Consider the following 113,361-nt stretch of genomic DNA (forward strand, 5'->3'; position numbering starts at 1 on the left):
GGGCAAGCAGGACATGGACTTCGCGTCTCAGCGGGCGTGGAAGGTGGTCAATCCGAACGTCACCACGGGGCTCGGTCACCATCCGGCGTACAAGCTAGTGCCGGGCGGAGCGCTGCCGCCGATGTTCGATCCGGCATCGCCGATCTTCCGTCGCGCCGAGGTCATCGGGCACACGGTGTGGGTGACCCCCAATCGGCCGGACGAGCGGTGGCCGGCCGGTGAGTTCGTCAACCAGTCCGAGCGGGACACCGGTTTACCGGTCTGGACGGCCGCGGACCGATCGATCGAGAACACCGACGTCGTGGTCTGGTACACGTTCGGAATCCACCACATCACCCGCCCGGAGGACTGGCCGGTGATGCCTGCCGACACCATCTCGTTCTGGCTCAAGCCCTTCGGATTCTTCGACCGCAACCCGTCGCTGGACGTCGCGGCATCCGATGCTCACTGCGCACACGAATCATCCGCTCACGACTCGACTGCCGGCGATCCGGGCTGCGGCTGCGGCCACCACGGAAGCTGACCATCTCTGCGAGGGCGCCCTCACGCTCTCGCCAGATCCGAAAGGAAGCGATTTCCCTTGTCCGACAATCAGCTCGACCCCCAGGCGGTTCTCGACAGCGTACCCACCGGTTTGTGGATCGACGGCCGATCCGTGCCGTCCGAGTCCGGCGCGACCTTCGAGGTGTTCGATCCTGCGACCGAGGAGCCGTTGATCTCGGTGGCCGACGCGACCGTCGCCGACGCGGCGCACGCGCTGGATCGCGCTGCTGCCGCCGCCGACTCGTGGGCGACCACCGCACCGCGCGAACGTGGTGAGATCCTGCGCCGCGCCTTCCAACTGCTCACCGAGCGCGCCGACGACATCGCGCTGCTGATGACGCTGGAGCTCGGACGTGCTCTCCCGGACAGCCGAGCGGAGACCAAGTACGGCACCGAGTTCCTCCGCTGGTTCGCCGAGGAGGCGGTCCGGATCAACGGGAGGTTCACCCATTCGCCGACCGGCACCGGCCGGATCCTGGTGAGTCATGCCCCGGTGGGGCCGTGTCTGGCCATCACACCCTGGAACTTCCCGCTCGCGATGGGCACCCGCAAGATCGCTCCGGCGCTGGCCGCGGGCAACGTCATGGTGGTCAAGCCCGCCCATGAGACGCCGCTGACCATGTTGGTGTTGGCCGAGACCTTCGCCGAGGCCGGATTGCCGCCGGGCGTGCTGTCGGTGCTGCCGACCACGGCGAGCAAGGAGGTGGGCACCGCCGTCATCACCGACGACCGTATCCGCAAGATCAGCTTCACCGGCTCCACACCGGTGGGTCGGAACCTGTTGGCGCAGGCCGCCGAACGCGTTCAGCGGACCTCGATGGAGCTCGGCGGCAACGCACCGTTCATCGTCTTCGACGACGCCGACGTCGACGCAGCGGTCGAGGGAGCCTTTGCGGCGAAGATGCGCAACGGCGGCGAGGCGTGCACCGCGGCCAACCGATTCCTGGTCCAGTCGTCGGTGGCCGAGGAGTTCACCGCCAAACTCACCGAGAAGATGTCGGCGGTCCGACTCGGTGCCGGGTACGACGACGGTGTGACGTTGGGGCCTCTGGTGAGTGCGGCGCAGCGGGACAAGGTGGCCGATGCGGTCGAGACCGCCATCGCCGACGGCGCGCGGGTCCGATTGGGCGGCAAGGTCCCCGAGGGGCGCGGCTTCTTCTACCCGGCGACCGTGTTGGATCAGGTCGACCCGTACTCGACCGTCACCCGCGGCGAGATCTTCGGTCCGGTGGCGGTGATCAGCACGTTCGATTCCGAGAACGATGCAATCGCAGCCGCGAACTCGACCGAGTACGGCCTGGCCGCCTATTTCTACAGCCGCGACCTCGAGCGGTGCATGCGCGTCGCCGAGCGCCTCGAATCGGGGATGGTCGGTGTGAACCGCGGCGTCATCTCCGACGCAGCAGCGCCTTTCGGCGGGGTCAAGCAGTCCGGGATCGGCCGCGAGGGCGGTGCCGAGGGCATCGAGGAGTACCTGTCCGTCAAGTACGTCGCACTCACCTGAGTCGCGTCGAGAACCCAGGAGCAGCCATGTTCGTGGCGACCAGCGATCTCTCCGCCGCACCACCGCTCTCGCGCTACCCCGCTGATCGGCATGCGGCACCGGGCCGCGCTCCCGTCCGGGTCGGGCTCGTCCAGCACCGGTGGCAGCCCGACCTCGAGGCGGTGGTCACCGAGTTGGCCGAGGGCATCCGCATCGCCGCCGAGGCCGGCGCCCGTGCGGTGTTCCTGCCCGAGATCACGCTGCTGCAGTACCCGGCCTTCACCCGTGGCGGCCCCGATGCGGCCGCGGACGCCGAAGACCTCGACTCGGGCCCGACCGTCACCTTCGCCCGACGCATAGCCACCCTGCACGGGATCTTCGTCCACGCCTCGGTCTACGAGCGGGCCACCGAGATCGACGACGGTCTCGGTTTCAACACCGCGGTCCTGATCTCACCCGACGGTGAGCTGATCGGCCGGACCCGGAAGCTCCACATCCCGGTCACCAGTGGGTACTACGAGGACACCTATTTCCGGCCGGGGCCGTCCGACGACCCGCACCCGGTCTACCGGCCGGACGGGCTGGGGGCGGCAGTCGGGCTGCCGACCTGCTGGGACGAGTGGTTCCCGGAACTGGCACGGTCGTATTCGCTCGCCGGCGCCGACATCATCGCCTACCCGACAGCGATCGGTTCCGAACCGGACTTCCCCGACTTCGACACGGAACCGCTGTGGCAGCAGGTCATCGTCGGCAACGCCATCACCGCGGGGACCTTCATGGTGGTCCCCAACCGCTGGGGCGACGAGGGCGAGATCACTTTCTACGGTTCGTCGTTCATCTGCGATCCGTACGGACGCATCCTCGTGCAGGCTCCGCGTGACGAGTCGGCGGTGTTGGTCGCCGACCTCGATCTCGACCAGCGGCGCGATTGGCTCACCCTGTTCCCGTTCCTCCGCACGCGTCGTCCCGACACCTACGCCGCCCTGGTCGAGCCGGTGGCCGACACCGCACTCGGTGAGAGCGAACCGAGGACCCGATGACCGGCCGAGCTGTCGGCGGCTGGCGGATGCCGTCGGAGACCGAGCCACAGGACCGGGTGTGGATGGCGTATCCGGTACCCGGATACAGCCTCGGCGACACCGAGGCTGAACAGGACGAGGCACGGCGGACCTGGGCTGCCGTCGCCCACGCGGTCGCCGACCATCAACCGGTGACGGTCATCGTCGATCCGACCGAGGTCGGCGCCGCACGGCGTCACCTGTCGTCCGGCATCGACATCGTCGAGGCACCGTTGGACGACGCCTGGGCACGAGACATCGGCCCCACGTTCGTGCTCGGCGACGACGGCCGGCTCGGTGCGGTCGACTGGGTGTTCAACGGTTGGGGTGCCGCGAGCTGGGCGTCGTGGGAGAACGACCAGCACATCGGACGGCTGATCGCACAACTGTCGGGAGCGGAGCTGATCGAGTCGCCGATGGTCAACGAAGGCGGCGGCATCCAGGTCGACGGGCACGGCACGGTGATGGTCACGGAGTCGGTGCAACTCGGGGACGGGCGCAACCCCGAGTGGTCGAAGGCGGAGGTGGAAGCGGAGCTGGCCCGCACCATCGGCGTCGACCACGCCGTCTGGTTGCCGTACGGACTCACCCGCGACAACGAGACCTTCGGCACCCGCGGCCACGTCGACATCGTCGCCGCACTTCCGGCCCCCGGGGTGGTGCTCCTCCACGACCAGCGCGATCCCGCACATCCCGACCATCGGATCACCGCGACGCTGCGAGAGTTGTTGGACGAGGCGACCGACGCCACCGGCACCATATTCCGGATCGTCGACGTGCCCGCCCCGACCGTCCTCCGCGACACCGAGGGGTACGTCGATTACAGCTACATCAACCACGTGGTCGTGAACGACGCTGTGATCGCGTGCTCCTTCGACGACCCCAATGACGCAGCCGCCGTGGCGATCCTGAGCGAGACATACCCGGAAAGGCACGTGGTCTCGGTCGACGCCCGCCCGCTGTTCGCCCGCGGCGGTGGCATCCACTGCATCACCGCGAACCAGCCGTCGGCGAGGGGCTGAACGAACTTGCTCCATACCCTCGATGAATGGTTACACTCGGCCGCATGCGTACTCGAGCAGTCGCGGTACTCATCGCGCTCATGGTCGTCGTCGGTGCCGGGGTGGCCTCCCCCGCGAACGCTGACACGGGCAGCACCGGCAGCCTCGGCGGGGGCAGTTCGGATCTGCTGACCCCGAACAGTCAGTTCCTGTGGCAGAACCCGTTGGGCCACTACATCGTGATCCTCGGAGCCAAGATGGGCACCTTCGGTCAGACGCCCGACGTGCTGGCCCGCCGACTCGACGTCGGCGCGGGCCTGGCCCGGTCGCATCCGGTCAACCGCGTCATCGTCTCCGGCGGCAACACCTGGTGGTTGCCGGTGCCAGAGGCGCAGTTCATGAACATCGGGCTGATGCGCCGCGGCGTCCCGTTCTGGCAGATGGTGAACGAAGCCGGGTCGACGAGCACCGTGCAGAACGCCACCAACACCGTGCGGATGCTGAAGGCCATGGGCGCCAGCGGCGCGATCATCGTCACCAACGGGTTCCACATGCCGCGCGCGATGAACGACTTCCGGGCCGCGGCCGCGAAGCAGCACGCCCGGCTGGACTTGCGCACCGCCTACGCCTGATCCCCACCGCATCCGCAGCGAGCTGCTGAGATCGTCCCCGACAGCACTCACCAAGGGCACATTCCCCTCCGCGGGTACTCACGGGACTGATCTCAGCAGGGCTGGGCCGACAACACAGCGCCCCCGGGATTCCGCGGGGGCGCTGTGGTTCTCAGCTCACGAGCGGATGGTCACCGCAGCAGCGCGCGGCTCATGACGACGCGCTGGATCTGGTTGGTGCCCTCGTAGATCTGGGTGATCTTGGCGTCGCGCATCATGCGCTCCACCGGGAAGTCGCGGGTGTAGCCGGCGCCACCGAACAGCTGGACGGCGTCGGTGGTGACCTCCATCGCGACGTCGGAGGCAAAGCACTTGGAGGCCGACGAGATGAACCCGAGGTTCGACTCGCCGCGCTCGGCACGAGCGGCCGAGGTGTAGACCATCAGGCGCGCGGCCTCGACCTTCATCGCCATGTCGGCGATCATGAACTCGACGCCCTGGAACGTGCTGATCGACTTACCGAACTGCTTGCGGTCCTTGACGTATTCGATCGCCTTGTCGAGAGCACCCTGTGCGATGCCGACGGCCTGCGCGCCGATGGTCGGGCGGGTGTGGTCGAGGGTCTGCAGCGCGGTCTTGAAGCCGGTGCCCTCGTCCCCGATGATGCGGTCCGCGGGGATCGTGCACTCCTCGAAGTACAGCTCGGCCGTCGGAGATCCCTTGATCCCCAGCTTCTTCTCCAGCGGTCCGACGGTGAAACCGGGGTCGTCCTTGTGGACCATGAACGCCGAGATGCCGCTGGCCTTCTTCTCCGGATCGGTGACGGCCATGACGGTGTACCAGGTGGACTCGCCGCCGTTGGTGATCCAGCACTTGGTGCCGTTGAGCACCCAGTTGTCGCCGTCCTTGCGCGCACGGGTCTTCATCGACGCGGCGTCGGAGCCGGCCTCGCGCTCGGACAGGGCGTAGGACGCCATGGCATCGCCCGCGGCGATGGACGGCAGCACCTGCTTCTTGAGCTCGTCGGAGCCGTTGAGGATCAGCCCCATGGTGCCCAGCTTGTTGACCGCGGGGATCAGTGACGCGGAGGCGTCGACGCGCGCCACCTCTTCGATGACGATGCAGGCGGCCACGGAGTCCGCACCCTGGCCGTCGTACTCGTCGGGCACGTGGATGGCGTTGAAGCCGGAGGTCACGAGCGCCTTGAGAGCCTCCCGCGGGAAGCGTGCGTTCTCGTCGACGTCGGCCGCGTACGGCTCGATCTCCTTCTCGGCCAGCGCACGGATGGCCTCGCGGAGGGCGACATGCTCCTCGGGAAGCTGGAAGACGTCGAAATCTGGGTTGCCGAATCCGGCCATGACTAGCTCCTAACGACACTCAGTGCCACGGTTTGATCACTATCCTAAACTTCTCGGCACTCAGTGCCAAGTCCGACGCGTCACGGTTTCCGATCGTGTTCCAGCTGTTCACGCACCTGACGCCCGATCTCGGTGGGTGTCGCCGACGGATCGAAGGTCACCACCGCAACCGCCCGCCCCGGCCGATCCGGCGACGTCGCCGAGTCGGGGTCGACACCGAACTCGCTGCGCAACCGGGCCAACTCCGCACGCAGCACCTCCAGGGTGGCGTCGGCATCACCGCGGATCATCGATCGCAGCAGATAGTTGTGCGCGCCGGTGACCGCCGCCGCGAACCCGACGATCCGCACTGCGGGTACGTCCGGCAGTTCCCGACGCAGGTAGTCCTCGAACGCACGCTGGTAGCGGTAGGTGGTGACCAGCTCCCGATCGCGAAGTGCCGGGACCTGCTGCACCACCCGCATCCGCCGCGCGGCCATGTCGCGGCTGTCGAGGAAGTGCCGGAAGACCAGCTCGGCCGCATCGCACACCGCCATCGGCGCATCGCCGTGAGCCGCCACCAGGTGTCGACCGACCTGGGCCAGCAACTCCTCGTGATCGGCGAAGATCACGCCCTCCTTGGAGTGGAATTGACGGAAGAGCGTGCGCCGGGAGACGCCGGCGGCCGCGGCGATCTGGTCGACCGAGGTCGCCTCGTATCCCTGCTCGGCGAACAGACGGATGGATTCGGCGACGACGAGCATCCGCGTGTCGGCCGATCCCCCTGGGATCTCATCGGTCGCGGTCATGACATCCAGTATCGACCCCGCACCGGGCGATGCGTGCACGGCAGGGGTCACCCCCTCGGATGACGTTTGCTGGGACCCACGCGTCCGCGCACCTATGTTCGTTCCGGACAGGTCAGGAGAAGCCCGTGCACCAGCCGTATCCCCAGCACCACATGCCCGCCCCGGTGATCCGGACCCACGCGATCGCCGATGCCGGGATGGCCGGCCGGCTCAGTCGGTCGGGCAAGCGCAGGGTGGGAGTGGTCCTGCTCATCGCGATCGGTCTGTGTTCCGTATCGGTGGTGGCGCGAGCACTGTCTCGCGGAGAACAGGCGTTCACCCTGTTCACGATCGCGGTCGGCGCGGTGTCGATGGGACTCACCGCATTCATCTGGTTCGTGGTGATCCCCTACGGCTACCGCCGTCTGGTACCCGCCGGCAGTCGGCTGCGGGCCGAGTTCGGGCCGGCGCACATCTCCGTCACCCTCGGTTCGGTCCGTCAGGACATCGCGGTGAGCACCATCACTGGCGTCGATGCCGACGCCGTCGCGCTCCGTATCCGATCGTCGGACACCCCGGGCGCCGCCGGTGTGGTGATCCCGCGCGAGTTGGTCCCGCCGCAGGTCGAGGCAGGGCTTCTCGCACGATTCGGTGACCACCAGCCGGCGCGTCGACACTGACTCCGCCAGCGGCCCGCAGGCTCGTCCGGCCCGGTCGCGCACGTCGCGAAGCCCAATCCCGCCGAGGTGGCGCCGCCTGCTCGCTACTCTCGAGTAGAGAGTCGTCGCCGCGTGGAGACAACCGCGAGGGCAGGCGCCTCGGAACCGAGGGAGGACCACCGTGACCACGTCGGCCGAGACCACACCACCCGTCGATGATCGACCGAAGCCGCCGGTCGTCGACGAACGCGACATCGACGCCGAGGCGGCCCAGACCGATGGGCCCATCGACGAGGCGAGTCGCGACCTGCTCGTCGAAGGCGTCCGCACAGCGCTCGACGGCCGGTGGCGCTCGACACGAGATGCCGTGCGCGAGAACTCCGATCGCGCCGATCTGCTACCCGACCCGTCCCGCACCCTCGCCGAGGCCCGCGCACACACGCTCGGGGTGTTGAAGGAACTCTCGCAACAGGGGTTCGCGTCCGCCGGGTTCGCGGCCGATCACGGCGGCACCGGCGACGTCGGCGCATCCATCACCTCGATCGAGATGCTCGGGTACGCCGACCTGTCGCTGATGGTGAAAGCCGGTGTGCAGTGGGGCCTCTGGGGCGGCGCCATCGAGAACCTCGGCACCGAGCGTCATCACGAGAAGTACGTCAAGGGCACCATCGACCTCGACGTACTCGGCTGTTTCGCGATGACGGAGACCGGACACGGCTCCAACGTGCAGGCGCTGGAGACCCACGCCACCTACGACCGCGACACCCAGGAGTTCGTCGTCCACTCGACGACGCCGTCGGCGCGCAAGGACTACATCGGCGGCGCTGCCGAGCACGCCCGGTTCGCCGCGGTGTTCGCCCAGTTGATCACCGGTGGCCCCGGCGAAGAGGCGACCAGCCAGGGCGTGCATTGCTTCGTCGTCCCGATCCGCGACGAGGACGGTAACGACCTGCCCGGCGTGACCACCTCCGACGACGGATACAAGGGCGGACTTGCCGGAGTCGACAACGGGCGCATCATGTTCGACCACGTCCGCATCCCCGCCGACAATCTGCTCAACAAGTACGCCGACGTCGCAGCCGACGGCACGTACCACTCCCCCATCGAGAACCCCAACCGTCGCTTCTTCACGATGTTGGGCACACTCATCCGCGGCCGCATCAGCGTGGCCGCGACCGCGGGCGCGGCCGCTCGCAAGGCACTGACCATCGCCACCCGATATGCCATGGTGCGCAAGCAGTTCGAGGCGCCGGACGGCGACGACGAGATCGTGATCCTGGACTACCTGGGCCACCAGCGCAAGCTGCTGCCACTGATCGCCAAGTCGTATGCGATCGCCTTCGCCCAGAACGAGCTGACCGGCGAGCTGCACGACATCGGCCGCGTGGCCGACGACGATTCGGTGGCCGGACGTCAGCGACAGTTGGAGAGCGATGCTGCGGGCCTGAAGGCCTATGCCACCTGGCACGCGTCCCACTCGGTCAACGTCAGCCGCGAAGCCTGCGGTGGCGCCGGCTATCTCGACGAGAACCAGATCTCGATCATCCGCGGCGACATCGACGTGTTCACCACTTTCGAGGGTGACAACACGGTGATGACGCAGTTGGTGGCCAAGGAACTGTTGTCGTCGTACGCCGACGACGTGCGCGGACTGTCGGCAGGCGGCTGGGTCCGCTTCATCGCCGGCATGGCCCGCGACGTGGTCGCCGAGAAGACCGCCGTACGGCAGGTGGTCCAGACGCTGTTGGAGAGTTCGGACGAGGACACCGACAAGTCGAACCTGACCGATCGCGCGACCCAGATCCGGCTGTTCCGCAACCGTGAGGACCATCTGGTCCGCACCTGCGCCCAGCGTCTGCGGCGGGCCACCGACGACGAGAACGATCCGTTCGAGGTGTTCAACGACGCTCAGGACCACCTGCTCAAGGTGGGTTCGGCACGGACCGAGCGGATGGTCCTCGAGTCCTTCGTCCAGGCCATCGACGAGTGCGACTCCCGTTCTGCGCAGCAGTTGCTCGGCAAGGTGTGCGATCTGTACGTCTACTCGACCCTGGAGGCCGACCTCAGCTGGTTCATGATGCACCGACACATCTCGGTGGAGCGCGCCAAGGCGATCCGTCGCGGCGTCAACGACCTGTGCCAGGAACTGCGCCCGTACGCGAGCGTGCTGGTCGATGCCTTCGGCATCCCTGAGGCGCTGCTGGCCGCGCCGATGATCGAGAACGGCTGAGCGCACGCGGGCAACCACCCGACCGACGACGCCGCAGGTCCCCCCGGTCCTGCGGCGTCGTCGTGTCTGCCGGGTGCAACGGGTAGTCGAGTGTTCGGGATGCCCGCATCGGGATCGGGTGGCGATCCGGATGGCGATCCGGCGATGGGACGGCGATCCGGATTTCTGACACGCCAGCGGCCTCGACAGTGGACACACCACAGTACGACCCGCACACGTGCCAAAAATCCGACAACCGGCCCCACGGGGGAGCCCCGACCCGACCCCACCCGCACGAATCCGACCCGAACGCCACATCCGCCCGAATCCCGCCGAAACCGGATTTCTGACACACCAGCGGCCTCGACAGTGGACACACCACAGCACGACCCGCACACGTGCCAAGAATCCGACAACCGGACCCAACAGGGTGCCCCGAGAAGCCCGAGTTGTCGGTCGAGGAGGAGGTGAGCTGCCGAGTCAGTCGTCGGAGCGGGACCGCGGACCGAGCCCCATCCGGACCGCCTGGTGGGCCTCGGTCAGCTCGCTGCGGAGCCGGTCGACGTCGCGCGCCCATGCCTGCGTGAGCGTGCCGTCGGTCAACTTCAGTCCGATGCCCTTGCGGCGGCGGGGCACTGCGGGCAGTTCACCGAGCGCGCGGGCGCTCTCCCAGGTCTGATGGTCGGGACCGGTGTTGGCGGGCAGGACGCGGGAGATCTCGTCGAGGCCGATGGTCCGGGTGCCCTGTCGGAGGGTGGTCTCGGTCAGTTCGACACTGACGTGACGTCGGGCAGCGACCACCTGTACGACCGAGAAACCGATCAGGATCACGCCGAAGATGATCAGCACCGGCCAGTGGATTCCGCCGCCGCCGGTGATCTCCATCGCGAGGACCGCGCCGATGAGGACCGGGCCGATCGCCACGATCCACCAGCTGCCGCCTGGCTCGGCGAACAGGACCTCGCCGGGGTCGACGGGTTCGTCTGGGGTCGAGTCAGCTGCGGTCGGGTCATCTACGGTCGTGTCGGCTTCGGTATCAGCTGACTCGTTGTCGGGGTCCGGCTCGTTGTCGGGGTCCGGCTGGTTGTCGGCGTCCAACTCGTCGTCGGTGTCCGCGCGGTCCGTCACCGCGGACGGATCCGAGTCGGGACCGTCGGCCGTGTCATGGTCCGCAGAGTCGTCGGTTGTCGCATCCGACTCCGGTGTCGGATCGGATTCCGGTGTCGGGGCCGCGGTCACGTCTGGTTCTTCCGCTTGCCCGCCTTACCCTTCTTGGGCTGCGGTTCCACACCGGTGAACCACTTCTCCGATTCGGGTCGGTAGGCCAGCAAGGAGCCGAACAGGCCGATGAGCGCAACCAACAGCGCGACGGCCAGGTAGGGCGACTGGAAGCCCAGCGCGAGGATCAGCAGCATCGCGACCACCACCAGGGTCAGGGCCGCCAGCGACGAGCGCCATCGCACATCGCCGAGGTAGGCCTTGCTGCCGATCAGCACATAGGCGACGCCGACCGCCGCCATCAGCACGCCGAGACCCGCCAGACTCAGCGGTGCGGACTTCACGAAGAACGCGGCGACCAGCTCGATGAGACCGAGGACGACCAGCAGCGCTCCGGCCGCGGTCCAGCATCGATGCGCCCACACCACCTGATCGGGGCGACCGGCGGGATCGGGCGTGTACTCACTGCTTGTCACTGGGGCGTCGTCCTTCGGGGTCGGGAGAATCCTGCGCTGTGCCGCTGTCGTCGGCGGCCGGAGCACCACTGGCCGCGTCGTCGGTCACGGGATCATCATTCACGTGTTCCCCGGCAGAATGCTGAGAACCGGCCTGCTCGTCGTCATCGTCGTCATCGGCGACCGCTGGTGCACCGGTCAGGGCGCTCCGGATGTCCGGTTGGTCGGATTGCGGCGGAGTCGCCGGGTGATGCCCGGTCTCCGGATGCTGGTGGGTCACCGACTGCTGGTGGGTCACCGACTGCTGGTGCCACTCGGCCGATTGCTGCGCCCCGGGGGCCTGCTGTGGCCAGTTCTGGGGCGGATACTGGCTACCCGGGTACGGATATTCATAGCCCTGCGGATATTGGCCCGGGTACTGGTTCTGGGGGTTGTGGTTCTGGGGGTACGAGCCCGGGAGCTGATTCGGCGAGTACTGGCCCGGCGCGGGGTACGCGCTCGGATAGGCGGGTGTGCCGACCTGTCGGCGCCCCTGCTTGCGGAGCAGGGCCATCGCGCGGCAATAGGTTTCGGCGTCGCGCCGCAGCAGCAGCACCACGGCGCCGAGGGCGGCGACACCGCCGATCACGGTCGGGATCATCGCCCACTTCGGTTCGAGGTCACCGAACAGTGTGAACACCAGACTGACCAGCAGGTAGACGCTCATGCCCGAGAGGATCATCCGCGCGACGTTGTAGCCCTTACGGGTCAGCCAGACGAGCAACAGCGACACCGCGGTCAAGATCACGCCCAGGACCGCATAGGACGCCACGATGGTCGTGGTCGACGAGAGCAGGTCGGCCTCGGCGCGCGGGGTGTCGGCGGGCAGCTCGCGGGCACGCTCGCGCCAGAGATCGGCCGCCGACGGGTACTGGGCGACGTAGGCGACGATCTGGCTGAGGATGACGAGCAGCCACAGTTCGGTCGCGATGGTGATCGAGTCCGAGCGCGGCGGCGACTTCGGCCCCGCGGTCGGATCCCCCGACGGGGGCATTGCGGTCGGGTCCCCCGACGGGGGTGTCGGGCCCAGGGGTGAGGACATGGGCTCCAGGGTAATGAATCGGACACGGCCGGACTCGGGCCGCTGGTCGAGAGCCGGACTCGGGCCGCTGGTCGAGAGCCGGACTCGGGCCGCTGGTCGGGAGCCGGACTCGGGCCGCTGGTCGGGAGCCGGACTCGGGCCGCTGGTCGAGAGCCGGACTCGGGCCGCTGGTCGGGAGCCGGACTCGGGCCGCTGGTGACCGCCGAGCGTTCCCGCGACTTCGACCGAGGTCGCGGGAACGAGACGAGGTCGCGTGAGGAGACAAACTCGCTAGCGCAGCCAGCCGGCCGCTTCGGTCGCCCAGTAGGTCAACACGATGCCTGCACCTGCGCGACGGATGGCGAGCAGCGACTCGAGGATGGCGGCGTCGCGGTCGATCCAGCCGCGTTCGGCGGCCGCGGTGATCATCGAGTACTCCCCGCTGATCTGGTACGCCGCCACGGGCACGTCCGCCTCCTCGGCGACGTCCCGGACGATGTCGAGGTAGCTCATCGCGGGTTTGACCATCACGATGTCGGCGCCCTCGTCGAGATCGAGTCGCAACTCGCGCAACGCCTCGATGCGATTGGCCGAATCCTGCTGATAGGTACGACGATCCCCGGACAGACTCGAGGCGACCGCCTCACGGAAGGGACCGTAGAACGCGGAGGCGTACTTGGCCGTGTAGGCAAGGATCCCGACGTCGGCGTGTCCGGCGGCGTCGAGTCCGGCGCGGATCGCGGCGACCTGGCCGTCCATCATCCCGCTCGGGCCGACCAGATGCGTACCCGCATCTGCTTGCGCGACAGCCATCTCCACGTACCGATCCAGTGTCGCGTCGTTGTCCACCCGGCCGTGTTCGTCCAGGACACCGCAGTGACCGTGGTCGGTGAACTCGTCGAGGCAGGTGTCGGCCATCAGGACCGTCGTGTCGCCGAGGTCGGCGCGGAGCTCGGCCAACGCGCGGTTGAGGATGCCGTCGGCCGCCACGCCGACAGAACCGGTGGGGTCCTTGTCCTCCGGGGTCGGGACCCCGAACACCATCACGCCGCCGACGCCCGCACGGACGGCCTCGTCGGCCGCCGCGCGCACCGAGTCGAGCGAATGCTGCACCACACCGGGCATCGACGAGATCGGCCGCGGCTCGTCGATGCCGTCGGCCACGAAAACCGGCAAAACGAGATCGGCAGGCGCCAGCCGGTTCTCGGCGACCAGACGCCGCATCGCGGGACTCGTCCGCAGTCGTCGGGGACGGATCACCGGGGCCACAGGCCCACCTCCTGGAGGTCGTGCGTGAGCGAGCGCGTCAGGAACGCGAGCGTCGGGACTTCTTGCGCGGCGGGGGCAGTGCGCCCTCGGCCCGCAGACGTGCCGCGTGCTCGGCGAGCGCATCGACCAGATCCGGGATCGACGCGGACTCGGGTTGCACGTCCACGCGCAGACCGAATTCCGTTGCCGTCTCGGCGGTCTTGGGGCCGATGCACGCGACGATGGTGCGCGCGTGCGGCTTCCCTGCGATGCCGACGAGGTTGCGGACCGTCGAGCTCGAGGTGAAGCAGACGGCGTCGAATCCACCGGTCTTGATCATCTCGCGGGTCTCGGCAGGCGGCGGTGCCGCACGCACGGTGCGGTACGCGGTCACGTCGTCGATCTCCCAGCCGCGCTCACGCAATCCCTCGGACAGCGTCTCGGTCGCGATGTCGGCGCGCGGCAACAGGATCCGGTTGACCGGATCGAAGACGTCATCGTACGGCGGGAAGTCGTCGAGCAGGCCGAGTGAGGACTGCTCGCCGGAGGGGATCAGCTCCGGGTTGATGCCGAAGGTGCGCACCTTCTCGGCCGTCGCCTCGCCGACGCAGGCGATCTTGACACCGGAGAACGCACGGGCGTCCAGTCCGAACTCGGCGAACTTCTCCCACACGGCGCGCACGGCGTTGGTGGAGGTGAACACGACCCACTGGTAGCGGCCGTCGACGAGTCCCTTGACCGCGCGCTCCATCTGCGCCGGGCTCCGCGGCGGCTCGACCGCGATGGTCGGGACCTCCTTGGGGATGGCACCGTGGCTGACGAGACGTTCGCTCATGTCGCCTGCCTGATCCTTGGTGCGTGGCACCAGGACGGTCCAGCCGTAGAGCGCCCGCGACTCCCACCACGAGAGCTTGCTGCGCTGGCTGACGACCTTGCCGACTGTCAGGATCAGCGGCCCGCTGAGGGCGTTGCCCTGCTCGTTGAGCGTGGCCAGGGTGGCTTCGATGGTGCGCTGCGCGCAGGTGGTGCCGTTCACGGTGATCGCGACCGGCGTCTGCGCGGCAAGACCGTGTTCGGTCAGCGCGCTCGCGGTCTCGGCGAGGTGTCCGGCGGTGGCGTGCAGCACCAACGGTCCGGGGGCCGCCGCCAGGGCTGCCCAGTCGACCTCGCCGCGGACGTCGGCCTCGGTGTGGCCCGAGCCCAGCGGCATACCTGCGTAGCTGGGCACCACGGAGGCGGCAGGCAGTCCGGGCAGTACCTCGAACTGCACCGACGACCGGGCCACTGCGTTGACCTCGGCGAGCACGGGATCGGTGGTGAGCGGGTCGCCTGCGACGACGCGGACCACGTCCACGCCGGTCTTCGCTGCGGCGACCAGGGTCTTGGCGACCTCGGCGGGATCACCCAACGCGGGATGGACCACCGACGACTCGTCCTGGGAGTCGGCGTCGGTCGTCGATCCGTCGGCGTTCTCCGCGGCCTGCTCCGCCTTGGCGGTCTCGCGCGCGGAACGGCGGTCGTCGGCGGGGTCCTCGCGGTGGGCGGCCCCGATCAGGGACACGACCGCGGCGGGGACGTCCGGATCGATGTAGGCCGTCGTCGCGCGGGTGATCACGGTGCGCGCACGCACCGTCAGCAGTTCCGGATCCCCGGGTCCCGACCCGACGAACAGGATCCGCCCCGGACTGGCCTTCTTCGTACGGCTCATGGGTTCGCACTCTCCTGCCCTCAGCACAGGGCTGCAGTTCCTTCTGCTACCGGAGTCGCGAACAGGTGTCCGACGGATACGACCCGCGCACCGTCGACGTCGTGACCGCGTCTACGGTGGCGAACCGTGGCCGACGAGCGCTCCCGCTCCCAGCTCCAGCAGTTCGGCGGCGAGATCTTTGCCGAGTTGGATCGCGCGATCGAGCGGACCCACCCTCGAGGCCCGGATCACGTCGGATCCGTCCTCGGCCGCGACTGCCGCACGAAGCGACAGCTCGGCGAAGATGCGCCCGTCGTCGTCGATAGACTCGACCACCTCGGCGATCGCTCCGACCGGCGCTGTGCACCCGGCCTCGAGGGCCGCGAGCACTGCTCGCTCGGCGTCGATCGCCACGCGGGTGGACTCATCGTCCAACGCGGCGAGTGTTCTCACCAGTTCGGCATCGTCGGAGCGGCACTCCACGGCCAAGGCCCCCTGCGCCGGTGCCGGTAGCAGGACCACCGGATCGAACGCCTCGGTGACCTCGTCGGTCCTGCCGATGCGGACTAGTCCGGCGCGGGCGACCACGACTGCGTCGAGTTCGCCGCTGGCGACTTTGCCCAACCGAGAATCAAGGTTGCCTCGTAGGGGGCGGATTTCCAAACCGAGACCCAATGCTCTAAGCTGCGCCGCCCGCCGTGGCGCCGAGGTACCGACCGTCGACCCCGGAGGTAGCTCGCCGAGGACCATGCTGTCCCGGCTGACCAGCGCATCTCGGGGATCCGCACGCGGCGGGACGGCCGCGATCGTGAGCCCCTCCTCGGGTGCTGTCGGCAGGTCTTTGTAGGAGTGCACGGCGACGTCGATCTCGTCGTTGTGCAGCGCGACGCGGATGGCGGTGGTGAACACCCCGACGCCGATCTCGGCGACCGGCGCGGCCGACGCATCACCCGCGGTCTTGATGATGACCAACTCGGCGGGATGGCCGGCCTCGGTCAGCGCGTCGGCGATGGTCTGCGCTTGAGTGGTGGCCAGCTGGGAACCACGGGTGCCGATCCGGATGACGCCCGTTGCTGCCCCGGTCACTCCCCCGACCCCGGGGTCATCGGACGACCGGACTCACCCTGACGGCCGGTCTCTGCGAGCCCGGACTGGGTTACATGGCCGGTCTCTGCGAGCCCGGACTGGGTTGCATGGCCGGTCTCTGCGAGCCCGGACTCGGCAGCCGAGACGGACTCAGCGGCGCCCGGCTTGAGCTCGAACAACTCGCGCAGCGCCTCGGCGTAGTGGTCGCCGTTCGGCGTGGACGCGAGCTGCTTCACCCGCACCGTCGGTGCGTGCAGCAACTTGTCGACGACCCGGCGGACGGCCTTGGCGACCTCGTCGCGCTGCGGGTCGTCCAAGCCGGGGAGACGGGTCTCGAGTCGGAGGATCTCGGCCTCGACCACCTCGGCGGCACGATGCCGGAGCGCGGCGACCGTCGGGGTGACCTCGGCCTGTCGCTGGTGGGTGAGGTAGTCGGCGAGTTCGGCGGCGACGATCGACCGTGCCGCGAGCGTGTCGTTCTCGGCGGCCTGGGTCTCGGAGTCGCCGCGGAGGCCCTCGATGTCGACGACGTGGACACCCGGCAGCCGGGCGGCGGCAGGATCGACGTTGCGCGGCAGTCCGAGATCGCAGATCACAAGCGGGGCGTCGACGGTTCGCGCAGCCAGAGCGGAGTGCACCTCGCCGACACTGATCACCGATCCGACCGACCCGGTACAGGCGACGACGACGTCTGCGGTGGCCATCGCGGCGGGCAGTTCGTCGAGTCCGACCCCGCGCGCGGCGACACCGTGGTTGGTCGCCACGTTGGCGGCGAGGTGTCGGGCCTTGGCCACCGTGCGGTTGACCACCACCAGCTCGTCGACACCGTCGCGGGCCAGGTGTGCGGTCGCGAGGCCACCCATGGCGCCCGCACCGACGACGACGGCCGATCGCAGCCCGGCTGGTCGGGCGTGCCCGACCTCGGCATCACGGGCCTCGGTGTCACGGGTATCGACGTCGTGCACGTCGGCTGTACCCAGAAGGGCCTTGGCCCGGTGCAGACCGACCGAGACCACCGACGCACCTGCTCGGTCGATCCCGGTCTCGGTGTGCACCCGCTTGCCGACGCGTAGCGCCTGCTGGGCCAGCTCGTGCAGGACGCGCCCGGCGGACTTGTTGTCGTCGGCGTTGAGGTAGGCGTTGCGGATCTGGCCGAGGATCTGCTGCTCACCGACGACCAGCGAGTCCAGGCCGGCAGCGACGGTGAACAGATGCTCGACCGCAGCCTCGGAGTAGCGCACGTACGCGTGCCGGGTCATCTCGTTGACGGTCATCCCGGAGTGATCTCCCAGGACCGATCCGACGGCCTCGAGAGCCGGGTGGAAGGCATCGACGACGGCGTAGACCTCGACACGGTTGCAGGTCGACACGAGCATCGCCTCGGAGATCGCGTGGGACGTGAGCAGTGCGTCGACCAGCTTGGGGCGGTCGTGATCGGACACCGCGAGCCGCTCCAGTACCTCCACCGGGGCACTCCGGTGGGACACCCCGAACAACAGAACACTCACGCGGTCACCGTCTCTTCACCCATCACGGTCTCGTCCTTCTGCGCAGGCACGCCACCGGTCGGGGACCCGTCGTGGCCCCGTGTCGATCCGTCGTTCCGTGCCGGTCCCTGCGGGCTGCGGGAGGCGTTGAACGCGAGTACCTGTAGCTCCAAGGCTAGATCAACCTGTCTGACGGCGACATCGGTGTCCGCTGAGAGAGACACCGGCGTGATGTTCAGCACCTGCCGGACACCCACCGCCACGAAGGCGTCGCAGGCCGCCTGGGCGTGTTCGTCGGCCGTGGCGATGACGCCGATCTCGATCCTGGGCCCCTCGGGATCCCCGCAGACGGCCTCGATCGCGGACAACGGCCGGATCGTCGGGCCGTCCTCCTCCAGTGCGGTTCCGACGAGGCCCTCGTCGGCGTCGAAGAGCGCAGCCACCCGGAAGCCACGCCCGAATCCCGTGTGCGCCAACAGCGCGAGCCCGAGGCGGCCGGCACCGGCGAGTGCGACGGTGTGCGTGCTGTCGGTGTGCAGCGCCATCTTGATACGCGCGGTGAGGCGACTGACGTCGTAGCCGACCCCACGGACTCCGTTGGCGCCGACGTGGGAGAGGTCCTTGCGGAGGATCGCCGAGTTCACGTTGGCGGCGGTCGCGAGTTGGACGCTGGAGGCGATGAGCACGCCGCGCTCGCTGAACCGGCGGAGCACGTGGAGGTACGCGGCCAGCCGGGCGACCGTCGGTTCCGGGATGGGTGCGGGCTCGGATATGTCGGACGGTGAGCCGTCGGCGTCCGAGTCTCTCCCCCTCACGACACCCTCTTCCTCGCTGCTTCCACCACGACGATTGATCCAGGGTATACCCGGCGTGAACGTGTTCACCTGCCGCCCCTGCGCGGAGTGGCGCCGCACGTCGGGGCCCATCCGACCTACCCGGTCGGCCAGGTCACGTGTACGCGGTAGGGAGCCTCGCAGACCTGGCTCGGCGGAACCGGGCGGTGGCGTCGGCACCAATCCGCGTCAGCGAGCCGCCCGGGCGGTCAGATCGGCGCGCAGACGGGGCTCGTCGACTTCCCAGTAGCTGTGCTCGACACCGTCGAGGAGGACCACCGGCAGACGATCGCCGTACTCCGCGCGCAGAGTGGGATCCCCGGCCCCGGCGGCCGCGTCGACATCGAGGATCTCGACGTCGATGTCGTGGTCGGCCGCGATCCGCGACAGATCACGCTGCGCTGCCGCACAGGCGGAACAGTTCGCGCGGGTCAACAGCGTCAGGGCCATTCGTTCCTCCTGTGCGGGCGCGGGACGATCCGCGCCGCCGGCCGGCTCGATCCGGCAATCTCGTTCCGGCCGTCTCGAACCAGCCGGGGTGCGGCCAGTCTGCCAGTCGAGGTCGACCCACGATGGTCCCGCCGGTGACCCGACCACCGCGCCCACCACGACGCGACGGACCTCACCCGACGCGCCGATCACATCCGGGGTACCGATCATCTAGGGTGGGACGCGAGGTGCTTCGACACCCGCACAGGCACATGGCGTGGGAGGTGTCCAGTGAGTGAAGGCCCTGGTGGGGCTGCTGATCGCGACGATTCGGATGCCGTCCGTGGTGACGCCGAATCCGCGACTCCGGCGGCCCAGGGGAATCGCCACGAGGAACACGACGACAGGCCTGCCGACGACGTGAACGGCGCGGACTGGCAAGGTGCAGACTCGCACGGCGGGGACTGGCACGGCGAGGACTGGGAGCGGCACGCCGACGATGTCGACGGGGGCGACTTCGATGACGACCTCGACGAGGGCGCCGAGGATGCCGACGACGACGGCGACGAGGACAGTCGGGTCGCCGCCTGGATCACCGAACGGGCCAGTGCCGCGACCGGCCGCTTCCGGCAGACCGCCCACGAACTCCGCCAGGCTCTGGCCGGTGAGGCGAGTGCGAAGGCGGCCGTCGACTCGCTGCGCGCACGCCCCGACGCCGAAGTCGAGCCCACCGACGTCCCACCGGACCTCACCGCCGCCGCCTTCTTCGACGTTGACAACACGCTCGTACAGGGCGCGTCGATCGTGCACTTCGCACGCGGCCTGGCATCGCGAAAGTACTTCTCGTACAGCGACGTCCTCGACTTCGCATGGACGCAGGCCAAATTCCGCATCACCGGCAAGGAGAACGCCCAGGACGTCGCCGAGGGGCGGGAGAAGGCGCTGTCGTTCATCGCCGGCCGCCCGACGTCGGAGCTCATCGAGCTGGGCGAGGAGATCTACGACGACTTCATCGCCGACAAGATCTGGCCGGGCACCCGCGCGCTCGCGCAACGGCATCTCGATAACGGACAGCAGGTATGGCTGGTGACGGCCACACCGGTCGAACTGGCCCAGACCATCGCCGAACGTCTCGGCCTCACCGGTGCGCTCGGCACCGTCGCAGAGAGCGTCGACGGTGTGTTCACCGGTCGGCTCGTCGGCGACATCCTGCACGGGCCGGGCAAGGCCCACGCAGTGCGCGCATTGGCGATCCGAGAGGGCCTGAACCTCAAGCGCTGCACCGCGTATTCGGACTCCCACAACGACGTGCCGATGCTGTCGCTGGTCGGCACCGCGGTCGCGATCAACCCCGACGCCGACCTGCGCGACGTCGCCAAGGTACGCGGCTGGGAGATGTACGACTTCCGGACGGCCCGCAAGGCGGCGAAGGTCGGGGTCTCGTCGGCCCTGGCGCTCGGCGCGGCGGGTGGTACCGCAGCGGCTGCGGTGCGACTGTTCCGCCACAGCCAGGGTTGAGTCAGGTTCTCCCGAGCCTGGGCCGCGGGTCGGAGGACCGGCGACTCAGCTCCTGTGATGGGCTGAACACCGAAACCCGCCCGGCTGCAACCGAAAACCACCCAGGACCCGCTCGCGGATGCCTTTACGGTCGCGAGAGCTCGCCGGCGGGCGGATTTCGGGACGGACCGGGCGGATTCGGGACCGACCCCGGGGCAGGACGGGCCGACCGGGCCCGGGCCATGCGGGATCACGCGCCTGACCCCTCCAGCCGGATTACTGACACCTGAGCGACCACAACCGTGCACCGTCCACACCAACACACCCGTGAAGTGTCAGAAATCCGAGAACCCGCGGGCACCCGACCTCAGAGCGCGCCGGACCTCAGAGCGCGCTGACCGAACTCGTCGGGTCGACGAGCACCTTGGCGTGGCGGTCTGCTCCACCGAGTGCATCGAAGGCGGCGGGTACACCGTCGAGCCCGACGGTCGCCGTCACGAGCGGCCCGGCGTCGACCGTTCCGTCGGCGATCATGTGCAACGTCTCGCGGAACTCGGCCGGGTCGTAGGCGAACACGAACCTCAGGTCGATCTCCTTGTTGATCGCCATCGTGGGTCGGAACGAGTCGGCCTCCATGCACACACCGACCACCACGACACGGGAGCGGAACGGAGCATTCGAGATGATGTGCTCGATGATGCCCGGCACGCCGACGCACTCGAAGACGACCGGCCCACGGGGCGTCGCGCCGACCTTCTCGGCGGCCCGGATGGCCTTCCACCACGGCAGGCCCGGCACCCGACGCAGGTTGTGCATCGCGCTGAAGGCCGTGTCGAAGAGATCGGTCGCCCGGGTGAGGTACTTGCCGGCGCGGGCGGCGGCCTCCCATGGATCGTCGACCACCGGATCCACCACGATGTCGGCGCCGCACTCGCGGGCGAGTGCCCGCCGGCCGTCGGACGGATCGCTCGCCACGACCGCTTTCACGCCGGCGGCCTTGAGCATCAGGATCACGGCGAGTCCGATGGGACCACAACCGATGACCACCCCGACGTCACGTTTGCCGATCTCACCTCGACGCACCGCGTGGTGCGCGACGGCCAGCGGTTCGGTGAGCGCTGCCTGCTCGGGAGACACCCCGTCGGGCACCTCCATGGTCATGTCCTCGGACGCCACCACGAAGTCGGCGTAGGCGCCGGGTGCCAGCGCCGACAGACCGGTGAGGTGCACGGCGTCACCGGATTTCAGCATCGGGAGGCTCACCACGGCGGTGCCCGGCTTCCACCGGGACCGGCACTTGGGGCCGTAGGAGACCACTTCGCCGGCGAACTCGTGTCCCATCACCACCGACTCGTCGGAGCGCATGAAGGCGCCGTACCCGACCTCCGCGGCGACGTCGGCGCTGGCATCGCAGTGCGTGCGGGCGTGGAGATCGGAGCCACAGATCCCTGCGCGCGTCACCCGGAGCAGCACCTGCCCCGGTCCGGGGACCGGCGTCGGCAGGTCGACGACCTCCAGTTCACCGTTGCGACAGACCATCGCCTTCATGCACCACCCCTTGCTCACCGAGACCACGGAATCGACACTCTCAGCCCTCGGTCCGGCGTCGGTGTCTCGTCTACCGATCCAAGCCGCAACCGGGCGGACGTGTGGGAGAACGGGGAGATCCGACCGACGCCGGGGACCTGCGAGACGACCAAGAATCAGATGATCAGCAGGCCGTCAGCCGAAGTAGACGCTGCCCCGACGGCTGAGCATGCGGAAGAGCGTCTGCTGGATCTCTTCCCGGACGTGATCGGTGAGGTCGAAGACGACCATCGGATCGTCGGCCGACGACTCGTCATACGAGCCGGTCTCGATCGGGCGCCCGAAGTGGATGTGCCACTTGGACGGCAGCGGCACCAGGCCCAGCGGTCCGAGCCACGGAAAGGTGGGCGTGACGGGGAGATACGGGAGACCCAAGACCTTTGCGAGCGGCTTCAGATCGCTGAGCATCGGGTAGATCTCCTCGGACCCGACGATCGACACCGGGATGATCGGTGCCGCGTTGCGCAGCGCCGTGGTGACGAATCCGCCGCGGCCGAACCGCTGCAGCTTGTACCGATCCTTGTAGAGCTTTCCGATCCCCTTGTAGCCCTCCGGCCACACCGCGGTCAGCTCGCCCGCGCGCAGCAGACGGTCGGCGTCGTTGTTGCAGGCGAGTGTCGCGCCGATCCGGCGGGCCAGTTCGCTCACACCGGGGGTGTCGAAAGCCATGTCGGCGGCCAGGACTCGCAGGTGTCGTCCGGTCGGGTGGTTGTCGCGGACCGCTAGTGATGTCATCACCGCGTCCACCGGGATCGTCCCGGCGTGGTTGGCCACCAGCAGCGCGCCGCCCTCGACGGGCAGGTTCTCGATTCCGCTCACCTCGACGCGGAACCACTTCTGGTACACCTGCCGGATCGCGGGGAACCAGACCGACTCGGTGAAGTGCGGATCGAAGCCGAACTCGTCGACCTCGTAGTCGCCCGTCATCCGTTCACGGATGAACGAGGCGGCCGACGTCAGCGAGTCGGCGACGGTGCCGCGGAGCCCGCCGAGACTGAAGAACGGACTCGACGTCGACGGACCGCGATGCTCGGCACCCAGCGAGCGGGCCAACCGGACCTCGTCGTTGATCGGCATCACCTGAGCCGACGACTCGGCGAAGCCATCGGTATTCGGATGTCCGCGGTTCTCTTGCGGCACACCAGTTCTCGAGTCGCGCGGGGCGGGCTGCTGACTCGGATGTCGACGTTTGCCCTGATCGGCGGCACGCGGATCTGCACCACCCCGAGGGGTCGCGTAGAGCTGGATCACCTTCGCGGTGCGTGCGTCGGTCGCGCCGCCACCTGCCAAGATGCTCACCACCTCATCGGTCGTCGATGGAAACGGACAATCGTACGGTTGAGAGTGCGCCCGGGCCGTACTTGGTCTGGCGACCAAGTCTACGACCTACACCCCTCCTGTGCACCCGCTGTGGTCAACACCACCGCGGAACGGTCATTGCAGTTGATGCGCCGCCGCCACCACCCGACGCTCGACCGCCCGCCATGTCTGCGCTCCGATGATGGGCGTCACCCCACCGCGCGCGACGAAGTCGTCGAGTGTCTCGGTGGTGGTGTAACGAGGCGCGAACCCGAGTTCGGCTCGCATTCGCGTCGTGTCGAGAACCCTTCCGTAGGTGAGGAATTCGGTTTGGCTCGACCTCAGTTTGGCCGCCTTGAGATCCTGGAGGACACCGGTGATCGGAGCGAGCAGACCGCTGGGCACCGGCAGTTCGAGATGTCCGATACGTCGGATCGCCTGTGTCAGCGTCATGACGCCCTCCCCCGCGATGTTGAAGGTGCCGGGGCGGCTGCCCAACACCACGTGCTCCATCGCGGCGAGTGCGTCCTCCTCGTGCAAGAACTGGAGTCGGGGTTGATACCCGATGACCGTCGGCACGATCGGGAGGGAGAGATACGAGCTCATCCGGGTGCTGATCCGCGGGCCGAGGATCGCTTGCGCGCGAACGATGGTGACGTCCATGTCGGTTCGTCGACGCGCGAGTCCACGTGCATAGCCCTCGATGTCGAGCAGGTCGCGGCCATAGCCGCGCTTCGGCTCACGGCGGGCCGGCGTGCCCTCGTCGAAGTGAGACGGATCGTGCGCGCTGGCGCCGTAGACCATGGCGGTCGAACGCAGGATGAGGCGCTTGACCGACGGGCTCCGCTGGGCGGCAGCACACACCTGCATCGCACCGACGACGTTGAACTCCTTGATCGCCGCAGAATGCGGCGCGGTGTCCATGATCGAGGTGGCTGCGTGCACGACGGTGTCCACGTCGTAGGTGGCGATGGCCTTCGCGATTGTCGGCCTGCGGATGTCCAGTCGCAGGAACTCGGCCCGCCCCATCCGTCGGATCAGGTCTTTGCGGGGCACCCGCGAGTCGACTGCCAGCACTCGCTCGATCGCCGGATTGGCCGCGAGGCGAGCGACCAGGTACCCACCGAGGAAGGTGGAGGCACCGGTGACCAGGACCGTGCGTGGTGCGGTGGTGTCGTCGGCCATGCCCACAGGCTATCGGCTGTCCGGGGAGACCTGCCGGGCGAGCGCGTGACGACGACGAGTCGGTCGCTCACGACCCGTGAACGCAGAAGAACCCGCCGAAGCGGGTTCTCGCGGGACGCGTCGGACTATTTGCCGAGTTTGCGACGCTGCACCCGGGTCCGCCGCAGCAGCTTGCGGTGCTTCTTCTTCGACATGCGCTTGCGGCGCTTCTTGATCACTGAACCCATGGGGGTGCTTCCTCACGATTGAATGCTGTCGGTCTGCTCCGGTGCCGGCCTGCGGCACGAGGCAACCGGTACGCGGATTCCCACGATACCGCCCGGTGTCGGGACGGTGAAATCCGGGAGCGCTCGGCGGCGTCCGCGAACGCCGGGCTCAACGACGACAACTCCCCACGGGCGACCCCTGGCGGGCCTCCCGTGCGGAGTCGATCGTCACCGACCTCACGGCGCCTCTCGGCGCCGCGGGGGTCAGCCCACGTCGAAGTAGGACGTCTCCAGGTAGTCGTGCACGGCCTTGGCGTGCACACGGAACGACCGGCCGACGCGCACAGCCGGCAATTCGCCGCTGTGCACCAACCGATACACCGTCATCTTCGACACCCGCATCAACGATGCGACCTCGGCCACCGTGAGGAACTGCGACCCCGGGGTCGCATTGCTCACCGCTCCGCTCCTGTCACCAGGCTTCTCTGCAGCCATGAATAACTCATACCTCCGGTGCACGCGTCGCGGCCGCCGGCTTCCCCTCCGGCGGACATCAGACACGCACGTGCTTCAAGGAGCTTAGCGTGGCGTATGTGAAAAATGCGACGTGAGAGACCAAGAATCTGGGCCTTTTCGCGAGCGGACCCCTACATCCTGGGGTTTTCCCGCCCGACGACCCCAATTCATGGGGTGTCACGCTCGGATCTCCCGTTGTTCACCCCGCCCAAACCCTCAACGTCGGGTCGATGCCCGCCCCGCGCGCTGACCGCGGCGGCGGCGCGCGTGGCCTCGTACACCGAGTGCCGCAGGCCACCGGCCTCGAACTCACGGATGGCCGCGGCGGTGGTGCCACCGGGCGAGGTGACGGCGGCGCGTAGGTCGACCGGTGAGATACCCGACTCGCTGAGCAACAGGCCTGCACCACGCACCGTCTGCACGGTCAGCTCGACCGCCTGCGGACGGGACAGTCCGAGCGCGACACCGGCATCGATGAGTGCCTCTGCCAGCAGGAACACGTAGGCCGGGCCGGATCCCGAGAGGGCCGTCACGGCATCCATCTGCTTCTCGGGAACCACCGCCACCTTGCCGACGCTCTCCAGCAGTCGGATGACGACCTCGAGCTGCTCGTCGCTCACATACCGACCGCGCGCCACCGCCGCCATGGCCTCGTTGACCAGCATCGGGGTGTTCGGCATGACCCGGACCACGGGCGACCCGGCCTGCAGGGCGTTCTCGAATCGCGTCAACGGAAGGCCGGCGACCAACGACACCGTCACCCGCTCGACGTCGCCGTTGTCGTCGGCGGCCGCGAGATCACGCAACACGGAGTCGACATCGTCGGGCTTGGTCGCGATGAAGACGAACTGGGCGCTCTCGGCAGCAGCGCGGACGTCGGTGACCAGCACCCCGTATTCGTCGGCGATCTCGGTGGCGCGCGATTCCATCTTCTCCGAGACGACCAGATCCTTGGTCTGCTTGCCGGACTGGATGAGTCCGGCGAGCAACGCCTCGCCGATCTTTCCGCCGCCGATGATCGCGATCCGTTCGGTCACGTGGTCTCGCCTACTTCCTAGTCGTCTGTGGTCCCCGGGACGGGGAATCCTGCTCCGGTCCCCGGGACGGGGAATCGTGGGTGTCGTCGATGTGACAGCCCGTCAGCGGGCCTGCGGGATCAGCGCGAGCTGCCGCGACTGGGCGACCACCGCTCCGGTCGAGTCCACCACGAGGTGGTCCTCCTCGAACAACCCCTGCCCCACTTCGACGCTGGATGCCGCGAAACGGAGCCATCCGGGTGCGGGCTGTCGACGGATGTACGTGGTCAGCTGGACGGTGGGTGCCCAACCGAAGTAGCCCAGGTTCATCACCACGGGCGGTGAGATGTCGCAGACCAGGACGGCGAACTCGACGGTCGGGTCGCTGCCCTTGGGTCGCGTCCACCCGCGGACCACCGGGTCGCCGGTCTCACCGCGTACCAGTGGGGTCGTCGGCTCGAGCACGAGATCGAGCGCAGGTCCCCAATGCAGCACCGCGGCGATCGGCGAGTCGTCGATGGCGATGCCGTCGGCCGGCGGCTCGATCCCGGTGCCGTCGAGCAGAGTCGCCCCCGAGTGCCTCGCGGCGTCGGTGTCGAGGCGGGCCAGCGTCACCGACGAGGCGATCATCACCCGACCGCCCTGGATCGCGTCGACCGACGCCACCGATACCGTGCGACCGGTCTTGCGCAGGCGCACCACGAGTTCGATCTCGGCGGGATCGGGTGCTCCCAGGTAGTCACTCGCGATAGCGACCGGGGTGACGGTCGGATCGGCATCGGCGACCAGAACCCGGAACGCCTCGCCCGCCGCGTGCGCGATGAGTGACTGGACGCTGCCGCCGTGGACCTTGGGCCCGACCGTGAAGGTCGGATCGATCACCGCGTGGTAGACCACGGTGTCCGGTGCACCAGAGGTCGACGAGGTCGGCGCACCGACGCTCGACAACGTGAGCAGCTCGGTCATCTTCTGGCTCATGTATCGCTCTCTCGTCTCGTCGACCGCGCGCCACGGGTGTGCGGCCGTGTCGCATGGTCGCGGCTACAGCACGAACCCGCCCGGATCGGTGGACGATCAACCGAGCTCGGTGGGGACCTCGCGCCGAAGGTGGCTCCGGGCAAAATCTAACGAACGCTTCAGCAGTGCACTGCGCTCGGGTTTGGTCCGGGCCGCCGACGTGCTCACCTCGAGGATCACCGCGCCGTTGAATCCACTGTTCGCCAGGCGTCGGCAGATCTCCGCGCACGGCTGCGCGCCGTCACCGGGTATCAGGTGTTCGTCGGTGGCCGCACCGTTGCCGTCCGCGAGGTGGATGTGGTTGAGATGGTCGCCCATCCGCTCGAACAGCGCGACGGCGTCGACTCCCGCGGTCGCCGTGTGCGAGAGGTCGAGGGTGTAGTTCGCGTACCCGTCGTCGGTGGGGTCGATCGACTTGCCGAAGGCCGATGCCGCGAGCCCCGGACCGCCACGGTCGGCCAGTCGTCTGGCCGATCGCTCCCCTGCGCCGAAGATCCGGTCGGCCCGCATCGGGAACATGTTCTCCACCGCCACGGCGACGTCGCTGTCCCGTTCGAGCTCGGCGACCAGGTCGTCGAACCCTGCGACATATGCGCGCTGCCAGCGGAACGGTGGGTGCACCACGACGGTCGGCGCACCGAGGTCCTCGGCGGCCTGCACCGAACGTGCGAGCTTGACCAGCGGATCACGGCCCCAGACCCGCTGGGAGATCAGCAGACACGGCGCGTGCACCGACAACACCGGCATCTGATACCGCTCCGACAGGTACTCGACGTGCCGCACGTCCTGGCTGACCGTCTCACCCCAGACCATGAGTTCCACACCGTCGAAACCGAGTTCTGCGGCGTAGGCGAACGCGGCCTCGGTGTTCTGCGGGTAGACCGATGCGGTGGACAGCCCCACGGGGATGTCGACCGTCGGCGGGAGTGCCGTCGGGTCCGAGGTCGGTGTCATGGCGGCGTCAGGTGGCCAGGATGACGAGTGGTCCGATGGTGACGATCAGACCGACACCCAGCGCGAGCAGCGTGGTCGTCAGATCGCGCGTCCGGCGGACGACGTGCGCGAAGGTCACCACCCCGAAGATCACCAGGACGGCGAGCACCAGCGCGAAGTACACATTCCATTTCCAGAGCTCGGTGAAGCCCCAGAACAGGCCGAGGCCGACCGCGAGTCCGATGATCGCCTGACCGGCGATGATCAGCCACTGCACGAGCGGCGAGTACTTCGACGCGCGGTCGGCGACCGCGTCCGGACCATGCCCCGCTGCGGTGCTGTCGGTGGTCGTGGTGTCGGGGGTCGTGGTGTCGGAGGTCGTGGTGTCGGTGGTCGTGGTGTCGGGGGTCGTGCTGTCGGTGATCGGGGCGTCGGCGCTCCGGGTGTCGTCGAAGTCGGGGCGCCCGGCATCGACGAAGTGGTCGGAGTCCCTGGCATCGCCCGCGGGCTCATGGCCGGCGAGGTCCTCGGCCGCGCGGCGCGCGGCACGACGTCCCGAACCCGCGCCCATCGCGAGCGCTGCGGTGCCCGCGCCGACCGGGGGCACGACTCCGGTCGTCTCGCCGTCGGGGTCGTTCGGGCGCACGTCGCCGTCTCCGAAGTCGTCCTGCCCGAACACGGTGTCGGTGCCCGCCGGGTCGGCGCCGGGGGCGCCGAAGCGGCCGTCGGCGTAGCCGGAGTCGGCGTGCTCGGCATCCGAGTACTCGACCGCTGCGTACTCGGTCGGGTCGACGTCGTCGACGTCACGCGCAGAGGCGGGGGCGGCGGCGAACGGACCCGGGTTCCGGGGACCGGGGGCGGCCCAGGCGCGATCGTCGGCGGTCTGCGTGTCGGGGACCAGCGGTCCGCCGATGATCGTCGTCTCCTCGACCGGATCGGGTCGCTGGGGAGCTCGCCGGTCGTCCGGTCCGTCGACGGCAGGCAGATCTTCCGTCGACTCGGCGGATCCCTTCTTGCGCAGCCAGCCGAACCGCTTGCGCCGGCCGGTCGTCGGCTCGTCCTCCTCGATGTCGGCGAACGCGCGGTAGGCGTCGAAGTCGTCGAGATCGCTGCTGGGCGGACCGCCGAAGGATTCGAGGTCCACACCGTCGACGTCGTCGGGCTCGACGACCACCACGTCGTCGTCACCGACCACCGGGATGATGCCGGTTACCGAGTTGTCGGCGGCCGGTCCGGGGCGATCGGCCGTGTCGCGGCTATCTCCTCCGACGAGGCGACGGGCGACGGCATCGGAGCTGAAGTCACGGGTCGAGAGCGGCGCACCCGGTAGGAACGACGGCATCCCGCTGGCGGTCTGCGCACCGACGGGGCCGGCCTGCGGCGTCGGCGGAGCGCTCGGGACGGGTCCCGGACCTCGGCGGTCGACGGGAGCGCGGTCGGCGACCGGAAGGTCGTCGGCGTATCGGCGCGGGATCGGGTTGTCGGATCGTGGGAAAGCATCCGGGCGTCCGAAGGCGTCCGCAGGCGGGAAGGCATCCGGACGCGGTCCGCCCGGTCCGGCCCGACGATCGTCGGCGACGAAGGAGCCGGTCTGCGGTGACGGTGCGGCGGGAGACACCGATGGCGCCGGCCCCGCAGGGGCCTGAGCCGCAGGCGCCGAGCCGGTCGGGGCGGAAGGCGCTGAGCCGGTCGGGGTCACCGACGGGCTCGCTTCCGCCGCGGGCGACTGCCGGGTCACCGACGGCTCGGACTGCGGGGCGGCCGGGGTGCGGCCGGTCGGCGTGACCGGGGATGACTGGTTCGGGGCCTGCGGATTCGGGCGACCCGTAGCGGGTGTCGACGCGGCGGACTGATCGCCGGATCCCTCGGTGGGCGTCGTGACGCGGGGGATCTCGCCGGTCAGCTCCGAGACCGACACCGCGCCGTCGCGGCCGACCCGTCGGCGACCGCGTTCACGCTTCGGTGTCGCGGTGTCTGCGTCCTCCTGGCTGCGTGCCAGCAGTTCCGACACCGAGATCGGCCGGGAATCGGGGCCCGATTCGTTAGCCATGCGTCTCCGTCCTTGTCCTGCTCCACCGACCTCGTCCTCGCGGCCGACCGGAGCGTCGCCGCACGGCCGGGGGTCGGTGTTCGATTGTGTTCTCCGGTCCGATGCTCTGGGCCGCAGGCGTGCCTGACGCGGTGACCGATCAGCCGGAACGTCCGGCCACCTGTTCGATGCCGATCGATTCCGTGGCGTCGGACAGTTCGGTGTCCAGTCTCCGCAGGATCACGCCTTCGCGCAGGGCCCACGGGCAGATCTCAAGTGTATCGACCGCCAGCGCGCGCATGGCCGCCTCTGCGACGAGCGCGCCCGCGACCAGCTGACCGGCCCGATCGCTGCTCACCCCCTCGAGTTCGGCCCGGTCTGATTGCGTCATCCGCGAGATGAAGGCGATGAGCTGTCGGAGACCCGACGAGGTGAGGACGCGCCGTGTTCGTGGGCCTGCGCTCGACGGGGCGGCACCGGTCAGACGGGCCAGGCTGCGGAAGGTCTTCGACGTGGCCACCGCCAGGTCGGGGGCGCCTGCGTCGGCAAGCGCCTTGGCCGCCGGCTTCAGCTCGGCATCGAGCCAGTCCCGCAGCACCGCCACGCGCCGACGGTCGGGTGGGTCGCCGGGCAGCCACTCGCGCGTGAGCCTTCCGGCGCCGAGCGGCAGTGACAGTGCGACGTCGGGTTCCTCGTCGACACCGTTGGACATCTCCAGCGAGCCGCCGCCGATGTCGAAGGCCAGGATGCGGCCCGCGCTCCAGCCGTACCACCGACGAACCGCCAGTGAGGTCAGTCGTGCCTCGTCGTGGCCGGACAGCACCGCCACGTCCACCCCCGTGGTGCGGGCCACCTCGGCGAGGACCTCGTCGCAGTTGGTGGCATCGCGGACCGCCGACGTCGCGAAGGCCATGATCTGCTCACACCCCGAACTCGTCGCGATGTGGGTGAACTCCTCGACGGACTCGACGAGTTTGACCGCGGCCCGATCGCTCAGACGGCCGTGCTCGTCGATCTGCTCGGCGAGCCGCAGGACGGACTTGGTCGAACTCATCGGGGTCGGGTGCCCACCACGGTGGGCGTCGACGACGAGCAGGTGCACGGTGTTGCTGCCCACGTCGAGAACTCCTAAACGCACGCGTCCACGGTAGTGCGTCGCGGTCGCCGGACCTAACGGGTCGCGAATCCCGGTCGCAGGCGTCGCCGCTCCATCCCCGCGCTCGCGCGGTTACCCGACGCCGGACGCGTCATCGCCGCGCTCGCGCGGTTACGGTTGTGGGGTGGCGACAATCGACTCACCCGCGAAGATCGATCCGGCCCCCGAGGTCGATCTCGACTTCCCGCGGGAGTGGTATGAGTTCACCGATCCGGCCGACACCGATCACGTGGTCAGCGCCGACCTCACCTGGCTGCTCTCCAACTGGACGTGCGTGTTCGGCACGCCCGCGTGTCAGGGCATCGTCGAGGGTCGGGAGAGCGACGGCTGCTGCACCCATGGTGCTTATCTATCGGACAAGGACGATCGCAAGAAGCTGGCGAAAGCCGTCGCGCTCCTGACCGAGGACGACTGGCAGTTCTACAAGAAGGGGTCGGGAAAGGACCCGCTCGGTCCGCGCGGCTACCTCGAAGAGGACGAGCTCGACGACGAGCCGGCTCTGAAGACGCGGAAGCACAAGGGTGCCTGCATCTTCCAGAACCGTCCCGGTTTCGCCGGCGGCGTCGGCTGCGCGTTGCACGCGATGGCCCTGCGTCGTGGACTCGAGCCGTTGACGGTGAAGCCCGACGTCTGCTGGCAGTTGCCCGTCCGCCGCGAGCAGGACTGGGTGGACCGCCCCGACGGCACACAGGTGCTCAAGACCACGCTCACCGAGTACGACCGGCGCGGTTGGGGTGAGGGCGGCCACGATCTGAAGTGGTACTGCTCGGGATCGCCCGACGCGCACGTCGGCGCGACGCAGGTGTGGGAGTCGTACGGCCCCGAGCTGACCGAACTGATCGGCCCCGCCGCCTACGCGGAGCTGGCCGCGGTGTGCCGGCGGCGCAACGGACTCGGGCTCCTGGCCATCCATCCGGCGACCGTCGCCGCGACCAATCGCCGGGAGACCGACATCAAGTACGAGCGGCTCGACGACTGAGGGCGGCCCCGGTCGTCCGGCCCCGCGCCGCCGTCGACCGTGCGCCCCAAACCGTCGACCGTGCGCCGGAAGTCGTCGACCGTGCACTGCCGACGCACGATCGGCGAACTCGGGCGCACGATGAACGGATCAGAGCGCACGATCGGCGCATCGGAACTCAGGGTTCGAGCTTGTACCCCAGGCCGCGCACCGTGACCAGGTGCTTGGGGTTGCCCGGATCGGGCTCGATCTTCGACCGGAGCCGCTTCACGTGCACGTCGAGCGTCTTGGTGTCACCGACGTAGTCGGCGCCCCACACCCGGTCGATGAGCTGGCCGCGGGTGAGTACCCGACCGGCGTTGCGCAGCAGGTATTCGAGGAGATCGAACTCTTTGAGCGGCAGGGTGATCGATTCGCCGTTGACGGCGACGATGTGCCGCTCCACGTCCATCCGCACCGGGCCGGCCTCGAGGACGCCGATCGCGAGGTCCTCGTCGGCCACCTCGCCGCCGCGCCGCAGGACCGCGCGGATGCGGGCGATCAGTTCACGCGCGGAGTACGGCTTGGTGACGTAGTCGTCGGCGCCGAGTTCGAGGCCGACGACCTTGTCGATCTCGCTGTCGCGCGCGGTGACCATGATGACCGGCACGCCACTCTTGGCGCGCAAGGCCTTGCAGACCTCGGTGCCCGACATCCCGGGCAGCATCAGGTCGAGGAGCACGATGTCGGGGCTCACCCGGTCGAAGGCGGACAGGGCATTGGAGCCGTCGTTGACGACGCTCGCCTCGAAACCCTCTTTGCGGAGCAGGAAGGCCAGCGGATCGGCCAGCGACTCCTCGTCCTCGACAATCAGTACGTGCGTCACCGAGTGAGTTCCTTCGGTCGGGGAGACCGCTCCGCCGACCGACGTCGGCCGGACGGAGCGCTGGGCTGAGACGTCGCGGCACGTGCCACGCCGTCGGTGGGGACGGAACCCGTCCCGGTCGACGGACGACGTCCGGCGGGCTTCGACGGACCACGATGGTCGGTCTCGTCCCAGTCGTCGTCCGCCAATTCCTGGGGGATGCTGAGGGTGAACGTGGATCCGGTACCGGGCTTGCTCCACAGGCCGATGTTGCCGCCGTGGTTGGCCGCCACATGTTTGACGATGGCCAGGCCCAATCCGGTTCCGCCGGTGAGTCGGGACCGCGCCTTGTCCACCCGGAAGAAGCGCTCGAACACCCGCTGCTGATCTGCGGCCGCGATGCCGATCCCGCGGTCGGTGACCGCGATGGCGACCATCGGCCGACCGTCGACCGTGGTGATCCGCCTGCTCACCGACACCGTGGTGTTCGGCGGCGAGTAGGCGATGGCGTTCACGATCAGGTTGTTGAGAGCGGTCAGCAGCAGCATGCGGTCGCCGCGGACCACGAGGCCGGCGGGTTCGTCTGCGCGCAGCCGGATCTCGGCGGCCTCGGAGCTGACCGTGGCCGAGTCGAGTGCGTCGGCGATCAACTCGTCGACGTCCACCAACTCGAACTTCTGCGTCTCACCACCCTGCAGGCGCGACAACGCGATCAGCTCGGAGACCATGTTGCCCATCCGGACGGCCTCGGCGACCACGCGGGTGCCGAAGTGCCGCACCGACTCCGGGTCGTCGACGGACTCCAGCATCGCCTCGGCCAGCAACCCGATGGCGCCCACGGGCGTCTTGAGTTCATGGGAGACGTTGGCGACGAAGTCACGTCGGGTGGCCTCCACCCGCATGTGTTCGGTGTCGTCGACACCGAACACGACGGCGTACCGCTCGCTGCCGTGACTGACCACGCGGACCAGGCAGCGCACCGACTCGACCGGCGGTTGCGTCGGCCGGCCGGTCGAGACGAACCCGAGCGCCGATGCCGGCGGACTGAACTCGAAGCGTTGCTCGACATCGGTGTCGAGGGCCTCCTTGGAGGCGTCCCACACGGCGTCGGCGAGCAGTTGCTCGCGGACGACCCCCATGTCGACGGCGCAGTGGTTGAACAGCACCACGTCGCGGAACTCGTCGACGACCGCGACCGCGGTCTCGGTGCTGCGGACGATCAAGCCGAGCAGTCCGGCCTTGGTCATCCGACCGTCGTCGGTGGTCGACACCGCGTCGGTGTCACGGAGTTCGGCGGAATCCGGCGCGGCGCGTGGGGCATCGGCCTGTTCGGCGTACATCTGGGCCGCAGGTGAGGGCAGGGCCTCGGTATCCGGGTCGGTTTCGGCGTCGGATCGACCCCACCGGACGAGTCCGGGGCCGAATCGGCCGATCACCACACCGCACACCACACCCAGTGCGATCGCCGCGATGACGAGAGCAACGGTCACAATGGCAGCTTACGACCCGACGAACGGCCCGCGCACATCCATCGCGATTGTTGGCGCACTGTTCACGCACCGTTCGGGCGAGGTCGCACGGCCCCGGACCCGAGGTGTTACGGACGGTCGGCGGCGACCGGATCGAGCCCTGCCGGGCCGGTGCTCACTGCGGGACCGGGACCGCCATGTCGGCGTACTCGGGGTGTTGCTCGATGAAGTGGCGGACGTAGGAGCAGACCGGGACCACCCGTTTGCCCGACGGTCGGATGTCGTCGAGGACGGTTCGGACGAGCTCGGCCGCGTACCCCCGACCGCTGTAGTGCTCGCGGACGACGGTGTGGGTGAGCACGACCTGGTAGTCCTCGGCCACGTAGTCGAGGTAACCGACCAGGTCTTCGCCGAGTCCGTCGCCGGACTCCGACGCGAGCCAGGCCTCATAGCGCTCCTGGCCAGGAGAATGATGAATCCGCAGGTTCCCGACGTCCGCCATCGCTCCAATGTAGCGCGCATCACACCCCGCGCACCATGGAGATCCGCGGGTTCTCAGGCTTGGATCAGGCTACTTCTTGCCCTGGGCCGCGACAGCTGCGGCGCCGGCCGCGGCCGCCTCCGGATCGAGGTAGGTTCCCCCCGGGTTCAGCGGCTTCAGATCGTCGTCGAGGTCGTAGCGCAGCGGGTTGCCGGTCGGGATGTTGAGCCCCGCGATGTCGGCATCGGAGATGCCGTCGAGGTGCTTGACGAGGGCACGCAGCGAGTTGCCGTGGGCTGCGATCAGCACCGTCTTGCCCGCCTGGATCTCCGGGACGATGGCGTCGAGGTAATAGGGGATGAAGCGCTCGACGACGTCCTTGAGGCACTCGGTCAGCGGGACCTCGGGGAGGTCGGCGTACCGGGCGTCACCGGACTGGCTGTACTCGGCGTCGACCCCGATGGGCGGTGGCGGGGTGTCGTAGCTGCGACGCCAGAGCATGAACTGCTCGTCGCCGAACTTCTCCAGGGTGTCGGCCTTGTTGAGGCCCTGCAGTTCGCCGTAGTGCCGTTCGTTCAGCCGCCAGTCCCGGACGACCGGGATCCAGTGCCGGTCGGCACGGTCGAGGGCGATGTTGGCCGTGGTGATCGCGCGGCGCAACAGCGAGGTGTAGACGACGTCGGGCAGGAGGTCGTGCTCGACGAGCAACTCACCGGCACGCTCCGCCTCGCCCCGACCCTTGTCGGTGAGCGCCACGTCGACCCATCCGGTGAACTGGTTGGAGGCGTTCCATTCGCTCTCGCCGTGCCGCATCAGGATCAGGGTGCCGTTGCTCATGCGAGCAGTTTCCCACAGACGGGCCCACGCCTCTCCGGTCAACTCCCCTCGGGGCCGACCACACCCGATCACGCCGGTGACGTGACCTCGTCGACTCCGGGGCGATGCCCGATCCGCACCTCGTCCTCGTCGACCTCATGGCGCCGACGATTGCGCCACACCCCGGCGCCGTACAGCGCGAGCCCGGCCACCAGCCAGCAGACAAGTACTGTCAACGGCCGCAACGCGCCGTGGCCGTCGAAGAACGCGACATCACGCAGCAGCGAACCGGTCGCACCGGGCGGGAGCAACTGCCCGATCAGCCCCCACGGGGTCGGCAGCATCTCCGGCGCACTCGCCAGCCCCGAGAGCGGGTTGCCGAGGAAGATCAACAGGATCGCCGCCACACCCAGACCGGCACCGCCCAACAGCTCGCGCAATCCGAGGACCATCATCGCCGTCGCCGCGATGCCGAGCGCGGCCACGAGGGTGGGCAGCCAGAACCCGTCGTCGATGGTGCCGATGACGAACCGCAGGGTCGCGATCAAGACCACTCCCCCGACCACTGCGACTCCGGCGGCGGCGGCCAGCCGCAGCCCCGGCGAATGCACCAGCAGCATGATGACCATCGCGGCGATCCAGCCTCCCAGGGCGAGAGGCAATGCGCCGGCAGCCAATCCGGCCCCCTTGGGGTCGCGGTCGGGGAACGAACGGACGTCGACGACCCGGGCGGATTCACCGGTCGCCGCCGCCAGCCGGTCGCCGATGGTCGGGATCATGGCCGCCACGGTCGGCGACGCCGCCGTGGCGACCAACGAGGTCACCGCATCGCGCGAGACCACGACCGCCCCGTAGACCTCCCGGTGCTCGATGGCCGACCGTGCGTCGGCGACGGACCCGTAGCGGGTCACCTCGAAGCCCTCCAGCGATCCTGAGAGCTTCTGGACCTGCGCCGACGCCTGCGCGGACCCGTCCGCGGCCACGACCCCGACCGGGACGTGATGTGGCGCCGACCGCGCCGCCGGCAGCGCGAACGCGGTCACCATCAGGGCCAGCAGCACGGCGACGCCGACGACCAGGGCCACGATCGTGCGTGGAGACGTGGACCGGGACCCGGCCCCGGTGTTCGCGAGCATCGCCATGTCCAACTCCTTAAGAAACGGTTCGTATCTTATGCACCGTAGGCTACAGTCATAAGAAACGCAACGTTTCTTATGAGGTGGGTATGACGTCGGAGCGACGGCGTGGCGCGGAGCTCGAGGAAGCCATCAGCGGGGCGGTGATGAGCGAACTCACGCGGCACGGCTATGCCGGGCTCACCTTCGAGGGGGTCGCGGCGGCGGCATCGACCAGCAAGACCGTGCTGTATCGGCGCTGGTCGTCGAAGGCCGAGATGATCCTGTCGGTGGTCACCGCGACGCGGGCGCTGATGATCGACACCCCGGACACCGGGTCTCTCGGCGGCGACCTGATGGCGATGATGCACTCCTGGCGGGAGATCTTCGACATCCGGATTCGCCAGACCATGTTCGGAGTGCTGGCCGATGTCGACCAGAAGGCCGCGACCGAGGTGCGCGCCTGGTTGTTCGCCAAGTCGGCAGAGGTCGTCGAGCCGGTGATCGCCCGAGCTCGCCGACGAGGAGAGCTCGGCGACGACGAGTTGCATCCACGCGTCGCGGCGCTGCCGTTGGATCTCCTCCGCAACGAGACGCTGCTGCGACGGGAACTGCACGACCAGGACATCGTCGACATGGTCGAACAGTGCATCGTCCCCTTGTGGTCGAGCGCCAGCGGCGCCGATTGAGTTCTCGAGACGACCGGGTCTCGAAACCATCGCTAACCGCACATTTCGGACATGACGGGTCTAGCGTTGGTGAATGACAGCCACCCCGGACACCGGCGCGGACACCACCGAACCGCCCCAGTTGAAACGGGTACTCGGGTGGAAACTCCTGTTGCTGTTCATCATCGGCGACATATTGGGCACGGGCGTCTACGCCCTGACCGGACAGGTGGCCGGCGAGGTCGGCGGTGCGGCGTGGCTGCCGTTCTTCATCGCCTTCGCCGTCGCGACGCTCACCGCGTTCTCCTACCTGGAACTCGTCACCAAGTACCCGCAGGCCGCGGGCGCCGCGCTGTACGTGCACAAGGCCTTCGGCATCCACTTCGTCACGTTCATCGTGCTGTTCACGGTGATGTGTTCGGGCATCACGTCGGCCACCACGGCCTCGCGGGCCTTCGCGGTCAACATGCTGACGGCGTTCAGCGGCGGAGAGTCCCCTGAGTCGACCAGTCCGGCACTGCTGTTCGTGGCCATCGGGTTCCTGCTGGTGGTCATGTTCATCAACTTCCGCGGCGTGGCCGAGGGGGTCGGCACCAACGTGGTGCTGACGCTGGTCGAGCTGACCGGTCTGCTGCTGGTGCTGTTCATCGGGTACTGGTTCATCGCGGGCGGCAACGCCGAGCACTGGGATGCGGTGGTGGCATTCGAGACACCTGAGGACAAGAGCGTCTTCATCGCGGTGTCGGCGGCCACGGCGCTGGCGTTCTTCGCACTGGTCGGCTTCGAGGACTCGGTCAACATGGCCGAGGAGTGCAAGGACCCGGTACGGATCTTCCCGAAGGTGATGCTCAGCGGTCTGGGGATCACCGCGGTGGTCTACGTGCTCATCGCGATCTGCGCGGTCGCGATCGTGCCGGTCGGGGTGCTGGCCGAGAGCGAGACGCCGCTGGTCGAGGTGGCCCAGGCGGCGGCCCCGGACTTCCCGATGACGGATCTGCTGCCGTGGATCTCGATGTTCGCGGTCGCCAACACGGCGCTGATCAACATGATGATGGCCAGCCGACTGCTGTACGGCATGTCCAAACAGGGTGTGCTGCCGTCGTTCCTGAGCTACGTCCATCCCGGGCGACGAACACCGTTCGCGGCGATCGTGTTCACCACGGTCATCGCGCTCTGCTTGCTGGTCTACGTCAGCGCAGACCCGGAGAGCTCGATCGTCGGACTACTCGGCGGCACCACGGCGCTGCTTCTGCTAGCGGTCTTCACCGTCGTCAACGTGTCGGTGCTGGTACTGCGCAAGGACACGGTGGGACACAAGCACTTCCGCACCAAGACCCCCATCGCGGTACTCGGCGCGGTCACCTGCGGATACCTGGTCCTACCGGTGACCGGCCGAGACCCGCAGCAGTATGTGATCGCCGGCTGGCTGCTGTTACTCGGTGTGATCCTGTGGGCACTGACCTACTGGTATCACCGTCGGTCGGGGCAGACCACCAAGGCCTACGACGACATCCCGCCCCACGAGATCCCCTGACGCAGAATCGTTTCATAGAACCGAACGACGTGCGAAGTCGCTCCACACCACGGATCGGGCACTAGCGGCCGGTGGCACCGTCGATGAGCTCGCGCAGTATGTCGGCGTGGCCGGCGTGCCGACCGGTCTCCTCGATCATGTGCGTCAGCGCCCATCGCACGCTCGGTCCGTCGTCGCGACCCGGTACCTGGTCGGCGAGATCGTCGCTGTCGTCCAGGACGCGGTTCGCGCGGTCCACGACCTCGCGATAGTCATGGAGGGCTGCCTCCACCGTCAGGTCATCCGGCGCCCGGAAGGTCGCGGGCCAACTGGAGATGCGCTCGCCGAGAAAGATGGAACGCTCCACCGCGGTCAGATGGGTGAGCAAGCCGAGAAGGTTGGTGCCCGACGGAACCATCGCGGAACGGACGTCGGGCTCCGGCGCGCCGTCGACCTTGCCGGCCATCGACGTCCGTAGGTAGTCGAGGAAGCCGCGCAACACCTCGATCTCGCTTGCCCCGGTGCGCGGCGGCGGGGTGTCGCGTCGCCGACGTGCCATCGCAACTCCTCCCGACAACTACCGTTTTCGTAGCGCGGACACGCGGAAACCGCGTGTCCGCGCTACGGATTCGGCCATGTTACTTGCGCAGATCCTTACGCAGGATCTTGCCCGACGCCGACTTCGGGATCTGCTCGATGAACTCGACGGCGCGCACCTTCTTGTGCGGCGCGACCTGACCCGCGACGAACTCGATGACCTCGTCCGCGGTCAGCTCGGCGTCGGCCTGGGCGACCACAAAGGCCTTCGGGATCTCCTCGCCGGTCTCGGCCTCGACCACGCCGATGACCGCGGTGTCGGCGATCTTCGGATGCGTCAGCAGCAGCGCCTCCAGCTCGGCCGGCGGCACCTGGTAGCCCTTGTACTTGATGAGCTCCTTGAGGCGGTCGACGATGTAGACCACGCCCTCGGCGTCGACCTGCGCCAGGTCACCGGTGTGCAAGAACCCGTCGGCGTCGATCGTGTCGGCGGTGGCCTGCTCGTTGTTCAGGTACCCGACCATCACGTTCGGACCCTTCACCCACAGCTCACCCGGCTCCGACAATCCCTCGGCCGGGAGCTCGACCTCGTTCCCGGTGGCCGGGTCGACGAGCTTGTTCTCCGAGTTCGGGATGGCCCAACCGGTCGACGACAGCGGCGGATCCTCGCGACCGAGGGCGGCCTGGGTGTCGAACGGGATCAGGTGGCTGACCGGCGACAGTTCGCTCATGCCGTATCCCTGCAGCATGTGCAGGTCCAGACGCTTGGCGACGGCCTTGCCGAGCTCGTCGTCGAGTGGCGCCGCACCCGACATCATCGTGTGCAGCGACGAGAGATCGTAGTTGTCGACGATGGGATGCTTGGCCAGCGCGACCGCCACCGGCGGCGCGATGTAGGCGTTGGTGACCTTGTAGGTCTGGATGTTCTCCAGGAACTCGACCAGGTCGAACTTCGGCATGATGACCAGGCGCGCCCGGTTGTACAGCGCAGCGTTGAGCAGCACCGTCATGCCGTAGATGTGGAAGAACGGCAGCACCGCGATCACGACGTCGTCGGGGGTCATGCCCTGCAGCGGCTTGATCTGCGCGACGTTGGCAACCAGGTTGCGATGGCTCAGGGCCACGCCCTTCGGGTTGCCGGTGGTTCCCGAGCTGTAGGGCAGCGCGGCGATGTGGGTCGCCGGGTCGAAGCTGACATCGGGGGCCGACAATCCGGCACCCAGCAGATCGACCGCGTTCGGCCGACCGGTCTTCTCCTGACCTTCACCGTCCAGGATGATCAGGTTCTCGTCGCTGATGCCGACCTGCTGCGCGGCGGCCGCGGCCTGCTCGGCGAACAGCGAGATGGTCACGAGGATCTTCGCGCCCGAGTCGGTGAGCTGCTTGGCGATCTCCGGCGCGGTGAACAGCGCATTGATCGTCGTCGCGGTGCCACCGGCACGCAGGATGCCGTGGAAGACCGTAGCGAACGCCGGGATGTTCGGCGACAGCACACCGACCACGTCGCCGACCCCGATGCCGCGCGCTGCCAACGCACCCGCGGCGGCGTCGATCTGCCCGATCAACTGCCGGTAATCGGTCTCCGCACCCGACTTGGGGTCGACCAGCGCCACGCGGTCGAGGTCCGCATCGGAGATCGAACCGAACAGGAACTCGTAGACCGACACATCGGGGATCTCGACATCGGGAAATGGACTCGTGAAGCTCATGGCACCTCCGCTGGTGTGTTTGCGGCCAAATCGTAGCAACAGTCATTGCCACGATGTGATGTGGACCTCTGTCCGCATCGTCCGATTCTGTCGTACTCGTCGACGGGCCCGCCGCGGAGTCGTCGAAACCGGGAACTCAACCCGGCGCGACCGCCCGCCCCGCGGCTCCGCTTGTGTGGATCCGTCACTGCGGAACCCTCACTGCGGATCGTCGCTCGCCCCGTCCGCACCTGCGGTCGCCGACTCCCCCGACTCCCCTGGCTCGCCGACATCGGCGACGCTGGTGTCGGGACGCTTCTCGCCGGGTAAGGGCCGCCCCGGCTCGGGCAGCGACTCCTTGTCGATGAGGTGCTCGAAGGCCAGCAGGTTGCGCAGCGATTCTCCGCGCGACACCCGCCAGGCCCATTCCCGCCGGATCGAGGTGTAGAAGCCGATCTCGAGAAGGGTGTTGAAGTCGCCGTCGGCGGCCTCGAGGACCTGGCCGAGGATGCGGTCGATCTCCTCGGCGGTCAGTACGTCGCCGGCGATGCGCCCGACCAGGTAGATGTCGCCGGTGTTGTCGATGGTGTACGCGACGCCGTACAGACGCCGATTGCGTTTGAGGAGAAAGCGGTACACGCCCTCGTGGTTCTCGTCCGGCCGCCGGCAGACGAAGGCCTCGACGCGCACGCCGTGCTGCCCGACGGTCAGCAGGACCGTCGTCTTCAGCTTCCGTTCGCCGGGCAGTTCGAGGATGAGGTGGTCGGCCTCGGAACCGCCGGAGTCCTTGCGGCTGAACTCGATCTCGCGTTCGGTGAGGGTGGTCTCGAGCAGTTCGACGGTCGCGGTTCGGCTCACACGTTCATCCTCGTTCGACGGCGGCGCCACCGGCGGGCCGCACGGCGTCCGAGTGCCTGCGCACCGGACGCGGTCCCACCCTGGGCGGCGTGGGACTGCAGTGCCCGCGAGTAGCTGGACAACAACTGGGACGCGGTGTGCTCCCAGGAGAACTGTTCGGCGTGGCGTCGGGCGTCTCGCCCCATCGCACGCAGTTGGTCGGGCTGGGCGAGCATCTTCTCCAGCGCGGTGGTCCAGTCGGCGACGGCGTGCCCCGGCACCAGCAGTCCGGTGCGACCGTTGTCCACGGCCACACCCAAGCCACCGACATCAGCGGCGACCACCGGCGTCCCGCAGGCCTGGGCCTCGATGGCCACCAGGCCGAAACTCTCCGAATAGCTGGGCACTGCAACCAGATCCGACGCCCGATAGACGAAGGCGAGTCGGTCGTGGTGCTGCGGGGGCAGAAAGGTCACTGCGTCGGTGATCCCGAGTTCGGCGGCGAGGTCGATCAGCGCGGTGGGACGGGCGAGCCCGGTTCCCGACGGTCCGCCGACGACCAGCACCCGCAGCCGACGTCCGGACTCGCGTGCCCGCGCGATCAACGGGGCCGCTGCCGACAGCAGGATGTCGGGGGCCTTGAGCGGCTGGATGCGGCCGACGAAGGTCAGCACGGTCTCGTCGGGATCGAGGCCGAGGACGCGCCGCGCCTCCTCCTGTGCGCCAGGCGTGTAGCAGTCGAGATCCGCGCCGGGGGTGACCACGTCGATCCGACCCGGGTCGGCGCTGTACATCGACACCAACTCACCGGCCTCGGTATCGGTGTTGGCGACCAGTCGATCGGCTTCGTCGACGACCTGCTGTTCCCCGATCACCCGCAGTCGCGGCTCGGCGGTGTCGCCGTCGGCCAACGCTGCGTTCTTCACCGCGGCGAGCGTGTGCGCGGTGTGCACCAGCGGTACACCCCATCGGTCGCGGGCCAGCCAGCCGACCTGGCCGGACAACCAGTAGTGCGAGTGGATCAGGTCGTAGTAACCGGGCGAGTGCATCGCCTCCGCGCGCAGTACGCCCGCGGTGAATGCGCACAGCTGGGCCGGAAGGTCCTGTTTGTCGAGACCCTCGAACGGACCGGCCACCACGTTGCGCACGGTCACCCCCGGGGCCGCCGCGACGACCGGGGCATCCGACGACGACGTGGCCCTGGTGAAGATCTCCACCTCGACGCCGCGCGCGGCGAGCCGTCGGGCGGTCTGCGAGACGTAGACGTTCATCCCGCCGGCATCCCCGGTCCCCGGCTGCGCAAGCGGTGACGTGTGCACCGAGATGAGCGCGATCCGCCGCGGCATCGGCTGGGAGGTCATCCCCCCACCTTAGAGAAATCGCCGTGAGCGGATCGTCGCCGTCCGACATGTCGCTACGCAGGGGTTGACACTATTGCCATTCTGTCTCACTCTCGATACATGACAGCGACAGTGTCTGCTCCCCGATCCGAACTGCCCCGTTTCGAGTTGCGCAGCGGACAGACATGGCGGGATCCCTTCGCGATGTACCGGGCGTTACGGGACCACGCGCCGGTGCACCGCGTCGACGACCCCGACGGTGACTACTGGGTGCTGTCCCGACACGCCGACGTCATCGCGGCCGCCGACGACCCGGAGACGTTCTCTTCGGCGCAGGGCCTCACGGTCACCTATGGCGAACTCGAGGCCATCGGGATGGCCGACCACCCGCCGATGGTGATGCAGGACCCGCCGTCGCACACCGCCTTCCGCAAGCTGGTCGCGCGCGGGTTCACGCCCCGACAGGTGGTCGAGGTCGAGCCGGTGGTGCGAGAGTTCGTCCGAGAGCGCCTGTCCGACAACACCTTCACCTCTGGTGGCGACATCGTCGGCACACTCTTCAAGCCGTTGCCGAGTATGGTGGTCGCGCACTATCTGGGCGTGCCGGAGTCCGATCGCGACCGGTTCGACGGGTGGACCGAGGCGATCGTCGGTGCGACCTCGGGCGTCGGCGGCGTGGCAGCGGCCGGCGAGTCGGCCGGAGCCGCGACGATGGAGATGCTGGCCTACTTCGCGGAGCTGGTGGAGTACCGACGCCGCAACCCGGGCAACGACACGGTCTCGCAGCTCGTCTCCGCCGGCCTCGCCGACGACCCCGAGAATCCGCACGGCCTCCTGTCGATCCTGGCCTTCACCTTCACGATGGTCGCCGGCGGCAACGACACCACCACCGGCATGCTCGGCGGGAGCGTCGCACTGCTGCACCAGAACCCGGCTCAGCGTCGCATGCTGGTCAACGATCCGGACGCGATCGGGCCGGCTGTCGACGAACTGCTGCGCCTCACCTCCCCGGTGCAGGGCCTGGCGCGGACGACCACTCGCGACGCCACCTATCCCGACACCCCCGACGGCCCGGTCACGATCCCGGCCGGTCGTAAGGTGCTGCTCTGCTACGGCGCGGCCAACCGCGATCCACGTGCGTTCGGCGACGACGCCGAGGAGCTCGACGTGACGCGCAGGCCTCGTCAGATCCTCAGCTTCAGCCATGGCAACCACCATTGCCTGGGTGCCGCGGCAGCGCGGATGCAGGCCCGCGTCACCTTGACCGAACTCCTCGCCCGACATCCCGAATTCTCGGTGGACGTCGACGGAATCCGCTGGGCAGAAGGAAATTACGTCCGCCGTCCGATCCATGTCCCCTTCCATGCCTGATCGCGACACGGCGCGTCGGCGGCCCCCGGACTGGCTGGCCTCCGATCGCACCGACCTCGCGCGGGAGAAGATCCTCGACGTCGCCGCAGATCTCTTCGTGACCGACGGGGTGGCGGCGGTCACGATGCGTGGGCTCGCGGGGGCGGTCGGCTGCTCGCGCGCCACCCTCTACCGCTACTTCCCCAACAAGTCCGAGGTGCTGGCCGCGTACGTCGAACGCGCCGCACTCACGCTCGGAGCCGCCATCGCCGACGATCTCCACGGCCCGGGCACCCCCGGCGACCGACTGATCCGTGCGATCTCCGCGGCGGTGTCCGGGGTGCGCGACCATCCGGCCCTGGCCGCCTGGTTCACGCCCGACGCGTCCGGCGATGCGGCCCAGATCGCAGTGCTGTCACCGGGTATCGAGGCCATCGCGACCGGGTTCCTACGCGAGATCGCCCCGGACGGCAGCGAGGCGGACCGCGTCACGCGAGCACGGTGGCTCGTCCGGGTGATCCTCTCGCTGCTGTCGACCCCGGGAACCGATGCCGCCGACGAGCGGGCGATGATCGAGCGGTTCGTGCTGCCGGTCGTGTTGCCGGACGGTCGGGCCGGCTGAGCGGTCAGCGACCGTCGCTGCGCCGCAGGGCGTCCAGGACTAGACGCGCCACCCCCGCCTTGCCGCGCGGGTTCAGGTGGAACGGCGCCGGCGGCTGCGCGCCGTACAGCCATGGACTCGACGAGCAGACCGTATGCGCTGCACCGCTCTTGGAGACCGTGACCAGCAAGGCGCGGGACTCTCGGGCCGCCGTGGCGGTCACCGCGACGAGACGGTCGTAGATCCGCACCGTCTCGGCGGTCTCGGCGGTCGAGAGTCCGAGTGCCCCACACCGGGGCCCGCTCGGATCGATCAGCGGCGGATAGTCGACGAGCACGATGGTCGCGCGCGGGGCGCGGGCACGTACGGCTTCGACGACTGCGACCAGCGAGTTCTGAACAGCGACATAGTCGCCCGACGTCGGCTCCGGCCGGGCCCGCGCGGGCGGGCAGCCGTGGATCGCCACCGAGCGGGCCGCGATCTGGTTGCGACAGCTGTGTGCCGCCACCCGACCGACGTAGGAGATGTCGTTGCCGCCGATGGTGATGGTGACCAGTCCAGTGTCGGGGGTGACGGCGTCGATCTGCGGGGCCCGAGCTGCCGGGAGTTGCGGGACCGAGAGGATGTTCGCGGTGGTCGCGCCCGAGCAACTGGCGTCGGCCAGCCGGAAGTGTCGGGCGGCCGCGACCTGATGCGGGTAGTTGTCCGCGGTCCGCAGGCACCGACGGTCGGCGAGCGGCGAGGAGCCCGGTCCGGCCGCGTACGAGCTGCCCAGTGCGACGTACTTCAGGTGTCGGGGCTGCACGGGCGCGGGCGCTGCCTCTCGTGCCTGTTCGCCACCGCCGCCGACGAGCGCGACGACCGATCCGACGAGCGCGACGAGTACGGCCATCGAGGCCAGCACGACGACGATCCGTCGGGTGCCGATGGCTTTCACGAGGGAAGTCTCACACAGTCGGCTCCGCATCACCGGCCACGCGCCGATCGCAGTGGTGTGACAGACATCTGATCCCCCTGCGTGCATGCGGTCACCGGCGTGAGAGCTGCACGCCACCAGTCAGATCGCCGGTGCGCGGTCGGTCGTTACGTGTCGTCGTCCCGTGCTCCCGCCGCAGGTGGTCCTCCGGTGGACGCACCGATCGGCGTGTTCTCGGATCGAGCGATCACCCCGGGATTGGCTCCGCACCGACGGGCTCGTCTACGCTCTTCTCGGTAACGGTTGTCATTATTCAAAGGAGTCCGCCGATGAGGCCGCCCCGCACTCGTCTCACCCTTGCCCTTGTGGGTCTGGCCTCGACCGCGACCCTCGCGCTCGCCGGCTGTTCCGGCGGCGGCTCCACCGACGGAACCCCGACCGTCGTCACGTCCACCGACGTGTGGGCCTCGGTCGCATCGGCAGTCGCCGGCGACAAGGCGGACGTCACCGCGCTCTACACATCGTCCGAGGGCGACCCCCACGAGTTCGAGCCGTCGGCGTCGGACACGGCGAAAGCTGCCGACGCCCAGGTGGTCCTCATCAACGGCGGCCACTACGACTCCTACCTCGAGGACGCCCCCAAGGCCGATGGCGCAACGGTCGTCAACGCCTTCGACCTGCTCTCCGATGACGAGCACGAGCACGCCGCGGAGCACGGCTCCGAGAGCGAGCACGCTGATGACCACGCCGAGTCGGGCGAGGGCCACGCACACAACCACGGTGAGACCAACGAGCACGTCTTCTACGACCTCGTCGTCGTGGGCCAGGTCGCCGACAAGGTCGCCGACGCGCTGGCCGAGAAGTCGCCCGACAACGCGCAGTTCTTCCGCGACAACGCCAAGAAGTTCACCGAGCAGATCGACGGGCTCCGCGCCAAGCTCGCCCAGATCAAGCGCGCCCACAACGGCACCGACGTCGCCCAGACCGAGCCGCTCGCCGGCTACATGCTGACCGAGGCCGGGCTGAAAGACGTCGCGCCTGCCGGCTTCACCGAGGCCGTCGAGGGTGGTCAGTCACCGTCCGCCGCCGACCGCGCGGCCATGGAGGACCTGCTGCGCACCAGGACCGCGAAGACCTTCGTCTACAACACGCAGGCCGTCGACCCGGTGACCGAGGCGTTGCTGGCGCTCGCAAAATCTGCCAACGTTCCGGTCGTGGAGTTCACCGAGACCCTGCCCACCGGTGTCACGTCCTACATCGACTGGCAGTCCAAGCAGATCGACGCGTTGAGCGGCGCGCTCACCGCGTCCGGCAATGCCCGCTGATCCGACCGATCCCGGGACCGGCGCCGACAAGGCCACCTCGTCGGCGCCGGTCGCGGTGTTCGACCATGCCCGCCTGGCGTTCGGTGGCCGTGTGCTCTGGGATGAGCTCGACCTGAGCATCGGCCGCGGCGAGTTCGTCGCGGTACTCGGCCCCAACGGCTCCGGCAAGACCTCTTTCCTGCGCTGCCTCTTGGGCCAGTACGCGTTGACCGGCGGAACGCTGCAGGTCACCGACGCCATCGGGTACATCCCGCAACAGCATGCCGACGACGCCGACCCGATGGCCGTACGCGGTCGCGATCTGGTCGGCTTCGGCGTGGACGGACGCCGCTGGGGGCTCGGCATCCGCGGCCGTCGTCGGCGCCGTGAGCTCGTCGACCACGCGCTCGCGCAGGTCGACGCGACCGCGTTCGCCGACGCTCCGGTCGGCGTGCTCTCCGGTGGGGAGCAACAGCGACTGCGGGTCGCGCAGGCCCTCACCGGCGATCCCGAGCTCCTGCTCTGCGACGAACCGCTCGCCAGCCTCGATCCGACGAACCAGCGACGGGTGGTCGACCTGATCGATGCCCGCCGCCGCTCGGCAGGCACGTCGATCGTCTTCGTCACCCACGAGATCAACCCGGTCCTGCCCGTCGTCGACAAGGTCCTCTACCTCGTCGGCGGCCGGTTCCGGATCGGCACACCCGACGAGGTGATGACCACGGCGACCCTGTCGGAGCTGTACGGCAGTGATGTCGAGGTCATCCGGGTCAACGACCGCCTGGTGGTGATCGGCGGCGAGGACGCCGTCCACCACTGTGTCGACGCCACCGTCGAGGAGATCGCCCCGTGATCGGTTCGACCACGCCGTCGGTGATCTCGCTCGCGGCCGATCGGCGGTTCAGCGACCTGTGGGATCTCGGCGAGACGGCGAAACTCCTCCAGTACGAGTTCGTCTGGCAGGCCATCCTCGCGCTGGCCCTGCTCGGCCTGCTCGGCGGCGTCCTCGCGCCCCTCATCGTCGCGCGGCAGATGTCCTTCGCCGTGCACGGTGTCAGCGAACTGTCGGTGACCGGCGCGGCCGCAGCGCTGTTGATCGGGTTCAGCGTCAACATCGGCGGCGTCCTGGGCGCTGTGATCGCGGCCGGCGTGTTCGGGTTCCTGGGTAACAAGGCCCGCGAACGCGATTCGGTGATCGGTGTCGTCATGGCCTTCGGCCTCGGCCTCGGCGTGCTCTTCCTGGCGCTCTACGGGCGCGTCGGCACGGGGTTCGCCTTGCTCACCGGCCAGGTCGTCAGCGTGGGCGTCCAAGGTCTCACCGCCATCGCCATCACCACCGCGATCGTCCTCGGCGTGCTGGCGGTGATCTATCGACCGCTGCTGTTCTCGTCGGTCGATCCCCGCGTCGCCGAGGCGCAGGGGGTGCCGCTGAAGGCTCTGTCGATCGTGTTCGCACTGCTGATGGGCCTGGCCTGCGCGCAGGGGGTGCAGATCATCGGCGCCCTGCTGGTCATGTCGCTGATGATCACGCCGGGTGCGGCCGCTGCCCGACTCTCGTCCAACCCGACGGTCGTGATCGGGTTGTCGGTGGTGTTCGCGGAGGTCGCAGCGGTCGGCGGATTGCTGCTGTCGTTGGCGCCCAAGCTGCCGGTGTCGGTGTTCGTCACCACCATCTCGTTCGTGATCTACCTGGTGTGCCGCTGGGTGGGCAGCCGTCGGACCGTCGTCACGCGCTGATCGACACCGTCACGCGCTGATCTGGCCCGTCACGCGCTGATCTGGCTCACACCGACCGTCGGGCACGGCTCACTCCTCGGGGCCGCCGGGGTTGCATCGAGTCTGGATCATCACCTGTTCGGTGACCACCGGTCGGGACGGTTCGAGGTTCCAACTCGGCTTGCCGGGGTCGACCGCGCGGGCGAAGTTCCAGTGACAGTCGAACTGCGCCTGCATACCCGGCGTGTCCGCGGTCGGGTCCTTCGCGACGACCTCGCGCCAGGCCTCGGCCGCGCCGCCATCGGCCGTCGACGACCGTCCGTTGGGAGTCGGCGTGACCTGCAGACTCCTCCCGACGGCGGTGTCGGCCCAGGTCACATGGTCGATGTAGGGCGGGGGATACGGGTCGGCCGTGGGTCTCCCGCTGGTCGCGGCGCCCTCGGTGCTGTCAGCAGCCTCGGCGTCCTCGGTGTCGGACCACCCGGGCTGATCCGGCCCGGCTGCACCCGATGCGGAGGTCGGTGCCGCACTCGACACGGCGGTCGGCCCCGACGAACTCGGCACCGACTCCGAACATCCCGCGAGGAAGGTCATAGCCCCGACGACGACCGCCACCACCACCACCACCCGTCGCGGCACTCGTTGCGCTATCGAGTTCCAACTGTTCCCCATCGACCGGACCATGTCTGGGACCATAGCGCCATGGCCAACGCCGTCCGGTCCGCCGCAGCTCACGTCGCCGACGTGCGGCACAGCGATGGCACCGAGCCCTCCGCCGTCGGACGGGACCGTCGCTCCGCACCCGCTGTCGACGGTCGGGGCGCCGACTCCTCCGGTCGTCGATGAGCACGTCGATGCACGGCGTCCGCGTGGGTGATGTGGTCGACGGCGGCACATACGTCGATGTCGCGGGGCGACCGATCTGGCACTTCGTCGACGGCGAACCGTCGGGGCCGCCGACGGTCCTGCTCCACGGCGCCTTCGCATCCGCAGCCACCTGGGGTGCACAGATCCCCGACTTCCTCGGTGGCGGTCTCCGGCTGTACGTCCCGGAACGGAGTGGGCACGGGCACTCCCCCGACGGTCCGGAACCGTTCACCTACGAGTCGATGGCCGACGAGCTGATCGCCTATCTCGACGGGGTCGTCGGCGGCCCGGCCCATCTCGTCGGATGGAGCGACGGGTCGGTGGTGGCACTGCTGGTCGCTTACCGGCGACCCGACCTCGTGAACCGGATGGTGGTGTTCGGCCAGTTCTACAACCAGGCCGGGCGAGAGGCGGACGAGTTCTCGGAGCTGCTGCGACGGCGCGATCCGCACACAGTCGACGTACTCCGTGCCGACTACGCGACCAACTCCCCCGATGGCGCCGACCACTTCGACGTGGTCCTCGACAAAGAACTCGCGCTGATCGCTCGCGCCCCCGACTACGACCTGCGCGGGTTGTCCGGGATCACTGCACCGACGCTGGTCGTCCAGGGTGACCACGACGTCGTGCGTCTCGAGCACAGCGTCGAGCTGGTCCGCAATCTGCCGGCGGGACGCCTGGCCGTGCTGCCGGGTACGCACATCCTTCCGGTGGAAGCACCCGAGCTGTTCAACCCTCTGGTGCTGTCGTTCCTGGCCCTGGATCCGCCGCGACGCTGGCTGCCCTGAGCGGCGCCCCGCTCCTGATGTGCCGGTCCCGATGTGCCGGTGCTGATGGGCCCGGTCCTGATGTGGGTCGAGGCCCGTACCCGAACTCCGCGTCAGGCAGGCGCGTGGGCGCGGCGCCACGCTTCGCGACGGGTGCCGTCCGGATCGGACTCCACCCGGTTCGGGTCGTCGATGATCAGCACGCGACGCTCGTCGGCGTCGTAGGCCGGCCAGCCCCGACCGGGCACGCTCGTGCGTGCGAAGTCGCCCCAGCGTCCCTGGACGTCGTCGGTCACCCGACCGGTGGCGCGCCAATCACCCACTGCCAGTCCGGCTCCCACCGGCGCCCGGAATGCGCCGAACACCGCGAACAACTCGGTCGCGTGGGTCGCCCCGAGTCCCGCCGCCTTCAGGACCCTGGTGTGGAAGTCGTAGCGGTAGAGGTACGTCGGTGCGACCGTGCTGTGGCCGTCGGCGAAGGAGACCGTCGGGGCCCAGAAGGTGGCGTCGCCGGAGAGCTGGATGAGATCGCGGTCGCCACCCTGATAGAGCTCCGCGATCGCGGCCCGGGTGTCGGCGTCGTCGATGCCGACGAGAGCCTTCTCGGAGTCGGGCAGGACATCCCAGAACTTGGCGAAGAGGTTGCCTTCGTCGCGGTTGCTGCCCAGCACCAGCGGCACCGGATGTGTCCGTCCCTGCAGCGCCGCCTCGAGCGGGGCGATCGGCAGCACGTCGTCGTCGACGACCGGCCCGAACGGGATGGGATCGCCCAGCTCGGCTTTCCGCGCGTAGCCCATGAGTCGGTTTCCCGCGCGCAGGATCTCGGCGGGAGACGCCGACGTGAGAACCCGTCGGGCGGTCTCGCCGTCGATCGCCTCGGCGCCGTCGCCGGGCCGCGCACGACGGGCGGGATCGGCGAGCAGACGGACGAACTCGTCGGCGTAGTGCCGCGCGTTGTCGGGTGAGACCACCAGCTCGGCGGCCGGGCTCTCGGCGATGGCCTTGGCGAACAACCCCTTCGAATCCGGAGTGGTCAGCAACGCGGTCACCGCGGACCCGCCGGCGCTCTCGCCGAACACTGTCACGTTGTCGGGGTCGCCGCCGAACGCAGCGATGTTCCGCTGGACCCACTGCAGCGATGCGATCTTGTCACGAAGACCGAGGTTCGCATCGAAATCCCGTCCGTCGCCGGAATAGCCGCGCAGGTCGAGGTAGCCGAACGGTCCGAACCGATACTGCACGGTCACGACGACGACGTCCTGGTCGCGCGCCAGGAACGCCCCGTCGTAGAGCGGGGTCGCGGTGGTGCCGAGGATGTACGCGCCACCGTGGACGAAGACCAGGACCGGACGAGGAGTCGACGACGGGCGGTCGGGCGAGAACACGTTGAGCGTGAGGCAGTCCTCACCGGTCGGGTGGAATCTGCCCGGCGCGACCGCCGTGAACCGCTTCTCCTGGATCGCGGCCTTGCCGTACTCCCGACAGGGACGGATCCCCGGCCACGGCTGCACCGGCTGCGGGGCGCGGAAGCGAAGAGCTCCGACCGGCGGCGCCGCGAAGGGGATGCCCTTCCAGCTGATCGTGCCCCTGCGCAGGCGCTTGCCGCGCACCCCCTGGACGCGGCCGTCGGCGGTGACGACCGTGCTATCGATCGATGTCATGGTTGCCACGGTAGACCACCCGGTCTGCGCGGCCCACCGTGTCGGAGATCCGATGCCCATCGGCCGACGCCGTACATCTGGTCCTGTGTCGTGTCGACGATCATCGCGTCAACGACGCCGCGGCACGGTTGCGCAGGGCGTACACCAGGTCGGGGTTGCCGCGTTGACGCCATCGCGGGCCGACGAACTCGGCGCCCGCATCCGGGTCGTCCCGGAGTGTGTGATCCAGCCAGCTGAGCATGATCGGCGCGAGTGGGTTGTGCTCCGGGTCGTCGGTGGGCGTGAAATGGCCGGTGCCACGCGCGCACAGGAGGTAGGCCGGCACTCGGGTGGTGAGCTCGTACTGCGTCCACCGGGCCCACAGGTAGTGCGGCACGACCACGTCGTTGTATCCGGTGAGGTAGAGGGTCGGCACCGTCGCGGTCACCCCGATGGCCACCGGGCCCGCCTCCACGGCGACTGCGCTCCGCACACGCAACTGCGGGTCGATCAGTCGCCAGATCCCGGTCGGCAGACCGATGGCCTGCTGGGTCGCCGCTCCCCCTGCGGAGTGTCCGGCAATGGCTACATGCCCGAGGTCGACCCGATCGTGTAGCGCGGACCGCGCGTCGGAGTTCGCTCTCGACACCGCCGCCGCGGCGATCAGCGGCAGGTAGGCGAAGGAATTCACGAAGTCGTACGGGATCGCGACCACGTAACCGTTGCTGGCCAACATCTTCGCGGCGCGGTCGTAGTTGCCGGGTTCGGAGAGTATTCCGCCCGTCCAGATCACCACGGGCAGTCGACGATCCGACGGAGTGTTCGTCGGATAGTAGAGCGCGACGCCGGCCGGGCTGGCCAGACCGTTCGGGAACGTCTGTGAACACTTCAGATTCGAGTAGGTGTTGCCGAACACATGGACGAGTCCGTTGGCGATCGTGCCGTAGAGCGAGGTGCACGCGCCCGCGTCCAGCGTCTGCGCCGTTCGGTAGGGACCGGTCAGGGATCTCGTTTCGTCGACGACCGTGGCTCGTGGTGCAGCATCGGCGACGGCGGTGTGGCCAAGTGCGGCGACCGCCGTCACGAGCGCGAGGACCGCGATGCAGAATCGGTGAGTCATGCAGAGTCGGTGAGTGAGGCGGGGCATGGCGGCGACTTCCGTTCGGGTGGTGGTCGGGTCAGATCGGCAGGATCGGCGTACCGATCTGTCTGGCCGTCTTCTGATCGAGGGCTCGGATGGCGTTGGCGAAGGTCTCGATCTGCCCGGCCATCAGGTTCTTGTCGAGCTTCTCGATCGCCCCGTCGGCCGGTGCAGCCGTCAGATACGTCTGCGACGGGATCAACGACATCGTGGCGATCCCGCTCTTGTAGAACGGCGCGCCCTCGCCGAAGTACAGGGCGGGCAACGGATCACAGGTGAAGGTCCGCTCGTTGGCGGTGCCACGGGCCCCGGCGAGGTAGATCGAGCGCATCGCGGGGGTGGTGGTGTAGCACCAGCCGACCTCGGGCCGGCCGGTCGGCGCGTAGCGTCGATGCCCCGCGTCGTCGAGCCACTCGCGACATCCGAGATGCTCGAGGGTCAGTGCCGCAACGGCTTTCCGGTGCGATCCCTTCCCGTCCCACCACTCGGGGTGCATCCGCATCCACCGACTCGACGCCTGCATGGTGCCGACGCCGTTGCCGACCTCGGTCTCGAACTGCGGGAGTTGGAAGTGACCCGTGACGAACACGAAGACGAGGGTCCGCCGTCGTCGGCTGATCGGCACCTGCGCGAACTGCCGCGCCAGTGAGATCAGACCGATCCCGCCGTTCTCCTCGGCGACGTTGGGGCCGTCGGTGTGGGTGTTGACGATGACCGTCTCGGCGGGGTTCGCACCGGGGAGGACGGCGAAGATCGTCTCCGTCGCGGCCCCGAGTGCCCGACGAGCGTGCATCACCAACCGTGCCGACGCCCCGCGTCGCGCCGATGCCCGGACCCGCTCGGCCTGGGCCGGACCGACCCACACGGCAGGGCACCCCTGGTATCCGGTGGTGAACGGCGCGTACTGATCGGCTGCCAACCCATCGCTGATGCCGGTGCGGATGCAGATCACCCCGCACACACCTGCCCTGACCGCGCCCTCGAGAGTCGGCGCACCGACGGCATCGGAGACGCTCGGCAGATACGCGATCGGGTCCGGCGGCTGCGCGTCGGACGGATACCGCCCCGATGCGCGGTAGCCGACGGTGATCGGGATCGGCAGCACCGGGACCTCGACGACGGCGATCTTGCCCCGCGCCGGCTCCCACGCACCGAACTGCCCCAGCACGCCGAGATACTGCAGGTCGGTGGTGACGCCGTCGGGACCGGTCACACCCGAGTACGGGTAGTAGAAGGCGAGCGGCACCGGCAGACCGTCGACGGCGAGTTCCCACCGCATCGGATCCCACCGGTCGAAGGTCAGGCGGTCGCGGTGGACGTGCAGACCGATCCGGTCCAGGTCAGCGGCGAGAGAGTCGATGAACCGTCGGTGTGCCGGGTTCCCGGTCAACCGCGGCCCGTGATCGGCGAGTTCCAGGTTGCGATCCCAGATGTCGTCAACGGACAGCCCGCGCGGAAGGCCCGGTGGCGAGGCGCCGGCCGACGACGTCGGCGACCAGAGGGCCGCACCGGCGAGCCCGACTCCGGCGGCCTGGAGCAACCGACGTCTACTCACCCCACGGCGCTGCGGCGCGGTCGGATCGACCTGTTCTGAGATGTCGACCTGTTCGGACATGGAGCACTCCCCCTCGGCGCCGAGGCTCGGGTCCCAGATGGCCGGCTCGACGTGATGTAGCTCATGAAGACCGGATGAATGTAGCCCCGCTCATGAATGAAAAACAAGAGCGTACTTTTATAGATCGACGGCGGCCCTCCTGCGTCCGTATCGATCGATTCGCGGTCTCCGCAGTTCACGAGGTCGGGGCGGTCATCGTGATAGCTTCACGTCGTCATCGACGCCCACCGCGCACGCCTCGCGAGAGACCCGGAGATCCGATCATGTCGATCAGCGTCGGAGACGCCGGAGGCGAGAATCCTCCCCGACCGACGGATGCTCCAGGGGCCGTCGTACCCGGGCTGTTCTTCCATCCGCCGACACCGCTGCCGCGTGGACGCCACAACGTCCCACGCGAGCAGGTCGACGCGGCGCAGAACGAGCGCCTACTCATCGCGCTGACCGAATTGGTCGCCGCGCGTGGATACACCGCGACCAGCGTCGGGGACATCGTGGAACGGGCACAGGTATCCCGGGTGGCCTTCTATCGGTCCTTCGCCGACAAGCAGAGTTGCGCCTTGGCGGCCTACGCCCGTTTCATCGACGTACTGCTCGCGAACATCGCCGCACGACTCGACCCCGACCAGGGCCTCGCCGAGTTCGTCGACTCCTGCCTGCGCGCCTATCTCGAGCCGATGCAGGACGACCCCATCGTCGGCCGCGCCTTCCAGGTCGAGATCGATGCGATGGGTGCGCCGGCGCGGGATCGCCGCCGCCAGGCGCTGCAGTTGTTCGCCGACACCCTCGCCGCCCATCACCGGCACCTCATCGACACCGGTCGGGCAGGCGGCACACCCCTCCCACCGTCGGCGTATCTCGGTGTCGTGTACGCGGTTCGCCAACTGACCTCGGACGCGCTCGAGACGACCGAACCCGTCGACCTCCTCGAATCGGTTCCCGAACTCTCGCGCTGGCTCCTGCGCCTGCTCGACGCATGACCCGGCGCCCCGTCGTTGCGCCGGGCGTCGTTGCGCCGATCCCACCGCTCGGGCAGGCTGTGGGCAGCGATTCGAGGGTCGATTGGGAGGTCGGAGACCATGCCGGTGTCGGAGTTGTTGCGAATGGGTGCGGCGCGCCCGATCGTCCGATGGGGTCAGCCGGTCATGCACCGGCCCGCATCCCCGGTCACCGACTTCGGGCCGGAGCTGCAGGCGCTGCTCGCCGACATGTTCGCGACCAACACCGCGGCCGACGGCGCCGGTCTCGCCGCACCCCAGGTCGGCGTGGATCTGGCCGTGTTCGTCTACGACTGCACCGACGAGGTCGGCGCCCGGCGCACCGGCGTCGTCTGCAATCCCGAGGTCGAGCTGCCCGAGGGCCGCGATCGCCGGCTGGAGTCGCGCTCCGAGGGATGCCTCTCGTTGCCCGGCGCCTACAGCGAACTCGCCCGTCCCGACGTCTCCACCTGCCGGGGTCTCGACCAGTTCGGCGAGCCGGTCGAGTTGACCGCGGGCGGCATCCTCGGGCGGTGTTTCCAGCACGAGACCGATCACCTGAACGGGGTGGTCTTCGGCGACCGACTGTCGGCGCGTGCCCGCAAGGCACTACATCGCACGCACGACGACATCGCCGACCGGTACGCCGACGACTGGCCGGTCTCCCCGAAGCGCTGACCGCGTGAACGCATCCGAGGAGATCATCGACCTCAACGCCGACCTCGGTGAAGGCGTCGGCGACGACGCATCGATGCTGGAGTTGGTCACCAGCGCGAACGTTGCCTGCGGATTCCATGCCGGCACGCCGACTCTGCTGCTGGAGACCTGTCGGGCGGCGGCCGACGCCGGGGTCCGGGTCGGCGCGCAGGTCTCTTACCCCGACCTCGCCGGGTTCGGGCGGCGCTTCATAGATGTCGCACCCGCTGATCTCGTCGCCGACATCGTCTACCAGATCGGTGCACTCGAGGGCATCGCCCGCGCCGTCGGCACCACGGTGTCGTATGTGAAACCTCATGGGGCGCTGTACAACAGCATCGTCACCCATGAGGGGCAGGCCGCTGCGGTCGTCGAGGCCGTCGGTCTGGTCGGCGGCGACCTCCCGTTGATGGGACTGCCGGGATCGGCTGCGTTGCGACTGGCGCGCGACGCCGGAATGCCCACGATCACCGAAGCTTTCGCCGACCGCGCCTACCGTGCAGACGGGAGTCTGGTGCCGCGCAACGAAGCCGGCGCCGTGCTGTCCGACAGCGAGGAGATCGCTGGGCGGGTCGTCCGGATGGTTTCCGACGGTCGGGTCGTCGCGATCGACGGATCCGAAGTCGTCGTCGACGCGGAGTCGATCTGTCTACACGGCGACACCCCCGGCGCCGTCGAGCACGCGCGTGCCGTCCGTCGAGCGTTGGACGAGGCCGGGGTGTCGGTCCGGGGTGTTCGGCGCGGCGGACGGTCGGGTGGGCGGTCGGATTCCTGACACGTCAGCGGGTCTCGGTCGGGAATGGCCACAGCCCGACCCGCTCAGGTGTCAAAAATCCGGAATCCGCGGCGCCCCTGTCCTGCCCGCCGACCACAAACTGCTCTCCAGCACGCCATCGCGTGGATATTGCACACGACAACCCGCTGGACGGCAGATCGTGGTCACCAGACCCGGAGCAGAACTCAGGCGCGCCGCTGTCGGGAGAACTCCGCCAGGACGACTCCGGCCGCGACCGACGCGTTGAGGCTCTCGACGTCGCCGGCCATCGGGATCGACAGGATCGAGTCACAGTTCTCACGGACCAACCGCGACAGGCCCTTGCCCTCGGAACCCACCACGATCACGGTGGGCCCGGTGCCGTCGTAGTCGTCGAGCGTCACGTCACCGTCGGCATCCAGTCCGACGAGCTGGGCACCCGACGCGGCCCAGTCCTTCAAGGTGCGAGTCATGTTGGTGGCCTGCGCAACCGGGAGTCGCGCCGCGGCACCGGCACTCGTACGCCAGGCGACTGCGGTCACGCTGGCGCTGCGCCGCTGCGGGATCAGCACGCCGTGTCCGCCGAACGCCGCGACCGACCGGATCACCGCACCCAGGTTGCGGGGATCGGTGATGTTGTCCAGTGCGACCAGCAACGGCGGGGTCCCGCTGTCGATGGCGTCTCGCATCAGGTCGTCGGGATGGGCGTAGGAGTACTCGGGCACCTGGAGGGCGATGCCCTGGTGGAGCCCGTTCGCCGACATCCGATCCAGCTCGTGCTTGCCGACCTCGAGGATCGCGATGCCGTTGTCGCCGGCGATCTGCGCCGCCTCGGCGACGCGGTCGTCGGGCTCGGAGTTCGCCACCAGGTAGAGCGCGGTGGCGGGGACGCCGGCCCGGAGGCACTCGAGTACCGGGTTGCGGCCGAGCACGTGCTCGGGCCCGTCGTCCTTGCGCTGACGTGCGCCGCCTCGGCCACCGGAGCCGGCAGCCGACGATTTCGCCGCTGCCTTCGCCCGCTTGTGCGCGGGGTGGTACGAGCGATCGGCCGCCTTCGGAGTGGCGCCACGGGCCTCGAGCCCGCGACGACGCTGACCGCCGGAGCCGACGGTCTGCCCCTTCTTGGAGCCCGACTTGCGGATCGCTCCCTTGCGTCGGGAATTACCGGCCATCAGGACTGTCCCTTCAACGACCACTCGGCGCCGTCGGGGGTGTCGGTGACCTCGATCCCCGCCTCCGACAGACGATCTCGAACAGAATCGGCAGTGGCCCAGTCCTTGTCGGACCGGGCCTGGGCGCGGCGCGCCAGCTCGGCGCGCACCAGCACGTCCAGCGCCCCGGTCGCCGCGGCGTCGTCACTGTCGCCGCGGGTCCAGCGCGCATCGAGCGGGTCGACACCCAGGATCGCGGTCATCGCGCGGATCGACGACGCCGTCGCGAGCGCCGAATCATGTTCGCCCGACTCGAGTTCGGTGTTGCCGCGTCGCAGCGCGTTGTGGATGGCGGCCAATCCGGCGGGTACCCCGAGGTCGTCGTCGAGCGCGATGGCGAACTCCGGCTCCACCTCGCCGATCACGACTTCTCCGACGCGCGACGAGACCCGCTCCAGGAACGACTCGATACGCCGATAACCAGCTGCCGCCTCGGCGAGCGCGCCGTCGGAGTACTCCAGCATCGACCGGTAGTGCGCGCTGCCCAGGTAGTAGCGCAGTTCGACCGCACGCACGCGCGACAGCATCGCCGGGATCGACACGACGTTGCCCAACGACTTGCTCATCTTCTCGCCACCCATGGTGACCCAGCCGTTGTGCAGCCAGTACCGGGCGAAGCCGTCGCCGGCACCGTGACTCTGCGCGATCTCGTTCTCGTGATGAGGAAAGATGAGATCCATTCCGCCGCAGTGGATGTCGAATTCCGACCCGAGCAGCGACGTAGCCATCGCGGAGCATTCCAGGTGCCAGCCGGGCCGTCCTGCACCCCAGGGGGTCGGCCACGACGGCTCGCCGGACTTGGCCGCCTTCCAGAGGGTGAAGTCGCGCGGGTCGCGTTTGCCGGTGCCGGCACTCTCACCCTGGTGCACGTCGTCGAGTTTGTGCCCCGACAACGCACCGTAGTCGGGCAGGCTGCGCACGTCGAAGTAGACGTTTCCGTCGGCGGTGTAGGCGTGACCGCGCTCGATCAGCCGCTCCATGTACTCGACCATCTGCGTGATGAACCCGGTCGCGCGCGGCTCCGCCGACGGCGGCAGCACCCCGAGTGCGTCATAGGCGGAGGAGAACTCACGCTCGTGGGTCGCCGCCCACTCCCACCACGGTCGGTCGGCGTCGGCGGCCTTGCGCAGGATCTTGTCGTCGATGTCGGTCACGTTGCGGACGAACAGCACGTCGAGACCGCTGTGCGCGAGCCACCGCCGGAGGATGTCGAAGGCGATGCCGCTGCGGACGTGGCCGATGTGCGGGACACCCTGAACCGTCGCGCCACACAGGTACACCGATGCGACGCCGGGGAGCAGCGGCTCGAAGTCGCGCACCTCTCGGGCAGCGGTGTCATACAGGCGCAAGGTCACGACGTGCAATCCTACCTGGCGGGAACCCTCTGGTTACGCCGCCTCAGTCCAGCAGAGCAGTGGCGATGGCGGCGATGCCCTCGCCTCGTCCGGTCATACCCAATCCGTCGGTGGTGGTCGCCGACACCGAGACGGGTGCGCCCAGCGCTTCGGAGAGCACCTGCTGCGCCTCCTCGCGCCGCGGACCGATCCGTGGTCGGTTCCCGACCACCTGGACGGCGCCGTTGACGACGGTGTGTCCCGCATCGCGGACCAGACCGGCCACGTGCGCGAGCATCGCCGTCCCCGAGACGCCCTCCCATTCGGGTCGGCCGGTGCCGAAGACCGACCCCACGTCGCCGAGCCCCGCGGCGGACAACACCGCGTCGCAGAGAGCGTGTGCACCGACGTCTCCGTCGGAGTGCCCCGCGCAGCCTGCCGTGTCCGGGAAGTACAGCCCGACAATCCAACAGTCGGCGTCGGGGTCGACCGGATGTGCGTCGGAACCGATCCCGATCCTCATCGAGCCCTCTCGGTTGTCATGGTCCGGCGTGGCCGGGTTTCGGGTGACGTCGCCTCCAACGAGATCCTGCCGAGCGGCATCGCGCGACAGTCCGTCATGCGCGGGTCTCCAGGGTGCGCCCGGCCGGGTCGGCCAGTACTGAGCGCGCGATCCGCAGGTCCCACGGAGTGGTGATCTTCAGTGCGAGCGGGTCACCGGCGACCACGTGGACCGGGATGCCTGCGCGTTCGGCAAGGCCGGCGTCGTCGGTGGCGATGTCGCCGGCCTCCGCATAGGCACGGACGAGCGCGGTGCGATCGAAACCCTGTGGGGTCTGGACGGCACGCACACCGTCGCGATCGACGGTGCCGTCGACCTGCTCCAGCGATGCGTCAGCAGATGAGGTGACCGACTTCAGGGTGTCGACGACCGGGATTCCCGGGATGACCGCGGGCGACCCGGCGCGCACGGCGTCGACGACTCGTCGGAACACCGACACCGGGGTGAGCGGACGAGCCGCGTCGTGCACGAGCACCACGTCGACGTCGTCGCGGAGTGCCGCGAGTCCGGCCCGGACCGAATCGGTCCGCTCGACCCCGCCGACGACCACTGTCGCCCCGGGTGCGGCCCGTGCGACGTGATCGCACAGTTCGGCCGGCACCACGACCACGACCTGATCGATCAGGTCGGTGGCGGCGATGCCGGCCAGACAGACCTCGAGGATGCTCCGACCGTCGAGGTCGACGAAGGCCTTGGGAACGGGTTCGCCGAGCCGTACACCGGAGCCGGCAGCCGGGACGATGACACCCGTCGTCATGCAGACGCCGGTCCGTCGGTCACCACGTCAGGACGCGGCGGCCAGAACCTCATCGAGAATGCTGGTCGCCTTCTCGTTGTCGGTGCTCTGGGCGAGCGACAGCTCGTCGACCAGCACACGACGCGCACGGGTGAGCATGCGCTTCTCGCCTGCGGACAGACCGCGGTCCTGCTCGCGACGCCACAGGTCGCGAACGATCTCGGCGACCTTGATGATGTCACCGGAGATCAGCTTCTCCTGATTGGCCTTGAAGCGCCGGGCCCAGTTGGTGGGCTCCTCGGTGTGCGGTGCGCGGAGCACCTCGAACACCTCCGCGAGGCCTTCCTGGCCGACCACGTCGCGAACACCGACGTATTCGAGCTTCGTCGAGGGGATCTGAACAGTCATGTCACCGTCGGTGACCTTGAGGACGAGGTATTCGATCTGCTCACCCTTGATGGTCCGGGTCACGATGTCCTCGACCCGTGCAGCACCGTGATGTGGGTAGACAACGGTGTCGCCAACTTTGAAATTCAATGTTCCGTGCCCCTTTCGAGTAGCCCCAGTCTAGCACGGACGTCCGAGAGGGCGCACCCAACGGTGCAGGTCACGGCCCTAGATCGATCGTTCGACCTGCTGAGGGCGGCGCCGTAGCAGGCCCCGTCGCAACCCGTCAAGACCTCCGCTCACAGCTGTCGGGAACACCGCTCCCGGCGACCGCGACGCGACCGTGCCGTCGGCCTATACCGGCTGCGCGACACCGGTTACGGCATCAATCCGCGACCCGGGGGGACTTTTCCGCGCCCGGCCCACTACGCTGCGTAGTGCGCAGGTTCCTACCGTGGCGGGCTCCACCGCCACCGGCGGGTACCGACGTCGAGAACCTTTGGACGACCTTGGAGGAACGGGTGTCAGTGCTTCCACAAAACGTGTGGCGGTCGGGGCTTCGCAAGGCCACCGACGGACGCCCGGGCCGTGCTCGGCGATTCACCACGGCGACCGCGGTCGCGGCCGTCAGTGCCGCCGTGGTCCTCGGGACCGCCGGCTGCGGAGCGGGCCAGATCTCGCAGACCGCCAACCAGCTGCCGGCCGTCAACGGCGCGAGCGCCTTCCTCGGACCGCTGAAGCTGCGCGACGTCCTGATCGTCTACCCCGCGCAACGGGCCGACGAGGTCTTCGGCGACGGCGGTCCGTTCGAGCTGTCCTTCGTGATCAGCAACGAGAGCCAGCTGGTCAACGAGCGGCTCGTGCGCATCACCCCGTCGCGCGGCACCGTCCGCATCGACGGCGCCACCGACATCCCGGCAGGCAAGGCATTGCGTGCGGGTACCCCCGCCGGTCTGCTGATCCCGGAGGACGCACCGGCCGACGCCACCGAGCGCCGCATCACGGTCACGCTGTCCGACGCCGGTAAGACCGTCGCTCCCGGCCTGACCACGCGACTCGACTTCACGTTCGCCGAGAGCGGCACGGTGCGGGTCGACACCCCCATCGACGCGGGTGCTCGCATGATCCGGCAGGACAAGATCCGCCAGGCCGAGGACCCGGCCGATCAGCACGAAGGCGAGGAGTCGGGCGGCCACTGAGCCGTCGCCGACCAACCGACCCACGAACGCCCCGCGCGCACCCAGGTGCCGGCGGGGCGTTCTGCTGTCCGACGCATCGACGATGCGGCCGGAACCTGATCGAACGGGTCAGTTGGTGACCACCCCACGTAGACCGTCGGCACCGAACAGCGGTTCCAGCATCGAGCCGAAGTCCGGTCCGCGTCGCAGCATCTGGCCGCCGTCGACGTTGATGACCTGACCGGTGATCCAGCTCGATTCGTCCCCGAGCAGGAATGCGGCCAGACGTCCGACGTCGGCGACGTCGCCCACCCGCGGCAGTGGCGTCGACACCCGGTAGTCCTCACTCAGGACGGCATCCGACAGCACCGGCGCCACCAGGTCGGTCCGGATCAGACCCGGCCGGATCCCGTTGACGCGCACTCCACTCGGACCGAGCTCGTCGGCCCCGAGGGCAACCAGATGGTCGACCGCCGACTTGGTCACGCCGTAGGCGCCGAACCAGCGATGGGTGTTGCTGGCCGCGATCGAGGAGATGGCCACGAAGGAGCCACCGCCGCCCCGGACGAGCTCGCGTGCGCCGTGTTTGAGCGTGAACATCGTGCCGTTCACGTTGAGGTCGACGGTCCGCTTCCAGGCCGCGGTGTCGGTCTGGGTGATCGGACCGATGGTCTCGCTCCCGCCGGCACACGCCACGACACCGTCCAGCCGGCCACCGTGAGCTGTCGCCGCCGCAACCGCATCGGCCACCTGGTCCTCATCCGTCACGTCGGCCACCTGAACGTGCACCCTTCCTCCCTGTGACGTCAGTCGGGAGGCCACCTCCTCGAGCCGTTCCCTCGTCCTCCCGACGATCGTCACCACCGCACCGCGATCAGCGAGGATCTCGGCGATCCCGGCGCCGATTCCACTGCCGCCCCCGGTCACCATTGTCGATTTCCCTGACATGTCCATGCCGGAATACTAGAACGTGTTCCAATTCTGCCGACGGGTCCCGTGCGACCCTCTCGACGGAAGAACGTGTCGGCCGTCGCCTCTAAGCTGTCGATGTGGCCAGAGTGAAGTCGAACTACCGATGCAGTGCGTGCGGCCACTCGGTGGCGAAATGGGTCGGTCGCTGCCCCGACTGTGGCGAGTGGGGCACCGTCGACGAGGTCGCCGGCGTGCCGGCCGGCCCTAAGGGATCGGGAGCCGTCGCCCCCACCAGTCCTGCCCGGCGCATCACCGAGGTCGATGCCGACTCGTCGGCCTCCATCGCGACGGGTATCGGTGAACTCGACCGCGTCCTCGGTCGTGGGGTCGTGCCGGGCTCGGTCGTGCTGCTCGCCGGCGAACCCGGGGTCGGCAAGTCGACGCTTCTGCTCGAGGCGGTCAAGTACTGGGCGAAGGGCGGCCGCACCGCCCTGTACATCACCGGCGAGGAGTCGGCCGGACAGGTGCGGATGCGCGCCGAGCGCACCGATGCCGTCCACGAGAACGTCTACCTCGCATCCGAATCCGACCTCGGCACCATCCTCGGCCACGTCGACGCGGTGTCGCCGTCGCTGCTCGTCGTCGACTCGGTACAGACCGTCGTGGCATCCGCAGTCGACGGGGTCACCGGCGGCGTGACCCAGATCCGGGCGGTCACCACCGCCCTGGTGTCACTCGCCAAGAATCGCGGCATCGCGGTCATCCTGGTCGGTCACGTCACCAAGGACGGCGCCGTGGCCGGTCCACGGTCGCTGGAACACCTGGTCGACGTCGTCCTGTCCTTCGAAGGTGACCGACACTCGAGTCTCCGGATGGTGCGGGGTATCAAGAACCGCTTCGGCCCCGCCGACGAGGTGGGGTGTTTCGAGCAGCGCGACGACGGCATCCACCAGGTCCCCGATCCGTCCGGGATCTTCTTGCACCAGCGCGGCATCGACGTCACCGGTTCCACCGCCCTGGTCACCATGGACGGCAAACGTGCGCTGGTCGGTGAGATCCAGTCGCTCGCCAACCCGTCGACGATGGCCACACCTCGGCGTGCGGTATCCGGACTCGACTCGGCACGTGTCGCGATGGTGCTGGCCGTTCTGCAGAGTCGACTGTCGGCGAAGGTGGGCGACAAGGAGATCTACGTCGCGACGGTCGGCGGGATGCGCGTGACCGAACCCGCAGGCGACCTCGCCATCGCACTGGCGGTCAGCTCGGTCCTCAACGACACCCCGATCCCCCAGTTCACCGTCGCCATCGGCGAGGTCGGCCTGGCCGGTGAGGTCCGGCGGGTGTCCGCGGTCGCACGACGGGTCGCGGAGGCGAAACGACTCGGGTTCATGCACGCGATCGTCCCGGCCGCGACCGACGAGAAGCTGCCCACCGGGATCAAGGTGACCCGCGTCGGAGATCTGCACCAGGCGGTGCGGGCCGGACTGGTCAGCGTGGTCGCCGCGCCGTTCTGACCGAGTGGGCGGTCAGGGAGCCCGCAGCCGCCGCTTGTCGTCATCGGACAGCTGACTGTTCTCCACGTGCGCGGCGAAATGCTCACGCGCCCTGATGGTCACGAAGATCGCGTGCGCCGTCGCCACCGGATCGTCGGGGTCACCGATGTGCGCGATCGCTTCGGTGTAGACCTTGCGCCGCTGCCTGCCCATGATGTCGGCGCGGAACTGGAGGGTGGAGCCGATCGGGATCGGTCGCCGATAGTCCACCTCGAGATGGACGGTGACCGCCGACGGGCCGATGAGCAGCGGCGCCATCCCCATGACGTCGTCGAAGGCGGTCGAGAGGATGCCGCCGTGGATCACGCCCGGACCGCCCTCGAACCGGGACTCGACCTCCATGGTCGCGGTCACAAAGAAGTCGTCGCCCGCGAACATCTTCAGTCGGAGTCCGGCCGGCGACTGCTCACCGCAACCGAAGCAGGTCGAGTTGTGCATCCGCATCTGCTCGCCCGGTCCGACCGCCTTGGGATGGCGTTCCAGCGGGTCGAGCTCGGTGGGCACCACAAAACTGCTCGTCACGCCCCGTTACCCTAGTCGCAGTACACGCGTCGACCGGCACCGGTCGGCAGAGAGGGCGCCACCATGGCCGAGGCCGCCAGATCAGAACTCACGCGAGAGACGCTCGCGCGGGTCGCGCCGGGCACCGGTCTGCGCGACGGCCTCGAACGCATCCTCCGCGGTGGTACCGGGGCGCTCATCGTGCTCGGACACGATTCCGACGTCGAGAAGATCTGCGACGGCGGATTCCACCTCGACGTCGAGTTCGCCCCGACGCGGTTGCGCGAGCTGGCCAAGATGGACGGCGCGGTCGTGATGTCCACCGACGGCAAGCGGATCGTGCGCGCCAACGTGCAGCTGGTCCCCGATCCGTCGATCCCCACCGAGGAGTCGGGCACCCGCCACCGGGCCGCCGAGCGCACCGCGATCCAGACCCGCCATCCGGTGATCTCGGTGAGCGCCTCGATGTCGATCGTCAGCGTCTACGTCGACGGCATGCGTCGGGTGGTGGAGAGCTCCGATCCGATCCTGTCCCGCGCGAACGTCGCCCTGACCACCCTCGAGCGCTACAAGACCCGACTCGACGAGGTGTCGGCCCAGTTGTCCCGCGCCGAGATCGAGGACTACGTGCTGCTGCGTGACGCGATGTCGACGGCCCAGCGCATGGAGATGGTGCGCCGGGTGTCGGTCGAGATCGAGGAGTACGTGCTCGAGCTGGGTGTCAACGGTCGTCAGGTGAGCCTGCAGCTCGAGGAGCTCATCAGCGACAACGACACGATGCGCGAACTACTCGTCCGCGACTACTACGCGAGCCCGGAGCCGGCCAGCACCGAGGAGGTGCGTCAGGCCCTGGAGTCCGTCGAAAGCCTCAGCGACGCAGACCTCCTCGACCTCACCCTGCTCGCCGGCGCCTTCGGCTACCCCACCACCATCGACGCGCAGGACACCGCGATGAGCCCGCGCGGCTACCGTCTGCTGGCCCGCATCTCCCGACTCCAGTTCGCCCACATCGACCGTCTCGTACGCAATTTCGGCACCCTGCAGGCGTTGCTCGCGACGTCGGCCGCCGACCTCCAGGCCGTCGAGGGCATCGGCAGCATCTGGGCTCGGCACATCCGCGAGGGCCTCTCCCGCCTGGCCGAGACCAGCATCGAGCGGTACGACTAGTTCTTGCTCGGCGGTCGTCGGCTCGCCTTTCGCGGTTGTTCTCCGGGCGGGCGGATTCTTGACACCTGAGCGGGCGGCGCTGTGGATGGTGCACGGCTGGACCCGCTGAGGTGTCATTTGTGCGACCACACCGTGCGCAGCTCGAGCCGGTCCCTTGCCCCGCCATCTGACTGGGCCATCCAGCAGCCGCCACCGGCCCCATTCGGATTTCTGACACCTCAGCGAGCATCGCTGCGGATGGTGCACAGCTGAACCCGCTGAGGTGTCATTTGTGCGGTCACCCGCCGACTTGCCCCGAATCAATCCGTCCGCCCCGACCACTCCGCAAACCCCAAATTCCTGACACTTCAGCGATCGCCACCGTGGATATCGCACGGCCGCAATCGCTCACGCGTCATCTGTGTCGAGCAGCGCGGTGGCGTCGACCCCGAACGATGGCAGCGATCTCCTCGTAGACGGCATCCCACTCGTGCACAACGTTCCGATACGTCAGCCGCATCGCGATGAGCCCCTGCGCAACGGCGCGTCGGTCGCGCGCCCGATCGGACTCGTACCGCTCATGCCCGGTGTGGAAGGCGACGCTGTCGATCTCCAGGATGAGCTTCTCGCCGACCAACAGATCGACCCGCCCGACCCGCCAAATCCAGACCTGCACCCGGACCGGAATTCCGCGAGCGCGTAGTCGTAGACGCACCATCGTCTCCGGTCCGGACTCGGCACGGGGATCGCACCTGTCCAAGAGTGAGCGGATGCGAAGCGGAGAACCGTGCAACGCCTGTCGAAGATCGTCCAGCGACAATGCACCTTGGTTGAGAATCGAGTCCGCGACCACGACGAGTCCTTCGTCGTCGAGGCATCGGACGGCGTGCCGAAACGCGGTCGCGACATCGTCGACCGGCCCCGCTTCGGGCACGAATCGGCCGTACGGACGACACAGTCTCTCCGAGATGTTCCGGTACGCCGGTGCATTCCCTCGGACATGCGGTGCCCCATGATGCTCCGGCACCCAGATCCCGGAGCGCCGCAACGCCGACACACAACTCATGACTCCGCCGGTCGCCACTGCTGCCACAACGTCGGGGTCCGCGGTTCGCCTCGCGTACCACCCATGGCGGACGCGGACCAGGTCGCCGTCCGCGACCGCGCGGTCGATCTGATATCGAGTCGCGCCCTGCGAGATGAGCGTCGACCATGAGTACACGCCGGAGTCCATGGCCGAAGTGTCAGGTGTCGCGACGTCTCAGGTGAGGCCGTACGCGCATCTGTGGATGGATTCGGATTCGATGTGCCCGCTGTGGAATTCGAGGATGTGCACAGATGACACCTCAGCGAGCCCAGGTGTGCGACATCCACAGTCAGACCCGCTCACGTGCCAAAAATCCGAGATCAGCCGTCCGCAGATCAGCCGTCCGCAGATCGGCCATCCGGAGATCACCCCGCCCAGACCGAGCCCACCTACACCAGCCCACACACGAGCGAGCCCTGGGCCCGCCCTGGACTACGGCTGCTGCGCAGGTGCGACGACGTTGAAGGTGATCGGCGCCGACTCCTTCTCGCCGATCTTGCCGACCGCCTGGAAGCCGCCGACCGGGATCGGGACCCGGGGTCGGTTGCAGCCGGGATTGCTCGTCGTACCCGACCACGTGATGGTGTCGCGGACCTGCTGAGCCGGCTTGAGGACCTGGTTGTTCACGGTCTGCAGGGGCGAGCAGTCACGCGCCGACCACAGCGTCCGGGTCCCGTCGAGCGTGCGCACGACGACGTTCTGCGCGGCCTTCCCGACGTCTCGCGTGCACTCGGTGAGTCCGGCATTGGTGGTGACGATGGTGAAGACCGGCTGATCGCCGACGGTGTAGGTCGGCTTGTCGGTATAGAGCACCACCGAGATGTTCTGGTCGGGGCAGAGGCCCGAGGGCGGAACGGGAGCCGGCGTACCGGCAGGGGCCGCGGAGCCCGACGCCCCGGCCGATGCTCCCCCGGGCGTTCCTGCGGCATTCCCGCCACCGTTGTTCGCCCCACCACCGGTCCCGCCGCCACTGATGCCGCCGTTCACGCCCGACGACTCGGGTGCCGACGATTCGGTGAGGTAGGGCGTCTCCTGCGATGCGGACGATGCCGCGACCGCGGGGGTCGGCGCATCGCTCCCACCGGTGGTCCAGATGATCAGACCGATGACCACGGCGACGACCGCCACCGCCACACCACCGGCGACGATACGACGTCGCCAATAGATCTCGGGTGGTAGCGGGCCCTGCGGTTCGATCACGGTGTCAACGCTAACGGGGACCGTGATCCGACCGGCCGATCTACGACGGCGTGTCGCGGGTCGAAGCGGCCCTGACCGGCGGAAAGTCTAAAGTCAGGGTTCAGCTCTGAAGCGTCTGCGGGGTCGGCTCGATGACCAGATCACCGATGTCGCCGATCACCGATCGAACGTGCACCTGCCCCTCGCCGAGCTCGTAGGTGAGCCCGACGATCGCCAGCTCACCCGACTCCACCCGGTCCGCGATGATGCGACTCCGGTCCAGCAACTGACTTCCTGTCTCGGTGACGTGCCGGGCCTCGAACTCGTCGACCCGGGTCAGTCCCTCGCCGCGGCCGGCGAGGATGCTCGGCGCAACTCGCTCCACCACGTCGCGGATGTAGCCGCCGGGGATCTGCAGGTCGTCGAGGGCATCGAGCGTCGCCTTCACCGCTCCGCAACTGTCGTGACCGAGCACGACGATGAGGGGCACCTCGAGGACGGCGGCGGCATACTCGATCGATCCGAGCACCGCCGAGTCGAGGACGTGCCCCGCGGTTCGGACGACGAACATGTCGCCGAGTCCCTGGTCGAAGATGATCTCCGCGGCCAGTCGGGAGTCGGCGCAGCCGAACAGGACGACGTGTGGGTTCTGGCCGCCGACCAGTCGGGCACGGTCATCGCTACCCTGACCGGGATGCTTCGAATCGCCGCCCACGAATCGACTGTTGCCGTCTCGCAGGATCTGCCACGCCTCTGCTGGGGTCACTCCGCTCATGAGCACTAGTGTGCCACCGGGCGCCCTGCTCGGCTGGTTCGACCTCCACGAGCGCGACTTGCCGTGGCGCGCATCGGGACTGGACGCATGGCCGATCCTGGTCAGCGAGATCATGCTCGCGCAGACCCCCGTGGTGCGGGTCGTGGGGCCATGGCGGGAATGGATCCAGCGGTGGCCGAAGCCGTCCGCACTCGCCGCCGAATCCCCCGGTGAGGTGGTCCGCGCGTGGGGAAAACTCGGCTACCCACGGCGGGCGCTGCGGCTCCACGAATGTGCGACCGTGCTGGCCCGACAGTACGACGACCGCGTCCCCGACGACGTCGACACACTCCTCGCACTGCCCGGCGTCGGCGATTACACGGCACGCGCGGTCGCCTGCTTCGCCTTCGGCCGGCCGGTCCCGGTCGTGGACATCAACGTGCGGCGGGTCATCGCCCGCGCGGTGCACGGCCGTCAGCATCCCGGCAATCCCGCACGTACCGACCTCGCCGACGCCGAGGTGCTCCTCCCCCGCGACGAGCGCGGTGGATACGCACCGACCGCGCCTCGGTTCTCCGCTGCCCTGATGGAACTGGGCGCCCTCGTCTGCACCGCCCGCACCCCCGACTGCGAGAACTGCCCGCTGTCGGCCGACTGCACCTGGCTCCGTCTCGGACGACCAGCGCACACGGGTCCGCCGCGACGCGTGCAGAAGTTCGCCGGCACCGACCGACAGGTCCGCGGGCTGCTGCTCGACGTCCTGCGCGACACCACCGGCCCCGTCGAACGTGGGCGGCTCGACACCGTGTGGACATCCGACACCGCGCAGCGGGACCGCGCATTGGACTCGCTGCTCGTCGACGGCCTCGTCGAACAGACCGTCGACGGCCGGTACTGCCTTGCCGGCGAGGGCGGTTGAGCCCTCGCGGACGCACGCCCCACGAGCCGGCCACCCACGAGCCGCGAGCCACGAGCACAGCCATCGACAAGCACAGTGACCCACCTGGGGCCGACGGCGATCCCCGGCGTCAGAGCCCGGAGAGGAACGCCTCGACAGCTCCCCGGTAGACCTCGGGGGCGTCGTCGTGGAGCAGGTGTCCGGCGCCGGCGACGAACAGATGACGCGCAGCGGGGTTCTGCGCCACCATCTCCCGCATCTGGCCGGCCGGGGTCACACCGTGTTCGGCCTCGATCACGAGCGTCGGGACCTCGACCGATCGCCACTGCGCCCAGAAGTCACGCTCCCCCCACTCGGCGGCGATGGACGTCCACGTCTCCAGCCGACCGTGCAGTCGACCGTCGTCGAAGGCGTCGTGGAAGTACCGTCCGGCAACCTCTCCGAACATCTCCACCGCGTGGGCGGGAGACTCGAATCGTTCTGGCCACGACTCGAACCACGGAGTCCAGTTCGCCGTGGTCCGCCCTCGGAAATCGGGCGCCATGTCTTCGACGACGATCGCCGAGACGAGTTCCGGGTAGGCGGCAGCGGTACACCAGGCGTGCAGCGCGCCCATCGAGTGCCCGACCAGGACCGCAGGCCCCTGGTCGATCCACACCAGGATCTCGGCGAGGTCGGCGACGAATCTCTCGGTCGCGATCTCGTCGGGTCCGGTGGCATCTGCCGAGTCGGCCCCGCAGTGGAACGCGGCATCGAAGGTGAAGACCCGCCCGTATCGCCGCAGCCACGGGATCTGTCGGCGCCAGGTGCGGCCACGTCCCATCAAGCCGTGCAGCAACACGATCGGGCCGACGCCGCGAACCGGCCCGTCCTCGTCGTGGGGACCGCCGTGATCGAGGAAACCGGTGTCGGCGATCGGGGCGGGGGTGATCACGCCGCACAGGGTATGTCAGCCCGGACCTCGACGAAGAGACCCGCAGTAGGGTGGGTCCATGTCTGTGGTGAAGATCAACGCGATCAGCGTGCCCGAGGGTGCCGGGCCCGAACTCGAGAAGCGATTCAGCAACCGCGCCCACTCCGTCGACGGCTCCAAGGGCTTCCTCGGCTTCCAGCTGTTGCGTCCGGTGAAGGGCGACGACCGCTACTTCGTGGTGACGCATTGGGAGTCCGACGAGGACTTCCAGGCGTGGGCCGCCGGTCCGGCCCGCGAGGCCCACTCCGGCGAGCGTGCGAAGCCGGTCGCGAGTGGCGCCGACCTCCTCGAGTTCGAAGTCGTGCTCGACGCGAAGCCGTCGAACTCCTGACAACTCGACGCGAAGCCGTCGAACTCCTGAGTCACCGACGCGAAGCCGTCGAACTCCTGAGTCACCGACGCGAAGCACTCGGACCCCTGTGCGGCCGAGGCGAAACTCTCCGTGGTCGGCCGGGGTGAGTTCCACGTCGATCCCGATGTTCCCGCTGGGCGGCGTCCTGCTGCCCGGCGAGTTGCTGCCGCTGCGCATCTTCGAGCCGCGCTACCGTGCGCTGCTCGACGACTGCCTGACCGCTGCGGCGGTCACGCCGGACGCAACTCCTGGCTTCGGCGTGGTGTTGATCGCGCGTGGGCACGAGGTCGGCGGCGGCGATGTGCGCCACGATGTCGGCACCATCGCGAGGGTCGACCAGCTCCATCGCGAACGAGACGGGCGCGCGGCGCTGGTGTGCACGGGCAGCCGTCGCTTCCAGGTGGTCGAGTGGCTGCCCGACGATCCGTATCCGCGGGCGCGCATCGCCCATCTCGACGAGCCGACCATCTCGGCGACCGACCGCCCTCGACTGGTCGAGTTGGGCGGGCGCATCGTCGAGGTCGTCGACCGCATCCGCAGCGCGCATCTCGACCGCGATTCCGCGGACGACCTCGGATCCCGATCGTCGGAGGCCGAGATGTTCGACCCGAGCGCTCTCGGGCCGCACGGCGTGCTCGGGTGGGCGGCTCGTCTGCCCATCGGCCCGGCCGACCGTCAGCAGCTATTGGTCGCGACCACGGTCGCCGAGCAGATCGCCCTGCTCGACGACGCGCTCGACGGTATCGAGGCCGTCCTGCGCTTCAGGGGCTGACCGGGCCCCTGTCCGAAAGTTAGAACGTGTTCTAGTATCGGTGTGCAACAGTTCACACCCGCCGCGCGTCTCGCGCTGTGGCGGCGCATCGAAGCCAGGGAGCACACAGCATGACCGAGACCGTCGAGTCCAGCACCGCACCCGACCTCGTCGGCGGCGGCGATCAGCCGAAGCTCTACATCGGCGGTCAGTGGGCGGACCCTCATTCGACCGATGTCCTCGAGGTGTTCTCACCCGCAACCGGTGACCGTGTCGGTTCCGTCCCGGCCGCGGATGCCACCGATGTCGACACCGCGGTCGCGGCCGCTCGCGCATCGTTCGAGTCCGGCGTCTGGCGCGATCGCACGCCGGCTGAGCGCGCCACCGTTCTCGAGCGCGCCGCCGAGCTCATCAACGAACGCACCGATGAGATCACCCGACTGGTCTCCGCGGAGATGGGCGCCTCGCCCACGGATGTCGCCACGCTGCAGCAACTCCCGGCCACCGGGGTGCTGCAGGGATATGCCGCGGCCGCGCGCTCCTTCGAATGGGAGGAGCGCCGCAACGGACTCTTCGGCGAGACGCTGGTGGTGCGCGAGCCGATCGGCGTCGTCGGCGCGATCATCGCCTGGAATGTCCCGCTGTTCCTGCTGTGCAACAAGTTCGGTCCCGCACTCGCAGCCGGCTGCTCGATCGTACTGAAGCCGGCGCCGGAGACCCCGCTCAACGCGAACCTGCTGGCCCAGGTCTTCGCCGACGCCGGCGTGCCCGAGGGCGTCATCTCGGTGGTCCCCGGCGGGACGGAGACCGGCAAGGCACTCGTCGAGCACCCGGATGTCGACAAGATCACCTTCACCGGCTCCACGGTGGCAGGACGCGCGATCGCCGCCCGCGCAGGCGAATTGCTGAAGCGGGTCTCCCTCGAACTCGGCGGAAAGTCCGCTGCGATCGTCCTCGACGACGTCGACCTCGAGGCCAACGTCGGCATGTTGGTGTTCTCGGCGGGGCTGATCAACGCCGGTCAGGCATGTGTCGCGCAGACACGCGTGCTGGTTCCGCGTTCGCGTCACGACGAGATCGTCGGCGCGATGGTGGAGGCCGCCAAGGGCTTCGTCCCGGGCGTGCCCGGCACCGAGGGCGCGAACCTCGGCCCGATCATCACCGAGAAACAACGTGACAAGGTCGAGGGGTACGTCCGAAAGGGCAAGGAGGAAGGCGCGACCGCGGTCCTCGAGGGAACGCGTCCGGACGGCCTCGATTCCGGCTTCTTCGTCACCCCCACCATCTTCACCGGTGTCACCAACGACATGGCGATCGCACGCGAGGAGATCTTCGGCCCGGTCATCAGCGTGATCACCTACGACACCGTCGACGAGGCGATCGCGATCGCCAACGACTCCGAGTACGGCCTGGCCGGCTCGGTGTGGACCGCAGACGTGGACCGCGGCGTCGAGGTGGCCAAGCAGGTCCGCACCGGAACACTGGGGATCAATTGGTACGCAATCGATCCCGCGTCACCGTTCGGCGGGTACAAGAACTCCGGTATCGGTCGCGAGAACGGCCGTGAGGGTCTCGAGTCCTACCTCGAGCACAAGTCGATCCTGATGCCGATGGGCTACAGCTCGCAGGGCTGACACCACCATCGACGAGGGTCGGTCGCGCGGGGCGACCGGCCCTCGTCGTGCGTGTGGCGCCAGAATCGCCCACCGGGCGACCTCCGTCAGGACGGATCATCGTCGGGCACGATCGTCGGCAACCCGGAGCCGTACGGATCGAGCACGGCAGCACTACGCCGGCCCCACCGCTCATGGGCCGCTTGTCGGCTCATCCCGGCCGCCCGACCGATCACGGCCCACGTCGCGCCCATGGTCCGCAGCATGACGATGGTCTCGATGCCGTCCAGACCGGCGCCGAGTTGGACGCGCAGACTGACCAGTTGCCAGGCGATCGCACGCTGCATCGGCAGGTCGGTGGATTGTTCTGCCTCCCACTCCGGGGTGCCGGGCAGTGGGCCGGTCCCGATGATCTCGTCGGCGTAGGCGCCCGCGGCGTGCGCTGCGGCATCAGCCACGCCACGGACACCGACCTCGATGGCACACGTGTATGCGGTGTCGATCGGATTCACCGTCTCTCCAGGGTCGCGAGCTTGTCAGGCATAGCTTGACGACGCAGTGGAGGACTTGTCAAGCGAATCCTGACGCGCCGCCGCGCGCCCTCTCGTCGATCGTGCGCTCCAACTCGTTGATCGTGCGCCCGATTCTGTCAATCGTGCGCAGCCTGCGGTCACATGACACCGGAGCGGCGTCATCTCGGCGATGTCCACAGGCCGACCCGCTCTCGTGTCAGTGATCCGCGGCACCAGCCGCGCCCACACGATCCGCTTCACGCGCACGATCGATGATCTGGAGCGCACAGTCGACGTCGGTTCGGATCAGGCCTCACGCGCCGGAACCGGAACGGGGAACCTCGGATTCGCGCTCGGAGTCACCGGCGCGGTCAGGTCATCGACGTCCCGCCGAGTACGGCCGGCAGACGTCGCGATCGCCAGCCCTTCTCGCGCCCAGTACTCGAATCCACCGATCAGTTCTCGCACCCGGCGGTATCCCATCTCGGTGAGCGTCATTGCCGCCCGCGTGGAGCCGTTGCATCCCGGTCCCCAGCAGTAGACGACGATCTCCGCATCTCGATCGGGAAGCTCTACGGCTGCACGCGAACGTAATTCGGAACCCGGCAGATGCAGCGCGCCCGGGATGTGCCCCTGGTCCCAACTCGTTCTCGCCGAGTTCCACGGCGGACAGGGTCCGGCGACTCGTCGATGCCGGCATCATCACGGGCTACGCGGCGACCGTGGACATCGCGGCGATGGGGTACACGATCATGGCCTTCGTCCGGCTGGCGTACCCGTCCGGCAACTACAAGCCGTTCCACGATCTCCTCGACGTGGTGCCGGAGGTCGTGGAGGCACACCATGTAACCGGCGACGACTGCTTCATCATGAAGGTGATCGCGCGATCCATGCCCGACCTCGAACGGATCACCGGAAAGCTCGCGACCCTCGGCGGCATCACCACCAGCGTCGTGTACTCCAGTCCGCTTCCCGCACGCCGCATCTCGGCGTCGCTGGAGTGCGACTGAGCACAGTCGACGATCCCGAGCGCACCATCGACGCCGCCCGGATCAGCCCCCGGGCGCCGGACTCGGCACGGGGAGTGCCGGATTCGCACCCGAAGCCGGAGCCGGCGCGGAGGTCGACGGCTGCGACACGGTCGGAGCCGGTACCGCTCCCGGAGGCGGGGTGTCGGCCTGTTCGGCGCGGCTCTTGAACGAGTCGTCGGTGATGACGTCGATCCCGTTGACCAGCCAGCGATTTCCGTCGCGTTGCATGGTGAACGTCAGCCGACTCGGGTCCACGCGGACGAGTTCCTTGTTGGACCGCGTCACCGACTGGTTCATGAAGATCAAGACCTCGGCGGTGTCCTTGGTGTTGGTCACCACCCCCGCGTCCTGGATGGTCACCTCGGAGACGACCTGCTGCTTGCGCACCTCAGCCGCGAGATTGTTCTTGGTGATCAGGTCGTCATAGGTCGGTTTGGCGTCACCGGTCAAGACGTCCATCGACGCCTCGATGTGCTGACTCACGTTCTGCGGGTTGTAGCCGAACATCGTGGTCGCATACTGGCGCGCCGATTCCAGGGCGCTCGTGCGGGCGTCCTCGGTGGCCCGGCTGTCCGAGTAACGGATGCCCAGGAAGGTGGCGACGACAGCGGCCGCGACGACGAGCACCGCCAGGGTGGCGCCGATCAGCCGTCCGGTGGTGATCCGTGCTCTCATCAGGTCACCCACTCGAAGTTGGTCATCTTCAGCGCTCCGTTGATGCGTGTGATGTTCACCCGCCACCGGAAAGTCTGGTAGATCGGTTGGGCGTTGGGCTCGCGACTCACCTGCCGCCAGCCGAGCACCGCGATGACCGTGCCCTCCTCGGGCTCGGCCTTGGTGACCGCGTCGGCGATGATGCTGGACTCGGTGTCGGTGTTCGACTTCTTGATCAGTTCCACGGTCTGCGGCATCGAGTCCTGCATCTGTTGCCGCGCACGACCGCTGGTGTTCTGCTCGTAGTACTTGAGGGCCTCGTCGGCCTTCGCCGAGTTCAGACTCGTGAGGTTCACCAGCATGTCTCGCGCGAACGCGGAGTACTCGGCTCGACGATCGTTCTCGGCGTCCGCACGGGAGATCCCGATCGCGAACAACGTGGAGACGACCACCCCGGCGATGATGAGGACAACCGCCAGCGCTCCGAGCACCCAGCGGCGTGCGCCGCGCGAGTCGCGACCGCGATAGCGCACACCCGCCTCGGCCCCCGCTGTCGCCGCTCCCGCCGTCGCCGATCCTGCTCCGGCCGAACGATTTCGGCGGCGACGCGCGCGGTAGCCGAGATTGCGCTCCACATCGGTGGGATCCGGCTCGACGACGCTTGCGGCCGGATCGTCCTCGGACGCAACGGTGGTGGCGACCGCAGAAGCAGGAGCCGCCGACGTGTCGGGACCGACGCTGTCGGTTGTCGAAGCGGCCCTGTCGGTTGTCGAGGCGTCGCTGTCGGCACCCGGGGTCGATGTCGGTTCCGTGCCCGCGGTCGGCGTCGATTCCACGGAGGACTCGCCGCTTCCGGATCGCTGCCGTTTGGTCGAGGGGACGGTCCCGCTGTTCTTGCCGCCGGTTCGCCGGCCGCGCCCGATGGGCGCTCGCCGTACCGGCTTCGCGCTGCTCCGCTTCGCCGGCGCAACGGGTTCGGTCGTGCTGTCCGTCTCGACGTCGGCGCCCGGAGGCGTCACGGTTCCACCGTCCGGCTGATCAGGCTCTGCCATGAACTGTCTTTCCCACGCGAGTTCTCTCCGAGACCCGCGTTGTAGGTCTTCCCGTCGGGACCGATGTAGTCACCGGTGGCCGGGTCGTACGACGTCGCGTACACGGCCGGGCCGGCTTCGTGGTTCGACGGAGTCCCCGATGTGACGTGTCCGGCGGGCTGCCATTTCAGCCCGTAGGGCAATCCGTTCGGGAACGGCTTGTTGTTGTCGCTGACTTCTTTGTACCCCGTCCGGCACTCCTCCGGCGTCGGCGCCCGACGACCGGGGAACTCGGCGCACGGGAAGTTGCGCGCACCGCGTACCGCGAGATTGGAGTCCTGCGGGACCCGACACAGCATGCCGGGCGGGATGTCCCGCGGCGTCTGTGCCGACCCGAAGCGCCAGTCGCTCGCGGGCAGGAAGCCGACCGTGCAGGTACCGGGATCCTGGAAGCCCAGCGCGAAGTCGACGTTGGCGCCGTACGTCGGGTTGCCGGTGTTGAGTGCCGTGAGGAGTGCCGCGATCAGTCGCGGATACGTCACCACGATCTGCCGGAGGTTCGGTTGGTAGACCGCCAGGGTCTTCGCCGACACACCGAGGTTCGCGATCAGCAGCGGAAGGCTCTGGTCCATCGAGGCGAAGAGCTCTTGTGTATCCGCTGCTGCCCCGGGGCCCTTCGCGAGGATGTCGGTGATCTCCGGACGATTCGCGCGCAGCTGATCGGTGAAGGTGGTGACGTTTTTCGTCCATGATCGGATCGAGTCCGCGGTCGCGGTCTGCGTGGCCAACAGCGGCCCGGCCTGCCGGATGAGCGAGATCGTCGCGTCGGTGTTCTTGTTGGCCTCACCGACGAACAGGGTCATCGAGTCCAGCAGCCGCTGCAGATCCTCGCCGGTGCCGTTGAACGCGGTGAACGCCTCGTCCATCACCGACCTCAGCTTGGTGTCGCCGACCTTGTCCAGCAGCGCGTTGGCCTGGTCGAGCATCGTCGAGATCTCCACCGGCACATCGGTGCTGTCGATGACCGACCCGTTGTAGAGGTTCGCCGACCCGGCTCCCGGCCGCGGGGTGAACTCGACGAACTGCTCGCCGATCGCGGAGACACTGCGGACCGCGGCCTGCGAATCGGCCGGGATCTTGGCCGTGCTGTCGATCGACAGTTTCGCCACCACACCGGTGTCGGTGAGCCGTACCGACTCGACCTTGCCGACGTTGACGCCGCGATAGCTCACGTTGGCGTTCTCGTACAGACCGCCGCTGCTCGGCAGGTTGAGCTCCACCGCGTACCGCCCCACGCCGAACATCGCCGGGATGCGGATGTAGTAGATCGCCATCGCGATCAGCGACACCACCGTGACGATCGCGAAGATGATCAGCTGGATTCGGACGAAGCGCGTGATCTTCATCAGTTGCCTCCTCCGTCACGTGCCGTATCCGACGGCTTCGTCGGTGTCGTCTTCGGTTGCGCTGCAGGCGCTCGGGACGTTCCCGACGGCTTCACACCGGACGGGTTGGACGCCGAGGCTTTCGGTACCGCCGAGCTCGCCGGTGCGCGCCCCGGTGTGGGTTGCGAGCGTGGTCGCATCCCGTCCGGATCCAACGGTGAGGTGAAGGGGTTCAGACCTCGCCGTGCCGCGCCCGCCTGTCGCCCGACCACCGCCTCCGGTCCGGTGAGGCCGACCGAGTTCAGAATGCCCTTGCCGAGGCGTTCGAAGGAGACGTCGAGTACCAGCTCGGAATTGAGGTAGTCACCCTTGACGATCTTCGGGATCGCCTTCTCGTAGAACGGGAAGGTCAGGAAGATGTTGAGCGACTGAGTGAGCGCCGGTCCGGTCGCCTGCAGCTGATCGAGCACGGGCACCAGGTTCGAGACGATCGTCTTGATGTCCTGTTCGTTGGCGTCGAGGATGTCGTTGGTCGTCTTCGACAAAGTTCCGAGAGCTGCCAACGTGTCCACGAAGTGCTGCCGCTGGTCGACCAGCAACTGGAGGATCTGCGGTCCCTGCTGGAGAGCCCGTTCGACGGTCGGGGTCTGCTCGTTGATCCGCGCCGACAACCGGTCGAGCCCCTCCATTGCGGAGATGATGTTGTCGCGCTGCAGATTCAGGTCACCGACGAGGGTGTTCAGTCGCGGGATCAGTTTGCTGATCACTTCTTGCCGACCGCCGAACACACCGTTGAGTTCGTGGACGATGTCGCCGAACTGGGCCAGCCCACCGCCGTTGAGGACCACCGACAACGAGCTGAGCACCTGCTCGGTCGTCGGGTAGGTGCACGCCGCGACCTCCTGCGAGGAGTTGATGTCGGGTACCGCCGGCACGTCGGTCGGCGTCGAGATGTTCTTCTGCTCAGGGCACTTGGTGAGCGGGATCTGGTCCCCGGCGGCGAGGAATCCGCCCTGCGGGTTCTCCGGCTGCACGATCTCGAGGTGCGACGAACCGAGCACGCTGGTCATCCCGACCATGACGTGCGACCCGCGCGGCACCAAGGTTCCCTTGTCGAGGCGGATCGCCACCTTCGCGTGCCAGTCGTCGACCGTGATCGTCCCGACGGAACCGACGGTGGCGTCGTCGATCATCACCGGCGCATTGGTGTTGAGGCCGGCCGCGGTCGGGATGACCGCGCTGATCTGGTACGCGCCGCTGTCGGTGCCCTGCGAACCCGGGATCGGCATGCTGTTGAGTCCGTCGAACGCACATGCGGTGGCACCGACGAGCACGGCCACCAATGCGACGACCACTCGGAGGAGACGCTTCATCAGCCTTCACCCCCGTATGGCACCAGCAGGTTCTCGAGCGGACTGCCCTTGTTGTCCTTGCGGGTCAGGTCGTCGTTCTCCCGGATGCCCTGCTGGGCACGGGCTTTGACCGAGGCGTTCTGGTACTGGATCTGCCCCGGCAGTGCGTTGCGGCCGGTGACCGGGTTGAACAGGAAGGGCGGATAGTTCATCGAGAAGCTGGACAGGACCGGCGCCAGCACGTCGACGCACTTCTCGACCTCGGCCTGACTCTGTCCGGGACGGTCGTTGGCATCCATCGTGCCGCACAGCAGGGTGATCAGGTTGGCGCCCATACCGAGTCCGAAGATCCCCGACAGCGAGCCGGTGAGCGGGTTGTAGATGTTGTAGAAGTTCGCCAGCTGATTGGGTCCGGAATGCAGCAACCCGCGGATCTGCTCGTCCTTGTCGGCCAGGATCTTTGTGGTGTCGGCCAGCTTCTGCACCGACGTGGTGAGCGTCTTGCCGTTCTTGTCGATGAAGCCCTGCACATCGGTCAAGGCGCCGTTCAGGTTGCGCAGCGCACCGTCGAGAGCGGTACTGCTCGATGCCAGAACCGAACTGACCGAGGCGATCCGGCCGTTGAACTGCACCAGCTGCTGGTGGCTTCCCGACAACGCATCGGTGAGCTTCTGCAGACTACGGATGGTCGCGAACAGGTCGCCGCGCCCCGCCGAGAGCGTTCCGAGCACATCCGAGAGTTCTTTGATCGACGCGTTGATGGCGGCACCGTTGCCGTCCAGGTTCTTGTCGAACACGTCGATGGCCTTGGCCGCCGATCCGGGATCGGCCCCCTTCGGACCGACCGCTTCGGTCAGCTTGCTCAGCTGTTCCTTGATGTCGTCCCACTCCATCGGGACGGCCGTGCGATCCATCGGGATGTCCGCGCCGGGTTCCAGTTTGGGGCCGCCGGAATAGACCGGGGTCATCTGCACGAACCGTCCGGACACCAGGCTCTGCGCGACCACCACTGCCTTCGCATTCGCCGGGATGGCGGTGTCCTTGTCCAGTCGCAACGTGACCTTGACGTCGGACTCGCGCGGCGTGATCGACGCGACCTGACCGATGTTCACGCCCAGCACGCGGACCGGATCGCCCTCGTAGAGGCCGGTCGCCGACGGGAAGTATGCGGTCACGGTGTCGGTGGTGGCGCGGGTGAACCCGAAGTAGCCGCCCACCGCGATCAGGACCACGAGGAGGACGCCGAGGATCGTCGCGACGGCGCGTCTGCCGATTCTCATGTCAGCCTCCCGACCGCGGGCTCGTGGTGGGTGGGATCGGCTTCTGGTACGACGGCGCCGGCGGCCGGATCGGGCTGTTGGGGTCAACCCGGGGTGCCAGCTTGAAGCCCTCCGGATTCACCGGGTTCGTGTAGTTGAACGCGCGCCACACCTCGGGGTACTTGCGCTGCAACACCTTCATGAAGGTCGCCGTGTAGTCACCGAAGGTCGGGATGCCGACCAGCGAGGAGAAGTACGGCCCGGACGCGACGGCCTCGCCGAGCACGTTGGCGTACGGACCGAGCTCGTCGACGGCGTCCTTGAGGCTCTTCTCGTTGGAGGTGAGGATGTCGAGCACGCCGTCCAGCTTCGTCAGCACCGGCGTCAACTGTGCGTTGTTGTCGGCGATGAACCCGCTGATCTGTGCGGAGAGATCGCGGGTACCCGAGATGAGCTGGGCGATCGCCTGCTGCCGTACCTGCAGCTCGCCGAGCAACGAGTTGGCGTCCACGAGTAGCTGATTGATCTGCTTGTTGCGGTCGCCGAGGATCGAGCTGACCTGATTCGCCTTGCCCAGCAACTCACGCAGCGAGTTGTCCCGGTCGGCGACGGCCTTCGACAGGCGGGCGACCCCGTCCACGGCGCCGCGGACCTGTCCCGGCGTCTGGGAGAACGTGATCGACAACGTGTTCAGCGCGGTGTCGAGCTGTTTGGTGTCGGTCTGTTCCAGGGTGTCGGTCGCGCCCTCCAGCGCATCGGTGAGCGAGTAGGGCGACACGGTGTTCTCGTTCGCGATCTCACCGCCGGGACGGAGTCGTCCCGGTCCGTGGGGCAGCAGCGTGAGGTTGCGTCGGCCCAACACGGTCTCGGTCTTGATGGCCGCCTGGGTGTCGATACCCATCTCCACGGTGTCGGCCATCCGGAAGGTGACCTTCGCCTTGGTTCCGGTGTCGGTGCTCGCCAGGCCGACATCCTCGACGGTGCCGACATTCACGCCGGACACGGTCACCACGTCGCCCGACACGAGACCGCCCGCATCGTCGAAGTAGGCGCTGTAGGTGCTGATCGGCGACAGGAACGGCAACTTGTCCATCTGCAGTGCGACCACCACGACGAGCGCGGTGACCACGACGCCGATGATGCCGATCTGTGCTCGGGTCCGACCGCCGCGCTTGATCTCCCGGGCGGCGTCTGCCTCACCCGACTCGGTGCGTTGACTGCGGAACACTCCGCGGAATCCTCCGGTCATTGCGGCGGTGCACACCTCCCCGCCGGGTTCGTCTTGTCACCCGTCGCGTCGATGTTGGTCCAGAGGATCTGCTGGTTGCCGGGGCCGGTGAAGATCAGCCGGACCTTGCACAGCCAGATCTGCAGCCAGGCTCCGTAGCTGCCGAGGTTCGAGAGCTTCTTGAAGTCGTCGGGTAGCCGCTTGATGAGACTGCTGACGTACGGTCCGGCCTTGAGCACCTCTTCCGAGACCTTGCCGGTGTTGGTCAGGGTCGACTGGATGTCGGGTCGGGTGGTGGCCAACAGGCTCGACAGCCCGTTGGTCAGTTGTGCGGTCTCGGTCAGTGCGCTGCCGATGGTCGCCCGCTGGGCCGACAGGCCACTGACCAACTGCTGCAACAGGTCCAGACTGGTGTCGAAGCCCTGCTGATCTTTCTGCAGGGTGCCCAGGGTGGTGTTCAGGTTGTCGATGACCTGTCCGATCAACTGATCTCGATCGGCCAGCGAGTTGGTGAACTCGGACGTGCTCGAGAGCAACTGACGAAGCCCCTGGCCCTGCCCCTGGAAGACGGCGATCAGCGACGACGAGAGCTCGTTGACCTCCTTCGGGTTCAGGGTCCGGAACAGCGGCTTGAATCCGCCGAGCAGTTTGTCGAGGTCCAGTGCGGGCTCGGTCTGCGCGATGGGGATACGCGCCCCGTCGTCCAGGATCTGACCTGCTCCCCCGCTGCCCTGTTGCAACTCGAGATAACGGTCACCGGTGAGGTTCTCGTACCTGATCAGCGCCCGCACCGACTTCGGCAGCGGGTACTTCTCGTCCACGTCGAAATCGACCTCGGCCTCATTCGCACGGTTCAGCGACACGCCGGACACCGAGCCGACCTCGACGCCTGCGATCTTCACCTTGCTGCCCGATTTCATCGCCGAGGCGCTGGTGAACACGGCGGTGTAGTCGTTCGTCGAGCCCGACCGGTACCGACTGAAGACGACGACGAGCGCAACGAACACGAGGATCATCACGACGGTGAACGCCGCGAGCTTGATCAGGGTGGCGCGGAACGCGCGGGCTCTGTTATCCACGGGGCGGTGCTCCGAACAGCAACTGGAAGACCTTCTGGGTGTTCAACTTCGGGGTGGTTCGCGGCTGGTAGGGCAGCGGCGCGTTGTCGGAGACGTAGAAGGGCACGTGCTCGCGGCTGCTCTGGTCGGTCAGGCCGCCCTCGCACGTCGGCGGGCCGTCGGCACGGACGAGCGGCAGGTCCTCCGGATAGCGGTAGGGGTCCTTGCCGGGCAGCAGACCGGCGTTGAGCTTGACCATGCCGGTGTCCACACCGAAGATCGGCGCGGCCATCTCGCCGGCGACCGCGGTGGCCGTGATGAAGCATTTGAGTCCGGGCGACTGATACCCGAGCAACCGGGCGGTCGGATCCAGGTTGGACAGAGCGTTGATCAGCGTCGTCTTGGAGGGCGCGAGGATGCCGTTGATGGTGTTGGCCATCCCCGTCGCGTTGATCAGCAGGGCGTCGAGATTGGTGGTGTTGTCCACCAGGGTGTTGCCCAGCACCGTCGCGTTGTCGACGGTCCGCATCAGATCGGGCATCGCGTCCGCGTAGACGTTGGTGGCCCCCGCCGCCTCTCGGATCAATCGGTTCAGTTCGGGCAGATGCTCATTCGTCCGTCCGACGAGATCGGAGAGCTGGTCGAGCGCACGACCGACCTCGTCACCGCGGCCGGACAGGGCGGTGGTGATCGCGCCGAGCGTGGCGTTCAGTTTCTCGGGCTGGAGATCGGCGAGTACGGACACCAGCTGTTGGTAGACGGTGTTCAACTCGACGACCACTCGATCGGCCGAGATGGTGTCGCCCCCGGCGAGTGTACCGCTCGCACCCGACGCCGGGATGTCGAGATTGACGGCCTTGGCGCCGAAGATGGTGTTGGACTTGATGTCCGCGGTGACGTTGCCCGGGATCTCGGCCAGTTGGTCGGTGTTCATGTCGAGCATGAGCACCGCCTGGTCACCGTTCTCGGTGATCGACCCGACCCGACCGACCTCGACTCCTCGTAGCTTGACCTTGGCATCGGGGTTCATCACCAGCCCGGCACGCGGCGCGAGCAGCGTCACCTTCTTGGTGTCGGCGAACAACCCGAGGAACTGTCCGGCCGCCGCCGTGATGATCGCGAGCAACGCGCCGACCATCACCACCGCTGCGACCTTGCGGACCGCGGTGCTGCGCTCCTGTCTCTTTGCCATGTCGCCTACCCCGCCAGGTTGAACTTGCCGTCGGCGCCGTAGATGGCGAGCGAGGTGAGCAGGGTGATGACGACGACCACGACCAGCGATGCGCGCACGGCGTTGCCGACCGCGACACCGACGCCGACCGGACCACCCGAGGCGTTGTAGCCGTAGTAGGTGTGGATCAGCATGACCGCCACCGCCATACAGATCGCCTGCACGAACGACCACAGGATGTCGGACGGGATCAGGAAGGTGTTGAAGTAGTGGTCGTAGACGCCCGGCGACTGACCGTAGATGAAGACCGTGGCGAAGCGGCTGGCGAGGAACGACGCCAGCGATGCGAGCGCGTACAGCGGGATGATCGCGACCAGCCCGGCCACGATGCGCGTGCTCACCAGGTACGGGATGGAGGAGATGGCCATCGTCTCCAGGGCGTCGATCTCCTCGCTCACCCGCATGGCGCCGAGCTGGGCCGTTGCCCCGGCACCGATGGTGGCGGCCAACGCGATACCCGCGATCACCGGCACGGCGATGCGGACGTTGATGAAGGCCGAGAAGAAGCCGGTCAGCGCCTCGACGCCGATGTTCGCGAGCGAGCTGTAGCCCTGGACGGCGATGGTGCCACCGGTGAACAGCGTCAGGAATCCGACCACCACGACGGTGCCGCCGATCATCGCCAGAGCGCCGGTGCCCATCGAGATCTCGGCGATCAGCCGGAGCGTCTCCTTCTTGTACAGGCGGAGGGCCCGCGGGATCGCGACGATGCTGTCCCAGTAGAACAGCGCCTGGTCACCGATCTGGTTCCAGTCTTCACCGGCGCGCTTCACCGCGACGCGCGCGGTGCGCAGTCGGGTCGTGAACGGAAGGACCATCGATCAGCCCGCCGTCGCCTTGAGACCGACCGCGGTGACCACGACGTTGACGACGAAGAGCGCCATGAACGAGTACACGACGGTCTCGTTGACAGCGTCACCGACACCCTTCGCGCCTCCCTTGACGTTCAGCCCCTGGTAACAGCCGACCAAGCCGGCGAAGAGACCGAACAGCGCGGCCTTGACCATGGAGATCATCAGCTCGCCGAAGCCGGTGAGCAACGTCAGATTAGCGACAAACGCACCCGGGTTCACATCCTGCAGGTACACGGAGAACATGAAGCCGCCGCCGATGCCGATCGTGCAGACGAGACTGTTCAGCAGCACGGCGACGCCGGTGGAGGCGACGATCCGGGGAACCACGAGTCGATGGATCGGGTTGATGCCGAGGACCTTCATCGCGTCGATCTCCTCGCGGATGGTCCGGGCACCGAGATCGGCGCAGATCGCGGTCGCTCCGGCACCGGCGACGATGAGCACGGTGACGATCGGGCCGATCTGGGTGATCGTGCCGAGCGCGGCACCCGCGCCCGAGAGATCCTGGGCGCCGATCTCACGGAGAAGGATGTTGAGGGTGAAGCTCACCAGCACGGTGAAGGGGATCGCCACGAGAAGCGTGGGCACCATCGACACGCGGGCGATGGCCCACGACTGTTCGGTCGTCTCGCGCCATTGGAACGGGCGACGGAACAGTTCGCGCACCGACTCCACACCGAGCGCGACGAAGTCCCCGACGCCTCCCAGAGGCGCAGCCAGCTTGCCTGCCACCAGCTCTCCTTACCCCCGGACCACCGCGAACTTATCACGCACGACGACGACCAGTGGGTCAGTTGACCAGCGCGCTTGCTGAGAAAGTGCGACCGGGGTCCCGGTCGGCGAAGTGGCTGCTCAGAGCCTTGTTCAGGTCATCGGAATCCCATGCCGAACCCTCGGCTGTGAACACCTTGTCGACGGTCGGCGCGGCCATCACCATCACCTGTGGACCGTAGACCACGAACACTTGTCCGTTGACGTCGGAGGAGCCCGGACCCGCCAGGAACGTGACCAAGCGCACCACGTGTTCGGGCGCCAGCGGATCGACGCCGTCGGTGGGTGCGTCACCGAACACATCGGCGGTCATCGCCGTGCGGGCGCGCGGGCAGATGACGTTCGCACGCACCCCGTATCGGTTGAGCACTCGGGACGCCGACAGCGTCAACGCGGTGATACCCGCCTTGGCCGCGCCGTAGTTCGCCTGCCCCTCGGGTCCGAGCAATCCGGCTTCCGACGAAGTGTTGACGATCCGGCCGTACACCGGCTCGCCCGCTGCCTTGGACGCCGACCGCCAGTACGCGGCGGCATCACGCGTCAGCAGGAAATGCCCGCGCAGGTGGACCCGGATGACGAGATCCCAGTCGTCGTCGCTGAGGTTGAACAGCATCCGGTCGCGTACGACGCCCGCGTTGTTCACGACGATGTGCAGGCCACCGAGGTCTTCGGTTGCGGTACGCAGGATCTCGGTGGCGGTCGATGCCTCGGAGATGTCGCCGGCGACCGGCACTGCGGTGCCACCCGCCGAGGTGATCGTGTCGATCACGTCGCTGCTCTCGAGCGCGCCGGCGAGGTCGTTGACGATGACCGTCGCACCCTCGGCGGCGAGCCCGATGGCCTCCGCCCGACCGAGACCCGCGCCGGCTCCGGTGACGACCGCGACCCGACCTTCCACAGACTGACCCACCGAGTTCCTCCCTGAGATCTCAAAACTAGAACTTGTTCTAGCACGTTACCTGTCGGGAGCGAAACTCCGTGTGGAATTCAGTCGTTACGTCTCATTCCAGGGAGAGCGCCGACTTCGGGCAGTTGGCCACCACCTGGCGCAGCTCCTCCTCACGTCCCTCTGGAACCTCCTCGGCGAGAATTACCAGGTAGTCGTTGTCGTCGAGGTCGAACACATCGGGGGCCATGCCCACACAGATGGCGTTGGACTCGCACAGGTCGAAATCTGCCTTGATTCGCATACAGACCCCTCCTACGGGATAGGGCGGCTAGTTGACGGGCTGTGTCCAACAGGTTAGAACGTGTTTCAGAAGTTGGCGAGTGGCAGCCCCCCGCCGAACCCCTTCGACCGTCACGGAGCCCCCGATGCGCATCGCCTACACCGACCACCAGGCCGAGCTCCGGCGAGAGCTGCGGACGTACTTCGGACAGCTCATGACCGACGAGCGTCGCGCCGCTCTGACCGGCGGCGACGGTGAGATCGGCGAGGGCGACGCATACCGCGACGTGGTCCGCCAGATGGGAGCCGACGGCTGGCTGGCGCTGGGCTGGCCGACGGAGTACGGCGGCCAGGATCGGTCGATGATGGACCAGCTCATCTTCACCGACGAGGCTGCCATCGCCGGCGCGCCGGTCCCCTTCCTGACCATCAATTCCGTGGCGCCGACGATCATGCACTACGGCACCGACGAGCAGAAGGCGTTCTTCCTCCCGAAGATCGCCGCGGGCGACCTGCACTTCTCGATCGGCTATTCGGAGCCCGGCGCGGGTACCGACCTCGCGAACCTGCGGACCACGGCGATCCGCGACGGTGACGACTACGTCATCAACGGTCAGAAGATGTGGACCAGCCTGGTCCAGTACGCCGACTACATCTGGCTGGCGTGTCGCACCGACCCGACCTCGCTCGAGCCCGGCGGGAAGAAGCACAAGGGCATTTCGATGATCATCGTGCCTGCCGACGCCGAGGGTTTCTCCTATACGCCGGTGCACACGATGTCGGGCGTGGACACGTCGGCCACCTACTACTCCGATGTGCGGGTGCCGGTCTCGGCCCGGGTCGGCGAGGAGGGCGGTGGCTGGCCGCTGGTGACCAACCAGCTCAACCACGAGCGGGTGGCGCTCTGCAGTGCGGCGCCCATCCAGACCGCGCTGCGTGAGACGGTCGCCTGGGCACAGCAGACCAAGACCGGCGACGGTCAGCGGGTGATCGACGCGGAGTGGGTGCAGGCCAACCTCGCCCGGGTCCACGCCAAGGTCGAGTTCCTCAAGCTCATCAACTGGAAGATCGCCTCGGCGGCCGCGTCCGGTGGTGCACCGAGTCCGGCCGACGCGTCGGCGACCAAGGTGTTCGGCACCGAGTTCGCCACCGAGGCCTACCGGCTGCTGATGGAGGTGGTCGGTCCCGCCGCCACCCTGCGTCAGGGGTCCCCGGGAGCGCACCTGCAGGGCCGGCTCGAGCGGTTCCAGCGCTCGTCGCTGATCCTCACCTTCGGTGGTGGCACCAACGAGGTCCAGCGCGACATCATCTCGATGCTGGCGCTCGGACTCCCCCACCAGCGTCGATGAACCCGACGATCGCCCATCCGGACTTCCACAGCGAGGACTAGACCATGGACTTCACCCTTCCCGAGACCGGCACCGACGTCGCCACCCTCGCCCGCGACATCGCCACCAAGGTGAGCACATCCGACCGGGTCGCCGAGCTCGAGACCACCGGGGCACCGATCGACGCGGACCTGTGGCGCGAACTCGGAGCCGCCGGCCTGCTCGGCCTGGAGCTCGCCTCCGCCGACCTCGGTGACGCCGGTGGTGACCTCACCGCCATCGAGAACCTCGCCGTGGCCGAGCAGCTCGGCCGCGTCCTCGCACGTGTCCCCTTCGGCCCCCACGCGATCGCGGCAGCCCCCGTCATCGCCCGCCGTGCGGACACCGACCTCCGGGCATCGCTCCTGGGGCGCTCCGCCACCGGTGAGACAGTGCTGACGGTCGCCTTCGAGGAGGACCTCGGTGTCGAGCCGACTTCTCCGACGACGACGCTGACCGCGCGGGACGGCGGACACATCGTGTCGGGCACCAAAGTCGACGTGCCCTACGCAAGTGCGGCAGATGTGTTCCTGGTCAACGTGATCGGCCCCGACGGTGCGCGCGTCGTCGTCATCCGATCCGACGATCCGGGTGTCACGGTCACCGACACCCGGACGACCGGACTGACACCGACGGCGCAACTCGAGCTCGTCGATGTCGCCGTCGGCGACGACCGGCTGCTCAGCGGCGGGAGCGATGCGATCACCGATGTCGCCGACCGGCTGACCCTGGCGATCTGTGCCGACCAGTCGGGTGCGGTCCAGCGCGCATTGGAACTCACCGCCGAGTACGCCCGCGAGCGTGAGCAGTTCGGCAAACCGATCGGATCGTTCCAGGCGGTCGCCCAACGCCTGGCCGACGGGTACATCGACGCCCAGGGCCTGAAACTGACCACCACCCAGGCGACCTGGCTGCTGTCGCGCACCGAGGTCGACGGGCCGGACGAGGTCGACGGTGATCTCGCGACCGCGATCCAGACCGCCAAGTTCTGGGCCACCGAGGCAGGCCACCGCGTCGCGCACACCGCGGTCCACGTGCACGGCGGCGTCGGTCTGGACACCAGCCATCCGGTCCACCGATACTTCCTCCGCGCCAAACAGAACGAGTTCGCGCTCGGAAGCGCGCCGATCACCTTGCGCCGCATAGGTCGGGTCCTGGCGGCGCAACCGGTGTGAGTCACCCCGCCGCCGACCCGCGGTCCGACACACGCCCGGCCGACGTCGGGTGCCTGCTCGCCGCGATCGCGGAGTCGGACACGAACGGCCTCTACCACGAGAACGGCTTCGTCTCGTGGCGAGAACACCTGCGCCGCTCGGACACCCGTGCTCGCGCCCTGCGCGGCTTGCTGGCACCCGACCGTCCGGCGCACGTCGGGCTACTGCTCGAGAACGTCCCGGAGTTCAGCTATCTCGTGGTCGCCGCCGTCCTCGGACGGAGTGTGGTGGTGGGTCTCAACACGACCCGGCGCGGTGGCGCGCTGGCCGCCGACATCGCGCTGGCCGAATGCCAGGTGGTCGTGGTGGAAGCCGCCACTCGGGACCTGTTGTCGGGAATCGACTTGCCCGGGGTACAGATCGTCGACATCGACGACGACCGGTGGTCGGAGCTGCTCGCCACGGCTGAAGTCGACGTCGATTCGGTTCCGGGAGCCGGCGCAAATGTCGGGGCGGGCCGATCGTCGGTGACCATCCCGACGGCCGACCCCGACGATCTGCTGATGCTCATCTTCACGTCGGGCACCACGGGTGATCCCAAGGCCGTCCGGTGTACGCACCGCACATTCACCGGCGCGGGCCGGATGTTGGCCGACCGCTTCGGGATCGGATCATCGGACACCGTCTACCTGTCGATGCCGATGTTCCACTCCAACGCGATGATCGCCGGATGGTCGGTGGCGGTGGCCGGCGGAGCTTCCGTGGCGCTGCGGCGACGATTCTCTGCGAGCGCATTCCTCGCCGACGTCCGCCGCCACGGGGTCACCTATGCCAACTACGTCGGCAAACCGCTGAACTACATCCTCGCGACCGAGGAGCGTGCCGACGATGCCGACAACCCGTTGCGCATCGTCTACGGAAACGAGGCATCGGCGCGCGACCGTCGACGATTCGCCGATCGGTTCGGATGCACCGTCGTGGACGGCTTCGGGTCGACCGAAGGTGGCGTGGCCATCACCCGCACACCGGACACGCCCGATGACGCGCTCGGGCCGTTGCGACCACCGAATGCGATCATCGACGTCGAGACCGGAGATCGTCTGCCGTCCGGCCGAATCGGCGAGATCGTCAATCTGTCGGGACCCGGCCTGTTCAGCGGGTACCACCGCGACGAAGCGTCGACGGCCGACCGTCTTCGCGACGGGATCTACCACACCGGCGACCTCGGCTGGGTCGACGACGACGGCTACGTCCACTTCGCCGGGCGTCTCGGCGACTGGTTGCGCGTCGACGGCGAGAACCTCGGCACCGGCCCCATCGAACGAATCCTGGTGCGCCACCCGGCGGTCCGCCAGGCGGCCGTCTACGGGGTGCCGGTCGAGATCGGTGACGAGGTGGCCGCGGTCCTGGTGACCGACGGCATCGACCCCGAGGAGTTCAGCTGCTTCCTCGGCGCGCAGACCGACCTGGGTCCCAAGCAGTGGCCGCATCGGGTGCGTTTGGTCGACAGCCTGCCCGACACCGCCACCTTCAAGACCGTCAAACGCGAACTCCGACAGGATGACACGCCCTTCACCTGGTATCGGGAGTCGGGGACGCAGCACTTCGTCGCCTTTCGGGCGTGAGTGGTTCGGGCCGGCCGGCGTGTCCGGCTGGCCTGGGCGGCTAGGGCGGCCAGGGCGGCCAGGGCGGCCAGGGCGGCCAAAAACTGCCGCCCAGTGATGGGGCGCGTGGATATTGCACGCGGCCCGGCGCTCCGCGGCAGATTGTGGACACGGTTCAACCGCCCCGAAAACCACCCCGCGCCAACCGAACCCACCCGACAGATGGCGCCCGCTGCCAATACGGTCGCATCCCCGCGCTGACGGGCGGATTGCGGTGAGTCCCGGACAGATCCCCCGGCACCCCGGCGAACGGCCCCCGCCCCCGATCCCCGCCCCCGATCCGCCCGAAATCTGTACACCAGCGGCGAGCCATCGACATATCGTCAACGCCTCAGCGCTGACGTACAGATTTCGGGCGATGAACGGGGAGGCGTCGGCCGGCTCCGAAACCGACCCCCTCACCCAAAACTGCCGCCCAGCGATGGGTCGCGTGGATATTGCACGCGCCCCACCGCTGGACGGCAGATTGTGGACAGGCCCGGCCCCGGCAACAGACCCAGACGACAGGTCCCGGACTCAGCACCGAAGACGAACCCCGGAACCTGCCCTCAGAAGACAGCCGCCCCCGACCTCACTCGGCAGTCTTCGACAACCGCGCAACCGCCTGCTCGTACTCGCTGACGAGGTCGGCGATGAGTTCGGCGACCGGGGTGATCGCGTTCAGCCGACCGACGATCTGTCCGGCGGGCATCGCGACCACCGACGGATCGTGCGCCTGGGAGATACGCGCGTGAGCATCGCCGACGAGCAGGTTCTGCAGTGGCATCGGCAGCGGCTCGGGGGCGTTCTCGGCATCCCACGCGTCGGTCCATGCGGTCTTGAGCAGACGGGCCGGTTTGCCGGAGTAGATGCGCCGACGCACGGTGTCGCGCGAGGTCGCCTTCAGCAGCGCCTGCTGGATGACGGTCGGGCCACCCTCCGCCGACGCCCCCAGCTGGTACTCGGCCGCGGTCAGCCAGTAGGTGCCCATCCAGACGCCCTGCGCTCCGAGAGCCAGCGCAGCGGCGATCTGCCGACCGCTGCCCACACCGCCGGCGGCCAGCACCGGCGCCCGGTCGCCGACGGCGTCGACCAACTCGGGCCACAGGATCATCGACGTCACCTCACCCGTGTGGCCGCCACCCTCGTGGCCCTGGGCGATGACGATGTCCACGCCGGCATCGACGTGGTGCATCGCGTGCTCACGCGCCCCCGCCAGCGCGGCGACGGCGACGCCGTTGTCGTGCGAGATCTGGATGACGTCCTCGGGCGGCGAGCCGAGCGCGTTGGCGATCAGCTTGATCTGCCCATACTTTCGCGTGTGCTCCATCGCTACGTCGACGTGCGAGCGCGCCACCGAGTGCAACCAACCCAGCACGCCGGTGTTCACTCGGTCGCCGTCCGGCAGCGGCGGGACGCCCAGGTCGTCGAGCGTGCGCTCGACGAAGGCACGATGCTCCGGCGGGATCATCGCGTCGAGGTCGACCTTGCTGCCCTCGGTCGGGATCTTCGCCGGCATCACGATGTCGACGCCGAAGGGCTTGCCGTCGGTGTTCTCGTGCATCCACTCCAGGACGCCGTCGAGTTCCTCGGGCTCGTTGAAACGCACGCAGCCCAGCACGCCGAGGCCACCGGCCCGGCTGATCGCCGCGGCGACGTGCTCGGAGGGCGTGAAGCCGAAGATCGGGTATTCAATGCCGAACTTCTCGGTCAGATCTGTACGCATGTCGTCCTGTCCTCTGGTCAGCTTTTGGTGGGGGCGCCGAGCGCCTCGTCAGCGGGGCGTGACTCCGTGATCTCCACGCCCCAGCGGTAATTGGGCTTGCCTGCGGGCGAGCGTTTGATCTCGTCGACGTACCAGACGCTGCGCGGGCACTTGTACCCTGCGAGTTCTTTGCGGACGACCTCGTTGAGTTCGTCGAGCGGAGGCTTGAGGCCGTCTCGGGTCGCGATCACCGCGGCGACGCGTTGCCCGAACCGCGGATCGGGCACGCCGACCACCACGGTGTCGAAGACGTCGGGATGGGCCTTGAGCGCACCCTCGACCTCCTCGGGGAACACCTTCTCGCCGCCGGTGTTGATCGACACCGAGCCGCGACCGAGCATCGTGATGGTGCCGTCGTCCTCCACCTGCGCCGAGTCGCCGGGAATCGAATAGCGCACGCCGCCGAAGTCCTTGAACGTCTTCGCCGACTTCTCGGGGTCGTTGTGATACCGCAGCGGGATGTGCCCGGTGCGGGCCAGCACCCCCACTTCGCCGCTGCCCGGCTCGACGCGTGTGCCGTCGTCGCGGATGACATGCGTCGACTTGTCGGCCTGCACTCGTGGGCCTCCGGTGTGTGCGGTTCCCTTGGCCACCACACCCATTCCGCCGAATCCGGTCTCCGACGACCCGATGGCGTCGATGACCACGGCGTTGGGGAACTTGTCGAGGAACTGCTCTTTGACGCTGGGCGAGAACAGCGCTGCCGACGATGCGACCGACACGACCGAAGACGTGTCGTAGTCCTTTTCGAACAAGGCATCGATCATGGGGCGGCCCATGGCATCTCCGGTGATGAAGATGACGTTGACCTTGTGCCGCTCGACTATCTCCCAGGTGCGATGACCGCCGAAGTCGGGGTACACCACTGCTTTTCCACCGCCGAACAATGACTGGAAGATGGCCCATTGCGAGCCACCGTGGATGAACGGCGGGATCGGGAAGCGGACCAACTGCCCACCCTCGGCACCGACCCTCGCGAGATGCCACTCGTCGGGAACGGGATCGCCCGAGTACCAGTCGATGCCGCCGCCGAGGACGCGCCAGACGTCCTCCTGCCGCCACACCACACCCTTGGGCTTACCGGTCGTGCCGCCGGTGTAGAGCATGTACAGGTCGTCGTCGGAGCGCTCCTCGAAATCCCGCTCAGGCGACGACTCCGCGATCACGTCCTCATAGCGCAACGCGTTCCCGGAGGAGATGTCCGTGCCGTGACCATCTGGCCCGCTCGCTCCGCTCCCGGCGCCGTGACCATCTGGCCCGCTCGCTCCGCTCCCGGCGCCGTCCTCGATGACGATGCGATGGGTGACCGATGGCGCTTTCGGCAACACGTTCGCCACCCGGTCGGAGTACTGCCGCTCATGGATCAGCAGAACCATCTGCGAGTCGGTGAGGATGTGCTCGAGCTCGCTCTCGACGTAGCGGAAGTTGACGTTGACCATCACCGCCCGCGCCTTGAAGATCGCGACCATCGCCTCGACCGCCTCGATGGTGTTCCTGCTGTACAGACCCACCGCCTGGCCGGGCTGCACACCGAGTTCACGGAGCTTGTGGGCGAGCGCGTTGGACCGCGCCTCCAACTCGGCATAGGTGCGCGAGGTCCCGTCGGACTCGAGTGCCACGCGGTCGGGAACGAGGTCGACGGCATGCTCGATGAGGTCGGCGATCGTGTAGGCCATGGAACAAAATTAGAACGTGTTATCGTTTCGGGCAAGCCGCACGATCGAGTCCGAACGCGAGGAACAATGACGACCTCCCCCGACACCGCTGCTCCTGCCGCCGACCAGAGCGCCGACGGCACCTCCCCCGACTGCCTCGTCGAGAAGCGCGGACACGTCCTGATCGTCACGATGAACCGCCCGAAGGCCCGGAACGCACTCTCCGCGGAGATGATGCGGATCATGGTCGAGGCCTGGGATCAGGTCGACTCCGACCCCGACATCCGGGTCGCGATCCTGACCGGGGCCGGCGGCGCGTTCTGCGCCGGTATGGACCTGAAGGCGATGAACAAGAACTCCCCCGGCGACACGGCCGACCAAGGGACCTGGAACCCGGCGAGTCTGCCCGCGCTGCTGAAGGGGCGACGTCTGACCAAGCCGCTGATCGCCGCGGTCGAGGGGCCGGCGATCGCCGGCGGCACCGAGATCCTCCAGGGGACCGACATCCGGGTTGCCGGCGAGAGCGCCAGATTCGGGGTCGCCGAGGCGCGCTGGGGTCTGTTCCCGTTGGGCGGCAGCGCTGTCCGACTCCCTCGCCAGATCCCGTACACCATCGCGGCCGATCTGCTGCTGACCGGTCGGCACATCACCGCAGCCGAGGCCAAGGAGTACGGCCTGATCGGGTACCTGGTGCCCGACGGCTCGGCACTGGACAAGGCACTAGAGATCGCGGACACCATCGCCGCGAACGGCCCACTCGCGGTGCAGGCCATCCTCAAGACCATCCGGGACACCGAAGGTCTGCACGAGTTGGACGCATTCGAGATCGAGTCGAAGCTCGGCATCGCCGTCTTCAAGAGCAAGGACGCCAAGATCGGACCGAAGGCGTTCGCCGAGAAGCAGAAGCCTGTCTTCACCGGCGAGTGACCGCGGCCAGATGTCGATGACCGCAGACAGGCCACGGTGAAGATCTGGACCGCGCTGTTCGGTCCGCAGGACGCCGCCGCACGGGCGCAGGCTCTCGCCGACCGCGCGGTGGGCGGTGTGTTCACCTTCGAGGGACCACACGACGTCTTCACCCCACTCGTGCTGGCGTCCGGGGTGCGGGATCTCGATCTGATGACCAACGTGGCCATCGCTTTCCCCCGCAACCCGATCAATGTCGCGCACCAGGCGTGGGATCTCAACCTGCTGAGTTCGGGACGGTTCACGCTGGGGCTCGGGACGCAGATCCGACCGCAGATCGAAAAGCGATACGGCGCCGATTTCGACCGTCCGGTCGCGCGGATGGTGGAGTTCGTCGGAGCGTTGCGGGCGATCTTCGACACCTGGCAGAACGGCACCCGACTCGATTTCGATGGTGAGTTCTACCGTCATCGTCTGATGACGCCGACTTTCCGCCCCGGTCCCAATCCGTATGGCCCGCCACCGATCTACGTCGGCGCACTGGGCCCTCGACTGACGCATGCGGTGGCATCGACGGCCGACGGGTTGCTCGTCATGCCCTTCACCAGCGACCGCTTCGTCCGTGAGGTCGTATTGCCCAGGGTGGATGCCGGTCTCGCCGAATCCGGCCGCACGCGTGCCGACTTCGCAGTCCTCCCGGAGGTGATCGTGGCGACCGGCCGGGACGACGAGTCCCGCGCGATCGCCGAGGACGCCGCGCGCCGACTTCTCGGCTTCTACGGCTCGACACCTGCGTACCGTCCGGTACTCGAACTGCACGGCTGGGGAGAGCTGCAGCCCGAGCTGAACGCACTGTCGAAACAGGGGCGCTGGGACGACATGGCCCGACTGATCGACGACGACCTGCTCGACACCATCGCTGCCCGTGGCACGCCGACCGAGGTCGGCCGCATCCTGCGCCGACGCGCAGATGGCGTCTCCACCGAACTCGGCCTCTACCAACCGTTCCCGATGGACGACGACACGATGGGTGAACTCGTCGACGCGCTCGACAGCTGACCGTGCGCGCCAGCACCGTCGTCGACTGTGCGCCCCAGATCGTCGACCGTGCGCACGAACACGTTCATCGTGCGCTCCGCAACGTCGGTCGTGCACCGCGGAGGCATGACAGTGCACGGTCGACGCATAGGAGCGCACGGTCGACACGTCCGGACGCACGATCGACGGATCCGAGCGCACGATCGACGCGTCAGACCAGCGTCGCCAGCTGTCGGATCGTGTCGACGTCGCGTGCGGTGACCATCAACATCGAGACGCCGGCCGCCTCCCACTGTTTGATCTGGGCACGCACCTCGTCGGCGGTCCCGACGATCATCGTCTCCCGCACCATCTCGTCCGGCACGGCAGCGAGCGCCTCCTCCTTGCGTCCGGCCAGGAACAGCGCGCCGATCTCGTCGACCGCTGCGCCGTATCCCATCCGGCGGTAGAGCTCCGCGTGAAAGTTCTTCTCCTTGGCGCCCATCCCGCCGACGTACAGAGCCGTGGACGGTCGGTACCGGTCGATCGCTGCGGCGACGTCGTCGGTGATCACCACCTGTGCCGACGCGGCCACCTCGAAGTCGTCGCGGGTGCGCCGCGCCCCCGGTCGCGCGAAGCCCTCCGCCAGCCACTCCTCGTACTGCGGCGCGAGTCCCAGACTGTAGAAGATCGCCAGCCATCCGTCGGCGATCTCGGCGGTCTGCGCGACGTTCTTCGGGCCCTCCGCACCGAGCCAGATCGGGATGTCCGATCGCAGCGGGTGGGTGATGGGCTTCAACGGTTTGCCGAGTCCGGTCGAGCCCGCGGCGTCGGCCGGGTACGGCAGCGGGTAGTGCACACCGTCGTTGGTGACCCGATCCTCGCGCGCGAGTACGTCCCGGACCACCCGGACATACTCGCGCGTACGCGCCAACGGTTTGCCGAACGGTTGCCCGTACCACCCCTCGACCACCTGGGGGCCGGAGACACCGAGGCCGATGATGTGCCGGCCACCGGACAGATGATCGATGGTGAGCGCATGCATGGCGAGTGAGGTCGGCGGACGAGCCGAGAGTTGGGCGACCGCGGTGCCCAGCTTCACGCGTTCGGTGGCGGCCCCCCACCACGCCAGTGGCGTGTAGGCATCCGACCCCCAGGACTCGGCGGTGAACACGGCATCGAAGCCTGCCTCCTCCGCCGCGGCGATCAGTTCCGGCGCGTTGTCGATGGGGCCGGCACCCCAGTATCCGAGCTGCAGTCCGAGCTTCACAGTGTCTTTCCCTCCGGCTCCACGGGTGTCGGCGACCGTCCGTGACGTGCATCTTGTTTCCAATACTAGAACGTGTTCTACTCGATGACGTGAGCAACAGCGCAACGTCCCCTGTCGCGACGGTGCCGGAACCGGCATCCGCCATCCTCTCCGCGCCCCTGGAGAATTCGTTCGCCTACACGCGTTCACTCGGGCCCGTCCTGTCCCAGTTCGCACTGGGCCTGCGAGACGGACGGATAGTGGGTTCGCGGGGTTCCGACGGCCAGGTCTCGGTACCGCCGGTCGAGTTCGACCCGACCACCGGTGCCGCCACGACCGACATCGTCCCGGTCGCCTCCGTCGGCACGATCGAGTCGTGGTCGTGGCAGCCCGAACCGCTTCCCGGCCAGCCGCTGACGGTGCCCTTCGCCTGGGCACTCATCAAGCTCGACGGTGCGGACACGTCCCTGCTGCACGTCGTCGAGGCCGACTCCCCCGACGACCTGACCAGTGGTCAGCGGGTACACGCGGTATGGCGCGCGGCCCGTGTCGGACGGATCGACGACATCACGCATTTCGAGGTCGGCGACGTCGAGGGTGTCGAGGCCCCGGCGAACACCGAGGAGCACGACGACGGACCGCTTCTCGTGGTCGCGACGCCCATCACCACCGCCATCGAGCACTCGGCCACCGAAGAGGAGTCGTGGTATCTCGAGGGTCTGCGCGACGGCAAACTCTTCGGCTCACGGATCGGGACCGGCGTCGACGCCGGTCGGATCTACTTCCCCCCGCGTTCGGTCAGTCCGGCCGACGGGGCACCGGCGGTCGAGCGGGTCCAGTTGGCCGACACCGGAATCGTCACCACGTTCTGCATCGTCAACGTCCCGTTCCAGGGGCAGCGCATCAAACCCCCCTACGTGGCGGCCTATGTCCTGTTGGACGACACCGACATCCCGTTCCTGCACCTGATCCTGGACTGCCCAGCCGACGAGGTGCGGATGGGCATGCGCGTCGAGGCGGTATGGGTTCCCGAGGACGAGCGCGAGCTGTCGGTCGGCAGCATCAGCCACTTCCGTCCGACCGGTGAACCCGACGCCGAACACGACACCTACCGCGCATTCCTGTGATCTCGGAGTCCGCCGCCCCAGGCCGCAGTCGCCGGCCACTCACCTAGGAGTTCTTGTGACCCTTCCCCGGATCGCGATCATCGGGTTCGCGCACAGCCCGAACGTCGTCGGGACGCACGGCACCACCAACGGTGTCGAGATGCTGATCCCGTGCTTCTCCAAGCTCTACGCCGAACTCGGCATAACCCGCACCGACATCGACTTCTGGTGCAGCGGATCGTCGGACTACCTGGCCGGTCGCGCGTTCTCGTTCATCTCCGCCATCGACTCGATCGGCGCGATGCCGCCCATCAACGAGTCGCATGTGGAGATGGACGCCGCGTGGGCGTTGTACGAGGCGTGGGTCAAGATCGCCACGGGGGAGGTGGATCTCGCACTCGCGTACGGATTCGGCAAGGCCACCGCTGGCAATTCCGATCTGACGCTCGCGCTGCAGACCGACCCGTACACGGTGGCACCGCTCAAGCCGGACGCCCGTTCGCTGGCCGCGCTGCAGGCGCGGGCGGGCATCGACGCGGGCACGTGGACCGAGCGCGATCTGGCCGAGGTCGCCGCACGTACCCACGGCGGATCGGCCGACGAGCTGCTGGCCGCCGACTACGTCGCGAATCCGCTGCGCGCACATGACATCGCGCCGTACACCGATGCGGCCGCCGCCGTGGTGATCGCGAGCGAGGAGCGGGCGCGCGAACTTGTCGCCAACCCGGCGTTCGTGACCGGCTGGGATCACCGGATCGACACCCCCAACTTCGGCGCGCGTGACCTCACCGTCTCCCCGTCGACGACCCTCGCGGGCGACACGGCGTTCGGCGACCGCAGTCGGGCCGTCGACATCGCCGAACTCGCGACGCCCTACACGCACCAGGAACTCATCGTGCGGCGCGCGCTGAACCTCCCGGAGTCGGTACGGATCAACCCCTCCGGCGGACTGCTGACCGGCAACTCGCTGTTCTCCGGCGGCCTGCAGCGCATCGGGTACGCCGCCCACGAGATCCTCGCCGGCAACGCCGGTTCTGCGGTGGCGCACGCGACGAGCGGTCCACTGCTGCAACAGAACATGGTCGTCACACTGGCGGGAGACGAGAACTGATGGCACACAAGAATCGCGCGGCGGTCCTGGGCACCGGCCAGACCAAGTACGTCGCCAAGCGTCACGACGTCACCATGGCCGCGATGTGTCGCGAGGCCATCGACGCGGCACTCGCCGACGCCGGGGTCTCCATCGACGAGATCGACGCCATCGTCATCGGCAAGGCGCCCGATCTCTTCGAGGGCGTGATGATGCCCGAGCTGGCGATGGCCGAGGCCATCGGCGCGGTCGGCAAGCGTCTCATCCGCGTCCACACCGCGGGGTCGGTCGGCGGATCGACGGCGAATGTCGCCGCCTCGCTGGTCTTCGGCGGCATCCACCAGCGCGTCCTGGCCGTCGCGTGGGAGAAGCAGTCGGAGTCGAACGCGATGTGGGCGCTGTCGCTCCCGGTTCCGTTCACGAAGCCGGTCGGCGCCGGCGCGGGCGGCTTCTTCGCACCGCACGTCCGCTCCTACATCCGCCAGTCGGACGCACCGTCGCACATCGGAGCGATCGTGGCGGCCAAGGACCGCCGCAACGGCTCACTCAACCCGCTCGCACACCTGCAGCAGTCCGACATCACCACCGAGAAGGTGCTCGAGTCCCAGATGCTGTGGGACCCCATCCGTTACGACGAGACATGCCCCTCGTCCGACGGCGCGTGTGCCGTCGTGATCGGCGACGAACAGGTCGCGGATGCCACTGCCGCGCAGGGCACCCCGGTGGCCTGGATCCACGCCACGGCGATGCGGACCGAGCCGCTCGCCTACGCCCATCGCAACGTGGTCAGTCCACAGGCCGGACGCGACGCATCGGCGGCACTGTGGAAGGCAGGCGGGATCACCAGCCCGATCGACGAGATCGACGCGGCCGAGATCTACGTGCCCTTCTCGTGGTTCGAGCCGATGTGGTTGGAGAACCTCGGCTTCGCCGCGGAGAACGAGGGCTGGAAGCTGACCGAGGCCGGCGAGACCGAGATCGGCGGCCGCATCCCGTTCAACGCGTCCGGCGGTGTGCTCTCGTCGAACCCGATCGGCGCATCCGGCATGATCCGATTCGCCGAGGCCGCGATCCAGGTGATGAACAAGGCGGGCGCGCACCAGGTCCCCGATGCCCGCAAGGCGGTCGGTCACGCGTACGGCGGTGGTTCGCAGTACTTCTCGATGTGGCTGGTGGGTGCAGACAAACCGACGCACTGATTTCCAGCTTGTCTGCACCCACCGTCAAAATGTCACCGTGGGTGCAGACAAACCGACGCACTGATTTCCAGCTTGTAGCCCGAAGCTGCATTTCCCTCTCACAGATCCACCCCGCTCCGGTCCGCCGGGCGGGGTGGATCGCTGTCGGCACCCCTCGGAGAAGAGCTACCGATCAGGGGCCGGTGACCGAGCGCTCCGGTATCGCGCACACGGCGCCGTCGGACATGCCGGTCGGTCGCACGCCGAGACCCTGGTTGAGTCGGGCACGCTGGTTCTCCCAGGCGACGGTCGCGGCCAGTTCGGCCAGTTGCGCGCGAGACAGATTCTTGCTCAGACGTTCTCGTATCTCCTCGAGATCGACTGCGGGCGTGCGCGTCATCGCCTCCGCATAGGAGATCACGAGCTTCTCGAGGGCGGTGTACGCGGAACTGTCGGTGTATCGCGGCAGGTCGCGGATCTGCTGTTCGGTGATGCCCGCGCCCCGGGCGAGAGCCGATCCGATGTCGAGGCAGAACTCGCAGTTGATCAGACCGGCCGTCTTGAGCTCGGCCAACTCCTTGAGTTTCGGGTCGAGCTTGTTGGAGAGCAACAATGCCGTCTCGTACCCCGATGTGGCCGCCATCAGCAGTGGCCGACGTCCGAGCCATCCGAAGAGATCACTGCGATGCCGTTTCGCCTGCCGCAGCGAAGTTACGTAGTTCTTCGACCGATCCCATGCGCGCATCACGAGCCTTTCTGCCACGGGTCCGCGCCACGTCGCGTCGGACGCCTCGCATCCAGTGTCGCGCAGCAAGAAGGTCGAAGAGAAGCGGAAACGACTGCGGGATCGGCCACACCGGCCGATCCCGCAGTCGTCTCAGTCGTCCGCCTCAGGCGGGTCGAACGGAGTTGATCGTCTTCTCCACTTCCCAGAAGGCCCGCAACGCAGCCATTTTCCCGTCGGGTGCCGCACGGTAGGTGAACACCCCGTGCGCCTCGGAGATGTGCCCTGCGATGTGGGTCACGATCTTGCCGACGTAGGCGACCTCGTTGCCGCAGATGATCTCCGAGTCGAACACGAACTCGATGCTCTCGGTGGTCGCGATCGACTTGTCCCAGAACTCGGCGATCTGGTCGTGCCCGTGGAATCCCTTGCCCTCGGGGTCGAACATCGACGGCCCGACCGGATCCTCCACGGAACCGTCAGCGGCGAAGTTCGCCACCCACGCGTCCTTGTCGCGTGCGGCGACGAGTTCGCGTGAGCGTCGGCCGGCGACCACCGCGGGATGATTCTCCCGGTCGATGTTCAGGTAGGCCGGGGCGTCATCCGTGGCGGTCACTTGGTGCCGTAATCGACGCGGAGTTCCTTGACACCGTTGATCCAGCCGTGACGCAGACGACGCGGCGCCTCCAGCTTGGTGATGTCGGGGACCAGGTCGGCGAGGGCATTGAACATCAGGTTGATCTCCATGCGGGCGAGGTTGGCGCCGACGCAGAAGTGGGCCCCGTTGCCGCCGAAGCCGACGTGCGGATTCGGGTCGCGGAGGATGTTGAACGAGAACGGGTCGTCGAAGACGTCCTCGTCGTAGTTCGCGGACCCGTAGAACAGTCCGACCCGCTGCCCCTTCTTGATGTCGACGCCGCCGACCTGGGTGTCGCGCTTGGCGGTGCGCTGGAAGGTGTTGACCGGCGTCGCCCAGCGGACGATCTCGTCGACCGCGGTGGCGGGGCGCTCCTTCTTGAACAGCTCCCACTGGTCGGGGTTGTCCAGAAATGCGTTCATGCCGTGGCTGATCGCATTACGGGTGGTCTCGTTGCCCGCGACGGTCAAGAGGATGAAGAAGAAACCGAACTCGGTCTCGTCCAGGGACTGACCGTCGATGTCTGCGTTGACCAGGTTCGTGACGATGTCGTCGGCCGGACACTTCCGCCGCTCCTCGGCCATGGTGTATCCGTATCCGAGGATCTCGGCGTTGGCCGTCTGCGGATCGATCGGGAAGTCCGGATCGTCGGAGTTCATCATCGCGTTGGACCAGTCGAAGAGCTTCTTGCGGTCCGCCTCGGGGACACCGAGGAGATCGGCGATCGCCAGCAGCGGCAGGTCGACGGCCACATCCTCGACGAAGTCGCCGGTTCCCTGCTCGGCGGCCTTGCTCACGATGGTCCGGGCGGCAGAGTCCAGCTTGTCCTCGAGAGCCTGCACCGCGCGCGGCGTGAACGCCTTCGACACCAGTTTGCGCAGGCGGGTGTGCTCCGGCGGATCGTGGTTGATCAGCAGAGCCTTGGTGATCTCGATCTGCTCGGCCGTCATCTCGTCGTCGAACCGCATGATGACGCCGTTGTCGTTGGTCGCCCAGTCGTCGTTGTTCTTGGAGATCTCACGAATGTGGGCGTGCTTCGAGATCACCCAGTAGCCTCCATCGTGGAAGCCACCGCCCTTGCCCGGGAGCTGAGCGTTCCACCAGACCGGAGCGGTCTTCCGCAGCTGCGCGAACTCCTGCACGGGCAGGCCCTGCTCGAGCAGATCGGGGCTGGTGAAATCCCACCCCTCCTGCTGCATGAACGGGCACTTCGCAGCAGCGTCCCCCGCGTCGGCACCGACCGGGGCACTGTGAGCCTGGGTCACGACACACCACCTTGCTGTAGATAAGAACGTGTTTCAGTTTTCATTAGAACACATAGTGCCACCCGGCATAGACGGGAACAATAACTTGTTCTAATTTTGGTGATGTCGAGACTACGCGAACGAAGGAGTGGGCATGGGTGTGCCGGTGATCGTGGAGGCCGTGAGGACCCCCATCGGAAAGCGAGCGGGCTGGCTGTCGGGACTGCATGCGGCAGAGATCCTCGGCGCGGCGCAACGCGGCGTCATCGAGAAGGCCGGGATCGATCCGGCGTTGGTCGAGCAGGTGATCGGCGGCTGTGTCACGCAGGTCGGCGCCCAGGGCAACAACATCACCCGCACATCGTGGCTGCACGCGGGACTCCCCGAGCAGACCGGTGCGACCACGGTCGACTGCCAGTGCGGATCGGCCCAGCAGGCCAATCACCTGATCGCCGGCCTGATCGCCACCGACACCATCGACGTCGGCATCGCGTGTGGCGTCGAGGCGATGACGCAGGTCCCGTTGGGCGCCAACGTCGGTGATCACGCGGGCCCCCGACGCCCGGAGTCCTGGGACATCGACATGCCCAACCAGTTCGAGGCCGCCGAGCGGATCGCCAAGCGCCGCGGCATCTCTCGTGCCGACGTCGACGAGCTCGGCGTGCGCAGCCAGCAACGTGCCCGTCACGCCTGGGACGAGGGACGATTCGACCGTGAGGTGCTGACACTGAAGGCTCCTGAGCGGACCAAGGAGGGCGAGCTGACCGGCAACATCCTGGATGTCAGCCGGGACCAGGGCCTGCGCGACACCACGATCGAGTCGATCAGCAACCTGAAGCCCGTCCTCGATGGCGGAATCCACACGGCCGGGACCTCTTCGCAGATCTCGGACGGGGCTGCCGCAGTGCTCATCATGGACGAGGCCAAGGCGAAGGGCCTGGGCCTCACCCCCCGCGCACGCTTCCGGGCGCAGGCGCTGGTCGGGGCCGAGACCCACTACCACCTCGACGGACCGGTTCAGGCAACCGAACGCGTGCTGGCCAAGTCGGGTATGTCGATTTCCGACATCGACCTCTTCGAGGTCAACGAAGCGTTTGCCTCCGTCCTGTTGAGCTGGGCGAATGTCCATCAGCCCGACATGGACAAGGTGAACGTCAACGGCGGCGCGATCGCGATCGGACATCCGGTGGGCAGCACCGGTTCCCGACTCATCACCACCGCGCTGCACGAGCTCGAACGCTCGGGCGGGCAGACGGCGCTGATCACCATGTGCGCCGGCGGCGCTCTGGCGACCGGCACCATCATCGAGCGCATCTGACCCGTGGACGCCGACAACCGTCCCGACCAGCTGGACTCGCCGGTCGTCGCCACACTGATCAAGTGGGGCTCTCGCGCCAACACGCGCCTGTATCAGGCGACCGGCGGCCGCCTGGGCAAGACCTGGCGGGTGGGTGCAGCGATGCGCAAACCGGTGGAGGTGTGCTTGCTGACCTCCACCGGACGCAAGAGCGGTCAGCCGCGCACCGTGCCGCTGCTGTTCTTGCGTGACGACGAGCGAGTGGTCGTGGTCGCCTCGCAGGGCGGCCTGCCGAAGAATCCCGCCTGGTACCACAATGTGGTCGCGAATCCGCAGGTCACCATCCAGATCGGGTCGCAGAAGCTGGACCTGCACGCCCGAGAGGCCGATGACGCCGAGCGCGATCGGCTGTGGCCGCGGCTGGTGGAGTTGTACGCCGACTTCGACACCTACTCGGCGTGGACCGACCGACGCATCCCGGTCATCATCTGCGAGCCCGCTGCGCGCGGGGCCGACGATCTCGTCGAACGGGACGCCGACACACCGTAGAACAGGCGCAGGTCGGGGCACCCCTCACAGTGCCCCGACCGCGCCTCCGCGCCGACCGGTGAAAGTCGGCTGCGGGTCTCATCCGACGCTGCGGTCGCTCGACTCCCAATACTGCGCCCGCAGCGCCTTCTTGTCCGGCTTTCCGAGTGCAGTCAGTGGAAGTGACTCGGTGAACACCACCTTCTTGGGCGACTGCACGGCACCCTTCCGGTCCTTCACGGCCTGCTGGATCTCGGCCGTGACCCGATCCTTGGCGGCATCGTCCTGGTCGGCGTCCGAGCGCAGCACCACAACGGCGGTGACGGCCTCGCCCCATTTGTCGTCGGGTACTCCGATCACGCCCACCTGGCCGACGGACGGATGCTCGGCGACCACATCCTCCACCTCGCGGGGGAAGACGTTGAACCCGCCGGTCACGATCATGTCCTTGGTGCGGTCGACGATGTACCAGAAGCCGTCGGCGTCCTCACGTGCCACGTCACCGGTGCGGAGCCATCCGTCCTTGAAGGTGTCCGCGGTCTGCTCGGGCAGACCCCAGTAACCGCCTGCGAGCAATGGACCGGCGACGCAGATCTCACCGGGCTCGCCCTGCGCCACCGGCTTGTCGTCGGGCCCGAGCAGCGCAGTCCGCAGGAACGCCGACGGTCGACCGCAGCTGCTGAGTCGTCGATGGTCGTCGTCACCGGTCGGATGGTCGCGCTTGGCGAGATAGCTGATCACCATCGGCGCCTCGGACTGTCCGTAGTACTGCGCGAAGATCGGGCCGAATCGCTCGATGGCCTCGGCCAGCCGCACCGGGTTGATTGCCGATGCCCCGTAGTAGACGGTCTCCAGCGACGACAGGTCGCGAGTGCGCGAGTCCGGATGGTCCATCAGGGCGTAGAGCATCGACGGGACCAGCATGGTCGCGGTGATGCGCTCTTCCTCGATGGTGCGCAGGACCTCGGCCGGGTCGAACTTGCCGAGCACCACCATCGAGCCGCCCTTGATCAGCGTCGGCACGAAGAAGGCCGCGCCCGCATGCGAGAGCGGGGTACACATCAGGAACCGCGGATTCTCCGGCCATTCCCATTCCGACAGCTGTATCTGCGTCATGGTCGACATCGCCCGAGCCGTGCCGATGACGCCCTTGGGCTTACCGGTGGTGCCGCCGGTGTAAGTGATCGACACGACGTGATCCGGCGAGAGTTCCGCTGCCACCAAGGGTTTCGGCTCGAAGAGGTCGGCTTCGGCGATGACGTCGCGGCCGTGTGCCGACAGTTCGTCGGGCACCGGGCCCAGCGTCAGGACCTGCTTGAGGCTCGGGACCTTGTCGAGCAACGCCACCGCCCGCTCCACGAACATCGGCACGGGGTCGATGACGAGCGTCGTCACGCCGGCGTCGGAGAGCACGTAGGCGTGGTCGTCGAGTGATCCGAGCGGGTGCAGCGCGGTGCGCCGCCAGCCCTGTGTCTGACCGGCGCCGATCACCAGCAGGACCTCCGGCCGGTTCAGCGACAACAGGCCGACTGCGGTGCCCGAGCCGGCCCCGAGGGACTCGAACGCCTGGATGTAGCGACTGATGGCGGCGGCCATCTCGCCACCGGTCAGCTCTGCGTCACCGAGGACGAGGACGTTGCGCTCGGCGTGCCGCTTGAGCGCGGCCACCATCAGGTCGCCCAGGTGGGTGCCGCCGCGCAGATGATCGAACTCGGACTGACTCTGGAGTGCATCGGTCATGCTCTACAGACTAGGACGTGTTACAGAAGTACGGAAGACATACCCCCGAAATGGCGTCGTTGACATGCTGTTTCTATCCACAGGCCGCCATCAGCGCATGTAAGAACATGTTCTAATTATATGCAGCGGCCGTCGGCAAGAGCCGTGAGCCGGGAGCCCCGCGGACCGGCGTCGCGTTTCCCGTCGAGCACACGCGGACATCGTCGCGCTCCATTAGGATTCGGAGCATGACCGATCTCGACCGCACGGCCCAGCGCCGCGACATCACCGACGCCCTCCTCACCGCCCTCGAGCGCCGCCACGAGGTCCTCGACGCCATCGTCGAGGCCGACGACCGGACCGCAGCAGTCGCCGCCATCGCCACCCTCCTGGGCAAGTCGCAGCTCGGCGCCGAAGCCGTGCTCGGCATGTCCCTGGACCAGCTGACCAAGGACGAGCGCCGCAAGAACCAGGCCGAACTCGACGACCTGAACTCGTCGATCACCTTCACGCTCGCCGAGCGTCCCGCTAGCAGTGGCGACAATCTCGACCTGCGTCCGTTCTCCGCCGATGCCGACGCCGACCTGTTCGGGGTCCGCACCCAGGAACTGGGTGTCGCGGGCGACGGATCGGGTCAACCGGCCGGCGACCTCGGCGACGAGCTGACCAAGGCAACCGACCGGGTGGCCGCAGAGGAGGCCGTGTGGCTGGTCGCCCTCGAGGGACCGACCAAGGTCGGCTTCGTCTTCGGCGAACTGACCGACGGCGAGATCGACGTCCGGATCTGGATTCATCCCGACCATCGCAAGCACGGTTACGGTACTGCCGCACTGCGGAAGTCGCGCTCGGAGATGGCCGCGTACTTCCCCGGTGTACCGATGGTGGTGCGCGCGCCCGGCGCCTGACCGCGAGGTCGCCACGTCAGGAGGTCGGCCGAACAGCGACGAATGCGCCCGGATGCTCTGAGCATCCGGGCGCATTCCCCTTCTCAAGGCCATGCGTCTACTCAGGGCACGCGACGCGGGGGGCCGAAACGCGCGACGATGGCGCGGATGCGATCGTCCTCGTCCACCACGAACGTCTCCCTGACCTCCGCGGCCAGGGACAGGGCCTTCGGTCGGACGTGCACCAGGTACCGCGTCGCGACCGAATGACCGTCGACGGTCGCGCTGAACTCGCTGATCCGATGGATCAGCCGGAACTGCGGCCCCCGCGCGAGACTGCGGAGGATGTGCGGACCGTTGCGGCCGGTCTTGAGACCGAACTCGACCCTGGTGCAGTCCGGATGCACCGAGACATCGCCGGCGTCGTGACTGACCAGCGCGTCCACGTAGGCGCGCGCCGCGGCCACCCGTCGGTCGGCGGATGCCGAGCCGTGATCAGCGGGCACCGTAGACCGGCATCGGAACCGGCGCCTTCGTCAGGATCTCCTCGACCACTGGTCCGAGCTCACTCGGCTCCCACCGGGAACCCTTGTCGCTCTCCGCGCTTCGTTGCCACCCGTCGGCGACGGAGATCTTGCCGCCCTCCACCTCGAACACCCGGCCGGTCACCGACCCCGATTCGAGAGACCCGAGCCAGACGACCAGCGGTGAGACGTTGGCCGGGTCCATCGCGTCGAAGGAACCGTCGGCGGGTGCTGCCATCTGGGCCGCCATGGCCTCGCCGGCACCCATCGTCATCTGCGTCCGGGCGGCGGGGGCGATCGCGTTCACGGTGACACCGTAGCCGCCCAACTCGGCGGCCGCCTGGACCGTCAGCGCCGCGATCCCGGCCTTCGCCGACGCATAGTTGCCCTGGCCGACCGAGCCGTACAGTCCCGCACCGGAACTGGTGTTCACGATCCGCGCCTGTGGCTGGTCACCCGCCTTGGACTGCGCACGCCAGTACGCTCCGGCATGCCGGAGCGTCGCGAAATGTCCCTTGAGGTGCACGCGGATCACCGCATCCCATTCGTCCTCCGACATCGACACCAGCATCCGGTCACGCACGAAACCCGCGTTGTTGACCAGGATGTCGAGTCGGCCGAACTCGCGGACCGCGGTGTCGACCAGTCGGGCCGCGCCGTCCCAGTCGGCGACGTCGGCGGAGTCGACCACCGCCGAGCCCCCGGCCGCGACGATCTCCTCGACGACCGCGCCGGCCGCGTCGGCCGCGAAATCGTTGACGACCACCCGGGCGCCGTCGGCGGCGAAGGCCAGCGCGTGCGCGCGCCCGATCCCCTGCCCGGCGCCGGTCACGATCGCGACGCGTCCCTCGTTCAGCTTGGTACCCAACGTTTCTCCTCTTCCGACTCCGGATGGTCCTAGACGTCGTTGCCTGCGGTGGCCGCCTGCAGGAAGGCGGGCTTCTCACCACCACCGTGCACGGTCAGGGTGGAGCCGCTGACGTACGCGGCCAGTGGCGAGAGCAGGAAGGCGACCGCGTTCCCGACGTCCACCGGCGACGCCAGCCGCCCCATCGGGATGGTGCTGCCGACTGCTGCGATGCCGTCGGCGTCGCCGTAGTGCAACTGCGACTGTTCGGTCTCGACGGGTCCGGCCACCACGGAGTTGACCCGCACCCGAGGCGCCCACTCGACGGCCAGCGACCCCATCAGGTTGTCCAGACCGGCCTTGGCCGCGCCATAGGCGGAGGTCCCCGGCGACGGCCGGTGGCCGCTCACGCTGGACACGTTGACGATGACCCCGCCGTCGTCCTGGGTCTGCATCACCGCGTTGGCCGCCCGCGCGACGATCAACGGCGCCAACAGGTTCAGCTCGACGATCTTGCCCGCGAACCGGTTGGATGCGTCCGCGGCCAGGGCGAAGGGCGAGCCGCCCGCGTTGTTCACCACACCGTCCAGCCGACCGTGGCGCGCCACGATGCCCTCGACCATCGCGGCGACGGCATCTTCGTCACGCACGTCGCAGGCGACGACATCGACGTCGGCACCATCGGCGGGCGTGCGTGCGCAGACCACGGGGACCGCGCCGAGACCCGCGAGCACCGCACTGATTCCGGCTCCGACGCCGCGGACACCACCCGTGACCAGGACGACCTTCTTCTCCAGGCCGAGATCGATGCCACCGTCGCCGTACATGGGTGCTACCCTACCAAACAACCAAGCACTTGCTTGGTTGAGCCACGAGGAAAGGGGCTGGTGTGCCCATCACCACGACACGATCCGACACCGGGATCGTGACCGTCACCGTGGACTTCCCGCCGGTCAACGCCTTGCCGTCGGCGGCGTGGTTCGAGCTGGGCGAGACCATCCTGAGCGTGGGCGCCGACCCCGGCACCCGGGTCGTGATCCTCCGAGCCGAGGGTCGGGGGTTCAATGCGGGCGTCGACATCAAAGAGATGCAGGCCACCGAGGGCTTCGACGCGCTCATCGGCGCGAACCGCGGCTGCGCGGTCGCGTTCGGCGCCGTCTACGACTGCGCGGTCCCGGTCATCGTGGCCGTCAACGGATTCTGCGTCGGTGGCGGAATCGGCCTGGTCGGCAACGCCGACGTCATCGTCGCCTCCGACGACGCCGTCTTCGGCCTACCGGAGGTCGACCGCGGCGCGTTGGGTGCCGCAACACATCTCGCTCGCCTGGTGCCTCAGCATCTGATGCGGACGCTGTACTACACGGCGCAGAACGTCACCGCGCAGCAGCTCGAGCACTTCGGCTCCGTCTACCGTGTCGTGCCGCGCGAGGAGCTGCTCGATGCGGCCCTCGACATCGCCGAGAAGATCGCCGCCAAGGACACCCGTGTGATCCGGGCGGCCAAGGAAGCGATCAACGGCATCGATCCGGTCGACGTCAAGACCAGCTACCGACTCGAGCAGGGCTACACCTTCGAACTCAACCTGGCCGGGGTGTCCGACGAGCACCGGGACGCATTCGTGACCACCGGCAAACCTGCCACCACCGGCACCGGCGCGAGAGGAGAGGCCTGATGCCCGCTGCCCCCAAGGACAAGACCAGCACGCTCGACGACGTGATCGGCGAGCTGCGTGACGGGATGACGATCGGGATCGGCGGCTGGGGTTCACGCCGCAAACCGATGGCACTCGTCCGCGCACTCGCGCGGTCGGACGTCAAGGACCTGACCGTGGTCACCTACGGCGGCCCCGACCTCGGGTTGCTCTGCGCCGCAGGCAAGGTGAGCAAGGCCTACTACGGGTTCGTCTCACTGGACTCGCCACCGTTC

Annotated in this window: 113 protein-coding genes (2 of these 113 only partly in view); 43 read left to right on the forward strand and 70 right to left on the reverse strand. The window is 68.1% G+C overall.

Going from position 1 to position 113,361, the window contains the following annotated elements; genetic code table 11:
- The 5 genes in view from GS4_RS08980 to GS4_RS09000 are tightly spaced (at most 57 nt apart) and all read left to right on the forward strand, a layout consistent with a single transcriptional unit that may run on beyond the window.
- Nucleotides 1–523, forward strand: the end of a protein-coding gene (locus tag GS4_RS08980) for a primary-amine oxidase (RefSeq protein ID WP_007619737.1). It extends 1,580 nt beyond the left edge of the window; only the last 523 of its 2,103 coding nucleotides appear in the window; its start codon lies beyond the left edge, outside the window; it ends in the stop codon at nt 521–523.
- Between the two features lie 57 nt (nt 524–580).
- Nucleotides 581–2,047 carry an NAD-dependent succinate-semialdehyde dehydrogenase gene (locus GS4_RS08985; protein WP_007619738.1) on the forward strand — a complete coding sequence of 489 codons (1,467 nt, stop codon included), beginning with the start codon at nt 581–583 and terminating at the stop codon, nt 2,045–2,047.
- A 26-nt stretch (nt 2,048–2,073) separates the two neighbouring features.
- Nucleotides 2,074–3,066: a nitrilase-related carbon-nitrogen hydrolase gene (locus GS4_RS08990; RefSeq protein ID WP_007619743.1), complete on the forward strand. Its 993-nt coding sequence runs from the start codon at nt 2,074–2,076 to the stop codon at nt 3,064–3,066.
- Nucleotides 3,063–4,106 carry an agmatine deiminase family protein gene (locus tag GS4_RS08995; protein ID WP_007619744.1) on the forward strand — a complete coding sequence of 348 codons (1,044 nt, stop codon included), beginning with the start codon at nt 3,063–3,065 and terminating at the stop codon, nt 4,104–4,106. Before GS4_RS08990 ends, GS4_RS08995 begins: the two co-directional genes overlap by 4 nt.
- A gap of 44 nt (nt 4,107–4,150) precedes the next feature.
- Nucleotides 4,151–4,717: a YdcF family protein gene (locus GS4_RS09000; RefSeq protein ID WP_157226557.1), complete on the forward strand. Its 567-nt coding sequence runs from the start codon at nt 4,151–4,153 to the stop codon at nt 4,715–4,717.
- A gap of 170 nt (nt 4,718–4,887) precedes the next feature.
- Here GS4_RS09000 and GS4_RS09005 read toward each other — a convergent pair whose 3' ends face one another.
- Nucleotides 4,888–6,054, reverse strand: a complete 1,167-nt coding sequence (locus GS4_RS09005; protein WP_007619746.1) for an acyl-CoA dehydrogenase — start codon at nt 6,052–6,054, stop codon at nt 4,888–4,890.
- An 80-nt stretch (nt 6,055–6,134) separates the two neighbouring features.
- Nucleotides 6,135–6,842 (reverse strand): TetR/AcrR family transcriptional regulator, encoded by a 708-nt coding sequence (locus GS4_RS09010; protein ID WP_007619747.1) that lies wholly within the window; start codon nt 6,840–6,842, stop codon nt 6,135–6,137.
- Nucleotides 6,843–6,967: 125 nt separating this feature from the next.
- Here GS4_RS09010 and GS4_RS09015 point away from each other — a divergent pair, with 125 nt between their 5' ends.
- Nucleotides 6,968–7,501, forward strand: coding sequence for a hypothetical protein (locus tag GS4_RS09015; RefSeq protein ID WP_007619748.1), 534 nt, complete (start codon nt 6,968–6,970; stop codon nt 7,499–7,501).
- Between the two features lie 232 nt (nt 7,502–7,733).
- On the forward strand, nt 7,734–9,710 hold the full coding sequence (locus GS4_RS09020) for an acyl-CoA dehydrogenase family protein (RefSeq protein ID WP_245555607.1): 1,977 nt from the start codon (nt 7,734–7,736) through the stop codon (nt 9,708–9,710).
- Between the two features lie 459 nt (nt 9,711–10,169).
- On the opposite strand, the gene mce1N is transcribed toward GS4_RS09020, so the two are convergent.
- From mce1N to GS4_RS09065, 9 genes are all read right to left on the reverse strand, one after another.
- The gene (mce1N, locus tag GS4_RS09025) at nt 10,170–10,928 is read right to left on the reverse strand and encodes a transport-regulating membrane protein Mce1N (RefSeq protein ID WP_007619750.1); all 759 of its coding nucleotides are present in this window, start codon (nt 10,926–10,928) and stop codon (nt 10,170–10,172) included.
- Complete coding sequence (locus GS4_RS09030; protein ID WP_007619751.1) at nt 10,925–11,383, reverse strand: hypothetical protein; 459 nt, start codon at nt 11,381–11,383, stop codon at nt 10,925–10,927. Before GS4_RS09030 ends, mce1N begins: the two co-directional genes overlap by 4 nt.
- Nucleotides 11,370–12,443 carry a polyadenylate binding domain-containing protein gene (locus GS4_RS09035; protein ID WP_157226558.1) on the reverse strand — a complete coding sequence of 358 codons (1,074 nt, stop codon included), beginning with the start codon at nt 12,441–12,443 and terminating at the stop codon, nt 11,370–11,372. The genes GS4_RS09030 and GS4_RS09035 overlap by 14 nt, the downstream gene beginning before the upstream one ends.
- Before the next feature lie 270 nt (nt 12,444–12,713).
- Nucleotides 12,714–13,691, reverse strand: coding sequence for a porphobilinogen synthase (gene hemB / locus GS4_RS09040; RefSeq protein WP_007619753.1), 978 nt, complete (start codon nt 13,689–13,691; stop codon nt 12,714–12,716).
- Between the two features lie 37 nt (nt 13,692–13,728).
- Nucleotides 13,729–15,378 (reverse strand): bifunctional uroporphyrinogen-III C-methyltransferase/uroporphyrinogen-III synthase, encoded by a 1,650-nt coding sequence (locus GS4_RS09045; RefSeq protein WP_007619754.1) that lies wholly within the window; start codon nt 15,376–15,378, stop codon nt 13,729–13,731.
- A 111-nt stretch (nt 15,379–15,489) separates the two neighbouring features.
- Nucleotides 15,490–16,443, reverse strand: coding sequence for a hydroxymethylbilane synthase (gene hemC / locus GS4_RS09050; protein WP_007619755.1), 954 nt, complete (start codon nt 16,441–16,443; stop codon nt 15,490–15,492).
- Nucleotides 16,440–17,951 (reverse strand): glutamyl-tRNA reductase, encoded by a 1,512-nt coding sequence (locus tag GS4_RS09055; RefSeq protein ID WP_007619759.1) that lies wholly within the window; start codon nt 17,949–17,951, stop codon nt 16,440–16,442. The genes hemC and GS4_RS09055 overlap by 4 nt, the downstream gene beginning before the upstream one ends.
- A complete protein-coding gene (locus GS4_RS09060; protein WP_007619762.1) occupies nt 17,948–18,856 on the reverse strand; it encodes a redox-sensing transcriptional repressor Rex in 909 nt (302 codons plus the stop codon). Before GS4_RS09060 ends, GS4_RS09055 begins: the two co-directional genes overlap by 4 nt.
- Nucleotides 18,857–18,952: 96 nt before the next feature.
- The gene (locus GS4_RS09065) at nt 18,953–19,213 is read right to left on the reverse strand and encodes a glutaredoxin family protein (protein WP_007619764.1); all 261 of its coding nucleotides are present in this window, start codon (nt 19,211–19,213) and stop codon (nt 18,953–18,955) included.
- 399 nt (nt 19,214–19,612) lie between these two features.
- On the opposite strand from GS4_RS09065, the gene GS4_RS09070 reads away from it, so the two are divergent.
- Nucleotides 19,613–20,710 (forward strand): HAD family hydrolase, encoded by a 1,098-nt coding sequence (locus GS4_RS09070; protein WP_007619765.1) that lies wholly within the window; start codon nt 19,613–19,615, stop codon nt 20,708–20,710.
- A 363-nt stretch (nt 20,711–21,073) separates the two neighbouring features.
- On the opposite strand, the gene GS4_RS09075 is transcribed toward GS4_RS09070, so the two are convergent.
- From GS4_RS09075 to GS4_RS09115, 10 genes are all read right to left on the reverse strand, one after another.
- On the reverse strand, nt 21,074–22,237 hold the full coding sequence (locus GS4_RS09075; RefSeq protein WP_007619772.1) for a zinc-binding dehydrogenase: 1,164 nt from the start codon (nt 22,235–22,237) through the stop codon (nt 21,074–21,076).
- Nucleotides 22,238–22,411: 174 nt separating this feature from the next.
- On the reverse strand, nt 22,412–23,575 hold the full coding sequence (locus GS4_RS09080) for a 1-acyl-sn-glycerol-3-phosphate acyltransferase (RefSeq protein WP_174344005.1): 1,164 nt from the start codon (nt 23,573–23,575) through the stop codon (nt 22,412–22,414).
- Between the two features lie 135 nt (nt 23,576–23,710).
- The gene (locus tag GS4_RS09085) at nt 23,711–24,760 is read right to left on the reverse strand and encodes an NAD-dependent epimerase/dehydratase family protein (protein ID WP_007619777.1); all 1,050 of its coding nucleotides are present in this window, start codon (nt 24,758–24,760) and stop codon (nt 23,711–23,713) included.
- A 125-nt stretch (nt 24,761–24,885) separates the two neighbouring features.
- On the reverse strand, nt 24,886–24,987 hold the full coding sequence (locus GS4_RS25145) for a 30S ribosomal protein bS22 (RefSeq protein ID WP_003402602.1): 102 nt from the start codon (nt 24,985–24,987) through the stop codon (nt 24,886–24,888).
- A gap of 243 nt (nt 24,988–25,230) precedes the next feature.
- Nucleotides 25,231–25,461 carry a helix-turn-helix domain-containing protein gene (locus GS4_RS09090; protein ID WP_007619779.1) on the reverse strand — a complete coding sequence of 77 codons (231 nt, stop codon included), beginning with the start codon at nt 25,459–25,461 and terminating at the stop codon, nt 25,231–25,233.
- Between the two features lie 188 nt (nt 25,462–25,649).
- Complete coding sequence (gene proC / locus GS4_RS09095; RefSeq protein ID WP_007619781.1) at nt 25,650–26,519, reverse strand: pyrroline-5-carboxylate reductase; 870 nt, start codon at nt 26,517–26,519, stop codon at nt 25,650–25,652.
- 102 nt (nt 26,520–26,621) lie between these two features.
- Complete coding sequence (locus GS4_RS09100) at nt 26,622–27,476, reverse strand: thioesterase family protein (RefSeq protein ID WP_007619783.1); 855 nt, start codon at nt 27,474–27,476, stop codon at nt 26,622–26,624.
- Between the two features lie 96 nt (nt 27,477–27,572).
- Nucleotides 27,573–28,469, reverse strand: coding sequence for a sugar phosphate isomerase/epimerase family protein (locus GS4_RS09105; RefSeq protein ID WP_007619785.1), 897 nt, complete (start codon nt 28,467–28,469; stop codon nt 27,573–27,575).
- A 7-nt stretch (nt 28,470–28,476) separates the two neighbouring features.
- Nucleotides 28,477–30,498, reverse strand: coding sequence for an Rv0497 family membrane protein (locus tag GS4_RS26145; protein ID WP_007619787.1), 2,022 nt, complete (start codon nt 30,496–30,498; stop codon nt 28,477–28,479).
- Nucleotides 30,499–30,637: 139 nt separating this feature from the next.
- The gene (locus GS4_RS09115) at nt 30,638–31,615 is read right to left on the reverse strand and encodes a Ppx/GppA family phosphatase (protein WP_169331477.1); all 978 of its coding nucleotides are present in this window, start codon (nt 31,613–31,615) and stop codon (nt 30,638–30,640) included.
- 169 nt (nt 31,616–31,784) lie between these two features.
- On the opposite strand from GS4_RS09115, the gene GS4_RS09120 reads away from it, so the two are divergent.
- Entirely contained in the window at nt 31,785–32,612 is an 828-nt protein-coding gene (locus tag GS4_RS09120) for a DUF3109 family protein (RefSeq protein WP_040510053.1), read from the forward strand.
- A gap of 157 nt (nt 32,613–32,769) precedes the next feature.
- On the opposite strand, the gene GS4_RS09125 is transcribed toward GS4_RS09120, so the two are convergent.
- The 5 genes from GS4_RS09125 to GS4_RS09145 form a co-directional block, all read right to left on the reverse strand.
- Nucleotides 32,770–33,456, reverse strand: coding sequence for a winged helix-turn-helix domain-containing protein (locus tag GS4_RS09125; RefSeq protein ID WP_007619797.1), 687 nt, complete (start codon nt 33,454–33,456; stop codon nt 32,770–32,772).
- Nucleotides 33,453–34,925 (reverse strand): sensor histidine kinase, encoded by a 1,473-nt coding sequence (locus GS4_RS09130; RefSeq protein WP_007619798.1) that lies wholly within the window; start codon nt 34,923–34,925, stop codon nt 33,453–33,455. The genes GS4_RS09125 and GS4_RS09130 overlap by 4 nt, the downstream gene beginning before the upstream one ends.
- Before the next feature lie 154 nt (nt 34,926–35,079).
- Complete coding sequence (locus GS4_RS09135; RefSeq protein WP_007619799.1) at nt 35,080–35,406, reverse strand: GNAT family N-acetyltransferase; 327 nt, start codon at nt 35,404–35,406, stop codon at nt 35,080–35,082.
- 69 nt (nt 35,407–35,475) lie between these two features.
- A complete protein-coding gene (locus GS4_RS09140; protein ID WP_040509949.1) occupies nt 35,476–36,222 on the reverse strand; it encodes a phosphoglyceromutase in 747 nt (248 codons plus the stop codon).
- 68 nt (nt 36,223–36,290) lie between these two features.
- On the reverse strand, nt 36,291–37,343 hold the full coding sequence (locus GS4_RS09145) for a hypothetical protein (RefSeq protein ID WP_007619801.1): 1,053 nt from the start codon (nt 37,341–37,343) through the stop codon (nt 36,291–36,293).
- 83 nt (nt 37,344–37,426) lie between these two features.
- On the opposite strand from GS4_RS09145, the gene GS4_RS09150 reads away from it, so the two are divergent.
- Both GS4_RS09150 and GS4_RS09155 read left to right on the forward strand, forming a co-directional pair.
- Nucleotides 37,427–38,005, forward strand: coding sequence for a TetR/AcrR family transcriptional regulator (locus GS4_RS09150; RefSeq protein WP_007619802.1), 579 nt, complete (start codon nt 37,427–37,429; stop codon nt 38,003–38,005).
- A gap of 73 nt (nt 38,006–38,078) precedes the next feature.
- Nucleotides 38,079–39,518, forward strand: a complete 1,440-nt coding sequence (locus GS4_RS09155; protein WP_007619803.1) for an APC family permease — start codon at nt 38,079–38,081, stop codon at nt 39,516–39,518.
- A 61-nt stretch (nt 39,519–39,579) separates the two neighbouring features.
- Here GS4_RS09155 and GS4_RS09160 read toward each other — a convergent pair whose 3' ends face one another.
- The 4 genes from GS4_RS09160 to mshA form a co-directional block, all read right to left on the reverse strand.
- On the reverse strand, nt 39,580–40,056 hold the full coding sequence (locus tag GS4_RS09160; RefSeq protein ID WP_007619804.1) for a DinB family protein: 477 nt from the start codon (nt 40,054–40,056) through the stop codon (nt 39,580–39,582).
- 79 nt (nt 40,057–40,135) lie between these two features.
- A complete protein-coding gene (locus GS4_RS09165) occupies nt 40,136–41,743 on the reverse strand; it encodes an AMP-binding protein (protein WP_007619805.1) in 1,608 nt (535 codons plus the stop codon).
- 198 nt (nt 41,744–41,941) lie between these two features.
- On the reverse strand, nt 41,942–42,580 hold the full coding sequence (locus tag GS4_RS09170; protein ID WP_007619807.1) for a type III secretion system chaperone family protein: 639 nt from the start codon (nt 42,578–42,580) through the stop codon (nt 41,942–41,944).
- Nucleotides 42,577–43,920 carry a D-inositol-3-phosphate glycosyltransferase gene (gene mshA, locus GS4_RS09175; protein WP_007619808.1) on the reverse strand — a complete coding sequence of 448 codons (1,344 nt, stop codon included), beginning with the start codon at nt 43,918–43,920 and terminating at the stop codon, nt 42,577–42,579. The genes GS4_RS09170 and mshA overlap by 4 nt, the downstream gene beginning before the upstream one ends.
- Nucleotides 43,921–44,019: 99 nt before the next feature.
- On the opposite strand from mshA, the gene GS4_RS09180 reads away from it, so the two are divergent.
- The gene (locus GS4_RS09180; RefSeq protein WP_051989674.1) at nt 44,020–45,270 is read left to right on the forward strand and encodes a cytochrome P450; all 1,251 of its coding nucleotides are present in this window, start codon (nt 44,020–44,022) and stop codon (nt 45,268–45,270) included.
- Nucleotides 45,263–45,871: a TetR/AcrR family transcriptional regulator gene (locus GS4_RS09185; RefSeq protein ID WP_007619810.1), complete on the forward strand. Its 609-nt coding sequence runs from the start codon at nt 45,263–45,265 to the stop codon at nt 45,869–45,871. The genes GS4_RS09180 and GS4_RS09185 overlap by 8 nt, the downstream gene beginning before the upstream one ends.
- Before the next feature lie 4 nt (nt 45,872–45,875).
- Here the strand turns inward: GS4_RS09185 and GS4_RS09190 are convergent, their stop codons facing one another.
- Nucleotides 45,876–46,787, reverse strand: a complete 912-nt coding sequence (locus GS4_RS09190) for an SGNH/GDSL hydrolase family protein (protein ID WP_007619811.1) — start codon at nt 46,785–46,787, stop codon at nt 45,876–45,878.
- Nucleotides 46,788–47,095: 308 nt separating this feature from the next.
- On the opposite strand from GS4_RS09190, the gene GS4_RS09195 reads away from it, so the two are divergent.
- The 3 genes from GS4_RS09195 to GS4_RS09205 are packed head-to-tail and all read left to right on the forward strand — an operon-like array spanning nt 47,096 to nt 49,807.
- Nucleotides 47,096–48,091: a metal ABC transporter solute-binding protein, Zn/Mn family gene (locus GS4_RS09195; RefSeq protein WP_007619813.1), complete on the forward strand. Its 996-nt coding sequence runs from the start codon at nt 47,096–47,098 to the stop codon at nt 48,089–48,091.
- Entirely contained in the window at nt 48,081–48,923 is an 843-nt protein-coding gene (locus GS4_RS09200; protein ID WP_007619815.1) for a metal ABC transporter ATP-binding protein, read from the forward strand. The genes GS4_RS09195 and GS4_RS09200 overlap by 11 nt, the downstream gene beginning before the upstream one ends.
- A complete protein-coding gene (locus GS4_RS09205; RefSeq protein ID WP_007619817.1) occupies nt 48,920–49,807 on the forward strand; it encodes a metal ABC transporter permease in 888 nt (295 codons plus the stop codon). Before GS4_RS09200 ends, GS4_RS09205 begins: the two co-directional genes overlap by 4 nt.
- A 69-nt stretch (nt 49,808–49,876) precedes the next feature.
- Here GS4_RS09205 and GS4_RS09210 read toward each other — a convergent pair whose 3' ends face one another.
- The gene (locus GS4_RS09210; protein WP_245555599.1) at nt 49,877–50,458 is read right to left on the reverse strand and encodes a DUF2599 domain-containing protein; all 582 of its coding nucleotides are present in this window, start codon (nt 50,456–50,458) and stop codon (nt 49,877–49,879) included.
- Nucleotides 50,459–50,488: 30 nt separating this feature from the next.
- On the opposite strand from GS4_RS09210, the gene GS4_RS25590 reads away from it, so the two are divergent.
- A complete protein-coding gene (locus GS4_RS25590) occupies nt 50,489–50,632 on the forward strand; it encodes a hypothetical protein (RefSeq protein WP_157226559.1) in 144 nt (47 codons plus the stop codon).
- An 8-nt stretch (nt 50,633–50,640) separates the two neighbouring features.
- On the forward strand, nt 50,641–51,441 hold the full coding sequence (locus GS4_RS09215) for an alpha/beta fold hydrolase (RefSeq protein WP_007619821.1): 801 nt from the start codon (nt 50,641–50,643) through the stop codon (nt 51,439–51,441).
- 92 nt (nt 51,442–51,533) lie between these two features.
- Here GS4_RS09215 and GS4_RS09220 read toward each other — a convergent pair whose 3' ends face one another.
- From GS4_RS09220 to GS4_RS09230, 3 genes are all read right to left on the reverse strand, one after another.
- A complete protein-coding gene (locus GS4_RS09220) occupies nt 51,534–53,081 on the reverse strand; it encodes a carboxylesterase/lipase family protein (protein ID WP_040510061.1) in 1,548 nt (515 codons plus the stop codon).
- 100 nt (nt 53,082–53,181) lie between these two features.
- Nucleotides 53,182–54,180: an alpha/beta hydrolase family protein gene (locus GS4_RS09225; RefSeq protein WP_040509952.1), complete on the reverse strand. Its 999-nt coding sequence runs from the start codon at nt 54,178–54,180 to the stop codon at nt 53,182–53,184.
- Nucleotides 54,181–54,238: 58 nt separating this feature from the next.
- Nucleotides 54,239–55,816, reverse strand: a complete 1,578-nt coding sequence (locus tag GS4_RS09230; protein WP_007619827.1) for a zinc-binding metallopeptidase family protein — start codon at nt 55,814–55,816, stop codon at nt 54,239–54,241.
- A gap of 263 nt (nt 55,817–56,079) precedes the next feature.
- Between GS4_RS09230 and GS4_RS09235 the strand changes: the two genes are divergently transcribed.
- The 3 genes from GS4_RS09235 (at nt 56,080) to GS4_RS09245 (ending at nt 58,261) form a co-directional block, all read left to right on the forward strand.
- On the forward strand, nt 56,080–56,793 hold the full coding sequence (locus tag GS4_RS09235) for a TetR/AcrR family transcriptional regulator (protein ID WP_007619829.1): 714 nt from the start codon (nt 56,080–56,082) through the stop codon (nt 56,791–56,793).
- A 99-nt stretch (nt 56,794–56,892) separates the two neighbouring features.
- Nucleotides 56,893–57,468 carry a peptide deformylase gene (def, locus tag GS4_RS09240; RefSeq protein WP_007619831.1) on the forward strand — a complete coding sequence of 192 codons (576 nt, stop codon included), beginning with the start codon at nt 56,893–56,895 and terminating at the stop codon, nt 57,466–57,468.
- Between the two features lie 4 nt (nt 57,469–57,472).
- Entirely contained in the window at nt 57,473–58,261 is a 789-nt protein-coding gene (locus GS4_RS09245; RefSeq protein WP_007619833.1) for a LamB/YcsF family protein, read from the forward strand.
- A 185-nt stretch (nt 58,262–58,446) separates the two neighbouring features.
- Here GS4_RS09245 and rlmB read toward each other — a convergent pair whose 3' ends face one another.
- The 5 genes from rlmB to GS4_RS09270 all read right to left on the reverse strand — a co-directional run bounded on the left by rlmB (nt 58,447) and on the right by GS4_RS09270 (nt 62,620).
- Nucleotides 58,447–59,412 (reverse strand): 23S rRNA (guanosine(2251)-2'-O)-methyltransferase RlmB, encoded by a 966-nt coding sequence (gene rlmB, locus GS4_RS09250; RefSeq protein WP_007619835.1) that lies wholly within the window; start codon nt 59,410–59,412, stop codon nt 58,447–58,449.
- Nucleotides 59,412–60,806, reverse strand: a complete 1,395-nt coding sequence (cysS, locus tag GS4_RS09255) for a cysteine--tRNA ligase (RefSeq protein WP_007619837.1) — start codon at nt 60,804–60,806, stop codon at nt 59,412–59,414. The genes rlmB and cysS overlap by 1 nt, the downstream gene beginning before the upstream one ends.
- 43 nt (nt 60,807–60,849) lie before the next feature.
- On the reverse strand, nt 60,850–61,308 hold the full coding sequence (gene ispF, locus GS4_RS09260; RefSeq protein WP_007619839.1) for a 2-C-methyl-D-erythritol 2,4-cyclodiphosphate synthase: 459 nt from the start codon (nt 61,306–61,308) through the stop codon (nt 60,850–60,852).
- Nucleotides 61,309–61,402: 94 nt separating this feature from the next.
- Nucleotides 61,403–62,104 (reverse strand): 2-C-methyl-D-erythritol 4-phosphate cytidylyltransferase, encoded by a 702-nt coding sequence (ispD, locus tag GS4_RS09265; protein WP_007619841.1) that lies wholly within the window; start codon nt 62,102–62,104, stop codon nt 61,403–61,405.
- A gap of 27 nt (nt 62,105–62,131) precedes the next feature.
- Nucleotides 62,132–62,620, reverse strand: a complete 489-nt coding sequence (locus GS4_RS09270) for a CarD family transcriptional regulator (RefSeq protein WP_007619843.1) — start codon at nt 62,618–62,620, stop codon at nt 62,132–62,134.
- Between the two features lie 377 nt (nt 62,621–62,997).
- Between GS4_RS09270 and GS4_RS09275 the strand changes: the two genes are divergently transcribed.
- Nucleotides 62,998–63,669, forward strand: a complete 672-nt coding sequence (locus tag GS4_RS09275) for a copper chaperone PCu(A)C domain-containing protein (RefSeq protein ID WP_245555600.1) — start codon at nt 62,998–63,000, stop codon at nt 63,667–63,669.
- 108 nt (nt 63,670–63,777) lie between these two features.
- Here GS4_RS09275 and GS4_RS09280 read toward each other — a convergent pair whose 3' ends face one another.
- Nucleotides 63,778–64,602 (reverse strand): SDR family oxidoreductase, encoded by an 825-nt coding sequence (locus tag GS4_RS09280; RefSeq protein ID WP_040509954.1) that lies wholly within the window; start codon nt 64,600–64,602, stop codon nt 63,778–63,780.
- 95 nt (nt 64,603–64,697) lie between these two features.
- Between GS4_RS09280 and radA the strand changes: the two genes are divergently transcribed.
- The gene (gene radA / locus GS4_RS09285; protein ID WP_040509956.1) at nt 64,698–66,074 is read left to right on the forward strand and encodes a DNA repair protein RadA; all 1,377 of its coding nucleotides are present in this window, start codon (nt 64,698–64,700) and stop codon (nt 66,072–66,074) included.
- Between the two features lie 12 nt (nt 66,075–66,086).
- On the opposite strand, the gene GS4_RS09290 is transcribed toward radA, so the two are convergent.
- A complete protein-coding gene (locus GS4_RS09290; RefSeq protein WP_007619849.1) occupies nt 66,087–66,617 on the reverse strand; it encodes a PaaI family thioesterase in 531 nt (176 codons plus the stop codon).
- 81 nt (nt 66,618–66,698) lie between these two features.
- Here GS4_RS09290 and disA point away from each other — a divergent pair, with 81 nt between their 5' ends.
- Nucleotides 66,699–67,781: a DNA integrity scanning diadenylate cyclase DisA gene (gene disA / locus GS4_RS09295; RefSeq protein ID WP_007619850.1), complete on the forward strand. Its 1,083-nt coding sequence runs from the start codon at nt 66,699–66,701 to the stop codon at nt 67,779–67,781.
- Nucleotides 67,782–68,175: 394 nt separating this feature from the next.
- On the opposite strand, the gene GS4_RS09300 is transcribed toward disA, so the two are convergent.
- The 3 genes from GS4_RS09300 to GS4_RS09310 form a co-directional block, all read right to left on the reverse strand.
- Nucleotides 68,176–68,994 carry a PDDEXK family nuclease gene (locus tag GS4_RS09300; RefSeq protein WP_007619852.1) on the reverse strand — a complete coding sequence of 273 codons (819 nt, stop codon included), beginning with the start codon at nt 68,992–68,994 and terminating at the stop codon, nt 68,176–68,178.
- A 285-nt stretch (nt 68,995–69,279) separates the two neighbouring features.
- Entirely contained in the window at nt 69,280–70,047 is a 768-nt protein-coding gene (locus tag GS4_RS09305; protein WP_007619854.1) for a hypothetical protein, read from the reverse strand.
- A gap of 100 nt (nt 70,048–70,147) precedes the next feature.
- Nucleotides 70,148–70,801: a carbonic anhydrase gene (locus GS4_RS09310; protein WP_040509960.1), complete on the reverse strand. Its 654-nt coding sequence runs from the start codon at nt 70,799–70,801 to the stop codon at nt 70,148–70,150.
- Here GS4_RS09310 and GS4_RS09315 point away from each other — a divergent pair.
- Nucleotides 70,800–71,699: an iron-sulfur binding domain-containing protein gene (locus GS4_RS09315; protein WP_040509961.1), complete on the forward strand. Its 900-nt coding sequence runs from the start codon at nt 70,800–70,802 to the stop codon at nt 71,697–71,699. The two genes, GS4_RS09310 and GS4_RS09315, sit on opposite strands and share 2 nt — an antisense overlap.
- Before the next feature lie 109 nt (nt 71,700–71,808).
- On the opposite strand, the gene GS4_RS09320 is transcribed toward GS4_RS09315, so the two are convergent.
- Nucleotides 71,809–72,612, reverse strand: a complete 804-nt coding sequence (locus GS4_RS09320) for an alpha/beta fold hydrolase (RefSeq protein WP_007619861.1) — start codon at nt 72,610–72,612, stop codon at nt 71,809–71,811.
- A 58-nt stretch (nt 72,613–72,670) separates the two neighbouring features.
- Here GS4_RS09320 and GS4_RS09325 point away from each other — a divergent pair, with 58 nt between their 5' ends.
- The 3 genes from GS4_RS09325 (at nt 72,671) to GS4_RS09335 (ending at nt 75,388) form a co-directional block, all read left to right on the forward strand.
- Nucleotides 72,671–72,982, forward strand: coding sequence for an antibiotic biosynthesis monooxygenase family protein (locus tag GS4_RS09325; RefSeq protein ID WP_007619862.1), 312 nt, complete (start codon nt 72,671–72,673; stop codon nt 72,980–72,982).
- A gap of 145 nt (nt 72,983–73,127) precedes the next feature.
- Nucleotides 73,128–73,775, forward strand: a complete 648-nt coding sequence (locus GS4_RS09330) for an LON peptidase substrate-binding domain-containing protein (protein WP_007619863.1) — start codon at nt 73,128–73,130, stop codon at nt 73,773–73,775.
- A 110-nt stretch (nt 73,776–73,885) separates the two neighbouring features.
- Nucleotides 73,886–75,388, forward strand: coding sequence for an aldehyde dehydrogenase (locus tag GS4_RS09335; RefSeq protein WP_007619864.1), 1,503 nt, complete (start codon nt 73,886–73,888; stop codon nt 75,386–75,388).
- Between the two features lie 86 nt (nt 75,389–75,474).
- Here the strand turns inward: GS4_RS09335 and GS4_RS09340 are convergent, their stop codons facing one another.
- Both GS4_RS09340 and GS4_RS25150 read right to left on the reverse strand, forming a co-directional pair.
- On the reverse strand, nt 75,475–75,879 hold the full coding sequence (locus GS4_RS09340; RefSeq protein ID WP_007619865.1) for a hypothetical protein: 405 nt from the start codon (nt 75,877–75,879) through the stop codon (nt 75,475–75,477).
- Between the two features lie 306 nt (nt 75,880–76,185).
- Nucleotides 76,186–76,506 (reverse strand): rhodanese-like domain-containing protein, encoded by a 321-nt coding sequence (locus tag GS4_RS25150; RefSeq protein WP_083862683.1) that lies wholly within the window; start codon nt 76,504–76,506, stop codon nt 76,186–76,188.
- Between the two features lie 110 nt (nt 76,507–76,616).
- On the opposite strand from GS4_RS25150, the gene GS4_RS26150 reads away from it, so the two are divergent.
- Nucleotides 76,617–76,889 (forward strand): Lrp/AsnC family transcriptional regulator, encoded by a 273-nt coding sequence (locus GS4_RS26150; protein WP_245555601.1) that lies wholly within the window; start codon nt 76,617–76,619, stop codon nt 76,887–76,889.
- Between the two features lie 42 nt (nt 76,890–76,931).
- Here GS4_RS26150 and GS4_RS09355 read toward each other — a convergent pair whose 3' ends face one another.
- Nucleotides 76,932–77,585, reverse strand: coding sequence for a hypothetical protein (locus GS4_RS09355; protein ID WP_007619868.1), 654 nt, complete (start codon nt 77,583–77,585; stop codon nt 76,932–76,934).
- Entirely contained in the window at nt 77,585–78,199 is a 615-nt protein-coding gene (locus GS4_RS09360) for an Rv1363c family protein (protein WP_157226560.1), read from the reverse strand. The genes GS4_RS09355 and GS4_RS09360 overlap by 1 nt, the downstream gene beginning before the upstream one ends.
- Nucleotides 78,200–78,257: 58 nt before the next feature.
- Between GS4_RS09360 and GS4_RS09365 the strand changes: the two genes are divergently transcribed.
- Nucleotides 78,258–78,602: a hypothetical protein gene (locus GS4_RS09365; RefSeq protein ID WP_157226561.1), complete on the forward strand. Its 345-nt coding sequence runs from the start codon at nt 78,258–78,260 to the stop codon at nt 78,600–78,602.
- Here GS4_RS09365 and GS4_RS09370 read toward each other — a convergent pair.
- From GS4_RS09370 to GS4_RS09415, 10 genes are all read right to left on the reverse strand, one after another.
- Complete coding sequence (locus GS4_RS09370; protein ID WP_007619870.1) at nt 78,580–80,001, reverse strand: MCE family protein; 1,422 nt, start codon at nt 79,999–80,001, stop codon at nt 78,580–78,582. The two genes, GS4_RS09365 and GS4_RS09370, sit on opposite strands and share 23 nt — an antisense overlap.
- Entirely contained in the window at nt 80,001–81,353 is a 1,353-nt protein-coding gene (locus GS4_RS09375) for an MlaD family protein (RefSeq protein ID WP_007619871.1), read from the reverse strand. The genes GS4_RS09370 and GS4_RS09375 overlap by 1 nt, the downstream gene beginning before the upstream one ends.
- Nucleotides 81,353–82,612: an MCE family protein gene (locus GS4_RS09380; protein WP_007619872.1), complete on the reverse strand. Its 1,260-nt coding sequence runs from the start codon at nt 82,610–82,612 to the stop codon at nt 81,353–81,355. Before GS4_RS09380 ends, GS4_RS09375 begins: the two co-directional genes overlap by 1 nt.
- A gap of 1 nt (nt 82,613) precedes the next feature.
- On the reverse strand, nt 82,614–83,840 hold the full coding sequence (locus GS4_RS09385) for an MCE family protein (protein ID WP_040510072.1): 1,227 nt from the start codon (nt 83,838–83,840) through the stop codon (nt 82,614–82,616).
- A complete protein-coding gene (locus GS4_RS09390; protein WP_007619874.1) occupies nt 83,837–84,898 on the reverse strand; it encodes an MCE family protein in 1,062 nt (353 codons plus the stop codon). The genes GS4_RS09385 and GS4_RS09390 overlap by 4 nt, the downstream gene beginning before the upstream one ends.
- Nucleotides 84,891–86,069: an MCE family protein gene (locus GS4_RS09395; RefSeq protein ID WP_007619875.1), complete on the reverse strand. Its 1,179-nt coding sequence runs from the start codon at nt 86,067–86,069 to the stop codon at nt 84,891–84,893. Before GS4_RS09395 ends, GS4_RS09390 begins: the two co-directional genes overlap by 8 nt.
- Nucleotides 86,070–86,074: 5 nt before the next feature.
- Entirely contained in the window at nt 86,075–86,926 is an 852-nt protein-coding gene (locus GS4_RS09400) for an MlaE family ABC transporter permease (RefSeq protein ID WP_007619876.1), read from the reverse strand.
- Between the two features lie 3 nt (nt 86,927–86,929).
- Nucleotides 86,930–87,694: an MlaE family ABC transporter permease gene (locus GS4_RS09405; RefSeq protein ID WP_007619877.1), complete on the reverse strand. Its 765-nt coding sequence runs from the start codon at nt 87,692–87,694 to the stop codon at nt 86,930–86,932.
- Between the two features lie 58 nt (nt 87,695–87,752).
- Complete coding sequence (locus tag GS4_RS09410; RefSeq protein WP_007619878.1) at nt 87,753–88,643, reverse strand: 3-oxoacyl-ACP reductase; 891 nt, start codon at nt 88,641–88,643, stop codon at nt 87,753–87,755.
- Nucleotides 88,644–88,734: 91 nt separating this feature from the next.
- Complete coding sequence (locus tag GS4_RS09415) at nt 88,735–88,923, reverse strand: ferredoxin (protein ID WP_007619879.1); 189 nt, start codon at nt 88,921–88,923, stop codon at nt 88,735–88,737.
- A gap of 124 nt (nt 88,924–89,047) precedes the next feature.
- Between GS4_RS09415 and GS4_RS09420 the strand changes: the two genes are divergently transcribed.
- From GS4_RS09420 to GS4_RS09430, 3 genes are read left to right on the forward strand one after another with little or no spacing between them, the layout of a single operon-like run.
- Nucleotides 89,048–90,250 carry an acyl-CoA dehydrogenase family protein gene (locus GS4_RS09420; RefSeq protein WP_040509964.1) on the forward strand — a complete coding sequence of 401 codons (1,203 nt, stop codon included), beginning with the start codon at nt 89,048–89,050 and terminating at the stop codon, nt 90,248–90,250.
- Between the two features lie 44 nt (nt 90,251–90,294).
- Entirely contained in the window at nt 90,295–91,443 is a 1,149-nt protein-coding gene (locus GS4_RS09425) for an acyl-CoA dehydrogenase family protein (protein ID WP_007619881.1), read from the forward strand.
- Nucleotides 91,440–93,047 carry an AMP-binding protein gene (locus GS4_RS09430; protein WP_007619882.1) on the forward strand — a complete coding sequence of 536 codons (1,608 nt, stop codon included), beginning with the start codon at nt 91,440–91,442 and terminating at the stop codon, nt 93,045–93,047. The genes GS4_RS09425 and GS4_RS09430 overlap by 4 nt, the downstream gene beginning before the upstream one ends.
- A 610-nt stretch (nt 93,048–93,657) precedes the next feature.
- Here GS4_RS09430 and GS4_RS09435 read toward each other — a convergent pair.
- On the reverse strand, nt 93,658–94,791 hold the full coding sequence (locus GS4_RS09435; protein ID WP_007619883.1) for an NAD(P)H-dependent flavin oxidoreductase: 1,134 nt from the start codon (nt 94,789–94,791) through the stop codon (nt 93,658–93,660).
- A 17-nt stretch (nt 94,792–94,808) separates the two neighbouring features.
- Nucleotides 94,809–96,506 (reverse strand): acyl-CoA synthetase, encoded by a 1,698-nt coding sequence (locus GS4_RS09440; protein ID WP_007619884.1) that lies wholly within the window; start codon nt 96,504–96,506, stop codon nt 94,809–94,811.
- A 66-nt stretch (nt 96,507–96,572) separates the two neighbouring features.
- On the opposite strand from GS4_RS09440, the gene GS4_RS09445 reads away from it, so the two are divergent.
- Both GS4_RS09445 and GS4_RS09450 read left to right on the forward strand, forming a co-directional pair.
- Complete coding sequence (locus GS4_RS09445) at nt 96,573–97,412, forward strand: crotonase/enoyl-CoA hydratase family protein (RefSeq protein ID WP_007619885.1); 840 nt, start codon at nt 96,573–96,575, stop codon at nt 97,410–97,412.
- A gap of 36 nt (nt 97,413–97,448) precedes the next feature.
- Nucleotides 97,449–98,450: a TIGR03617 family F420-dependent LLM class oxidoreductase gene (locus GS4_RS09450; RefSeq protein ID WP_007619886.1), complete on the forward strand. Its 1,002-nt coding sequence runs from the start codon at nt 97,449–97,451 to the stop codon at nt 98,448–98,450.
- A gap of 190 nt (nt 98,451–98,640) precedes the next feature.
- Here the strand turns inward: GS4_RS09450 and GS4_RS09455 are convergent, their stop codons facing one another.
- A complete protein-coding gene (locus GS4_RS09455; RefSeq protein WP_007619887.1) occupies nt 98,641–99,678 on the reverse strand; it encodes an LLM class F420-dependent oxidoreductase in 1,038 nt (345 codons plus the stop codon).
- 89 nt (nt 99,679–99,767) lie between these two features.
- Here GS4_RS09455 and GS4_RS09460 point away from each other — a divergent pair, with 89 nt between their 5' ends.
- From GS4_RS09460 to GS4_RS09470, 3 genes are read left to right on the forward strand one after another with little or no spacing between them, the layout of a single operon-like run.
- Nucleotides 99,768–100,784 (forward strand): Zn-ribbon domain-containing OB-fold protein, encoded by a 1,017-nt coding sequence (locus GS4_RS09460; protein WP_040509966.1) that lies wholly within the window; start codon nt 99,768–99,770, stop codon nt 100,782–100,784.
- Nucleotides 100,785–100,839: 55 nt separating this feature from the next.
- Complete coding sequence (locus GS4_RS09465) at nt 100,840–101,874, forward strand: thiolase family protein (RefSeq protein WP_007619892.1); 1,035 nt, start codon at nt 100,840–100,842, stop codon at nt 101,872–101,874.
- On the forward strand, nt 101,874–103,052 hold the full coding sequence (locus tag GS4_RS09470) for a thiolase family protein (RefSeq protein WP_007619894.1): 1,179 nt from the start codon (nt 101,874–101,876) through the stop codon (nt 103,050–103,052). The genes GS4_RS09465 and GS4_RS09470 overlap by 1 nt, the downstream gene beginning before the upstream one ends.
- A 172-nt stretch (nt 103,053–103,224) precedes the next feature.
- Here the strand turns inward: GS4_RS09470 and GS4_RS09475 are convergent, their stop codons facing one another.
- The 3 genes from GS4_RS09475 to GS4_RS09485 all read right to left on the reverse strand — a co-directional run bounded on the left by GS4_RS09475 (nt 103,225) and on the right by GS4_RS09485 (nt 105,657).
- Nucleotides 103,225–103,776, reverse strand: a complete 552-nt coding sequence (locus tag GS4_RS09475) for a carboxymuconolactone decarboxylase family protein (protein ID WP_007619896.1) — start codon at nt 103,774–103,776, stop codon at nt 103,225–103,227.
- A gap of 145 nt (nt 103,777–103,921) precedes the next feature.
- Nucleotides 103,922–104,371 carry a nuclear transport factor 2 family protein gene (locus GS4_RS09480; RefSeq protein ID WP_007619898.1) on the reverse strand — a complete coding sequence of 150 codons (450 nt, stop codon included), beginning with the start codon at nt 104,369–104,371 and terminating at the stop codon, nt 103,922–103,924.
- The gene (locus tag GS4_RS09485) at nt 104,368–105,657 is read right to left on the reverse strand and encodes a cytochrome P450 (RefSeq protein ID WP_007619899.1); all 1,290 of its coding nucleotides are present in this window, start codon (nt 105,655–105,657) and stop codon (nt 104,368–104,370) included. The genes GS4_RS09480 and GS4_RS09485 overlap by 4 nt, the downstream gene beginning before the upstream one ends.
- Nucleotides 105,658–105,790: 133 nt before the next feature.
- On the opposite strand from GS4_RS09485, the gene GS4_RS09490 reads away from it, so the two are divergent.
- Nucleotides 105,791–106,954: a steroid 3-ketoacyl-CoA thiolase gene (locus GS4_RS09490; RefSeq protein ID WP_007619900.1), complete on the forward strand. Its 1,164-nt coding sequence runs from the start codon at nt 105,791–105,793 to the stop codon at nt 106,952–106,954.
- Nucleotides 106,955–106,957: 3 nt separating this feature from the next.
- Nucleotides 106,958–107,482, forward strand: a complete 525-nt coding sequence (locus GS4_RS09495) for a nitroreductase family deazaflavin-dependent oxidoreductase (RefSeq protein WP_007619901.1) — start codon at nt 106,958–106,960, stop codon at nt 107,480–107,482.
- 78 nt (nt 107,483–107,560) lie between these two features.
- Here the strand turns inward: GS4_RS09495 and fadD8 are convergent, their stop codons facing one another.
- Complete coding sequence (gene fadD8 / locus GS4_RS09500) at nt 107,561–109,201, reverse strand: fatty-acid--CoA ligase FadD8 (RefSeq protein WP_007619902.1); 1,641 nt, start codon at nt 109,199–109,201, stop codon at nt 107,561–107,563.
- 227 nt (nt 109,202–109,428) lie between these two features.
- Between fadD8 and GS4_RS09505 the strand changes: the two genes are divergently transcribed.
- Nucleotides 109,429–110,085, forward strand: coding sequence for a GNAT family N-acetyltransferase (locus GS4_RS09505; protein ID WP_007619909.1), 657 nt, complete (start codon nt 109,429–109,431; stop codon nt 110,083–110,085).
- Between the two features lie 101 nt (nt 110,086–110,186).
- On the opposite strand, the gene GS4_RS09510 is transcribed toward GS4_RS09505, so the two are convergent.
- Genes GS4_RS09510 through GS4_RS09520 form a run of 3 tightly spaced genes read right to left on the reverse strand, consistent with a single transcriptional unit; the run spans nt 110,187 to nt 112,262 of the window.
- The gene (locus tag GS4_RS09510) at nt 110,187–110,570 is read right to left on the reverse strand and encodes a DUF8021 domain-containing protein (RefSeq protein ID WP_007619911.1); all 384 of its coding nucleotides are present in this window, start codon (nt 110,568–110,570) and stop codon (nt 110,187–110,189) included.
- A complete protein-coding gene (locus GS4_RS09515; RefSeq protein ID WP_007619913.1) occupies nt 110,560–111,456 on the reverse strand; it encodes an SDR family oxidoreductase in 897 nt (298 codons plus the stop codon). Before GS4_RS09515 ends, GS4_RS09510 begins: the two co-directional genes overlap by 11 nt.
- Nucleotides 111,457–111,485: 29 nt before the next feature.
- Complete coding sequence (locus GS4_RS09520; RefSeq protein WP_007619915.1) at nt 111,486–112,262, reverse strand: SDR family oxidoreductase; 777 nt, start codon at nt 112,260–112,262, stop codon at nt 111,486–111,488.
- A gap of 62 nt (nt 112,263–112,324) precedes the next feature.
- Here GS4_RS09520 and echA20 point away from each other — a divergent pair, with 62 nt between their 5' ends.
- Both echA20 and GS4_RS09530 read left to right on the forward strand, forming a co-directional pair.
- Nucleotides 112,325–113,107 carry a (7aS)-7a-methyl-1,5-dioxo-2,3,5,6,7,7a-hexahydro-1H-indene-carboxyl-CoA hydrolase gene (gene echA20 / locus GS4_RS09525; protein WP_007619917.1) on the forward strand — a complete coding sequence of 261 codons (783 nt, stop codon included), beginning with the start codon at nt 112,325–112,327 and terminating at the stop codon, nt 113,105–113,107.
- Nucleotides 113,107–113,361, forward strand: partial view of a CoA transferase subunit A gene (locus GS4_RS09530; RefSeq protein ID WP_007619919.1) — the 5' portion only. The gene runs 681 nt beyond the window's last position; the window shows 255 of its 936 coding nt (coding positions 1–255); it begins with the start codon at nt 113,107–113,109; its stop codon lies off the right edge, out of view. The genes echA20 and GS4_RS09530 overlap by 1 nt, the downstream gene beginning before the upstream one ends.

Source organism: Gordonia soli NBRC 108243, assembly GCF_000334455.1.
Lineage (GTDB): Bacteria > Actinomycetota > Actinomycetes > Mycobacteriales > Mycobacteriaceae > Gordonia > Gordonia soli.

What these genes read in the sequence shown, in the direction of transcription:
- GS4_RS26145 (WP_007619787.1), bottom strand. Translation starts at nt 30,498, where the DNA reads ATGGCTAACGAATCGGGCCCCGATTCCCGGCCGATCTCGGTGTCGGAA.
- def (WP_007619831.1), top strand. Translation starts at nt 56,893, where the DNA reads ATGCCGGTGTCGGAGTTGTTGCGAATGGGTGCGGCGCGCCCGATCGTC.
- GS4_RS09385 (WP_040510072.1), bottom strand. Translation starts at nt 83,840, where the DNA reads ATGACCGGAGGATTCCGCGGAGTGTTCCGCAGTCAACGCACCGAGTCG.
- GS4_RS09330 (WP_007619863.1), top strand. Translation starts at nt 73,128, where the DNA reads ATGTTCCCGCTGGGCGGCGTCCTGCTGCCCGGCGAGTTGCTGCCGCTG.
- GS4_RS09010 (WP_007619747.1), bottom strand. Translation starts at nt 6,842, where the DNA reads ATGACCGCGACCGATGAGATCCCAGGGGGATCGGCCGACACGCGGATG.
- GS4_RS09435 (WP_007619883.1), bottom strand. Translation starts at nt 94,791, where the DNA reads ATGCGTACAGATCTGACCGAGAAGTTCGGCATTGAATACCCGATCTTC.
- GS4_RS09075 (WP_007619772.1), bottom strand. Translation starts at nt 22,237, where the DNA reads ATGAAGGCGATGGTCTGTCGCAACGGTGAACTGGAGGTCGTCGACCTG.
- GS4_RS09230 (WP_007619827.1), bottom strand. Translation starts at nt 55,816, where the DNA reads ATGTCCGAACAGGTCGACATCTCAGAACAGGTCGATCCGACCGCGCCG.
- GS4_RS09150 (WP_007619802.1), top strand. Translation starts at nt 37,427, where the DNA reads ATGACGTCGGAGCGACGGCGTGGCGCGGAGCTCGAGGAAGCCATCAGC.
- GS4_RS09225 (WP_040509952.1), bottom strand. Translation starts at nt 54,180, where the DNA reads ATGACTCACCGATTCTGCATCGCGGTCCTCGCGCTCGTGACGGCGGTC.
- GS4_RS09220 (WP_040510061.1), bottom strand. Translation starts at nt 53,081, where the DNA reads ATGACATCGATCGATAGCACGGTCGTCACCGCCGACGGCCGCGTCCAG.
- GS4_RS09520 (WP_007619915.1), bottom strand. Translation starts at nt 112,262, where the DNA reads ATGTACGGCGACGGTGGCATCGATCTCGGCCTGGAGAAGAAGGTCGTC.
- GS4_RS09470 (WP_007619894.1), top strand. Translation starts at nt 101,874, where the DNA reads ATGGCACACAAGAATCGCGCGGCGGTCCTGGGCACCGGCCAGACCAAG.
- GS4_RS09035 (WP_157226558.1), bottom strand. Translation starts at nt 12,443, where the DNA reads ATGTCCTCACCCCTGGGCCCGACACCCCCGTCGGGGGACCCGACCGCA.
- GS4_RS08995 (WP_007619744.1), top strand. Translation starts at nt 3,063, where the DNA reads ATGACCGGCCGAGCTGTCGGCGGCTGGCGGATGCCGTCGGAGACCGAG.
- GS4_RS09210 (WP_245555599.1), bottom strand. Translation starts at nt 50,458, where the DNA reads ATGGGGAACAGTTGGAACTCGATAGCGCAACGAGTGCCGCGACGGGTG.
- fadD8 (WP_007619902.1), bottom strand. Translation starts at nt 109,201, where the DNA reads ATGACCGATGCACTCCAGAGTCAGTCCGAGTTCGATCATCTGCGCGGC.
- GS4_RS09135 (WP_007619799.1), bottom strand. Translation starts at nt 35,406, where the DNA reads ATGGCGGACGTCGGGAACCTGCGGATTCATCATTCTCCTGGCCAGGAG.
- GS4_RS09105 (WP_007619785.1), bottom strand. Translation starts at nt 28,469, where the DNA reads ATGACACCGACCTCGGACCCGACGGCACTCCCGCCGACGGTCGACATC.
- GS4_RS09155 (WP_007619803.1), top strand. Translation starts at nt 38,079, where the DNA reads ATGACAGCCACCCCGGACACCGGCGCGGACACCACCGAACCGCCCCAG.
- GS4_RS09425 (WP_007619881.1), top strand. Translation starts at nt 90,295, where the DNA reads ATGGACTTCACCCTTCCCGAGACCGGCACCGACGTCGCCACCCTCGCC.
- GS4_RS09335 (WP_007619864.1), top strand. Translation starts at nt 73,886, where the DNA reads ATGACCGAGACCGTCGAGTCCAGCACCGCACCCGACCTCGTCGGCGGC.
- rlmB (WP_007619835.1), bottom strand. Translation starts at nt 59,412, where the DNA reads ATGGCCGGTAATTCCCGACGCAAGGGAGCGATCCGCAAGTCGGGCTCC.
- mshA (WP_007619808.1), bottom strand. Translation starts at nt 43,920, where the DNA reads ATGACCTCCCAGCCGATGCCGCGGCGGATCGCGCTCATCTCGGTGCAC.
- GS4_RS09005 (WP_007619746.1), bottom strand. Translation starts at nt 6,054, where the DNA reads ATGGCCGGATTCGGCAACCCAGATTTCGACGTCTTCCAGCTTCCCGAG.
- GS4_RS09415 (WP_007619879.1), bottom strand. Translation starts at nt 88,923, where the DNA reads ATGCGAATCAAGGCAGATTTCGACCTGTGCGAGTCCAACGCCATCTGT.
- GS4_RS09235 (WP_007619829.1), top strand. Translation starts at nt 56,080, where the DNA reads ATGTCGATCAGCGTCGGAGACGCCGGAGGCGAGAATCCTCCCCGACCG.
- GS4_RS09185 (WP_007619810.1), top strand. Translation starts at nt 45,263, where the DNA reads ATGCCTGATCGCGACACGGCGCGTCGGCGGCCCCCGGACTGGCTGGCC.
- GS4_RS09195 (WP_007619813.1), top strand. Translation starts at nt 47,096, where the DNA reads ATGAGGCCGCCCCGCACTCGTCTCACCCTTGCCCTTGTGGGTCTGGCC.
- GS4_RS09440 (WP_007619884.1), bottom strand. Translation starts at nt 96,506, where the DNA reads ATGGCCTACACGATCGCCGACCTCATCGAGCATGCCGTCGACCTCGTT.
- GS4_RS09045 (WP_007619754.1), bottom strand. Translation starts at nt 15,378, where the DNA reads ATGAGCCGTACGAAGAAGGCCAGTCCGGGGCGGATCCTGTTCGTCGGG.
- ispD (WP_007619841.1), bottom strand. Translation starts at nt 62,104, where the DNA reads ATGACGACGGGTGTCATCGTCCCGGCTGCCGGCTCCGGTGTACGGCTC.
- GS4_RS09065 (WP_007619764.1), bottom strand. Translation starts at nt 19,213, where the DNA reads ATGGCCCTGACGCTGTTGACCCGCGCGAACTGTTCCGCCTGTGCGGCA.
- GS4_RS09060 (WP_007619762.1), bottom strand. Translation starts at nt 18,856, where the DNA reads ATGGGCCCCGACGTGCGGCGCCACTCCGCGCAGGGGCGGCAGGTGAAC.
- GS4_RS09085 (WP_007619777.1), bottom strand. Translation starts at nt 24,760, where the DNA reads ATGGCCGACGACACCACCGCACCACGCACGGTCCTGGTCACCGGTGCC.
- GS4_RS25590 (WP_157226559.1), top strand. Translation starts at nt 50,489, where the DNA reads ATGGCCAACGCCGTCCGGTCCGCCGCAGCTCACGTCGCCGACGTGCGG.
- GS4_RS09090 (WP_007619779.1), bottom strand. Translation starts at nt 25,461, where the DNA reads ATGGCTGCAGAGAAGCCTGGTGACAGGAGCGGAGCGGTGAGCAATGCG.
- GS4_RS09505 (WP_007619909.1), top strand. Translation starts at nt 109,429, where the DNA reads ATGACCGATCTCGACCGCACGGCCCAGCGCCGCGACATCACCGACGCC.
- GS4_RS09315 (WP_040509961.1), top strand. Translation starts at nt 70,800, where the DNA reads ATGAGCACTAGTGTGCCACCGGGCGCCCTGCTCGGCTGGTTCGACCTC.
- GS4_RS25145 (WP_003402602.1), bottom strand. Translation starts at nt 24,987, where the DNA reads ATGGGTTCAGTGATCAAGAAGCGCCGCAAGCGCATGTCGAAGAAGAAG.
- GS4_RS09180 (WP_051989674.1), top strand. Translation starts at nt 44,020, where the DNA reads ATGACAGCGACAGTGTCTGCTCCCCGATCCGAACTGCCCCGTTTCGAG.
- GS4_RS09000 (WP_157226557.1), top strand. Translation starts at nt 4,151, where the DNA reads ATGCGTACTCGAGCAGTCGCGGTACTCATCGCGCTCATGGTCGTCGTC.
- GS4_RS09145 (WP_007619801.1), bottom strand. Translation starts at nt 37,343, where the DNA reads ATGGCGATGCTCGCGAACACCGGGGCCGGGTCCCGGTCCACGTCTCCA.
- GS4_RS09280 (WP_040509954.1), bottom strand. Translation starts at nt 64,602, where the DNA reads ATGGACATGTCAGGGAAATCGACAATGGTGACCGGGGGCGGCAGTGGA.
- GS4_RS09420 (WP_040509964.1), top strand. Translation starts at nt 89,048, where the DNA reads ATGCGCATCGCCTACACCGACCACCAGGCCGAGCTCCGGCGAGAGCTG.
- GS4_RS09215 (WP_007619821.1), top strand. Translation starts at nt 50,641, where the DNA reads ATGCACGGCGTCCGCGTGGGTGATGTGGTCGACGGCGGCACATACGTC.
- GS4_RS09165 (WP_007619805.1), bottom strand. Translation starts at nt 41,743, where the DNA reads ATGAGCTTCACGAGTCCATTTCCCGATGTCGAGATCCCCGATGTGTCG.
- GS4_RS26150 (WP_245555601.1), top strand. Translation starts at nt 76,617, where the DNA reads ATGGGGTACACGATCATGGCCTTCGTCCGGCTGGCGTACCCGTCCGGC.
- GS4_RS08990 (WP_007619743.1), top strand. Translation starts at nt 2,074, where the DNA reads ATGTTCGTGGCGACCAGCGATCTCTCCGCCGCACCACCGCTCTCGCGC.
- GS4_RS09400 (WP_007619876.1), bottom strand. Translation starts at nt 86,926, where the DNA reads ATGGTCCTTCCGTTCACGACCCGACTGCGCACCGCGCGCGTCGCGGTG.
- GS4_RS09375 (WP_007619871.1), bottom strand. Translation starts at nt 81,353, where the DNA reads ATGAAGCGTCTCCTCCGAGTGGTCGTCGCATTGGTGGCCGTGCTCGTC.
- GS4_RS09445 (WP_007619885.1), top strand. Translation starts at nt 96,573, where the DNA reads ATGACGACCTCCCCCGACACCGCTGCTCCTGCCGCCGACCAGAGCGCC.
- GS4_RS09200 (WP_007619815.1), top strand. Translation starts at nt 48,081, where the DNA reads ATGCCCGCTGATCCGACCGATCCCGGGACCGGCGCCGACAAGGCCACC.
- GS4_RS09325 (WP_007619862.1), top strand. Translation starts at nt 72,671, where the DNA reads ATGTCTGTGGTGAAGATCAACGCGATCAGCGTGCCCGAGGGTGCCGGG.
- ispF (WP_007619839.1), bottom strand. Translation starts at nt 61,308, where the DNA reads ATGAGGATCGGGATCGGTTCCGACGCACATCCGGTCGACCCCGACGCC.
- GS4_RS09300 (WP_007619852.1), bottom strand. Translation starts at nt 68,994, where the DNA reads ATGGACTCCGGCGTGTACTCATGGTCGACGCTCATCTCGCAGGGCGCG.
- GS4_RS09100 (WP_007619783.1), bottom strand. Translation starts at nt 27,476, where the DNA reads ATGAGCCAGAAGATGACCGAGCTGCTCACGTTGTCGAGCGTCGGTGCG.
- GS4_RS09370 (WP_007619870.1), bottom strand. Translation starts at nt 80,001, where the DNA reads ATGAAGATCACGCGCTTCGTCCGAATCCAGCTGATCATCTTCGCGATC.
- GS4_RS09355 (WP_007619868.1), bottom strand. Translation starts at nt 77,585, where the DNA reads ATGAGAGCACGGATCACCACCGGACGGCTGATCGGCGCCACCCTGGCG.
- GS4_RS09380 (WP_007619872.1), bottom strand. Translation starts at nt 82,612, where the DNA reads ATGAGAATCGGCAGACGCGCCGTCGCGACGATCCTCGGCGTCCTCCTC.
- GS4_RS09490 (WP_007619900.1), top strand. Translation starts at nt 105,791, where the DNA reads ATGGGTGTGCCGGTGATCGTGGAGGCCGTGAGGACCCCCATCGGAAAG.
- GS4_RS09475 (WP_007619896.1), bottom strand. Translation starts at nt 103,776, where the DNA reads ATGCGCGCATGGGATCGGTCGAAGAACTACGTAACTTCGCTGCGGCAG.
- GS4_RS09140 (WP_040509949.1), bottom strand. Translation starts at nt 36,222, where the DNA reads ATGAGCAACGGCACCCTGATCCTGATGCGGCACGGCGAGAGCGAATGG.
- GS4_RS09395 (WP_007619875.1), bottom strand. Translation starts at nt 86,069, where the DNA reads ATGGCAAAGAGACAGGAGCGCAGCACCGCGGTCCGCAAGGTCGCAGCG.
- disA (WP_007619850.1), top strand. Translation starts at nt 66,699, where the DNA reads ATGGCCGAGGCCGCCAGATCAGAACTCACGCGAGAGACGCTCGCGCGG.
- GS4_RS09310 (WP_040509960.1), bottom strand. Translation starts at nt 70,801, where the DNA reads ATGAGCGGAGTGACCCCAGCAGAGGCGTGGCAGATCCTGCGAGACGGC.
- GS4_RS09160 (WP_007619804.1), bottom strand. Translation starts at nt 40,056, where the DNA reads ATGGCACGTCGGCGACGCGACACCCCGCCGCCGCGCACCGGGGCAAGC.